The sequence below is a fragment of the Paraburkholderia sp. MM6662-R1 genome (genome assembly GCF_050436245.1).
Lineage (GTDB): Bacteria > Pseudomonadota > Gammaproteobacteria > Burkholderiales > Burkholderiaceae > Paraburkholderia > Paraburkholderia tuberum.
In genome coordinates, this window is record NZ_JBNDLV010000003.1 from 1 (window position 1) to 114725 (window position 114725).

Annotated in this window: 99 protein-coding genes and 3 pseudogenes (1 of these 102 running past the window's edge); 61 read left to right on the plus strand and 41 right to left on the minus strand. The window is 63.5% G+C overall.

All coding sequences use genetic code 11. The features are described from left to right. The 8 genes from OKW39_RS22625 to OKW39_RS22660 all read left to right on the plus strand — a co-directional run. Positions 1-1089 (plus strand): LacI family DNA-binding transcriptional regulator (locus OKW39_RS22625; RefSeq protein WP_429563739.1); only part of this gene is annotated, 1089 nt, incomplete at its 5' end. Between the two features lie 189 nt (positions 1090-1278). Next, positions 1279-2526 carry an ABC transporter substrate-binding protein gene (locus tag OKW39_RS22630; protein WP_429563740.1) on the plus strand — a complete coding sequence of 416 codons (1248 nt, stop codon included), beginning with the start codon at positions 1279-1281 and terminating at the stop codon, positions 2524-2526. Positions 2527-2655: 129 nt separating this feature from the next. Further along, positions 2656-3690 carry a carbohydrate ABC transporter permease gene (locus OKW39_RS22635; protein WP_429345896.1) on the plus strand — a complete coding sequence of 345 codons (1035 nt, stop codon included), beginning with the start codon at positions 2656-2658 and terminating at the stop codon, positions 3688-3690. Beyond that, the gene (locus OKW39_RS22640) at positions 3687-4517 is read left to right on the plus strand and encodes a carbohydrate ABC transporter permease (protein WP_184023565.1); all 831 of its coding nucleotides are present in this window, start codon (positions 3687-3689) and stop codon (positions 4515-4517) included. Before OKW39_RS22635 ends, OKW39_RS22640 begins: the two co-directional genes overlap by 4 nt. A gap of 58 nt (positions 4518-4575) precedes the next feature. Then, a complete protein-coding gene (locus tag OKW39_RS22645) occupies positions 4576-5913 on the plus strand; it encodes a GH1 family beta-glucosidase (protein ID WP_429563741.1) in 1338 nt (445 codons plus the stop codon). A gap of 112 nt (positions 5914-6025) precedes the next feature. Continuing rightward, positions 6026-7156, plus strand: coding sequence for an ABC transporter ATP-binding protein (locus OKW39_RS22650; RefSeq protein WP_429563742.1), 1131 nt, complete (start codon positions 6026-6028; stop codon positions 7154-7156). 682 nt (positions 7157-7838) lie between these two features. Continuing rightward, the gene (locus OKW39_RS22655) at positions 7839-8069 is read left to right on the plus strand and encodes a type II toxin-antitoxin system Phd/YefM family antitoxin (protein ID WP_008921569.1); all 231 of its coding nucleotides are present in this window, start codon (positions 7839-7841) and stop codon (positions 8067-8069) included. Next, positions 8069-8458 (plus strand): type II toxin-antitoxin system VapC family toxin, encoded by a 390-nt coding sequence (locus tag OKW39_RS22660; protein ID WP_090810623.1) that lies wholly within the window; start codon positions 8069-8071, stop codon positions 8456-8458. The genes OKW39_RS22655 and OKW39_RS22660 overlap by 1 nt, the downstream gene beginning before the upstream one ends. Here the strand turns inward: OKW39_RS22660 and OKW39_RS22665 are convergent. Next, positions 8437-9513, minus strand: coding sequence for a LacI family DNA-binding transcriptional regulator (locus OKW39_RS22665; protein ID WP_429360269.1), 1077 nt, complete (start codon positions 9511-9513; stop codon positions 8437-8439). The genes OKW39_RS22660 and OKW39_RS22665 overlap by 22 nt on opposite strands. A 245-nt stretch (positions 9514-9758) precedes the next feature. On the opposite strand from OKW39_RS22665, the gene OKW39_RS22670 reads away from it, so the two are divergent. The 12 genes from OKW39_RS22670 (at position 9759) to OKW39_RS22725 (ending at position 25774) form a co-directional block, all read left to right on the plus strand. Then, the gene (locus tag OKW39_RS22670) at positions 9759-11054 is read left to right on the plus strand and encodes an extracellular solute-binding protein (protein ID WP_429360271.1); all 1296 of its coding nucleotides are present in this window, start codon (positions 9759-9761) and stop codon (positions 11052-11054) included. Between the two features lie 60 nt (positions 11055-11114). Beyond that, positions 11115-12032, plus strand: a complete 918-nt coding sequence (locus OKW39_RS22675; protein ID WP_429563743.1) for a carbohydrate ABC transporter permease — start codon at positions 11115-11117, stop codon at positions 12030-12032. 3 nt (positions 12033-12035) lie between these two features. Then, positions 12036-12866 (plus strand): carbohydrate ABC transporter permease, encoded by an 831-nt coding sequence (locus tag OKW39_RS22680; RefSeq protein WP_429563744.1) that lies wholly within the window; start codon positions 12036-12038, stop codon positions 12864-12866. A gap of 69 nt (positions 12867-12935) precedes the next feature. Continuing rightward, entirely contained in the window at positions 12936-14066 is a 1131-nt protein-coding gene (locus OKW39_RS22685) for an ABC transporter ATP-binding protein (protein ID WP_429332579.1), read from the plus strand. Between the two features lie 279 nt (positions 14067-14345). Continuing rightward, positions 14346-16751, plus strand: a complete 2406-nt coding sequence (locus tag OKW39_RS22690; protein ID WP_429563745.1) for a glycoside hydrolase family 3 N-terminal domain-containing protein — start codon at positions 14346-14348, stop codon at positions 16749-16751. Between the two features lie 65 nt (positions 16752-16816). Further along, the gene (locus tag OKW39_RS22695; RefSeq protein ID WP_429332577.1) at positions 16817-17584 is read left to right on the plus strand and encodes an SDR family NAD(P)-dependent oxidoreductase; all 768 of its coding nucleotides are present in this window, start codon (positions 16817-16819) and stop codon (positions 17582-17584) included. Continuing rightward, positions 17581-18465 (plus strand): SMP-30/gluconolactonase/LRE family protein, encoded by an 885-nt coding sequence (locus tag OKW39_RS22700; RefSeq protein ID WP_429563746.1) that lies wholly within the window; start codon positions 17581-17583, stop codon positions 18463-18465. The genes OKW39_RS22695 and OKW39_RS22700 overlap by 4 nt, the downstream gene beginning before the upstream one ends. Before the next feature lie 157 nt (positions 18466-18622). After that, the gene (locus OKW39_RS22705; protein WP_090810612.1) at positions 18623-19618 is read left to right on the plus strand and encodes a LacI family DNA-binding transcriptional regulator; all 996 of its coding nucleotides are present in this window, start codon (positions 18623-18625) and stop codon (positions 19616-19618) included. A gap of 180 nt (positions 19619-19798) precedes the next feature. Beyond that, positions 19799-21205 carry an MFS transporter gene (locus tag OKW39_RS22710; RefSeq protein ID WP_429563747.1) on the plus strand — a complete coding sequence of 469 codons (1407 nt, stop codon included), beginning with the start codon at positions 19799-19801 and terminating at the stop codon, positions 21203-21205. A 31-nt stretch (positions 21206-21236) separates the two neighbouring features. Next, on the plus strand, positions 21237-23021 hold the full coding sequence (locus OKW39_RS22715; protein ID WP_429563748.1) for an IlvD/Edd family dehydratase: 1785 nt from the start codon (positions 21237-21239) through the stop codon (positions 23019-23021). Between the two features lie 84 nt (positions 23022-23105). After that, positions 23106-24293: a fumarylacetoacetate hydrolase family protein gene (locus OKW39_RS22720; RefSeq protein WP_429563749.1), complete on the plus strand. Its 1188-nt coding sequence runs from the start codon at positions 23106-23108 to the stop codon at positions 24291-24293. A 38-nt stretch (positions 24294-24331) separates the two neighbouring features. Further along, the gene (locus tag OKW39_RS22725) at positions 24332-25774 is read left to right on the plus strand and encodes an aldehyde dehydrogenase family protein (protein WP_429563750.1); all 1443 of its coding nucleotides are present in this window, start codon (positions 24332-24334) and stop codon (positions 25772-25774) included. Between the two features lie 150 nt (positions 25775-25924). On the opposite strand, the gene OKW39_RS22730 is transcribed toward OKW39_RS22725, so the two are convergent. From OKW39_RS22730 to OKW39_RS22740, 3 genes are all read right to left on the minus strand, one after another. Continuing rightward, positions 25925-26191 (minus strand): DUF4148 domain-containing protein, encoded by a 267-nt coding sequence (locus OKW39_RS22730; protein ID WP_018422720.1) that lies wholly within the window; start codon positions 26189-26191, stop codon positions 25925-25927. 197 nt (positions 26192-26388) lie between these two features. Continuing rightward, complete coding sequence (locus tag OKW39_RS22735; RefSeq protein WP_429563751.1) at positions 26389-27222, minus strand: DUF2182 domain-containing protein; 834 nt, start codon at positions 27220-27222, stop codon at positions 26389-26391. Then, complete coding sequence (locus OKW39_RS22740; protein ID WP_429360284.1) at positions 27219-27983, minus strand: DUF899 domain-containing protein; 765 nt, start codon at positions 27981-27983, stop codon at positions 27219-27221. The genes OKW39_RS22735 and OKW39_RS22740 overlap by 4 nt, the downstream gene beginning before the upstream one ends. A 167-nt stretch (positions 27984-28150) precedes the next feature. Between OKW39_RS22740 and OKW39_RS22745 the strand changes: the two genes are divergently transcribed. The 5 genes from OKW39_RS22745 (at position 28151) to OKW39_RS22765 (ending at position 35416) form a co-directional block, all read left to right on the plus strand. Beyond that, positions 28151-29380: a helix-turn-helix domain-containing protein gene (locus tag OKW39_RS22745; protein WP_429563752.1), complete on the plus strand. Its 1230-nt coding sequence runs from the start codon at positions 28151-28153 to the stop codon at positions 29378-29380. Positions 29381-29394: 14 nt separating this feature from the next. After that, entirely contained in the window at positions 29395-30069 is a 675-nt protein-coding gene (locus OKW39_RS22750) for a glutamine cyclotransferase (RefSeq protein ID WP_429360288.1), read from the plus strand. 612 nt (positions 30070-30681) lie between these two features. After that, the gene (locus tag OKW39_RS22755; RefSeq protein WP_429563753.1) at positions 30682-33096 is read left to right on the plus strand and encodes an alkaline phosphatase family protein; all 2415 of its coding nucleotides are present in this window, start codon (positions 30682-30684) and stop codon (positions 33094-33096) included. Positions 33097-33217: 121 nt separating this feature from the next. Beyond that, positions 33218-34717 carry a cytochrome-c peroxidase gene (locus OKW39_RS22760; protein ID WP_429563754.1) on the plus strand — a complete coding sequence of 500 codons (1500 nt, stop codon included), beginning with the start codon at positions 33218-33220 and terminating at the stop codon, positions 34715-34717. Between the two features lie 27 nt (positions 34718-34744). Further along, entirely contained in the window at positions 34745-35416 is a 672-nt protein-coding gene (locus OKW39_RS22765; RefSeq protein WP_429354803.1) for a hypothetical protein, read from the plus strand. Between the two features lie 89 nt (positions 35417-35505). Here the strand turns inward: OKW39_RS22765 and OKW39_RS22770 are convergent, their stop codons facing one another. Genes OKW39_RS22770 through OKW39_RS22800 form a run of 7 tightly spaced genes read right to left on the minus strand, consistent with a single transcriptional unit; the run spans position 35506 to position 41061 of the window. Further along, positions 35506-38601, minus strand: a complete 3096-nt coding sequence (locus tag OKW39_RS22770) for a complex I subunit 5 family protein (RefSeq protein ID WP_429563755.1) — start codon at positions 38599-38601, stop codon at positions 35506-35508. Further along, positions 38595-38969 carry a sodium:proton antiporter gene (locus OKW39_RS22775; RefSeq protein ID WP_429563756.1) on the minus strand — a complete coding sequence of 125 codons (375 nt, stop codon included), beginning with the start codon at positions 38967-38969 and terminating at the stop codon, positions 38595-38597. Before OKW39_RS22775 ends, OKW39_RS22770 begins: the two co-directional genes overlap by 7 nt. A gap of 16 nt (positions 38970-38985) precedes the next feature. Then, positions 38986-39690, minus strand: a complete 705-nt coding sequence (locus OKW39_RS22780; protein ID WP_184059171.1) for a Na(+)/H(+) antiporter subunit B — start codon at positions 39688-39690, stop codon at positions 38986-38988. Beyond that, on the minus strand, positions 39687-40031 hold the full coding sequence (mnhG, locus tag OKW39_RS22785) for a monovalent cation/H(+) antiporter subunit G (protein ID WP_090810583.1): 345 nt from the start codon (positions 40029-40031) through the stop codon (positions 39687-39689). The genes OKW39_RS22780 and mnhG overlap by 4 nt, the downstream gene beginning before the upstream one ends. A gap of 3 nt (positions 40032-40034) precedes the next feature. After that, complete coding sequence (locus tag OKW39_RS22790; protein ID WP_018422732.1) at positions 40035-40277, minus strand: hydrogenase subunit MbhD domain-containing protein; 243 nt, start codon at positions 40275-40277, stop codon at positions 40035-40037. A 3-nt stretch (positions 40278-40280) separates the two neighbouring features. Then, positions 40281-40541, minus strand: coding sequence for a monovalent cation/H+ antiporter complex subunit F (locus OKW39_RS22795; protein WP_090810581.1), 261 nt, complete (start codon positions 40539-40541; stop codon positions 40281-40283). Next, positions 40534-41061, minus strand: a complete 528-nt coding sequence (locus tag OKW39_RS22800; protein ID WP_429360298.1) for a Na+/H+ antiporter subunit E — start codon at positions 41059-41061, stop codon at positions 40534-40536. The genes OKW39_RS22795 and OKW39_RS22800 overlap by 8 nt, the downstream gene beginning before the upstream one ends. A 435-nt stretch (positions 41062-41496) precedes the next feature. Here OKW39_RS22800 and OKW39_RS22805 point away from each other — a divergent pair, with 435 nt between their 5' ends. The 3 genes from OKW39_RS22805 to OKW39_RS22815 all read left to right on the plus strand — a co-directional run bounded on the left by OKW39_RS22805 (position 41497) and on the right by OKW39_RS22815 (position 43381). Beyond that, positions 41497-42279, plus strand: a complete 783-nt coding sequence (locus tag OKW39_RS22805) for an ABC transporter substrate-binding protein (RefSeq protein WP_429563757.1) — start codon at positions 41497-41499, stop codon at positions 42277-42279. A gap of 254 nt (positions 42280-42533) precedes the next feature. Beyond that, complete coding sequence (locus OKW39_RS22810) at positions 42534-42860, plus strand: DUF190 domain-containing protein (protein WP_090811812.1); 327 nt, start codon at positions 42534-42536, stop codon at positions 42858-42860. A gap of 236 nt (positions 42861-43096) precedes the next feature. Then, a complete protein-coding gene (locus OKW39_RS22815) occupies positions 43097-43381 on the plus strand; it encodes a hypothetical protein (RefSeq protein WP_090810575.1) in 285 nt (94 codons plus the stop codon). Positions 43382-43500: 119 nt separating this feature from the next. On the opposite strand, the gene OKW39_RS22820 is transcribed toward OKW39_RS22815, so the two are convergent. From OKW39_RS22820 to OKW39_RS22840, 5 genes are all read right to left on the minus strand, one after another. Then, entirely contained in the window at positions 43501-43929 is a 429-nt protein-coding gene (locus OKW39_RS22820) for a VOC family protein (protein WP_429332560.1), read from the minus strand. A 141-nt stretch (positions 43930-44070) separates the two neighbouring features. Beyond that, positions 44071-44550 carry an SRPBCC family protein gene (locus OKW39_RS22825; protein ID WP_429332559.1) on the minus strand — a complete coding sequence of 160 codons (480 nt, stop codon included), beginning with the start codon at positions 44548-44550 and terminating at the stop codon, positions 44071-44073. Further along, complete coding sequence (locus tag OKW39_RS22830) at positions 44543-44878, minus strand: ArsR/SmtB family transcription factor (RefSeq protein ID WP_429332558.1); 336 nt, start codon at positions 44876-44878, stop codon at positions 44543-44545. Before OKW39_RS22830 ends, OKW39_RS22825 begins: the two co-directional genes overlap by 8 nt. Before the next feature lie 122 nt (positions 44879-45000). Then, on the minus strand, positions 45001-45330 hold the full coding sequence (locus OKW39_RS22835; RefSeq protein WP_429563758.1) for a hypothetical protein: 330 nt from the start codon (positions 45328-45330) through the stop codon (positions 45001-45003). 87 nt (positions 45331-45417) lie between these two features. Then, a complete protein-coding gene (locus OKW39_RS22840; RefSeq protein ID WP_090810567.1) occupies positions 45418-45870 on the minus strand; it encodes a MarR family winged helix-turn-helix transcriptional regulator in 453 nt (150 codons plus the stop codon). Positions 45871-46026: 156 nt separating this feature from the next. On the opposite strand from OKW39_RS22840, the gene OKW39_RS22845 reads away from it, so the two are divergent. Continuing rightward, positions 46027-46446 carry a PPC domain-containing DNA-binding protein gene (locus OKW39_RS22845; protein WP_429332556.1) on the plus strand — a complete coding sequence of 140 codons (420 nt, stop codon included), beginning with the start codon at positions 46027-46029 and terminating at the stop codon, positions 46444-46446. Here the strand turns inward: OKW39_RS22845 and OKW39_RS22850 are convergent. The 3 genes and pseudogenes from OKW39_RS22850 to OKW39_RS22860 all read right to left on the minus strand — a co-directional run bounded on the left by OKW39_RS22850 (position 46447) and on the right by OKW39_RS22860 (position 48191). Next, positions 46447-46921 (minus strand): annotated as a pseudogene (locus OKW39_RS22850) (LysE family translocator). A 251-nt stretch (positions 46922-47172) separates the two neighbouring features. Beyond that, positions 47173-47352, minus strand: coding sequence for a hypothetical protein (locus OKW39_RS22855; RefSeq protein WP_429563759.1), 180 nt, complete (start codon positions 47350-47352; stop codon positions 47173-47175). Between the two features lie 434 nt (positions 47353-47786). Then, complete coding sequence (locus OKW39_RS22860; protein WP_184059155.1) at positions 47787-48191, minus strand: DUF427 domain-containing protein; 405 nt, start codon at positions 48189-48191, stop codon at positions 47787-47789. Between the two features lie 347 nt (positions 48192-48538). Between OKW39_RS22860 and OKW39_RS22865 the strand changes: the two genes are divergently transcribed. Both OKW39_RS22865 and OKW39_RS22870 read left to right on the plus strand, forming a co-directional pair. Continuing rightward, a complete protein-coding gene (locus tag OKW39_RS22865) occupies positions 48539-49525 on the plus strand; it encodes a hypothetical protein (RefSeq protein ID WP_090810559.1) in 987 nt (328 codons plus the stop codon). Between the two features lie 232 nt (positions 49526-49757). Beyond that, on the plus strand, positions 49758-50099 hold the full coding sequence (locus tag OKW39_RS22870) for a hypothetical protein (protein WP_429563760.1): 342 nt from the start codon (positions 49758-49760) through the stop codon (positions 50097-50099). A gap of 42 nt (positions 50100-50141) precedes the next feature. Here the strand turns inward: OKW39_RS22870 and OKW39_RS22875 are convergent, their stop codons facing one another. The 3 genes from OKW39_RS22875 to OKW39_RS22885 all read right to left on the minus strand — a co-directional run bounded on the left by OKW39_RS22875 (position 50142) and on the right by OKW39_RS22885 (position 51459). Further along, positions 50142-50741, minus strand: a complete 600-nt coding sequence (locus OKW39_RS22875; protein ID WP_090810555.1) for a hemerythrin domain-containing protein — start codon at positions 50739-50741, stop codon at positions 50142-50144. Positions 50742-50807: 66 nt separating this feature from the next. Then, the gene (locus OKW39_RS22880) at positions 50808-51155 is read right to left on the minus strand and encodes a hypothetical protein (protein ID WP_429563761.1); all 348 of its coding nucleotides are present in this window, start codon (positions 51153-51155) and stop codon (positions 50808-50810) included. A gap of 64 nt (positions 51156-51219) precedes the next feature. After that, positions 51220-51459 (minus strand): hypothetical protein, encoded by a 240-nt coding sequence (locus OKW39_RS22885; protein WP_429563762.1) that lies wholly within the window; start codon positions 51457-51459, stop codon positions 51220-51222. Positions 51460-52416: 957 nt separating this feature from the next. Here OKW39_RS22885 and OKW39_RS22890 point away from each other — a divergent pair. Continuing rightward, positions 52417-52799, plus strand: a pseudogene (locus tag OKW39_RS22890) (hypothetical protein); the annotation flags it as partial. 104 nt (positions 52800-52903) lie between these two features. After that, on the plus strand, positions 52904-53767 hold the full coding sequence (locus tag OKW39_RS22895; protein ID WP_090811807.1) for an MBL fold metallo-hydrolase: 864 nt from the start codon (positions 52904-52906) through the stop codon (positions 53765-53767). A 199-nt stretch (positions 53768-53966) separates the two neighbouring features. Here the strand turns inward: OKW39_RS22895 and OKW39_RS22900 are convergent, their stop codons facing one another. Both OKW39_RS22900 and OKW39_RS22905 read right to left on the minus strand, forming a co-directional pair. After that, positions 53967-54482 carry a hypothetical protein gene (locus OKW39_RS22900; protein ID WP_429563763.1) on the minus strand — a complete coding sequence of 172 codons (516 nt, stop codon included), beginning with the start codon at positions 54480-54482 and terminating at the stop codon, positions 53967-53969. A gap of 146 nt (positions 54483-54628) precedes the next feature. Further along, positions 54629-54799, minus strand: coding sequence for a hypothetical protein (locus OKW39_RS22905; protein WP_429563764.1), 171 nt, complete (start codon positions 54797-54799; stop codon positions 54629-54631). Between the two features lie 135 nt (positions 54800-54934). Here OKW39_RS22905 and OKW39_RS22910 point away from each other — a divergent pair, with 135 nt between their 5' ends. Continuing rightward, complete coding sequence (locus OKW39_RS22910; protein ID WP_429332549.1) at positions 54935-57226, plus strand: FdhF/YdeP family oxidoreductase; 2292 nt, start codon at positions 54935-54937, stop codon at positions 57224-57226. Positions 57227-59075: 1849 nt separating this feature from the next. Here OKW39_RS22910 and OKW39_RS22915 read toward each other — a convergent pair. Further along, positions 59076-59729: a hypothetical protein gene (locus OKW39_RS22915; protein ID WP_429563765.1), complete on the minus strand. Its 654-nt coding sequence runs from the start codon at positions 59727-59729 to the stop codon at positions 59076-59078. Between the two features lie 90 nt (positions 59730-59819). Here OKW39_RS22915 and OKW39_RS22920 point away from each other — a divergent pair, with 90 nt between their 5' ends. Next, a complete protein-coding gene (locus OKW39_RS22920; protein WP_429563766.1) occupies positions 59820-60875 on the plus strand; it encodes an AI-2E family transporter in 1056 nt (351 codons plus the stop codon). A 118-nt stretch (positions 60876-60993) separates the two neighbouring features. On the opposite strand, the gene OKW39_RS22925 is transcribed toward OKW39_RS22920, so the two are convergent. Continuing rightward, positions 60994-61749, minus strand: coding sequence for a TetR/AcrR family transcriptional regulator (locus OKW39_RS22925; RefSeq protein ID WP_429332546.1), 756 nt, complete (start codon positions 61747-61749; stop codon positions 60994-60996). Between the two features lie 512 nt (positions 61750-62261). Here OKW39_RS22925 and OKW39_RS22930 point away from each other — a divergent pair. The 6 genes from OKW39_RS22930 to OKW39_RS22955 all read left to right on the plus strand — a co-directional run bounded on the left by OKW39_RS22930 (position 62262) and on the right by OKW39_RS22955 (position 71858). Further along, positions 62262-63350: an efflux RND transporter periplasmic adaptor subunit gene (locus tag OKW39_RS22930; RefSeq protein WP_176078824.1), complete on the plus strand. Its 1089-nt coding sequence runs from the start codon at positions 62262-62264 to the stop codon at positions 63348-63350. Beyond that, on the plus strand, positions 63347-66520 hold the full coding sequence (locus OKW39_RS22935) for an efflux RND transporter permease subunit (protein ID WP_429563767.1): 3174 nt from the start codon (positions 63347-63349) through the stop codon (positions 66518-66520). The genes OKW39_RS22930 and OKW39_RS22935 overlap by 4 nt, the downstream gene beginning before the upstream one ends. Before the next feature lie 2 nt (positions 66521-66522). Beyond that, a complete protein-coding gene (locus OKW39_RS22940) occupies positions 66523-67986 on the plus strand; it encodes an efflux transporter outer membrane subunit (protein ID WP_429564255.1) in 1464 nt (487 codons plus the stop codon). A gap of 182 nt (positions 67987-68168) precedes the next feature. Continuing rightward, entirely contained in the window at positions 68169-69509 is a 1341-nt protein-coding gene (locus OKW39_RS22945) for a paraquat-inducible protein A (protein WP_429563768.1), read from the plus strand. A gap of 67 nt (positions 69510-69576) precedes the next feature. Then, complete coding sequence (locus OKW39_RS22950; protein WP_429563769.1) at positions 69577-71172, plus strand: intermembrane transport protein PqiB; 1596 nt, start codon at positions 69577-69579, stop codon at positions 71170-71172. After that, positions 71169-71858 (plus strand): PqiC family protein, encoded by a 690-nt coding sequence (locus tag OKW39_RS22955; RefSeq protein ID WP_429563770.1) that lies wholly within the window; start codon positions 71169-71171, stop codon positions 71856-71858. The genes OKW39_RS22950 and OKW39_RS22955 overlap by 4 nt, the downstream gene beginning before the upstream one ends. A 171-nt stretch (positions 71859-72029) precedes the next feature. Here the strand turns inward: OKW39_RS22955 and OKW39_RS22960 are convergent, their stop codons facing one another. Beyond that, on the minus strand, positions 72030-72773 hold the full coding sequence (locus OKW39_RS22960; protein WP_429332541.1) for a TetR/AcrR family transcriptional regulator: 744 nt from the start codon (positions 72771-72773) through the stop codon (positions 72030-72032). A gap of 224 nt (positions 72774-72997) precedes the next feature. Here OKW39_RS22960 and OKW39_RS22965 point away from each other — a divergent pair, with 224 nt between their 5' ends. From OKW39_RS22965 to OKW39_RS23015, 11 genes are all read left to right on the plus strand, one after another. After that, on the plus strand, positions 72998-74578 hold the full coding sequence (locus OKW39_RS22965) for an FAD-dependent monooxygenase (RefSeq protein WP_429564256.1): 1581 nt from the start codon (positions 72998-73000) through the stop codon (positions 74576-74578). Between the two features lie 57 nt (positions 74579-74635). Further along, a complete protein-coding gene (locus OKW39_RS22970) occupies positions 74636-75706 on the plus strand; it encodes a VOC family protein (RefSeq protein ID WP_429332539.1) in 1071 nt (356 codons plus the stop codon). Between the two features lie 35 nt (positions 75707-75741). Next, positions 75742-76698 carry a fumarylacetoacetate hydrolase family protein gene (locus OKW39_RS22975; protein ID WP_429563771.1) on the plus strand — a complete coding sequence of 319 codons (957 nt, stop codon included), beginning with the start codon at positions 75742-75744 and terminating at the stop codon, positions 76696-76698. Then, the gene (locus OKW39_RS22980; RefSeq protein ID WP_429563772.1) at positions 76695-78671 is read left to right on the plus strand and encodes an acyl-CoA synthetase; all 1977 of its coding nucleotides are present in this window, start codon (positions 76695-76697) and stop codon (positions 78669-78671) included. The genes OKW39_RS22975 and OKW39_RS22980 overlap by 4 nt, the downstream gene beginning before the upstream one ends. 665 nt (positions 78672-79336) lie before the next feature. Then, positions 79337-80059, plus strand: a complete 723-nt coding sequence (locus OKW39_RS22985; protein WP_429354774.1) for an OmpW/AlkL family protein — start codon at positions 79337-79339, stop codon at positions 80057-80059. Between the two features lie 143 nt (positions 80060-80202). Further along, entirely contained in the window at positions 80203-83181 is a 2979-nt protein-coding gene (locus tag OKW39_RS22990; RefSeq protein WP_090811770.1) for a molybdopterin-dependent oxidoreductase, read from the plus strand. 10 nt (positions 83182-83191) lie between these two features. Continuing rightward, the gene (locus OKW39_RS22995; protein WP_090811768.1) at positions 83192-84055 is read left to right on the plus strand and encodes a 4Fe-4S dicluster domain-containing protein; all 864 of its coding nucleotides are present in this window, start codon (positions 83192-83194) and stop codon (positions 84053-84055) included. A gap of 253 nt (positions 84056-84308) precedes the next feature. After that, positions 84309-84974 (plus strand): TetR/AcrR family transcriptional regulator, encoded by a 666-nt coding sequence (locus OKW39_RS23000; protein ID WP_090811766.1) that lies wholly within the window; start codon positions 84309-84311, stop codon positions 84972-84974. 693 nt (positions 84975-85667) lie between these two features. Further along, a complete protein-coding gene (locus OKW39_RS23005; protein ID WP_429563773.1) occupies positions 85668-86393 on the plus strand; it encodes a MinD/ParA family ATP-binding protein in 726 nt (241 codons plus the stop codon). Between the two features lie 167 nt (positions 86394-86560). Then, positions 86561-86923, plus strand: a complete 363-nt coding sequence (locus tag OKW39_RS23010) for a DUF3331 domain-containing protein (RefSeq protein ID WP_429360703.1) — start codon at positions 86561-86563, stop codon at positions 86921-86923. A gap of 230 nt (positions 86924-87153) precedes the next feature. After that, a complete protein-coding gene (locus OKW39_RS23015) occupies positions 87154-88071 on the plus strand; it encodes a LysR family transcriptional regulator (RefSeq protein ID WP_090811762.1) in 918 nt (305 codons plus the stop codon). Here the strand turns inward: OKW39_RS23015 and OKW39_RS23020 are convergent. Continuing rightward, on the minus strand, positions 88068-88271 hold the full coding sequence (locus OKW39_RS23020; RefSeq protein ID WP_143037313.1) for a hypothetical protein: 204 nt from the start codon (positions 88269-88271) through the stop codon (positions 88068-88070). The genes OKW39_RS23015 and OKW39_RS23020 overlap by 4 nt on opposite strands. 95 nt (positions 88272-88366) lie before the next feature. On the opposite strand from OKW39_RS23020, the gene OKW39_RS23025 reads away from it, so the two are divergent. Beyond that, the gene (locus tag OKW39_RS23025) at positions 88367-90718 is read left to right on the plus strand and encodes a DUF3141 domain-containing protein (protein ID WP_429563774.1); all 2352 of its coding nucleotides are present in this window, start codon (positions 88367-88369) and stop codon (positions 90716-90718) included. 276 nt (positions 90719-90994) lie between these two features. Here the strand turns inward: OKW39_RS23025 and OKW39_RS23030 are convergent, their stop codons facing one another. After that, positions 90995-91744 (minus strand): hypothetical protein, encoded by a 750-nt coding sequence (locus OKW39_RS23030; protein WP_429563775.1) that lies wholly within the window; start codon positions 91742-91744, stop codon positions 90995-90997. A gap of 388 nt (positions 91745-92132) precedes the next feature. Between OKW39_RS23030 and OKW39_RS23035 the strand changes: the two genes are divergently transcribed. Next, complete coding sequence (locus OKW39_RS23035; protein WP_429563776.1) at positions 92133-94685, plus strand: DUF3772 domain-containing protein; 2553 nt, start codon at positions 92133-92135, stop codon at positions 94683-94685. 67 nt (positions 94686-94752) lie between these two features. Here OKW39_RS23035 and OKW39_RS23040 read toward each other — a convergent pair whose 3' ends face one another. Then, entirely contained in the window at positions 94753-95130 is a 378-nt protein-coding gene (locus OKW39_RS23040) for a hypothetical protein (protein ID WP_429332531.1), read from the minus strand. Between the two features lie 487 nt (positions 95131-95617). Here OKW39_RS23040 and OKW39_RS23045 point away from each other — a divergent pair, with 487 nt between their 5' ends. The 5 genes from OKW39_RS23045 (at position 95618) to OKW39_RS23065 (ending at position 99188) form a co-directional block, all read left to right on the plus strand. Next, positions 95618-95932 carry a DUF4148 domain-containing protein gene (locus tag OKW39_RS23045; RefSeq protein WP_143037312.1) on the plus strand — a complete coding sequence of 105 codons (315 nt, stop codon included), beginning with the start codon at positions 95618-95620 and terminating at the stop codon, positions 95930-95932. A gap of 636 nt (positions 95933-96568) precedes the next feature. Then, positions 96569-97129: a hypothetical protein gene (locus OKW39_RS23050; protein ID WP_429563777.1), complete on the plus strand. Its 561-nt coding sequence runs from the start codon at positions 96569-96571 to the stop codon at positions 97127-97129. A 733-nt stretch (positions 97130-97862) separates the two neighbouring features. Continuing rightward, the gene (locus OKW39_RS23055) at positions 97863-97985 is read left to right on the plus strand and encodes a hypothetical protein (RefSeq protein WP_013094087.1); all 123 of its coding nucleotides are present in this window, start codon (positions 97863-97865) and stop codon (positions 97983-97985) included. A 99-nt stretch (positions 97986-98084) separates the two neighbouring features. After that, on the plus strand, positions 98085-98669 hold the full coding sequence (locus OKW39_RS23060; protein ID WP_429354761.1) for a helix-turn-helix domain-containing protein: 585 nt from the start codon (positions 98085-98087) through the stop codon (positions 98667-98669). A gap of 261 nt (positions 98670-98930) precedes the next feature. Next, positions 98931-99188: a hypothetical protein gene (locus OKW39_RS23065; protein ID WP_429563778.1), complete on the plus strand. Its 258-nt coding sequence runs from the start codon at positions 98931-98933 to the stop codon at positions 99186-99188. 333 nt (positions 99189-99521) lie between these two features. Here OKW39_RS23065 and OKW39_RS23070 read toward each other — a convergent pair whose 3' ends face one another. The 8 genes from OKW39_RS23070 to OKW39_RS23105 all read right to left on the minus strand — a co-directional run bounded on the left by OKW39_RS23070 (position 99522) and on the right by OKW39_RS23105 (position 108759). Next, positions 99522-100538: a UDP-glucuronic acid decarboxylase family protein gene (locus tag OKW39_RS23070; protein WP_429563779.1), complete on the minus strand. Its 1017-nt coding sequence runs from the start codon at positions 100536-100538 to the stop codon at positions 99522-99524. Positions 100539-100589: 51 nt separating this feature from the next. Next, entirely contained in the window at positions 100590-101546 is a 957-nt protein-coding gene (locus OKW39_RS23075) for a glycosyltransferase family 4 protein (protein WP_429563780.1), read from the minus strand. Next, positions 101536-102675: a glycosyltransferase family 9 protein gene (locus OKW39_RS23080; RefSeq protein WP_429563781.1), complete on the minus strand. Its 1140-nt coding sequence runs from the start codon at positions 102673-102675 to the stop codon at positions 101536-101538. Before OKW39_RS23080 ends, OKW39_RS23075 begins: the two co-directional genes overlap by 11 nt. After that, the gene (locus OKW39_RS23085) at positions 102672-103760 is read right to left on the minus strand and encodes a glycosyltransferase (RefSeq protein WP_429563782.1); all 1089 of its coding nucleotides are present in this window, start codon (positions 103758-103760) and stop codon (positions 102672-102674) included. Before OKW39_RS23085 ends, OKW39_RS23080 begins: the two co-directional genes overlap by 4 nt. Next, entirely contained in the window at positions 103757-105502 is a 1746-nt protein-coding gene (locus tag OKW39_RS23090; protein ID WP_429563783.1) for a carbamoyltransferase family protein, read from the minus strand. The genes OKW39_RS23085 and OKW39_RS23090 overlap by 4 nt, the downstream gene beginning before the upstream one ends. 22 nt (positions 105503-105524) lie before the next feature. Next, positions 105525-106766 carry a lipopolysaccharide heptosyltransferase II gene (gene waaF / locus OKW39_RS23095; RefSeq protein ID WP_429563784.1) on the minus strand — a complete coding sequence of 414 codons (1242 nt, stop codon included), beginning with the start codon at positions 106764-106766 and terminating at the stop codon, positions 105525-105527. Next, entirely contained in the window at positions 106763-107365 is a 603-nt protein-coding gene (locus OKW39_RS23100; RefSeq protein WP_429563785.1) for a D-glycero-alpha-D-manno-heptose-1,7-bisphosphate 7-phosphatase, read from the minus strand. Before OKW39_RS23100 ends, waaF begins: the two co-directional genes overlap by 4 nt. 86 nt (positions 107366-107451) lie before the next feature. After that, positions 107452-108759, minus strand: coding sequence for a glycosyltransferase family 4 protein (locus OKW39_RS23105; RefSeq protein ID WP_429563786.1), 1308 nt, complete (start codon positions 108757-108759; stop codon positions 107452-107454). A gap of 378 nt (positions 108760-109137) precedes the next feature. Between OKW39_RS23105 and OKW39_RS23110 the strand changes: the two genes are divergently transcribed. Beyond that, positions 109138-111831, plus strand: a complete 2694-nt coding sequence (locus OKW39_RS23110; protein ID WP_429563787.1) for an ATP-binding cassette domain-containing protein — start codon at positions 109138-109140, stop codon at positions 111829-111831. 31 nt (positions 111832-111862) lie between these two features. On the opposite strand, the gene OKW39_RS23115 is transcribed toward OKW39_RS23110, so the two are convergent. Further along, complete coding sequence (locus OKW39_RS23115) at positions 111863-112795, minus strand: glycosyltransferase family 2 protein (RefSeq protein ID WP_429563788.1); 933 nt, start codon at positions 112793-112795, stop codon at positions 111863-111865. Between the two features lie 58 nt (positions 112796-112853). Beyond that, the gene (locus OKW39_RS23120; RefSeq protein ID WP_429564257.1) at positions 112854-113561 is read right to left on the minus strand and encodes a PIG-L deacetylase family protein; all 708 of its coding nucleotides are present in this window, start codon (positions 113559-113561) and stop codon (positions 112854-112856) included. A gap of 68 nt (positions 113562-113629) precedes the next feature. On the opposite strand from OKW39_RS23120, the pseudogene OKW39_RS23125 reads away from it, so the two are divergent. Beyond that, a pseudogene (locus OKW39_RS23125) lies at positions 113630-114171 on the plus strand (phophatidylserine decarboxylase associated domain-containing protein); the annotation flags it as partial. A 56-nt stretch (positions 114172-114227) separates the two neighbouring features. Here the strand turns inward: OKW39_RS23125 and OKW39_RS23130 are convergent. After that, positions 114228-114725, minus strand: partial view of a CheR family methyltransferase gene (locus tag OKW39_RS23130; protein ID WP_429563789.1) — the 3' portion only. Its footprint extends 3585 nt past the window's final position; only the last 498 of its 4083 coding nucleotides appear in the window; its start codon lies off the right edge, out of view — the gene reads right to left on this strand; the stop codon is at positions 114228-114230.

Here is a 114725-nt window from a genome sequence, read left to right on the forward strand (position 1 = left end):
ACCCACGACGGCTCCGACGATAAACCCGGCGCGCCCAAGGTATCCAACGTACCCGCTGCGCCCAACGTGACGCTCGAAGCCATCGCGCGCGCGGCCGGTGTTTCTCCGAGCACCGTATCGCGGATCCTGAACGGTTCTGCGCGCGTGCTTCCCGCCAAGCAGCAGGCGGTGGAAGCGGCGATCGCGCGTTTCAACTATCGGCCGAACGTGCTCGCGCGCAGTCTCGCGAGTGGGCGGACCGAAACGATCGGCGTATTGACGCAGGCGGTGTCGAGCCCGTTTTACGCCGAGTGGCTGCGCGGCATCGAGGAGTCGTTGTACGAACCGGGCTTTACGCCGATCTTCGTGAGCAGCCGCTGGAACATCGACGACGAAAAGGCGCGCCTCGAACAGTTCATCGCGCGGCGCGTCGATGGAATCATCTTGCTGCACGCGCAACTCGATGAGTCGACGTTGACCGACTACTCGCGGCACGCGCCAATGCTCGTACTCGGCCGCTCGGTACACAACAGCGCGACGCTCGCTGGCCTGCCGATCGACAACATGCAGGGCGCACGCGACGCGACCCATCATCTGATCGAGCAAGGCCATCGCGAGATCGCCTTCATCGCCGGGCCGGCAAGTCACGAGGATGCGATCGAGCGCCTCGTCGGCTACCGGACCGCGCTCGAGGAAGCGGGCATCGGCTTCGATGCCGATCTCGTCGAGCAGGGCGATTACCTCGAAACGGGCGGCGTCGCAGCGATGGAGCGCCTGATGGCGCGCCATCCATCGTTCAGCGCGGTGTTCTGCGCAAACGATCAAACCGCGTACGGCGCGCGCCTCGCGATGTTCCGCCGCGGCGTGCGGGTGCCGGACGACGTGTCGCTGGTCGGCTTCGACGATTTGCCGACATCGTCGTACATGACGCCGCCTTTGACGACGGTCCGCCAGCCGACTTACGAAATCGGCCGCCTCGCCGCACAGGGCATCGTGCAGATGATCCGCAAGCAGTCGATCGCGCTAAGCCCGATTCCGCTCACGCTCGTGACGCGTGAAACCACGCGGCGAATCACGCCGCCGGTAAAACGGGGGGATACGCCTACGTAGCGGCTGTTTTTTCGCCTCAACGTGAAAGCGCTTTCAGGTATCGGCAGTCAAGCAGAAATTCAGCGGCGCATTCAGCGCCAGGCAAAGCAGCACCAAGCAAAGCAGCAACAAAGACAACAGGGGAAGTAGGTCGCAGCAACCGGGTATTCATCGAATGCAATTCAAACAGGGTTCTTCAGGAGACGAGTAATGAAATTCCGCTTTTCAGGCTCTGCCACCGCCGTTCTGCTCAGCCTGGCCGCAGTCGGCGCGCACGCCAACACCACGTTGACGGTCGCGGTCTTTCCGAAGCTGGATCAGGAAATCAAGGACGCGCTTCCGGCGTGGAAGAAGCTGCATCCGGACGTCGACATCAGGGTCTCGTCGCTCGCGATCGCCGATCACCACAACGCAATGACCACCGCACTCGCGACGAGCTCCAATCTGCCCGACGTGATGGCGGTGGAGGTCGGCTTTATCGGCCGCTTCGCCTCGGGCGGCGGTCTCGAAGATCTGTCGAAGGCGCCGTATAACGCGGGCCAGTACAAGAGCCAGTTCATCAACTACACGTTCGCGCAGGCGACCACGCAGGACGGCACGATCGTCGGCATGCCGGCCGATATCGGTCCGGGCACGCTGTTCTATCGCAAGGACCTTCTCGACAAGGCGGGGGTGACCGAAGCCGACCTGACGAAGTCGTGGGACTCGTACCTGGCGGCCGGCGTGAAGATCAAGAAGGCGACGGGTGCGTACCTGATGGCATCGTCGCGCGATATCGAGGACATCTACATTCGCGCCGACCTGAAGGAAGGCGATGGCGTGTACTTCGACAAGGCCGGCAATCCGGTCGTCACGTCGCCGCGTTTCGTGAAGGCGTTCGAACTCGCGAAGAAAGCACGCGACCTCGGTCTCGACGCGAAGATCACGCCCTGGTCGAACGAATGGGCCGAAAGCTTCAAGCGCGGGACCGTCTCGACGCAGATGATGGGCGCGTGGCTCGGTGGCCACCTGTCGTCGTGGATCGCCCCGGACACGAAGGGTCTGTGGCGCGCGGCCAATCTGCCGAACAACGCGTACGCATCGTTCGGCGGCACGTTTTACTCGATTCCGGCGAAGGCGACGCAAAAGCCGATGTCGTGGGAATTCATCAAGTTCCTGACGACGCGCCAGGACACGCAGCTCGCATCGTTCCGTTCGATCGACGCATTCCCCGCGCTGCTCGCCGCGCAGAACGATACGTTTTTCGCGGAGCCGGTCGCATTCCTCGGCAACGAGAAAGCGCGTCTGAGCTGGCGTGACGCAGCCTCCCACATCCCGGCGATCCAGCGTAGCAAGTACGACCAGGTCGCCGAGGAAGCGGTGCATTCGGCCCTCGACAAGGTCGTCGACGACGGTGCAGACGTGCATACGGCGCTCCAGGAAGCGCAGGACCAGATCGCGCATCGGGTGCGCCGTTAAGCGGTATCGATGCAAGGTCGCGGCACGCTGCGTGCCGCGACCGACGTGTGTCGCAGTGCGCTGCAAGTCTGCTGCAAACAGCGTGGCCGGTCATCGATCCCGGCTACGCCCGACTGGACGGAACTATTGATGAACACCCCGCTGCCCACGACCCCAGAGGTCGCCCGCGATGCGCGCGCGAGCGACGTGCTGAGCTCGCCCGCGCCGTTCGCCGCGCCGCGCAGAACTTCGCGGCTCGATCCGGTGAAAGTCGCACCCTACCTGTTTCTCGGGCCATTTTTCCTGCTGTTCGCGCTATTCATGGCGTTCCCGCTGCTGTTTTCGCTGTACCTGTCGTTCCAGAGCTGGGACGCGACGGCGGGGCTCGCGAGCATGAAGTGGGTGGGTCTGTCGAACTTCACGTTCACGCTGACCGACCCGTGGTACTGGAAGTCGCTGTACAACACCGCGTCGATGGCGATCATGTCCGGCGTGCCGCAGCATCTGGTGGCGCTGCCGCTCGCGTTCTTTCTGCAAACCGCGTTTCGCCGCTGGCGCAACCTGGTGGTCGGCCTGTACTTCCTGCCGTTCATCACGTCGAGCGTCGCGATCGCGCTGATCTTCTCGTCGCTGTATTCGACCGACTTCGGCATGATCAACCTCGCGATCGCCGAGCTCGGCAAGCTGCCCGGCCTGCACTGGATCGTCCCTGCGCATCCGATCGAGTGGCTGTATAACCCGAAGAACGTCAAGCCGGCGGTGTCGGTGGTGATCTTCTGGCGCTATGTTGGCTGGAACACGGTGCTGTATCTGTCGGCGCTGCAAACCATTCCGAAGGACCTTTACGAGGCCGCGCGCATCGACGGCGCGAACGGCTGGCAACAGTTCACCCGCATCACGATTCCGCTGATCAAGCCGATGATTTTCTTCGCGGTCACGCTGTCGATCATCGGTGGGCTGCAACTGTTCGAAGAACCGTTCATCCTGCTGCCGAACGAAGGCATGGGTACCAGCCAGTCCGGTCTGACCACGGCCGTCTATATGTATCGCACCGCATTCCACGACGGCGATTTCGGCACCGCGAGTTCGATCGCATGGCTGCTGTTCATTTCGATCGGCGCGTTGATGTGGTTGAACACGCGGATCTTTCACCGCAGCGGCATGAACGAGGAGACACAGCGATGAAATCGTCGAGCAACAAGGGCCGTTATATCGGCTACGCGATCGTGGTGGTCGGCGCGCTGCTGATGTTCTCGCCGTTCTACTTCATGTTCGTGTTCGCGACGCACACGAGTTCCGAGATTTTCTCGATGCCGCCCCCGCTGTGGTTCGGCAGCGCGTTTCTCGACAACATGGCCTCGCTGATGCGGCACATTCCGTTCTGGCGCAATCTCGGCTGGAGCTTCTATACGGCCACGATGCAAACCGTGCTGACGCTGCTCGTCACGTCGATGGCCGGCTACGCGTTCGCGATGTACGAATTCCGCTTCAAGAAGACGCTGTTCGCGATCGCGCTGACCGCAATGCTGGTGCCGCCGTTCCTCGGCATGATTCCGACCTTCATGACGATGAACCTGCTCGGCTGGATCGATCAGCCGCGCGCGCTGTACGTACCTGGCGCGGCCGCCGCGCTCGGCGTGTTCCTGATGCGCCAGTACGTCGCCGCGGCGATTCCGTCCGAGCTGATCGAGGCGGCGCGCATCGACGGCTGCAGTGAATTCCGCATCTACTGGAGCATCGTGATGCCGCTGCTGGGACCGGCGCTGGGTACGCTTGGACTGATCAGCTTCATTCAGGCGTGGAACAACTTTCTGTCGGCGCTCGTCGTGCTGCGTTCGCCGTCGATGTACACGCTGCCGCTCGCTCTGCGCATTCTGCAAAGTCCGACCAATTCGGATTGGGGCGCGGTGATGGCGGGCTCCGCGGTCGCGGTGCTGCCGTTGCTGGTGCTGTTCGCATTCACCTCGCGGCGTCTGATCGACGGTCTGACGACCGGCGCGGTCAAGGCTTGAGATTCTTTGTTTCATTTTTCACGCCCTCGCGGGCGTGACATTCAGAACAACATCATCTATGTCGACGTATCGATTCAACGAAGACTTCGTCTGGGGCGTCGCCACCAGTTCCTACCAGATCGAAGGCGCAGCGCATGAGGACGGCCGGGGCCCGTCGATCTGGGACGCGTTCTGCAACGTGCCGGGCAAGGTCGTGAACGGCGAGAACGGCGATGTCGCATGCGATCACTATCACCTGGTCGAGGAAGACCTCGACCTGATGGCCGAACTCGGGGTCAAGGCTTATCGCTTTTCGATCGCCTGGCCGCGCGTGCAGCCAACTGGCCGCGGCGCATTCAACGACAAGGGCCTCCCGTTTTACGAGCGCCTCGTCGACGGTTTGCTCGAGCGCGACATCCAGCCGTTCGCAACGCTGTATCACTGGGACCTGCCGTTGTCGCTGCAGCATACGCAAAACGGCTGGGAAAGCCGCGATACCGCTTATCGCTTCGCGGACTACGCGCGCAAGATCGGCAGCGTGCTCGGCGATCGCGTTGCATCGATCGCGACGCACAACGAACCGTGGTGCACCGCGTGGCTCGGCAACGCAACCGGCTATTTCGCGCCGGGCAACGCCGATCTGAAGAAGGCCGCGCATGTCGCGCACCATCTGCTGCTGTCGCACGGTCTCGCGTTGCAGGCACTGCGCGCCGATGGCGTGAAGGCGCCGCTCGGCATCGTGCTGAACCAGTCGCCGGCGCATGGCGCGACGGATGCGCCCGAAGATCAGGCCGCCGCGTCGCTCGAATACGCGAAGTTCGTGCGCTGGTACATGGACCCGCTGTTCAAGGGCGAGTATCCGGCCGAGGCGCTGGAATGGTATGGCGCGAACGGTCCGCAAGACGTGATCCGGAGCGGCGATTTCGACGTGATCGGCACGCCGATGGACTTCCTCGGCGTCAACTACTACACGCGGATCTTCGCGAGCGCATCGGGCGAGAAGCGTCCGCCGGGCGAGCTCGGCTTCACCGACATGGATTGGGAAGTCTATCCGCAAGGTCTCACCGAATTGCTGACGCGCATCAACGCCGACTACAAGCTGCCGCCGATCTACATCACCGAGAACGGCTGCGCGGCGAAAGACGTGCTCGATAACGGCCGCGTGGACGACGCCGAGCGCGTGCGCTTCTACGACCTGCATCTCGCCGCCTTGTCGGACGCGGTGAAACAGGGCGTCGACGTGGCGGGCTATTTCGCCTGGAGCCTGATGGACAACTTCGAATGGGCGTCGGGCTACGACAAGCGCTTCGGCATGGTCTACGTCGACTACGCGAGCCAGGAGCGCACGCTGAAGGACAGCGCGTTGTGGTATCGCGACGTGATCGCGCAACACGCCGGCGTCGCGGCCGTGCGCTGAGGCGCACGCCCGGCGACGGGCGCATCGAACCTCGCGTGGCGCGGCAGTAGTGCGGCAGTGGGATAGCGTCACGCGGGGTCTGCAAGTACAAGGATCGAGGAGGAGGCATCAAATGGGCGAACTCGTATTGCGCAACGTCACGAAGACGTTTGGCGAAGGACCGCAGGTGATCCAGGGCATCGACCTGCGCATCCCGGACGGCCAGTTCACGGTGTTCGTGGGACCGTCGGGCTGCGGCAAGTCGACGATGCTGCGCATGATCGCGGGGCTCGAGTCGGTGACGGGCGGCGACATTCTGATCGACGGCGTACGCGTCAACGATCTGCAGCCCACGGACCGCGGCATCTCGATGGTGTTCCAGAGCTACGCGCTCTACCCGCACATGACGGTCGCGGAAAACATGGGCTTTTCGCTGAAGCTGTCGGGCAAGTCGAAAAAGGAAGTGCGCGAGGCGGTGGGCCGTGCCGCCGAGATCCTGCAGATCACACATCTGCTGGAGCGCAAACCGAAGGCGCTGTCGGGCGGCCAGCGCCAGCGCGTCGCGATCGGGCGGGCGATCGTGCGCAAGCCGCGCGTGTTCCTGTTCGACGAACCGCTGTCGAATCTCGATGCGGCGCTGCGCGTGCAGATGCGTATCGAACTCGCGAAGCTGCATCGCGAACTCGGCACGACGATGATCTACGTCACGCACGATCAGGTCGAGGCGATGACGCTGGGCCAGCAGATCGTCGTGTTCAACAAAGGCTGCATCGAGCAGACCGGCGCGCCGCTCGACCTGTATGAGCGGCCGTCGAACCGCTTCGTCGGCGGCTTCATCGGCTCGCCGCAGATGAACATGCTGGCCGCGACGCTGGTGTCGCGAAGCGATGCGCAAACCGTCGTGGCGCTTGCCGGCGCGAGCCAGCGCATCGTGCTGCCCGGCCGGCCGGCGCAGCCGGTCAGTGGCGAATTGACGCTCGGGGTGCGCGCCGAGCATCTGGGCATCGGCTCGCTCGACGAAGGTCTCGCCGCGCGTGTCGAACTGGTCGAGCATCTCGGCGACGTCTCGATCCTGCATGCTCGACTCGATGGCATGGCGCACGCGATCGCGCTGAAGCTCGACAAGAAGGACGCGCAGCACGCGGTCGGCGCGCGTGTCGGGATCAAGGTGGCGTCGTCGTCGGTCACGCTGTTCGATGCGAACGGCGCCGCGGTGAGCCTCGCGCGACCCGAAGTCGGCGAGGACGTCGGCGCGGTGGTTTGACAGGCCGATGTCGGCGAGTGAGCAACGGTAAAGCCGCGCGAATCGTTGCATGCGTGGATCGTGCATTTCGATGCGGAGCCTTCATCAGGACCCCCTGCATCGAACGACGAAGACTGACGCAAGCAGCGATGACGTTAGCCAGTTCGCATTAAATATTACGCAGTACTTTCGACGCCTTGCATCGAGCTTTCTCCTTGCCGGGCTTGATTTAGAGGGTCCAGTCGAGGGGTCGGATAGTGGTTCGGAGCTTAGGTAAACTCCGCATGGCGGCCGCGAACCTGCGCCATTAACATCCGCTAACGTTAAGGTTAACGTTAAGCAAGTTTGCATCTATTCGAAGATCTATAACACGGGGCAAAACATTGCAAGCCAAGACGCGCCGCGCCGCTATTCGGCACGACCCGGTATGGCCAGAGCGGTCTGTGTAAAACCAATTGATTAGGTGAAAGTGCAGCGGTTGCGCGCAGGAATTGGCGCGACCGTTGCAGGCTGTGTCGCGGTTACGCTAGTTGTCGCCGCGAATTGGATTGGAGCTCGAGGGAGCTCCTGGCAGTAGGCTGGGAAGCAACGACTGAGAGCAAGGTTGATAAAGAATGTCGGGCACGCATCGCGGGTGTTCGCCTGCGGGCGCACCGGCCCGATACAAAAAATACCGTTGGATTTTTGCTGGGTGGAGAGCGTCATGGAAAAGCGAGTATCTAAAGCCATTTTCAAGTCCCGGGCCTGCGAGCTGTTCCGTCAGGTCGAGGCATTGGGCGAAACCGTGGTCGTCACCGACCGCGGGCAACCCACCATCGAAATCCGGCCGTATCGCAGCAAGCAGGAAAACCCGCTCGAGCTGCTGCGCGCGTCGATTACGCATTTCAACCTGAAGCACGCGTTGCAGCCTGTCACTGCCGAGCAGGACGAGTAATGATCACGCTCGACACGCTTGCGCTCGTGTGCTGGCTCGGCAGGCAGAAAGCGCTGAGCCAGGCCGCGCACGATGCGATCGATCGGGAGCTCGCCGGCGGCGAGATCCTGATTTCGGCAATCAGTGCGTTCGAAATCGCGGAGTTCGTGAAGGTCGGCAGTCTCGGACTGTCGATGGACGCGCGCAGCTGGATGTCGACGTTTCTGTCGCTCGACGGCGTGCGGATGATTCCGGTCGACACCGAGATCGCGTTTCGCGCGGCCACGCTGCCGCCCACGCTCGCCTTGCATCAACGCCTGATCGTCGCGACCGCGCGCACGCATGGCGGCGCGCTCGTGACTTCGGATGCGAAGGTGCGCGCGTCGACTTACGTCGAAACGATCTGGTGACGGCCGCGGCGCTGCCTGGTGCGGACTGGGCCGGTGGAATCGCGCACCACCAGTTCCGCCGGCAGCGTGATGCGTTGCGAAGCGGCGTCGATCCCGGCGATCTGCGCGAGCAGCGTGTTGACCGCCGAGCGCGCCATTTGCTGGAACGGCTGGCGGATCGTGGTGAGCGCCGGGTGAAACTGCTCGGACATCGGGATGTCGTCGAAGCCGATCACCGAGATGTCGTCCGGCACGCGCAGTCCCGCTTCGCGGATCGCGGCGATCACGCCGAACGCGCTCTGGTCGTTGGCCGTGAAGATCGCGGTGGGCGGCTCGGCGAGGTTCAGCAGGTCGAACGTGACGTCGAACGCCATCATTTGCGACAGGTCGCCCGCGGCGACCAGCGAGTCTTCGCGTGGCAGGCCGAGGCGAGCCAGCGTGTCGTGATAGCCGCGTTGCCGGTCGCGCACGCCTTCGATCGTTTCGTCGCCGGCCAGAAACGCGATGCGCTTGTGACCGAGCTCGGCGAGGTGCTCGACCGCGAGACAGGCGCCGCCGTAGTTGTCGACCGACACCGACGGGAAGCCCGTCAGCGTGCCGCGCTGATCGACGACGACGACCGGTACCTTCGCGGTGGCGAGCGCCTCGAGGCACAGCGACTCGCGCGGAAGAATGGCGAGGATACCGTCGGAGAATTGCTGGATGAGCCCAAGCAGGTCGTGATGCGTATGACGATCTTCATCGAACACCGTGTAGACCAGCATCTCGCAGCCCGCGCCACGCGCCGCGCGGCCCGCGCCGAGAATCAGTTCGCTGGAGAATTGCGTGTCGAGTGTCGGCGTGATGATGCCGATGATGCCGTTGCGGCCGCCCGACAGTTTCTGCGCGGTGCGGTTGACGACGTAACCGATGTCCGACGCGATTCTCAGGACTTCGTCGCGGGTTTCGCGCGACACGCCGGGACGGCCGTTGAGAGCGCGCGACGCGGTCATCTGGGACACCCCGGCAAGCTTGGCAACGTGCTCAAGCGTTGGGGTCTGTCTTGCCATGCGGGTCGAAGGTGTGCGAGAGGTCATTGGATGGGTCGACTCGCTAATCGCGTTAGCGATAACGTTTATGTAGTCGTTATTCTAGCAGAACCCTTTATATTTCAGCTTTCCCGCAATCGGTCCATCTTATCCGGCCGTTGCGTCGCAGCCCGCCGGGACCAGGTAAAATCCCGCATAGCCTTACTTCACGCATCGACCTAACATTCGCTAACGTTAAGGCTAACGTTAATGTTTCGGTGATTTCTTATAAATCCAGAAGAGGGGACACACCCATGGCGTACCCGGCTTTGTTTAAAGCGCGGTCCATCATCGGCGCGACGGCGCTGCTGTTTTCGTTGTCTGCAGTTGTTTCGAACGCCGTAGCGGCGGACTCCAAGACGATCACGGTATGGGACCAGCAGACCAATGCGTCGTCGAGCAAGATCATTCGCGACGCGTCGGATCGATTCGAAAAGGCGGTTCCGGGCTACAAGGTCGAGAATTCGCACGTCCTGAACGAGGCGTACAAGACTAAGCTGAAGGTCGCTTTCGGCGCGAACCAGCCGCCGTGCGTGTTCGAGAACTGGGGCGGCGGCGGGCTGCACGAGTACGTGAAATCCGGCCAGATCGCCGACCTCACGCCGTACCTGGAGAAGGATCCGGCGTACCGCAGCCGCTTCATGCAAGCGTCGTGGAATGTCACGACGTTCGACGGCAAGACCTACGGTGTTGCCGCCGAAAACGCGGCGGCCGCGGTGATCTTCTACAACAAGGAAGTCTTCAAGAAGTACGGCATCACGCCGCCGAAGACGTGGGATGAACTGATGCACGTCGTTGAAGTGCTGAAGTCGCACAACGTTGCAGCGTTCTCGCTCGCGAACAAGAACAAGTGGACCGGTTCGATGTACTACATGTACCTCGTCGACCGTATCGGCGGTCCGCAAGTCGTGAAGGACGCGATCGAAGGCAAGGGCAAGGGCTTCGAAGATCCGGCGTTCATCGAAGCCGGCAAGCGCATTCAGGAACTCGTGAAGGCTGGCGCGTTCGCACCGGGCATCAACGGTCTCGATTACGACTCGGGCGCCTCGCGCCGCCTGCTGTACACGGGCAAGGCTGCCATGGAGCTGATGGGCGCGTGGGAAGCTTCGACGATCGCGAACGAAAATCCGACGTTCTCGAAGGACCTCGACTTCTTCGCGTTCCCAAGCGTGCCGGGTGGCAAGGGTGATCCGCGCGACCTGATCGGCACGGTCGGCGACGGCTTCCTCAGCATCTCGACCGAGTGCAAGACGCCGGACGCAGCGTTCAAGCTGATCCAGGCACTGACCGACGAGCAGGCGATGCAGGCTCGCGCGTCGGATGACCACAAGCTCCCGCCGGTCAATCACGTCAGGATCGACGATCCGTTCACGCAGCGTCTGCAGCAAATGCTTGCCGCCGCTCCGAGCGTGCAGCTCTGGTACGACCAGGCACTGCCGCCGGCCCTCGGTGAATTGCACAAGGACACGACGCAGGCACTGTTCGGTCTGTCGCTGACGCCTGAGGCTGCTGCGCAGCAAATGGAAGCCGCTTCGAAGAAGGGCGGCTGATCTACAGTCCTAAAGAAAAGTCCGACCGGCACCGCGAGGTGCCGGTCGGCATACAAGCCCGTGAATATCGCACTTTCCGCTACACCCGAACGCCGGCTGAGATTTTCATCGCAAACGCTCGTCACGGTTGTGTTTCTTGCGCCGTCGCTGCTGCTGCTGGCCGTGTTCCTGCTTTATCCGCTCGTCTCCAGCATGCGGCTGTCGCTGCTCGACTGGAACGGTCTCGGCAACACTGCCCGTTATATCGGGCTCGCGAACTGGGCGCGGCTCGCGCACGACATGGTGTTCTGGCAATCGCTGAAGAACAACGTGATTCTTGCTGTCGCGTCGATCGTCGTCCAGCTTCCGATCGCGCTCGCGCTCGCCGTGCTGCTCGAGAAGGCCGGTCGTGGCTCGCGCTTGCTCAAGGTGCTCTATTTCCTGCCGCTGCTGATGTCGAGCGTGGCGATCGGTGTGCTGTTCAAGCAAATCTACGATCCGAATTTCGGTCCGATCAACGTCGCGCTGCAGGCATTCGGGCTTGATGGCCTCGCGAAGGACTGGCTGGGCGATCCGCATTTTTCGCTGGCTGCGACCATCGCCGTGATCATCTGGCAGAACGCGCCTTTCTACATGATTCTGTTTCTCGCCGGCCTCTCGTCGATGCCGGCCGAGGTCAATGAAGCTGCGCTCCTCGACGGCGCATCCGGGTGGACCATTTTCTGGCGCATCAAGCTGCCGCACCTGCAAGGCACGGTGCGCACCGCTGTGCTGCTGTCCGTGCTCGGGTCGCTGCGTTACTTCGATCTCGTCTTCGTCATGACCGGTGGCGGCCCCGAAGGCTCGTCCGAGGTGATGGCCACCTACATGTATCGCACGGTGTTCAGTTCGTTCCAACTCGGCTACGGCAGCACCATCGGCTCGGCGATGTTCCTTATCGTCATCACGGTGGCGGCGGTGTCGATGTACTTCACCCGCCGTTATGCAACCGAGGTCTGAACCATGAACAAGAAACTACGCTTCCCCCGCCTGGGGGTTCCGCTGCTGGCACTGATCTGGCTGGCCGTCACGACGATTCCGTTTCTCTTCATGGTCGCATCGAGCTTCAAGAGCCAGGAAGAGACCTTCGCGACGTCAGTGTGGGCGCCGCCGAGCCACCTGTATTGGGGTAACTACGCGGCTGTGCTGCAGGGGCCGTTTTTCACTTATTTCCGTAACAGCGTGTTCACGGTGGGCGTGTCGGTGCTGCTGATCGTCATCATCAGTGCGATGGCGGCCTACGTGTTTGCGCGCTTGCGCTTCTCGCTGAACAAGACGCTGTTCGGTCTGGTGGTCGCCGGCATGATCGTGCCGCTGCATGCGACGCTCGTGCCGATCTATCTGCTCACGCGCAACCTCGGCCTTTACGACACCGCGTTCGCGCTGCTCGGCCCTTATGTGGCCCTCAGTCTGCCGGTGTCGATCTTCATCCTGACCGAGTTCATGCGCCAGATTCCGCGCGAGCTCGAAGAAGCGGCGCAGCTCGACGGCTGCAGTCCGTTCCGCATCTTCTGGCGTATTTTCTTCCCGCTTTCGGCACCGGGGCTCGCCACCGTGACGATCTTCAACGGCATTGGTCTGTGGAACGAGTTCATCTTCGCGTACATGCTCACGTCGACGGCCGAGCACCGTACGCTGCCGCTCGCGATTTGGGACTTCATGGGGCAATACGCGTCGAACATACCCTCGATGCTGTCTGTCCTCGTGCTCACGTCGTTGCCGCTGATCGTTGCCTACGCGTTCGGTCAGGAGCGCGTGATCAAGGGGATGATGGCCGGCTCGCTCAAGGGCTGATCCGCATCGCACACCACCTCGAATCGTGCGGGCCAAAGTGGCCCGCACACCGAACTTCGCATAAACGATATGGCAAGCATCTCTCTCACTAACGTACAGAAGTCCTATACGAGCGGTAACTCGGTGATCCGCGACGCCAACCTCGAAGTCGGCAGGGACGAATTCTGCGTGTTCCTCGGGCCGTCGGGCTGCGGCAAGTCCACGCTGCTGCGCATGATCGCCGGTCTCGAATCGATCACCGACGGCGAACTGCGCATCGACGGTCAACTGATGAACAACGTCGAACCCGCGAAACGCCAGGTTGCGATGGTGTTCCAGAACTACGCGCTCTATCCGCATATGAGCGTGTACGAGAACATGGCATTCGGCCTGCGTCAGGCGAAGGTCGATAAGGCCATCATCGACAAGAAGGTGCGCAGCGCCGCTGCCGCGCTGCAACTCGACAGCTACCTCGAACGTCGCCCCGCTGCGCTGTCCGGCGGCCAGCGCCAGCGCGTGGCGATCGGGCGCGCCATCGTGCGCGAGCCGGGCGTGTTCCTGTTCGACGAGCCGCTGTCGAATCTCGACGCCGCGCTGCGCGTGCAGACGCGTACCGAAATCGCCCGTTTGCATCGCGAGTTCAACCGCGCGAGCGCGGTGTACGTTACGCACGACCAGATCGAAGCGATGGCGCTCGCCGACAAGATCGTGCTGCTGCACGCCGGCGCGGACATGGAAAAGCACGGCAGCATCGCGCAGATCGGCGCGCCGCTCGATCTGTACCACCGGCCGAAGAGCCGCTTCGTCGCTGGCTTCATCGGTTCGCCGAAGATGAACTTCATGCCGGCCACGGTGCTCGCGGTCGACGACAAGGGCATTCAGGTCGAGCTGACCACGGGCGAGCGCGTGCGCGCCGAGGTCGACGGCCGCAGGCAAAGCGTCGGTTCGCAGGTCACGCTCGGCATCCGGCCGGAGCACCTCGCCCTGCCATCGGCGCAGGCCGGCGTGCAGACAATCCGCTGCGCCGTGCGCCTGGTCGAACGGTTGGGCGAGCACAGCTACGTGCATGTGGACGGTGGCGTGCGCGACGGCAACACGATGATCGCCAAGCTGCCCGGCGACGGTGGCGTGACGCACGACGAATGCGTCGAACTGGCGTTCGCACCGCACGCGTGCCACGTGTTCGACGACAAGGATTTCGCGCTGCCGCGTCTGCACTGATCCGCTTGCGATCGCGCTGCTTGCACGACGCGAGCAAGCGCGGTCCCATTGCATCGCGTCGCTAGACGCGACGAACGACCCGTAGCCGATCAAACACGGCGAATTCGAGTCGCGGCTGCGTTCGATCGATTAGCAGGACTGCGAAGTCTGGAAAGGTATCTGAAATGGAAGGGATGGCATCCGGGCTGAAGCAACGCCATGCCGCACGCTTGTCAGAAACAACGGATTTGTCGGCGCCTCATGCGCTTCGTACACCACGATAAAAAAAAGGAGTTTTCGATGTTGCTTCGCCAAAGTGAGGTCCCGCTCTACCGCAATCCAGTGGCAGCCGTGGAAGAGCGCGTGGCCGATCTGCTCGCGCGCATGACACTCGACGAAAAGATTGCGCAGCTTCACGCCGCGTGGCTGAAGCTGTCGGCCGACGGCAATCACAAGGCGCGTAGCATCGATTTCGCGCAGAGCGCCAACCAGATCACGGTCGACGAGATCCTGCAGCATGGCCTCGGCCAGATCACGCGTCCGCTCGGCACGCATACGGTCGATCCGAAAGAAGGCGTACGCGCGCTCAACGAGCTGCAGCGCAAGATGGTCGAAGACACGCGCCTCGGCATTCCGGTGATGTCACACGAGGAATGCCTCGTCGGGCTCATGATCAAGGACGCGACGCTGTTCCCGTCGCCGTTGAACTATGCGGCGACGTGGAATCCGCGACTGGTCGGCGAAGTGGGCACGATCATCGGCGAGCAGGCACGCTCGATCGGCTGTCATCAGGGGCTCGCGCCGGTGCTCGACGTGTCGCGCGACCCGCGGTGGGGCCGCACCGAGGAGACGCTCGGCGAAGACCCGTATCTGGTTGGCGTGCTCGCGTGTCATTACGTGAAGGGCCTGCAGGGCGAACAGCGCGATCTGCTCGCGACGCTCAAGCATTTCGTCGGTCATTCGGCGAGCGAAGGCGGCCGCAATCATGCGCCGGTGCATGTCGGTCCGCGTGAGCTCAACGACGTGTTCATGCTGCCTTTCGAAATGGCCGTGAAGCTCGCGAACGCGGGCTCGGTGATGCCCGCCTATCACGACGTCGACGGTGTACCCTGTCATGGCGATCGCGCGCTGCTGCACGACACGCTGCGAGAGAAATGGGGCTTCGACGGTCTCGTCGTCGCCGATTACGCGGGCGTCGACCTGCTGTTCAGCCACCATGCGGTGGCGCGCGACAGCGCGTCGGCCGCGGCCCTCGCGTTCAACTCCGGCCTCGACGTCGAGCTGCCGGGTCACGAGTGCGCGGTGCATCTGAAGGAAGCGCTCGAGCGCAACGAGATCAGCGAAGCGACGATCGACACCGCCGTCTCGCGCGTGCTGCGCGTGAAATTCCAGCTCGGCCTGTTCGAGAATCCGTACGTCGATCCCGAACGCGTCGACGTGAAAAGCGCGACCGCGGGCGATACCGCGTATCAGGTGGCGCTCGAATCGGCGGTGCTGCTGCGCAATCAAGGCGACGTGCTGCCGCTCGACGCGCACGGCCCGGACAAGATCGCGGTGATCGGCCCGACCGCCGACGATCCGCTCGCGCTGCTCGCCGGCTACAGCTTCCCGGTGCACCTGATCAACAGCGGCGAGCAGTCCACTGCTTCGATCGCGACGCCGCTGCGTTCGCTGCGCGCGTTGCTCGGCGACGAGCGCGTCATTCACGCGCAGGGTTGCGACATCATCAAGGAGCGCCGCGCGGGCGCGCCAGTGTTCCCGGGCGACGTGTCGCTCGATCTGACCGGCGACGCGCATTGCGACGAGCTGATGAGCAAGGACACCGACGGCATTGTGTCCGCGGTCGAAGCCGCGCGGCAAGCGGGCGTCGCACTGGTGTTCGTCGGCGATCTGGCGGGCCTGTTCCAGTCCGGCACGGTCGGCGAAGGGTCCGATACCGACAGCCTCGACCTGCCGGGTGTGCAGCAGGCGTTGCTGCAGGCAGTGGTCGATAGCGGCACGCCGACGGTCGTCGTGATGACGGGCGGCCGTCCGTACAATCTCGGCGGCCTCGAAGAGCGCATCGCCGCGCAGATCATGGCGTTCGCGCCGGGCGAGCGTGGCGCCGAGGCGCTGGCCGATCTGCTGGTGGGCCGCGCCAATTTCAGCGGCCGTCTGCCGCTGTCGGTGCCGAAGAGCGCGGGCGCCGTGCCGTACGTGTATAACCATCGTTTGAAGAGCGCGGGAACGCCGATCGCATACCATTTCGGCTGCCGCTATCCGTTCGGTTTCGGTCTCGGATATACGCAGTTCCGTTACGGCGATCTCGCGCTCGCGCACAGCGAAGTGCCGATCGAAAGCGGTACGATCGAGTTGAGCTTCACGGTCGACAACATCGGCGCGCGCGACGGCACCGAGATCGTGCAGATCTACGTGCGCGACCGGCACGCGTCGGTCGCGCGGCCGGTCCGCGAGCTGAAGGCGTTTGCGCGCGTGCCGCTCGCGGCCGGTGCGTCGGCGCGTGTGCGCGTGAAACTGCCGGTGGACATGCTGAACTTCACCGACGCGTGCGGCGAGCGTATCGTCGAGCCCGGTGACTTCGATCTGCTGGTCGGCAGCTCGAGCCGCGACATTCATCTGAGCGGCACGGTCGCCGTCGCGGGCTCCGCGACGAGAACGCTCGAACGCAACTGGCGCATGCTGAGCGAGGTCGAGATCGTGGCCTAAGCGGCGGGTCAGGGCGGCGAGCGCCGTCCTGTATGTGGTCCTACTCGTAACAAGTGGAAAATCTGATGTCGTACGCAACCTATCCAAGTCTGTCGGACAAAACCATCGTCGTGACCGGCGGCGGCGGCGGGATCGGCGCCGCGATCGTCGAGGCCTTCGCGCAGCAAGGCGCGCGCGTGTTCTTCCTCGACGTCGCCGAGCACGATTCGCTCGCGCTGCAGGAAACGCTTCGCCACGCGAAGCATCCGCCGCTGTTCCGCCGCTGCGACCTGAAAAATGTCGACGCGATCGAAAACACGTTCGCCGACATCGTCGATGCGGTGGGCCCGATCGACGTGCTCGTCAACAACGCCGGCAACGACGATCGGCACGAAATCGGCGAGCTCACCGCGAGCTACTGGGACGACCGTATCGCGGTGAATCTGCGCCACCAGTTCTTCTGCGCGCAGGCCGCCGCGAACGGTATGCGTCGCGCGGGGCGCGGCGTGATCCTGAATCTGGGCTCGGTGTCGTGGCATGTCGCGCTGCCGAACCTCGCGATCTATATGACCGCCAAGGCCGGCATCGAAGGGCTCACGCGTGGTCTCGCGCGTGATCTCGGCAGCGCGGGCATCCGCGTGAATTGCATCATCCCCGGGGCGGTGAAGACGCCGCGGCAGATGCAGTTGTGGCAATCGGCTGAGAGCGAAGCGAAGGTCGTCGCGAGTCAGTGTCTGCAACTGCGCATCGAGCCCGAGCACGTCGCGCGTATGGCGCTGTTCCTCGCGTCCGACGACGCATCACGCTGCTCCGGCCGCGATTACTTCGTCGACGCAGGGTGGTACGGAGAATGAGCATGCCGGTCCCAGTATGCGTATGGGCGCTCGGCGCCGAGCTGGCCGAAGGGCCGCTATGGCAGGCCGCCGAAAACGCGGTGTATTTCGTCGATATCAAGGGGCGCCGGATTCATCGGCTGTCCGTCGCGACCGGCGAGCAGCAAACGTGGCAGGCGCCCGACCAGCCCGGTTTTCTGGCGCCGCTCGCGGACGGCACGTTCGTATGCGGGCTGCCATCCGGCTTGCATCGCTTCGATCCGGCGAGCGGCGAGTTCAGCAAGCTCGCCGAGGTCGAACCGCATCTGCCGGGCAACCGCCTCAACGACGGTTTCGTCGATGCACGGGGACGCCTGTGGTTCGGCTCGATGGACGATGCGGAAGAGGCGCCGAGCGGCACGCTGTATCGGGTGAACGAGCAAGCCGCGGCAATCGCGCAGGACGACGACTACGTGATCACGAACGGCCCGGCGATGAGCCCGGACGGCCGCACGCTGTATCACAACGACACGATGCGGCGCGTGGTTTATGCCTTCGACGTCGCCGCGGACGGCACGCTGTCGGGCAAGCGCATCTTCGCCGCCATCTCCGGCGACGGCCATCCCGACGGCATGGCCGTCGATGCCGACGGCTTCGTGTGGATCGCGCTGTTCGGCGGCTGGCGGATCGAGCGTTACTCGCCGGCGGGCGAGCTGGTCGATCAGGTGCCGTTGCCGTGCGCGAACGTGACGAAGCTCGCGTTCGGCGGCGACGATCTGCAAACCGTCTATGTGTCCACCGCATGGAAGGGACTGACGGCGGTCGAGCGCCAGCATCAGCCGCAGGCGGGCGGGCTGTTCTCGTTCCGCGCGCCGGCGGCGGGGCAGGCTCAGGCACGCTGCACGGTGGGCTTCGAGCGCTAGACGACAAAAAAGACAGCGACAGGACAAGCCGCAAAACGCAACCCTGACGTTGCCTGGTCGCTCCGCAAGGAGCGGCCCGCTATCATGTGCGTTCCATGACTTTCGCGCATTCGCCCCGATACCTATCATGACGTCCAGGCCGCCAGTCCCGCCCCGCATGTCCGATGTCGCCGAACGCGCGGGCGTCTCGAAGATGACCGTGTCGCGCGTGCTTGCCGGCCGCAACGTGTCGCAGGCGACTCGCGAACGCGTGCAGAAGGTCATCGACGAACTCGGCTACGTCGCCGATGCGGCGGCGGGCGCGCTGTCGTCGGGACGCTCGGCGTTCGTCGCGGTGCTGGTGCCGTCGCTGTCCAGCTCGAACTTCTCCGACACCGTGCGCGGACTGAATGCCGCGCTGGGCCCGCACGGTCTGCAGCTGCTGCTCGGCGACACGGACTACCGTCTGGAACAGGAAGAACTGCTGGTGCGCTCGATGCTGCGTCACCAGCCGCGCTGCGTCGCGTTGACGGGCGGCCGGCACACCGAGGCGACGCGCATGCTGTTGCAGCGCGCCGGCATTCCGGTCGTCGAAATGTGGGATCTGCCCAGCGATCCAATCGATACGGTCGTCGGTTTTTCGAACTCGGCGGCGGCGCGCGCGATGGTCCGGCATCTGCACGAGCGCGGTTATCGGCGGATCGGCTTCATCGCGGGTGCCAGCGAGCGCGACCGGCGCGGGCACGACCGGATGCGTGGCTACGTTGCCGAAATCAAGGCGCTTGGTCTCGGCGAGCCGCGCGTGATCCGGCTCGGCGATTCGCCGATCACGATGAGCCACGGCGCACCGGCGATCGGCGCATTGCTCGACACGTGGCCCGATACCGAGGCCGTGATGTGCGTGAGCGACATGTCGGCGTTCGGCGCGATCATGGAGTGTCACCGGCGCGGGCTGTCGGTGCCGGGCGACATCGCGGTCGCCGGGTTCGGCAACTTCGAGGTGTCGTGGTGCTGTCAGCCGAGCATCACGACGGTGTCGGTCGACGCGTACGGCATCGGCCTGCGCGCTGGCGAAACGCTGCTCGCGGGGCTCGCCGATCGCGAAGCGGGTGAGGTGCAGCGCAGGAAAGCGGTGAAGATCGATTTCACGGTGATTGCACGCGATAGCGCGTAGATGGCGCACTAGCACTCCCCTTAATTAAACAGATCAGGGATATCCCTCGGTTGTCCGGCTGGTAAGCCGGGCGTAACATCCACAGCTAGAAATGTTACCGGTAACTTAACGGCGGTGCCAAATCGCACGAGCCGCGAGGCAACGGCATTTCCGACCAAAAATACGCTGATGGAGATACGAATGACCGCTGTACCGCCCGCCATCGTCGCGCCCGCCGCGCGCGTCGACGAGTTCGAGGAAAGGACCTATCGCAAGGTCGTGCGCCGGCTGCTGCCGGTACTGTTGCTGTGCTATGTGGTTGCGTATCTGGATCGCGTGAACGTCGGCTTCGCGAAGCTGCAGATGCTCGACGATCTCGGCCTGTCCGACACGATGTACGCGATCGGCGCGAGCGTGTTCTTCTGGGGCTATTTCATCTTCGAAGTGCCCAGCAACGTGTTCCTGCATCGCTACGGCGCGCGCTTCTGGATCGCGCGGATCATGTTCACGTGGGGGCTCGTGTCGATGGCGCTCGCGTTCGTCGCGCCGCTCGCGCGCGTCGCGCACGTCGAAACCGCGACGATGTTCTACATCCTGCGCTTTCTGCTCGGGCTCTGCGAGGCCGGCTTCTTCCCCGGCGTGATTCTGTACCTGAACTTCTGGTTTCCGTCGCAGCGCCAAAGTCGCGTGATGTCAGGCTTTCTGATCGCAATGCCGGTCAGCCTGATGCTCGGCGGCATCGTGTCGGGCTGGCTGATGGACCATACGGCCGGCCTGTTCGGCTATCAGGGCTGGCAATGGATGCTGCTGATCGAAGGCGTGCCGTCGCTGCTGACCGCGTTCGTGGTGTACTTCTCGCTCGACGACGGCATTGACCGCGCGCGCTGGCTCACGCCGCAGGAGAAGAGCCTGCTCGCGGCGAATCTGCAGCGCGAAAGCGCGCACAAGACAGCGCGCTTCGGCTCGGCGGTGCGCGAGCCGCGCGTCTGGCTGCTGGTCGCGATTTTGCTCACGTTCAATACCGGCTTCTACGGCCTCGCGTTCTGGCTGCCGTCGATCATCAAGGCGACCGGCGTGCAGGATCCGCTGCATATCGGCCTGCTCACCGCGATCCCGTACGGCGTGGCCATCATTGCGACGCTCGCGAACGCCGCGCATTCGAAGAAAACCGGCGAGCGGCGCCTGCATGCGGCGATTCCGGCGCTGATCGGCGGAATCGGTCTGATCATGAGCGCGGCTTTGGCGCATCATGTGGTGTGGGCGATCACGTTTCTGACGATCGCCACCGCCGGCATCCTTGCGCTGATGCCGATTTACTGGACGTTCCCGGGACAGCTGCTGTCGGGCGCCGCCGCGGCGGCCGGCATCGCGATGATCAACGCGATCGGCAATCTGTCCGGCTTTACCGGTTCGATGATCACCGCCGTGGCGAAAGATTTGACCGGCGACATCAACAACGGCACTTACGCACTCGGTGCGTGTCTGCTGGTCAGTTGCGTGCTGATCCTGCTCGTGCCGCGCACGATGCTGACGCGGGGCGCCTCGAATGAAGGCAGCGGCCCCGGCCGCGAGACAGCGCGGGCACAGAAACACGCAGAGCACGCATAAGAACCCTCACCCAGACAGAGAGACAAGCATCATGTCAGCATCCACCCCGCGCCGGCTGCGCAGCCAGGAATGGTTCGACGATCCCTCGCATGCGGATATGACGGCACTGTACGTCGAGCGTTTCATGAACTACGGTCTGACGCGCGAAGAGCTGCAGTCGGGCCGGCCGATCATCGGCATCGCGCAGACCGGCAGCGATCTCGCGCCGTGCAACCGGCATCACATCGAGCTCGCGGCGCGCACGAAGGCCGGTATTCGCGACGCGGGCGGCATTCCAATGGAGTTTCCGGTGCATCCGCTCGCCGAGCAGAGCCGCCGGCCGACCGCAGCGCTCGATCGCAATCTCGCGTATCTGGGCCTCGTCGAAATCCTGCACGGCTTCCCGCTCGACGGCGTCGTGCTGACCACCGGCTGCGACAAGACCACGCCCGCGTGCCTGATGGCGGCGGCCACCGTCGATATGCCGGCGATCGTGCTGTCCGGCGGTCCCATGCTCGACGGCTGGCACGACGGCAAGCGCGTCGGGTCGGGCACCGTGATCTGGCATGCACGCAATCTGCTGGCGGCCGGCGAGATCGACTACGAAGGCTTCATGGAGCTGACTACCGCGTCGTCGCCGTCGATCGGTCACTGCAACACGATGGGCACCGCGCTGTCGATGAACAGCCTCGCCGAAGCGCTCGGCATGTCGCTGCCCGGCTGCGCGAGCATTCCGGCCGCTTACCGCGAGCGCGGCCAGATGGCCTACGCGACCGGCAAGCGCATCGTCGACCTCGTGCGCGAGGACCTGCGGCCGTCGAAGATCATGACGAAAGAAGCGTTCGAAAACGCGATCGTCGTCGCATCGGCGCTCGGCGCGTCGACCAACTGCCCGCCGCATCTGATCGCGATTGCGCGGCACATGGGCGTCGAGCTGAGTCTCGAAGACTGGCAGCGCGTCGGCGAGCAGGTGCCGCTGATCGTCAACTGCATGCCCGCCGGCGAATATCTCGGCGAGAGCTTCCATCGCGCGGGCGGCGTACCGGCCGTGATGCGCGAGCTCGCGAAAGGCGGCCTCGTGCACGAGGATTGCCTGACCGTGTCGGGCCGCACGATGGGCGAAATCGCGGCCGCCGCACCCGCGCCGGATCGCGAGGTCATCAAGACGACCGACGATCCGCTGAAGCACGGCGCGGGCTTCATGGTGCTGTCCGGCAACTTCTTCGACAGCGCGATCATGAAGATGTCGGTGGTCGGCGATGCGTTTCGCAAGACCTACCTGAGCGAGCCAGGCGCGGAAAACAGCTTCGAAGCGCGCGCCATCGTGTTCGACGGCCCCGAGGATTATCACGCGCGCATCAACGACCCGTCGCTTGAAATCGACGAGCATTGCATCCTCGTGATTCGCGGCACGGGTACGGTCGGCTATCCGGGCAGCGCCGAGGTCGTCAACATGGCGCCGCCGGCGGCGCTCGTGCGCCAGGGCATCACCTCGCTGCCGACGCTCGGCGACGGCCGTCAGAGCGGCACGTCGGCGAGCCCGTCGATTCTGAACATGTCGCCGGAAGCGGCGGTGGGCGGCGGCCTTGCGCTGTTGCGCACGAACGACCGCATCCGCGTCGATCTGAATTCGCGCAGCGTCAAAGTGCTGGTCGAGGAAGCAGAACTCGCGCGACGTCGCGAAACCGTGCACTTCGAGATTCCGCCCGCGCAAACGCCGTGGCAGGAGCTGTATCGCAAGACGGTCGGCCAGCTTTCGACCGGCGGCTGCCTCGAACCGGCGACGCTGTATCTGAAAGTGATTGCCGAGCGCGGCAACCCACGGCATTCGCATTGACCCGCGGGTGACAAGGCCGGGCTTCGCACGCAACGCGACGCCCGGCCTTGCCCGTTTTCCCATTTATCCGAAAGAGCCCATCCCATGTCCGCAATTTCCCCCTCCAGCTTTCTTCCCGGCGATCTGAACGACGCACTGCTGATCGGCCGCGTGTGGCGCAAGACCGAGCAGCATGAAGGACCGTGCGTGGTCGTCGTGCGCGGCGGCGAGGTGTTCGACATCAGCGCGGCCGTGCCGACTACCGCCGACCTGTTCGAGCGCGACGATGCCGCGCAATTTGCGCGCAGCGCGCCGGGCGTACCGCTCGGGCCGGTCGCGCAGCTGATCGAGGCGAATCTGCCGGGCGCGAGCGCGCCGGCCGTGCGCGTGCTCGCGCCGTGCGACGTGCAAGCGATCAAGGCCTGCGGCGTCACGTTCGCGGTGAGCCTGATCGAGCGCGTGATCGAGGAGCAGGCCGGCGGCGATCCGGCGAAGGCGAAGGAAGTGCGCGAGACGATCGCGTCGACGATCGGCACCGATCTGTCGAAGATCAAGCCGGGATCGGAAGCGGCGATGAAGCTGAAAGCCGAGCTCGAGCGTCGCGATGCGTGGTCGCAATATATGGAAGTCGGCATCGGTCCGGACGCCGAAGTATTTTCGAAATCGCAGCCGATGTCGGCAGTCGGCTTCGGCGCGGACGTCGGTCTGCTCGCCGCGTCGGTGTGGAACAACCCGGAGCCGGAGATCGTGCTCGCGGTGAATAGCCGCGGCGGCATCGTCGGCGCGACGCTCGGCAACGACGTGAACCTGCGCGACATCGAAGGCCGCTCGGCGCTGTTGCTCGGCAAGTGCAAGGACAACAACGGCTCATGCGCGATCGGTCCGTTCGTGCGTCTTTTCGACGACACCTTCTCACTCGACGCGGTGCGCGCGGCGAGCGTGTCGCTGCGCGTCGAAGGCGCCGACGACGACTTCGTGCTCGACGGCGTGAGCCACATGAGCGAGATCAGCCGCGATCCGGCCGACCTCGTCGCGCAGACCTGCGGCCGTCACCACCAGTACCCGGACGGCTTCATGCTGTTCCTCGGCACGATGTTCTCGCCGATCAAGGACCGCGACGCGCCCGGCGGCGGCTTCACCCACCACCTCGGCGATCGCGTGACGATTTCGACGCCGCAGCTCGGCGCGCTGACCAACACGGTGCGCCTGTCCACCGAAATCGAGCCGTGGACGTTCGGCGTGCGCGCGCTGTATCGCAATCTCGCGGCCCGTGGCCTGCTCGTTGCTGAATAACCGGATTGTCGCTGCAATTTTCGAAAGGAGAATCAGGCATGAGTCAGTTCGCAAACTACATCGACGGACAGTGGGTCGATGGCGCGAGCGTGTCGCGCAACGTCAATCCGTCGAATCTCGACGACGTGATCGGCGAATTCGCGCAAGCCGACGCCGAGCAGACGCATCGCGCGATCAGCGCCGCGCGCAAGGCCTTCGCGCAGTGGTCGTTGTCCACGCCGCAGCAGCGCTTCGACGTGCTCGACCAGGCGGGCAGCGCGATCCTCGCGCGCAAGGCGGAGCTCGGCAAGGTGCTCGCGCGTGAAGAGGGCAAGACGCTGCCCGAGGCGATCGGCGAAGTGGGCCGCGCCGGGCAGATCTTCAAGTTCTTCGCGGGCGAAGCGCTGCGCGTCGGCGGCGAAGTGATGCCGTCGGTGCGGCCGGGCATGACGGTCGAAATGACGCGTGAGCCGGTTGGCGTGGTCGGCCTGATTACGCCGTGGAATTTTCCGATTGCGATTCCGGCGTGGAAGATCGCGCCGGCGCTTGCATACGGCAACACGGTCGTGATCAAGCCGGCCGATCTGGTGCCGGGCAGCACGTGGGAGCTGGTCAAGATCATCGCCGAGGCGGGCGCGCCGGCGGGGGTGATCAACCTCGTGATGGGGCGCGGTTCGGTGGTTGGCGAGGCGCTCGTGTCGTCGCCGGATGTCGATGCGATCAGCTTCACCGGTTCCGTTTCGACGGGCCGCGCGATCGGCGCGAAGTGCTTCGATTCGGGCAAGAAATTCCAGCTGGAAATGGGCGGCAAGAACCCGATGGTCGTGCTCGACGACGCCGATCTCAATGTCGCGATCGAAGCGTGCATCAACGGCGCGTTCTACTCGACGGGCCAGCGTTGCACGGCATCGAGCCGGCTGATCGTGACCGCGGGGATCTATGACCGCTTCATCGACGGCATGAAGGCGCGCATGCGCGCGCTGAAGGTCGGCGATGCGCTCACGGACGGCACGCACATCGGCCCGGTCGTCGACGACAAGCAGTTGGCACAGGACGAGCGCTATCTGGCGATCGCGCGCGAAGAGGGCGGCACGGTGTTCGGCGGCGAGCGCGTCGAAGGCTCGACGCGCGGCTATTTCCTCGCGCCGGCGCTGGTCACGGAGACGACCCCGGCTATGCGCATCAACCGTGAAGAGGTATTCGGGCCGGTGGCGTCGGTCATCAAGGTCAAGGACTACCAGGAAGCGCTCGCGGTTGCCAACGGCACCGAGTTTGGGTTGTCGGCCGGCATCTGCACGACATCGCTGAAGTACGCCAGTCATTTCCGCCGCCATGTGCAGGCCGGCATGGTGATGGTCAACACCGCGACGGCGGGGGTCGATTATCACGTGCCGTTTGGCGGGCGGAAGGGGTCGAGCTACGGTCCGCGCGAGCAGGGCGCCTACGCCCGCGAGTTCTATACGTCGGTGAAGACCGCGTATATCAACCCGGGCGCGGTCTGACGCAGAACTGACAGAGCTCCCCAAAACGGAACTGGCCCGCCATCGCATTCAGTCGCGATGGCGGGCCAGTAGGGGAAGCTGCGAGAGCGCTAAGCCGAGCGCTCCGGCAGGTACAGCTACATCAACAGCAACTTTCCAACCTGCAACGCCTTACTGCGCTGCGTGACCTTGCTGCGACGAACCGCTGGTCACGCCGCCGACCGCGCTGTTTTGCGCCGCGACGCGCGCTTCGGCAGCCTGAATGTTCGACGGATATTCGTTCGGGTTCGAACGTGCCGGATTGTAGCCGGCCTTTTCGATCTGAGCCAGCTCTTCACGGACTTGCGCGCGGGTCAGCGGCTGGTTCGATTGAGCGAAAACGGCAACCGGAGCAGCGAGGGTAGCGGCGATAACGACAGCTTGAACGAGCGATTTCATTTTTACTACCTCCAGGTTTTGTCTTGTTAGGCTGCGAAACCGTTTGTTTGCAGCAGTGATGACAGTCTAGAGGGAGCGGAAATTAGGTAAATACCTAATTTCTGAACTCACTGTTTCCGAAACCAAAACAATAATGAGACAGCAAGGCCGTCGAGCGTCGATTTGCGAAGCGATCCGCGACGGCTGGCGCGCATGAGTCAGCCGGCTGATAGGGCCTGGACGAGCAGCAAGCCCGCGCCGGCGACGGCTATGGCGCCGCTCGCCCGGGCGACGAGTGCGCCGTCCGGCGCAAGTCGCTCGGCCGTAATGGCGGCCGTCACGGCGACCATCAAGCGCAAATCCGTCATGCCGACGACCAGCAGAATTGCCGTGAGACCCCCGCAGCAACCGGCGCAATCGATGCCGATGCGCAGACCGTATCTCCACGCGCTCGGCGCATCGGCGGGAAGGCTGGGTGTCGTGCGGCTGCAGGCGAGGCGGCGGGCTTTCCATGTGCTGAACTGCAACGCGCCCGCGAGCAATACGACCACGCTGACCGCCAGCGGCGTCGAACGCGCGAGCGCTGGCCACCGCAACTCGAGCGCCGCGAACGACGCGCCCAGTGCAAACACGGCCATGCCGAGCACCGTCCATACGACCGCATACGCGCCACTCACGAGCATCGTCAGCAGGGCCAGTCGCTGCGCACTTGCGCGCGAGCCGATCGCGTCGCGATAGCGCAGCAGCGTCGGCATCAACGACGGCAGCATCATCGCCGCCATCATCACGATCCACATGCCGATGAACGATGCCGCGGCGCGGGCCCACGTGCGCCCGCAGGTCGGCATCCACAGCGTCGACATCGACCAGCCGCCGGGCATCGGCAACGCGCCCATCGCCGCCATCGACGCGCCGTGGGCCAATGTCGCCGCGACGCTCGCGGCGAACATCAGCACGCAGACGCCGACGAACACGCGCTGCGATGAGCGCGTCGCGCGCCGTGTGGCAAGGCGCTGCCCGCTCGTGCAGACAGCGCGCACGAGCGGGCTCATGACGGCTCGTACTCGTCGTGACGGCGCCACCAGATGCCCGTCTCGTTGCGCCCCTTCGGCGCGCGATCGAGCCACTGGTACATGCCCCACAGCGCATCGACACCGCGCGCGTAAGTCGAGTACGTGTGATAGACGACGCCGTCTTCGAGCACGAAGGCGCTCATGCCTGGCCGGTCGCGCGAATAGGTGGCCGCGTCGGTGCCGCAGGTCGCCGCGAACTGCGCGACCGGTTCGGGCGCGGGACTCACGTCCATCGCGTGACTGTTGCGTGCGTAGTTGTACTCGATATTGCCATCGCGCTGCTGTGTCTCGGTGAACGAGACGTTGAAGTCGAAATTGAAATCGCCGCCGGCCGACGACGCCCATGGAAACGTCCAGCCCATGCGCTGCTTGTACGTCTGCAGCTTGTCGAGCGGCGCGCGCGACACCGCCGTCAGCATCACGTCGTGATGCGCGAGATGCACGGCGAAGCCGGCGAAGCCGTCCGCGATCGACGAGCATGACGGGCAGCCCGCCTTGTAGTCGGGGCCGAACATGAAGTGGTAGACGAGCAGCTGCGAACGTCCTTTGAACAGATCGGCGAGCGACGCGCTGCCTTGGTCGGTATCGAAGCGGTAGGCCTTGTCGACCCTGACCCACGGCAGCGCCTGACGTTGCCGCGCGAGCTCGTCGCCTTGTCGCGTGTGGGCTTTTTCCGCGTCGAGCAGCGCGCGTCGCGCGGCGAGCCACTGTTCGCGTGTTCCGATCGGATGCGTAGTCATCGTGGGTACCTCCGTGAGTCGTGCCGCGCCGCGCGAGCCCTTGCCCGACGGCGTCGGTGACGGTTGATGGTCGTGCTAGATTAGGGCCGGGCATCGATCGGGTGGGAGTGACAAGTGTGGCGGGATTCGCTTGATGCATTGACGTGCTACGCGCGGACTCGCACGCCGTGGACGCGCTGATTTCGGCGGCGGCGCGCGCGCTCGCGGCCGGCGATCCGCTTGGCGCGCTCGACCACGTCGCGTTACGCGACGACGCGCCGGCGCTCGCGCTGCGCGGCATCGCGATGGCGCAGCTCGGCGATTTCGGGCGCGCAAAGGCGCTGGTGCGCGACGCCGCGCGCGCGTTCGGCGCGCAGCATGCGGTGGCGCGCGCGAGATGCGTGGTCGCCGAAGCGGAGATCGCGCTCGCGTCGCGCGATCTCGGGTGGCCCGCCAAGACACTCGACGCCGCGACCGCCATGCTCGACGCGTACGGCGATCGCGTCAATGCCGCGCATGCGCGGTATCTCGCGGCGCGGCGTCTGCTGCTGATCGGCCGTCTCGACGAAGCGGAGCGCAAGCTTGCCGCGCTCGATCCCCGGCCGTTTCCGCCCGCACTGCGTGCCGCGCATGAACTGGTGGTCGCGGGAGTCGCGCTGCGGCGTTTGCGCAGCGGCGCCGCCCGTGCCGCGCTGGCGCGGGCCGGACGCGCGGCACGCGAGGCCGGCATTCCGGCGTTGATCGCGGAAGTCGAAAGCGCGTCGGTGGCACTGGGCAAACCGGCGGCGCGCATGATCGCGCATGGCGAAGAAGAACCGATCCTGCTCGATGAAGTCGAGAAGCTGTTGACCTCGAATCGCGCTGGCGGCGCGTTGATCGTCGACGCTTGCCGCTACGCGATCCGCGATGCGAACGCGGCGGTTGCGCTCGCGAGCCGACCGGTGCTGTTTGCGCTTGCCCGCATGCTCGGCGAGGCATGGCCCGACGACGTGCCGCGCGACGCGCTCGTCGCCCGGGCGTTCCGCGCCAAACGCGCCGACGAATCGCATCGCGCGCGGCTGCGCGTCGAGATCGGCCGGCTGCGCACGGCGCTCGGCACGCTCGCGAGCGTCAGCGCGACGACGCGCGGCTTCGCGCTCGCGCCGCGTCACGCCCGCGAGGTCGTCGTGCTGGCGCCGCCGGTCGAAGGCGAGCATGCGGCGCTGCTTGCGTTTCTGTCGGATGGCCAAGCGTGGTCGAGTTCCGCGCTTGCCCTCGTGCTCGGCGCGAGTCAGCGCACCGTGCAGCGCTCACTCGACTCGCTCGCCGCGGCCGGCAAGGTGCAGCCACTGGGCGAGGGGCGCGCGCGCCGCTGGATGACGCCGCCGCTGGCCGGATTCGCGACGGCTTTGTTACTCCCTTCCCCGTTCCCTTCATGATTAGGATGGCCACCATGAACCGCTCTGCCGCCAGAATCGTCCGTGAATATGGGCCCTTTACGGGCGTCGATAAAGTGCATGGCGTCACCTACGACGGCCGACAGGTGTGGATCGCGACCGGCGAACGGCTCGACGCGTTCGATCCGGCGAGCGGCGAGACGCTGCGCTCGATCGCGGTGCCCGCCGACGCGGGCACGGCCTTCGACGGCGAACACCTGTTCCAGATCGCGCACGGCCGCATCCAGAAGATCGACCCGCAGAGCGGCCGCGTGCTGTCGACGATCGCGGCGCCCGGCGACGGCGGCCAGTCGGGGCTGACATGGGCCGAAGGTTCGCTATGGGTCGGTCAGTATCCCGAACGAAAAATCTATCAGGTCGATCCGGACACCGGCGCGGTGCTGCGCACGATCGAATCGAATCGCTTCGTGACCGGGATCACGTGGGTCGACGGAGAGCTATGGCATGGCACGTGGGAAGGTGACGAGAGCGAGCTGCGGCATCTCGATCCGCGCAGCGGCGAGGTGCTCGAGCGCGTCGAGATGCCGGCCGGCGCGGGCATTTCCGGACTCGAATCGAACGGCGCGGATCTGTTCTTCTGTGGAGGCGGCAGCAGCGGGCTCGTTCGCGCCGTGCAGCGTCCCGTGCGAGAGAGCGACTCGCAATTGCCGGTCGATTCGACGAGCGAGTGATTCGTCATGCAAGCAGCGCGTTCTCGTTATCGGCGCTGGTATTTGGCTTACTTGTACTCGCCGATAACGTAAGTCATCGTTGGTAAACGAAGTATTCCATTGCGTTACTCTTATCGCGAGACTACTCCCCATACGCGGGCCGCCTGCAGCGACTTCTAGCAGGCCGCGGCAAAGCACTCAGCCGCCGCCGGATAGCGGTCCCGTCATCTCGCTTCTTCAGCCTCGCCCCACCAGTGCTCGCATCAGACCCACCGACGCGGCGCATGCGCCACCACCCGGTACTCGAAAGTCCAAACCGCAACACACTCGGATGCTGCACCGCACACGCGAAGCATTCCGAGTGTTTTTCAATAGTAGCGGGGAATTGAGAGCATTTTCGCTGCACCTGCAACAACTACGACGGTTGGTTCTCAGCTTTATTTTCGTCTTCGTTGCTTGCCCGTGCATTGCGGCTTTTCGAGAAGATGTGACCAGAACCAAGCCAGGTTCACACTCTAATCCTTACCGTTGGCAGACATACGTTTTACACAAACCCTTCATATTATTTCGCTTGTTTTACTAAGTCTTGCCCCACACAAGCGGTTGCCGATACAACTAACAAAGGGTCCCCACATGTCATCGCATCACAAAATGCGCCCAGCGCTTTGTCTAACGTCCGTTGCCGCTGCCTGCGTGCTCGCAGCTTGCGGCGGAAATTTGGATAGCCCCTCTGCCAGCAACAACAACGGTGGCACGACCGCCGGCACGACTTACTCGGGCGTGGTCGCCGCAACTGCCTTCGTCCCGGGCAGCTCGAGCGGCAACCCGACCTTGAAGGCCGGCTACTACTCTGGCGCCACCGTGTTCGTCGATGCCAATGGCAACGGCGTGCTCGACAGCGGCGAAGCCTCCGCGAAGACCGACAGCAGCGGCCATTTCTCGTTGACCACGACCGCCACGGGTCCGCTCGTCGCTGACATCACGACCTCGGCCACCAACACGGCATCGGCCGCCAAGGTCGCCAGCCACCTGATCCTGCGCGCTTCGGCCGACCAGATCGCCGACCAGGGCGCCACCAAAGTCGTGATCAGCCCGATGTCGAGCGAAGTGCAGCGCCTCGTCGAAGCCAACGGCACCAAGTACGCGACCGAGAAGGCTAATCTGTCGACCCGTCTGTCCGGCCCGGCATTCAACAACGCCTCCGTGACGGTTCCCGCCGGCGACGTCCTGGCCGACGCCAACACCCTGTCCGGCGCCGAGCAGTACGCGGTGCTGTTCGAAGAAAACGCACTGACGAACCGCTACACGTACGCCACCACGAAGCTCGATCGTGGCGACAAGTACCCCGATGCGCTGGCCGTTGCCGGTGGCGACCCCACCCTGACCGGCGTTTCCGGCATCACCGCCGGCGAAACCATTCCGACGGATACGCGTAAGGCGATCACCTTCGCACAAGCCCAGCAGGCTGCGTTCAACGTCGAAGCGATTCCGCGTTACGACAACGTCTTCGTGATCATGCTGGAGAACAGCAGCACGAATCGCGTCAAGGGTTCGGCGTACATGCCGGCGGTCAACTCGATGATCACCAACGGCAACTACTTCTCGACCTACTTCGCGACCGGCAGCCCGTCCGAGCCGAACTACACCGCCCTGGGCGGCGCCGACGACTTCGGTATCGGCGACGACAACTGGTGGGGTTGCGCCGCGACCGGCGCCAACGCCCCGACGGACAAGGCTTTCGCCGGCGGCACGGCTTCCGACGGCCAGCCCCTGCCGTCCCACGTCGCGCTGACGCCGAACGACCCGATCATCGGTACCACCGCCGGCGGCGCCACCGTGGCCGTTGGATCGCTGCTGTCCAATTACACGGCGGCCGCCAACAAGGCGTGCTCGACGGACGGCACCGGTTCCGTCGCCAACCACAACATCATGAACGCGCCGAACCTGTTCACGCAGATTTCGAGCGCGGGCCTGACGTGGCGTACCTACAGCGAATCCATGAACCCGGGTCAGGATCCGCGCGCCGACAGCCTCGGTGACACGGGTGTATCGCAGGCCTACAACCAGACGGACGGTAGCATCACCGTGACGGGCACGCCGTTCGCCATGCCCGGTTCGCTCTACAAGACCAAGCACCATCCGGGCATGGCCTATCAGAACGTGCGTAACCAGCCGGAGTTCTTCGCGAACAACCGCACGATCTTCGGTACCCAGTACTACACGAACGCGGCCGACCTGACCAACACCACGCTCTACAAGGTTCCGACCGGCTACAACGTCGACCAGTTCAGCACCGACCTGGCCAAGGGCGACGTCGGCACCCTGAACTTCATCATGCCTGACCAGTGTGATGACCTGCACGGCACCGGCAGCGACGGCACCTGTAAGGACAGCGCGACCGCCTCGGGTACCGTTCCGGCTCACGCGCTGCTGACCCGCGCCGACTACTACACCAACGCCGTGGTGCAGAAGATCAAGGCCTCGCCGCTGTGGCAGAACAAGCAGCGCAACGTTGCCATCGTGGTCATGTTCGACGAAGGCAATGGCACGTCCAACGGTGCCGGCAGCTCGTGCTGCGGCTGGGACGTGGGTGGCAAGGCTACGCAGATGCAGAACGCGGACGGCAGCTGGACTCCGGTTCAGGCGAAGTACGGCAACGGCAACAAGGGCCATGGCAACTCGATCTTCGTCCTGATGACCAACCAGCAAGACGTGGGCTCCGCGCCGAAGGGCGTCGCCGACAGCGATACGTACAGCCACTTCTCGTTCGTGCGCACGGTGCAGGACATGTTCCAGCTGGCCGACCCGGCTGTTCCGACCTCGTACGCCAACCGTTCGAAGTACACGGAGTCGTACATTGCGCAGAACATCGCCAACCTGCCTGAGTACGCTGGCAGCGCCGACACGCACTACGATGCGGTTCGTCCGATGAACCACGCCTACGTGATTCCGGCCGGCTACACGCAGAAGTTCCAGACGGGTGACGTGAGCGATCCGGCGCAAGTTGGTCCGGACGCGACCCAGAAGAACCTGTGGGCGACGAAGTAATAAAAAGCACTAAACGGTAAGCACGCGCAAGCGTGCCATTCATCAGGCAGTAGCCTGCGCGGGGGAGCGGTTCGGCCGCTCCCCCGCAAGCTGTTTTATCGAACAAAGCGGGGGAGTAGCGATGCGCAAGGTTTATGCGGGGGCGCTGTATGTCATCTTGTCGACACTGGCCGCTTGCGGGGGCGGGGGCTCGTCACAGTCTGCTTCGACGGACGCAGGCACGGGCTCCACGGGCTCCACGGGCTCCACGGGCTCCACGGGGTCGGCGCCCACGAGCAAGCTGAGCGCTGCGGCCCAGATCGGTCAGCAAATGTTCTTCGACAAGAACCTGTCCGGCGGCAAGAACCAGGCATGCGCGAGCTGCCACGATCCGGCGTATGCCTACGGCCCGCCCAACAGCCTGGCGGTGCAGCTGGGTTCCGATGGCGTATCGGAAGGCCAGCGCGCGGTTCCCTCGCTGCGCTACAAGGCCATGACGCCCGCCTACGACGACAACGCCTCGAACCCGGACGGCATCACGACGAACGCGCCGGGCGGCGGATTCATGTGGGACGGCCGCGGCAAGACGCTGGCCGACCAGGTGGCGCTGCCCCTGCTCAATCCCATCGAGATGAACAACGCCTCCAAGGACGCGGTGGTGCAGGCGGTAAAGAGCTCCTCGTATGCCGCACAGTTCACGGCGGTGTACGGCCCGGCCGTATTTGGCGATACGGACACGGCGTTCCAGGACATCGGACTCGCGCTGCAGGCCTACCAGAATGAGGACCCAAGCTTTGCGCCGTATTCCAGCAAGTTCGACCTGTATGCGAACAACAAGATCGGCGGCACGTTGACGCCGGCCGAATTGCGCGGGATGAACCTGTTCAACGATACCGATCACGGGGCCGGCTGCGTGGCCTGCCATTTCATGGGCGCCAACTTCAACGGCTCGAACGCGCTGGGGACCGACTTCACCTATCAGGCGATCGGTGCGCCGCGCAACGACACGTCGATCCCGGACAATCCGAACCCCATCGCGGCCAACCTGAACGCGAGCTACTACGACATGGGGCTGTGCGGCCCGATCAATAACGGCAGCTATGACAGCCACACGCCGCTTTCGGCCACCAGCGGCGCCGGCCCGGACCCCTTTACGGGCGTGAACAACCCGGATCCGTATTGCGGCCGCTTCAAGGTGCCGACGCTGCGCAACGTCGCCGCGCGCAACGCCTTCTTCCACAACGGCGTGTTCCACTCGCTGGAGCAGGTGGTGCGCTTCTACAACACGCGCGACACCAACCCCGAGTACTGGTATCCGTCCACGGGTGGCGATTCGACCAAGCTGACCAGCAACCCGAGCTATGCGCTGCAACCCACCTATGCAGCGGGCGCGACGGTGAACATGTTCAACGATCTGCCGGCCGCCTACCAGGGCAATATCGACGAGGAACTGCCGCTGGGGCAGGGCCAGACCGACGCGGGCGGCACCACCGCGTTGAACGGTGCGCAGCCGCGTGCTGTCCATTCGGCGCCGCAACTGTCGGATCAGGACGTGCAGGACGTGATCTGCTTCCTGAATACTTTGAGCGACGGCTACCAGCCTCCCGCGACCCAGCCCACGAGCGGTAGCTGCGTGAATTGATCTTTTTCAATACTTGAACTATCCACGATGATGCATTTTTCGAATCCGGTGCGCGGCACTGCCATTGCGGTTTCCCTGACGGCGTCGTTCCTGCTGGGCGGTTGCCAGAACAAGGCCGAGCCTACCGCGGAGAACTTTACCAACACCATCACGCACTACCTGGCCGATCGCGGCCACCTGTGCGTGGCGAAATACGATTGGCCCATCCACGTGGCCGATCAGGATATCGTGGTCACGCATTCCCGCGATGCGCTGCAATTGCCGGTGATGGAAAAGCTGGGCCTCGTCAAGAGCACCGTCATGACGGTCGAGCGCACAGGCGAGGACGGGGCCAGGATCGAGGCGCCGGGACGCGAGTATGTGCTGACCGACGAAGGCAAGCAGTTCTACCTGCACAAGCCTGTGGTGGTGGCGACGCCCGGCAAGACGGTCACGCACGACGCCGATTTTTGCGTGGCCACGCTGACCCTGGACAAGGTGGTGGGCTGGGAGCCGCCCCAGACTCACGACGGCGAGACCAGGACCTCGGTGCTCTACACCTATAAGATCGACCCGGCGCCTTTTGCCAGGACTCCCGAGTTCCAGCGAGTGTTTCCCATGGTGGCGCGCGTGATCGAAGGCGCGGGCACCATGCAACTGCGCGAAGGCGTGCGCTTGACCAAGGACGGCTGGGTAGCGGAAGAATATCTCGTTCGATGATCGTTGAGTTCGCCGACGCCTTGCTCCAAGGCGATCGTTCCCGCACGTGGGCCGGTCCATGCCGCGGCTCCAGGACCCCAGGTGCACCCTTACGGCGTCCTCGCTGGACTCAGCCCCGTGCTCGCAAAATAGATCGCGAGAAAATACAGCAGCACATAGAGCGCGTAGGTCTGCCCGTTGCCGGTATAGACGCGGCGTATCCGAGCCGCCGCCACGAGCGCGAAGTGCGATATGCCGCGCCAGAACATCTGCGCGACCGGCGGCACCGTGCGGCTCAGGATCGGCCGGTAGAAGTGGTAAAAATCCGGGGCGTTGCGCGCATTGCCGCGGCGGCTGCGGTAGTACAGCACACCGAGCCCGAACACGATCGCCGTGACGATCAGCACGACGATCACGACCGGCGTCGGATTCCAGAACCCGTAGATGCTTTCGAGCGACATGCCGCCCCACACCAGTGTCGCCGCGAACTGCGGATCGATCGCGGCCGATACCGGTTCGAGCAACACCTTCGGAAAGAACGACAGGACCACGATACCGACCACGAACAGCAACTGCGGCACCAGCAGCATCACAGGCGCTTCGCGCACCTGCGGCCGCTGCGGCGGGCGCGGTTTGAGGAAGACGCCGTTCAGCAGGCGCAGCATGTACAGAAAGCCGGCGCAGGTCGCGATCAGCCCGCACACGGCGAGCCCGTACCAACCCTTGTCGGTCATTGCGCTCAGCAGCAGCCATTTGCCGCCGAAGCCCATCAGCGGCGGCAGGCCCGACATCGACACCAGCGCGATCACGACCATCGCGAACGTGAGCGGCATCTCGCGCGCGAGGCCGCCCACATCGGCGAAGTTGCGCGTGCCGGTGCGCGAGATCACGCCTGCGAGCGCGAGGAACAGGATGCCCTTCACAAACATGTGATTGGCGACCAGATACAGCGCGGTGACCCAGCCGAGATGGCTCATCAGGCCGATCGCGGCGACGATATAGCCGGTCTGGCTCATGCTCGACAGCGCAAGCATCCGTTTGAAGTCGTTCTGCCGCAACGCCATCAGCGCGCCGAACAGGGCCGTCAGCATGCCTATCCAGGTCATCGCGTGCGCGAGTTCGAGGCCGACCTCGGAGCGTATCGTCAGATAGGTGCCGATCAACAGGCCGAACATCGCGACCTTGCTGACCACCGCCGACAGCATCGCGGTCACGTCGTCTTCCGCTTCGGTGTAGGCGCCCGGCAGCCATACGTGCACGCCGATCGCGCCGGCCTTGATCAGGAAGCCCGCCGCGAGCAGCACGAACGCGCGGTTCGCCTCCGGTCCCGAATGGATCAGCGCCGACAGCGCGATGGTGTCGTCGATCGCCGCGACGTTGGCGAAGCCCGCCAGCAGGAAGAACGCAGCCAGCAGCGAAAACAGCAGGAAGGTCAGCACGTGCGGTCCCGCGCGCCGGCATTTCGCGATCAGGAAGCACGACGACAGCGTGATGATTTCCCAGCTATAGAAGAACTCGAGCGAGGTGGATGAGCGCAGCAGCGCCGGAATCGACAGCGATAGCACGACGAGCATCGGATAGAAGCCGGCGCGCACGTCGTCGCGATAGAGACTCGCCGCTGCGATCACGAGGCTGCCCGCGAGCAGCAGCCAGGCGAACAGTCCGGCGATACCGCGCGAGCCCTCGCAGAGCAGACTGCCGATCAATCCAATCGCGATCACCGCGAGCACGCCTTTCACGCGCCCCGGCAGACGATCGGCCGCATAGAACAGCGCACCCGCCGCGAGCGGCGAGAAGATCCACGCCGACACGACGCCCGAGAACACGGCTGCCATATAGGCCGCCGCGATCAGCAGCACGGCGACGCCGAACAGCGGCAACAGCGCGGCAATGTTCGGCCGGGCTTTGGCCTCGAGCTCGGACGGAGCCAGCGCGCGCACGAACCAGTGGAACATATAACCCGCTTCGAGCAGCGAGCCGGTCAGGATCAATACGATCCAGTACGGCTTGCCGGCGGCGGTCAGGCGCATCACGAGTTCCCACTTCGCCCAGAAGCCGGGGAATGGCGGCAGTCCCGCGATCGCGACCAGGAAGAGGCCGAGCAGGCCGATCAGCAACGGGCTGCGCGACAGGATCGCGCGTGCGTCGTCGCCGTGCCGCCGCAGCACGCCGATCAGCCAGAACAGCCCCGCCTTCGCGAACAGATGGTTGATGAAGAGCCCGCCGACGACGAGCGGGATCGATGCGTCCGCGCCGATCTGGCGCAACAACGCGAGCGACAGCATCAACAGCGCCATCTGCCCGATCGACGAATAGCCGAGCAAGCGTTGCGGCTTCGTCTGCTTGATCGCGAGCAGGTTCGAAAACAGGAACGTGACGCCGCCCGAGACGGCGAGCAGCGTCAGCAGGCCGTCGAACAGCGGCAGCAATTTCAGCAGCGCGAAAAACACGCCCGCCGATACGCCGACCGATACCATCGCGCCGACGCCGCTCGGCGCGGTCTCGTAGACGTCGAGCCCCCAGCCGTTGGCCGGAAACGGCTTCAGCTCGATCACGAGACTCGCGAACACGAGCAGGATCGCGGTCGTGCCGATCGGGCCGCCGAGCTGGTCGCGCAGCGACAGCAGTTCGTCGATGTTCAGCGTGCCGCTCACGTAGTAGAGCAGCACCGCGCCGAGCAGAAAGAGCGTCGACGCGATCACGGTCGCAAAGATGTACTTGAACGCGGCGGCGAGCGCGGCGGGCGTGCGCTCGAGCCCGAACAGGCCGTACGTCGCGATCGACACGATCTCGAGAAACACGAACAGGTTGAACAGGTCGCGAGTCATCACCATGCCGTCGATGCCCATCACCAGAATCAGGTACAGCAGCAACGCCGCGTAGTTGCCGCGCAGACGGTCCCACAGATGCCATGCGCCGAGCAGCGCGACCACATTGACGCTGAACGTGAAGAAGCCTTCCCACAGGCCGAAGCGCAGATTGATCGACACCGGCGGCAGCGCGCCCGCGGTCAGCACCTCGATCGTGTCGCCGCCGTCGAGCAGGCCGTAGAACGACACGCCGGAGACGAGCACGATGCCGCACAGCGCGATGAAAAAGCCGAGCGTGAGCCATGGCTTGCCGAGCCGGTACAGCAGCGGAATGGCGAAGCCGCCGCCGAGCCCGAGAATGAAGATGTGCAGCGGATGAAACAGCGCGGCTACCATTTCGACTCGGTGAAGGCGTCGATGGAAAGCGTCTTTCTGGCGGCATGAAGACGGATCGCGAACGACAGCATGATGGCGGTGACCGATAGCCCGATCACGATCGCCGTGACGACGAGTGCCGATGGAATCGGATCGATCGCGCGGTGCGCGGCGGCGGATTTGCTGAGCGCCGCGTCGATGATCGGCGCGGTGCCGCCCGTGACGTAACCGGTCGCGACCATCACGATGTGCAGGCCCGTGTCGATCACCGCGAAGCCGATGATGATGTGCAGGATGTTGCGGTGGGTCAGCATGCCCCACAGGCCGATCAAGGAAAGGCAGAAGCCCGTGATCAGCAGGATCTTCGAAACCGGGATGCCCGTGCTCATGCGCTCTCCTTCTCGTTCAGCTTCTGAACCGGTCGATGATGACACTCAGCTCCGCGCCGACCTTGACGCCGAGCAGCGTGGAAATCAGCGGGATCGCGCCGGCGCTGAAGAACGCGCCGAACTCGCCGCGCGGCAGAAAGCGCGGGTCGAGAAAACCGCCCGCGAGCACGAGGCCGAGAATGCCGATGCACACGTAGATCACGCCCGCGAGCGACTCGACGACGCTCAGCAGCGCGACGTTCAGCGTCGAGCGGGGCCTCGCGAGCAGCATCAGCATCACGGCGGACGCGACGATCGCGCCGCCCTGGAAACCGCCGCCCGCCGACAGATGGCCGTTGACGATCACGTAGCCGCCGAAGGTGAGGATCATCGGCAGCAGCACCTGCTTGCCGGTATGTACGATCTCGCCGGCTGGGCGGCGCGCGGGCGCGGATTCGTCTGCCGCAGCGGCGGAAGTCGCGTTGCTTTCCTCTTTCAGCAGCACCCCGACGCTCGCCGCGACCATGAACAGCACCGCGACTTCGCCGAGTGTGTCGAAGCCGCGAAAGGTGATCAGAATGCCGGTCACGATGTTCGGCGCGCCGAGTTCGAGCGGCCCTCTGACGACGTAGTACCAGGCGAGCGGGCGCAGCGCCTGCAGTTCGGTGTAGCCGCCGACCAGCCGCCAGAACACGACCGCGAACAGCAGCACCGTCAGCAGCGCAAACGCGCGACGCATCATGATTCGGCCTCCCCCGCGGTGCGCCCGCCTTCGTCGGCGAGTGCGTCGGTGATCGTGGACGAGGTCATCGGCGTGCGGATCAGCCAGGCGGCGCGAGATAGCGCATGCGAGGACACCGGGTTGGTCACGAGCACGAAGTAGATCAGCAGGATCAGCCGGAAGGTCCAGTTCGGGTGATAGAACGCGAGGCCGATCAGCACGAGCATGTTGCCGAGCGTCGACGCCTTGGTGCCGGCCTGAATGCGCGTATACGCATCCGGCATGCGCAGCAGCCCGAGGCCGGCGGAGAACAGAAAGACGGCGCCCACCAGGATGAACACGCTGCCGATCAGTTCGAACATGCGCTAGCCCTTCTGATAACCGGTTTTGCGGATCGCGTACAGAAAGATGAAGGTCGCGAGTCCGGAACCGATCGCGGCTTCGGCCATCGCGACGTCGGGCGCGGCGAGCAGCAGGAAGGCTATCGCGGCGAACAGGCTCGCGAGCCCCGAGCTCACCATCGCGGCCAGCAGATTCTTCAGGCAGACGGCCAGTACGCCGCTCACGAGGATGCTCGCGCACATCAGCAGCAGGAGCAGTTCGAGCATGGCTCACAGCCCCCCTTCGAGAAAGCGCGCAATCGCGAGCACCGCGAGAAAGCTCAGCAGTGCATAGACAAGTGCGACGTCGATATAGACGAAACGACCGGAGACTTGCGCGTACAGCGCGATCAGCGACAGCGAGACGACCGTCAGCATGTCGATCGCGACGATGCGGTCGACGAGGGTCTTGCCGATCACGAGACGGATCACGCCGAACAGGATCGCGAAGAAGATCAGCACGGCGGCGATCCGGAGCATGATCTCAGCCAAAGACTTTCTCCAGATGCTTTTCGAACGGTGCGACGAGTGCCTCGGTCGCTGCGTCGATATCGGTCGTCTTCACGTCGAGCCAGTGAATGAATAGTATGTCGTCCCGAATATCCATGACGAGCGAGCCCGGCGTGAGCGCAATCGAATTGGCGAGCGCGAGACGGCCAAGCGGTGTTTGGAGGCGCGTGCGAACCTTGACGATGCCCGGCTTGATGTCGATACGCGGCGAGTACACCAGCGCCATCACGTTCAGATTGGCGCGCACGAGCTCGACGACGAAGGTCGCGCTATACGCGGCGAAGTGATACGGTGCGCCTGGCGTTAGACGTAGGCGCTGCCATGCTTCGCTCGACGATACGAAGACACGCGCGATGACGAAGGTAATGACGAGACCGACGAGTGCGGGTTCGACGGCGAGCGATGCATTGGCGATCATCCAGATGACGAACAGGACGACCCAGAGGCCAGGCATTCCCCGAGGAACGAACGACGACACCGGTTTTCCGTTGTTCGCAGCCATGTCATCGGTTCCTCAGGAGGCCTTGCGGAAAATTCTAAGTGACAACTTATGGCAAAGCAACCGGCGCACGGTTGTCCGCTGGTGGTCGTTTTGTGTGCGTCAATCCGCGCGGCGCTTATCGGCTGCTCATCGAGTGAATTACTGTCATTGCGATCCGTTCAATAAAATGGCGCGCGAAAAGCCGACGCCGATCCGCGCGCATTTATTTTGAAACAGACTGCGTTGCCGCGATAAGACGCGACGTTGAATCTCTAAGCGGCGCCGTACCGTTTTTTAATCACCTGTGACTGATCGGAATCTGGAAGTCTTGTCACCAATCTATGCGCGCGCTGCATAAATTGATTTTTTTAATGAATTTGCGCCGGCGACCAGATCCCGGTCGAATGTCGGGTTTCGCGCGGTTTGAATTCTTCAAATGACCAATAAGGAGCAACCATGAAAGCCATGCTGGCAACCCTGACGATTGCGCTGCTGGCCGTCTCGTCCGGAAGCGCAATCGCCAAGGATTGGTCGACCGTGCGGTTCGGGGTCGACGCGAGCTACCCACCGTTCGAATCGAAAGCGGCCGACGGCAAGCTCGTCGGCTTCGATATCGATCTCGGCAATGAGATTTGCCGCCGGCTCAACGCGAAATGCGTGTGGATCGAGAATTCGTTCGACGGCATGATTCCCGCGCTGAAAGGCCGCAAATTCGACGGCGTGCTGTCGACGATGTCGATGACGCCCGCGCGCCAGGCGCAGATCGCGTTCTCGTCGAAGGTGTTCCGCATTCCGACGCGTCTGGTCGCGAAGAAGGGCTCGCCGATCGAGCCGACGCCGGAGGCGCTGAAGGGCAAGCGCATCGGCGTCGAGCAGGGCTCGATTCAGGAAACCTACGCGAAGACGTATTGGGAGCCGGCCGGCGCCGCGATCGTGCCGTATCAGGATCAGGATCTGGTGTATTCGGATCTGCTTGCCGGCCGTATCGACGCGTCACTGCAAAACGCGGTGGAAGCCGATATCGGCTTTTTGCGCACCGCGCGCGGCAAGGACTTCGGATTTGCCGGCAATCCGCTTTACGACGCGAAAACGCTCGGCAGCGGCACAGCGATTGGTTTGCGTAAAGAAGATACCGATCTGCAGGAAAAGATCGACAAAGCCATTGCCGAGATCCGCGCCGATGGCACTTACGACCGCATTGCGAAAAAGTATTTCGATTTCGACGTGTACGGTCAGTGAGCCGGGGCCGCGCCGCACGTGAGCAGTTTCGACCTGGCACTCGCGCGGCCCGACACCTAAACTTGTGTCATGACCGTCCTGAGCCGTGCTGCGGCAAGCCGGGATGCCCGAATCGGTTGCAACCGGCGCCTCACGCGGCGCTGCAGGTTTCCGCTTACAAAAGTAAGCGGGCAGGGGACGGCGCAATGCGGCCACCGGCTCGCGTGCGGATCGCCTTGCGCACACGGCGCGATCCGCATTGGGGGGGCACCGACATGCACGGCTTTCAGATCACGTTCTTCACCCAGCAGGGGCGCAGCCATCATGGCAAGCCGCTTGCCGACTGGCTCGTGCGTCTCGCGAGCGAACTCGGCCTGCGCGGCGCGACCCTGATCCCGGCTAGCGAAGGCATCGGCCATCATCATCGCATTCACTCCGCGCACTTCTTCGAGCTTGCCGATCAGCCGTTGTCCGTCGTGATGGCGGTGACGAGCGACGAAGCCGATCGGCTGTTCGATCGACTGCGCGCGGAGGGTTTGCATCTGTTCTACGTGAAGACGACCGCCGAGTTCGGCGTCGTCGGCGAGGCCGACGGGGCTTGAACGACCGGGCCTCGATGGCAAGCCCCACGCCTCGCTCGTCCAGGCGACGAAGTCGGCCGCCATGTCGGAGTCGGTGCGTGCTTCCAGCTTGCCGCTGCGGCACGCGTGGCGGAACACCTCGTAGTCCTGCTCGACCTGGTCCGCGTACGCGCGCGAGTAGACGCGCGCCCGGTGTGGCTATTGGGCATGGCGCATGCTTCGCTGCAAGAGCCGAGTCATCCCAGGGAGAGCGAATCATGCGGCAGGTTTCGGCAAACATGCTGATCGCGCTGTCGGCCGTTGCGTTGCTGGCGGGCGCATCCGGCTGCAAGCGGACGGCCGAGAATGGCGGTATCTCGACGGGCCAGGCGAGCAGCGGTGTCATGAGCAATTCGGCGAGCCCGCGCGGCACACCGGGCGATAGCGACGCGGCAAATCGTGCGAACGCCGAGGCGGGCGCGGCGGCGAGCGCAGCGCCCGCCGCGAGCGACGCCGCGTCGGTCCACAGCACGCCGGCGAGCACGGCGTCCGCGACGCAGTAAGCGTCGGTTAGGCGCGGCGGCGCATTGGTCGCCGTTCCATGCGCGCAGGCTTGCTCTCGGTCCCGCGCATGGCGACGCCGCGCGCAGCGTGTGATATGGAACGCCGGCCCGCTTCAATGCTATGCCGTGGGCTCCTCGTGCCGCACATTGACCATCCACGGCACGCCGAAGCGGTCGATTAACGTGCCGAAGCCGCTGGTCCAGAAGGTCTGCTGGAATGGCATCGTGATCTGTCCGCCGTCCGCCAGCGCGTTGAAGTATTTTTCGCCGGACGCCTGGTCGTCGGCGGTGACCGACAGGCTGAAGCCCGCATGCACGGCATTGCCGCCGCGGCAATCGCCATCCGACAGCAGCACGTGCGTGTTACCGATGACGAGCGTCGCGTGCAGGATCTTGTCGGCGTGTTCGGGCGCCACCGGGCGAGCGGGATCGGGCGGCGCGTCTTTCGCGCGCAGCTTCAGCAACTCCTGCGCGCCGAGCGCCGAACGATAGAACTCAATGGCTTGCTCACAACGGCCATTGAAGAACAGATAGGGCTGGATTTCCATGCTGATTTCCTGAGACGGGCGAGGGTCGGGCGGACGATTCTATCAGCGTGATCTCGCGGATGGACGGCTGTCGAACCTGGGATGCATCGATCGGCCCCACGATGAAGCCACACACCTGATGCTCTACAGCGTATCCGCGCATCAGGCCTTCCCGGCATGACTCCCGCCATTGGCCGGATAAGCCTCCTGCAACGCGATCGAGCCTGTCTCCAGCAGCGATTTGAGGTTGGACATGATCTTCGGCCAGCCACCGGACACCGCCTCGATGAATTTCGATGGATCGCGCTCGATCGTATGCGTGAGCGTCAACTTGACCGCCGTTCCGCTCGGTTCGAGCGCCATCGTGCAGCGCGAATCGCCTTCGGCCTGCAACTCGGGACGAATCTGGTGCTGCCAGCGGATCACCAGACGCCGCGGCGGATCGGCCTCGACGATCTCGCCCGCGTCGAAGATCTGGCCGCCGCTCGACACGAGTTTCCACGACGAGCCCGCTGTCCATTCGCTTTCGCAGTGCATGCCGAACCAGTACTGCTTGATGAACTCCGCGTCGGTGAGCGCCGACCACAACTGTTCCGGCGTAGTGCGGATATAGGTCACATAGACGAACGTCGATCTAGTCATTGCCTTTCTCCAGGCGTCGTTTCAGGGTCGAGAGCGCCTTCAGGCGCGGCTTTTCGAACTTGGCAATCCAGCGCTCGTAGATCTGCTGCAGCGGCACCGGATTGAGGAAGTGCAACTTTTCGCGCCCGCTGCGTACGGTAACGACGAGGTTAGCCGCTTCCAGCAGGCCCAGATGCTGGGTCACGCCTTGCCGCGTCATGTCGAGGTGGTCGCACAGGTCGTTCAGAGTCTGGCCGTCGTGCGCGTGCAGCACATCCAGCAGCTTGCGCCGGCTCGGATCGGCGAGGGCTTTGAATAGCAGGTCGGTGTCGTCGGGGCGCTCGGCCATGAACGGCTACAGGCAAGTAATTTGTTGCATTTACTATAGGCAAGAAATTGCTTGCATGTCAAGGCGACGTGAGGGACATGCCGCAGGTTCGACACAAGCGCCGACTATCGTTTAGGAGGCGCTCAAGTACGTTTCGGCATGTTGCCGCCATGCAAAGGACCGAACAGCCGCGCACAGAGCATGCCCATCGCCAGGATACCGAGGCCGAATGGCACGGCATCACCCGTTGCCTCGACCCGAAAGTCGCCAACACGAAAAACCAGAAGATAGCCGACGACCATATTGAAGAAGCCCCACAGTACATTGACGGTCGATGACGACAGCCCTTTTCCGGACGGCTTCGCGAACGGGCTCTGAAACGGCTCGCCCATCACACCGCTGACGAAATGCGGCACGGCATTCGCGAACAGGACACCGCCGAAAAAATAAGAGACGACATGCGGCCAATCCATTTCAGTTGCTCCTTGAATCGAGTAAATCGATGAGGTAGCGGGCTGTGCCCGTTTCGACGCCGGTTCGGATGAAGTACCTGCAAACGTTCAGGAGTCAGCGAGCCGCTGCAGCAGTTCCACCGCGGCGGCGAGCGTGGCCTGTTCTCGCGGCGATAGCTGCGCTTGCAAGGCACCGATCAGCCAGTCCTCTTTGGCCGCCCGACTTGCCTTGAGCGTTCGTCTGAACGTGGGGGTGAGATGGATAAGAGTTTTGCGTCCGTCGGTTGGATCCGCTTCGCCTTTGACGACGCCCAGCGTCTCCAGACCGGCAACGGTAATGCGCATGGACTGGGGCTTTACGCGCTGCGCTCGCGCTAGCGCGGAAACTGTGGCTGGGCCGTCGCGCTCCAGATGAAACAGCACCGACTTCTGCGCCGACGTAAAGTCGCTCGATTGCGAATGTTCTCGCGCGCGGCGAACCAGTTTGCTCACGGCAATGCGCAGTTCGCCCGCAAGGGCGGCTAGATCGGTAGATTGGGAAGACGGTGATTGTCGTGACATGCCGAAAACATAGCATATGTACAGTTTAACTGTACATATAAACTGAATATATTTTCGCCGTCGAGTCCGCACGAACCCAGCATAAACAAGCGCCTGTGAGATACTTCCTCATTCACGCATAATCCCCGAGTCCACCGCGTCTCAACCGGCCCAGGCATGCAAGTCCATCCCCTCCGACTCGCGCCCGGCGACGACCTTCGCGTCGCCGTCGAAGACGCGTTTCGTCAACGCGACCTGCAAGCGGCCTTCGTCGTCCAGGGCATCGGCAGCCTCCACGTTGCGGCATTGAGGTTCGCTGGCGCGCAAGCGCCGACGGAAATTCGCGGCGACCTCGAAATATTGACCCTCGCAGGCTCCGTCTCGCCCGATGGCGCTCATCTGCACATGTCGATCGCGGATGCGCGCGGGCAGGTATTCGGCGGTCATGTGGCGCGCGGCTGCACGGTACGCACGACCGTCGAGTTGTTGCTCGTGTCGGTTCCGGGCTATTCGTTCGCGCGGGAGGCTGATCCGCAGACGGGTTTTATGGAACTCGTGATTCGCGGCGGCGGCGCTCCGCAGTCCGGCTCCGCCTGATCACGCAAAGGCGCTATCGCTTCGCGCGCCGGTAGTCGCTGAACGCCCCGCCAACATCCGCCCGCCGACCCCCACCAACAGCACACCCGCTGCCGTATCCAGCCCGGCCTTGCGCCGAACCGACGGATGCGAGGCGAGCAACGCCATCGCGCAGTACCACGCGCACGAAATGCCGATCGACAGCGCCACGACCGCGATATCGAGCCACAACGGCGCATGCGCGGGCACCATCAACGCAAAGATGCTGCCGTAGAACGCGATCGACTTCGGGTTCGTCATGCTGACGAAATAGCCTTTCTTCGTCGCAGCCCAGCCGGACGCGGTGCTGCCGACGTCCGCGGACAACGGCCGCCGCGCGGTCACGATCATCTTGATGCCGAGCCAGATCGACGATCAGAAAGTTGGGTCCCGGGCTCGCGACGCTTAGCAACAGGACGCCCGCAAGCGCAAGCAGGAACTTGACGGAATGCAAGATGAATCCTCCGTGGCGGGCCGAGGTGTTAAGGTCTTTTTAGGGTTGGGGTGATCCATTCGACGCGCATGCGCTGTGAACCTGATTCGATTCCGCGCATGATTTTTCGCGAGTCGGCAAGCATAAAAAACGGCACGGGCTATCGCAGCCCGTGCCGTTTCGCCGGTCGGTAGTCGAATACCACCAGGCGTCATCCCAGTGAATGAATCAAGGTCTGATCCGTCACCTGCACCGGCCTGACCTTGATCGATTGACTATAAAGCGGCGGCAGCGTCGTCAGCAGCTTGCTGCATAGCCGCGCGTGACTTCGAGAAAGGCGCGCCGAATTTTCGACAGCCCCTCGACGCGCGGCAGACACAGAGCAGCAGATAGCCGCGGTTGTCGAGCATCGCGACCGCGTGCCCCGTGCCGCCGTTCTTCAGGTCTTCGGCCACCGCTTCCTTCAGAAATGGCGCGAGCCCCGTTATCATCGACCAGCGCGCCGCCAACGCTGAACGAGCCGGCGCAGTTCGCCGTCATCGCCTGGAGCGCGGCCTGTGTCATCGCGGATTGCGTCGATGTAACTTTTTCAGCCATGTTGATTCATCTCTGTGGCGCGGATTGAATACCGACTGCAAAGAGAATGAGCGGAACCGGCGGTCGGATGCGCACCCATCTGGGTGGTTGGCGCCGGCATGAAAGCCGAGTGAGGGAGCAGGCGTGACGGTAGATTCTGTTACTTCGAACGCGAGAGGGAAACCCGCTCGGATTGATAGCTTGCGTGGTGCGAGCAGCGGCCGCCGCGCGGCGGCGCCGCCGTCCGTGCCGCTCGCGCCATGCCGGTCGCCGCGATCGCCGCGCCCGCACGCGGCATGACGCGCGCGTTCGCCTAGTGCGCGGCCGGCTCCTGCGTGATGGAATCCACGCGGTCGGGATAGAACGCAAGGTGCTCGCGGATCGGCGCGACAGCGTCGTATGGGTGCTCGTAGGTCCACACCGCGTTGGTGCCGCGCTCGCCGGCCGAAGGAATCGAGAAGTATGCGCATTCGCCCTTGTACGGACAATAAGTGGCGTGCGCCGTGCGTTCGAGCCGGGTCATGTCGACGTCCTTGCGCGGGATGTACAGCACGGCCAGATAGCGGGCTTCGAGCAGCGTCAATGCGTCGTGCGTATCGGCAATCACGTGACCGCCTGCCATGACGATCACGCGCGCGTGGTGGTGCTCGATCATGATTGGATGATCCGGGCCGGGGATCTTGACGGGTTTGTCGTTCGGGACCGAATGAGTGGACATAACGAGGCTCCCTGCGAAAGTGGGGCTGCGAGGTTCGTGCGTCGACGGCGATGTTCGTCGCCGAACGCCACGCAAGCGACTGAAGATCGCCCGTATTGCCGTACTACTTCCTTTCAGGTATTTCTATCACATACTAACGCAGACCTTCCAGGTGCTGTGAGCGGCGCAATGCCCGTCGGAATTGCATCAGTTGCGTGCGCGTGCTTTTGTGCAACGGGATGGCGACTTCGCGGAAGACGAACACGATCAGCCGACTGACAGGAGCGCGTCATGCTCGTTGGATATGCCGTGTATGACCCTGCAAGTGAGCCTGCAATCTCGTCGACAAATGGCGAGGTTGTTTGACTATGCCGGCGCTTCGGAAGTGTTGGTCACTTCGCGCATTTGGGGCGTGTGCCGCTCTAACCTTGAACCTGTTGTCCTGCCCTTCGCACGCACAGGTCGCGCCGAGGCAATTGTCGAGCAATACCGTGATTGGCGGCAATGTAAAGCAGCACGCAGACGCTGTGCTCGCGATCATGACTTACACGACAGTCCCGGACGTGACGACCAGTAACCTGTCGGTCAACAACGGCCTGACGGGTAATCCCGGCTTCGGGCAGACGCAATTTGGCGGCGGCTTCACCCTCAGCAGGTCGTTTCCGTTGTACATGGAGGGCACGCTCGCCTACAGCCGCTACGATCCGATCTTCATTGCCACGGATGGCGCCCAGCAGCGTGCGGTGCCGACGAAGTGGAACACCTTCAGTGGCACGGTCGGCCTGGGGTGGGATTTCCGCATCACGGACGAACTGGTGTTCCGTCCGATCTTGAACGGCACGATTGGGCGTGTCTCGAGTGACCTGAAGGTGGGGCAGACCCTCTTCAATCATGTCACCGACAGCAACCTGCAGTTCCTCGAAAACGGCTCGCTGAACGCCTACGGCTATGGCGGCTCCCTGATGCTCGACTACGAACACTACCGCGAAAACTACGAAATCGACGCCGAATTGCGGGCAACCGATATTTACCTGCGCAGCTTCGGCGGTTCGTCGGAGGCCGTTCAGGGCTCGGCCATGGCGCAGCAGGTGAGCCTATGGACGCGCTGGCGCGCGCCCACCGGCTGGCACGCGCTGGACCGGCCGGTCCGCTACGTGCTGGAAGCCGCTTACTCGCATTATTTCGGCGATAGTGCCGGCGTGCTGGGTTTCAACGACCTCACGTCGCTGGGAGTCGGCCTCGAACTCGACAGCAGCAGGTATCCCGTCATCGTCACCCGTACGCGGGCGATGGTGCGCTATGTGTTCGGTCGCAACGTGCACGGGGTGTCGTTCGGATTCGCGATGAGTTTCTAGCCAGGCCAGCTTGCCGGTCCAGCAACGAGGCTCGAACCCATGCGCGCGATCCAATGTTTCTGGTTCTCGCGCGGCCATGCGGTATAGCGCTTGCTCGGCCCAGACATGAATCGATCAAGGGAGCCGTGATGAACGACGAACCGAAACAGCCCGATGCCGGCAGGCAATCTGCCGGGCACGTTGTAGCAGAACCAGGCCCTGAACGAAGGGCCAAAACGAAGGACCTCGTGCCATGCGTACACTCGGACACAGCCGGTCGACGAAGCGGATCGACAGCGAGCCGGACATGCGCCTGCAGAAGATAGAGATTGCCGACTTCCTCGTAAGCTGGACCGTCGTCCGGGATTCGGAAGGCGCTTTCCAGTGGGTCGTGGTCGTGACGGAGCGTGGCGGTGAGCATCACACGATCTTCGAGCGACGCGGGACGTGCGGCCACGTGTCATGGGGCGACGCGCTCGACATCGCGGCCGAAACTGCGCGCCGCGTCGCGGCCGGGCTCGTCGAGCCGGGTGAACCGGCGAAGACGAAACAGCGGCGCGGGCGCACGCCGGGTGCATCGCGCCCGAATCGTTGATGCGCGATCGCGGGCAGCGCCCCGTGGGGTCAGTAGAATGTGCTAGTTCCATTGACGCCGCGTCTGTGCCGCGCGCCGCGACCTCGGCAGCCAATGCCGCAACGCGAGCAATACAGTCGATCCCAGCAGCAGCGTGGCGATCGGAAACGTGCCCGCGGCATTCACCGCAATGTCCATCGGGCGCTCTCCGAGCAACTGCATCCGGCGGCGCGTCATCGCGGCGCCGAGCGACTGCAGTTCGTTCTTCAGCACGCGCTCGGCGTCGGGCAGCAGGATGGTTTCCTCGTCGGCGACATGATGAGCGACTTCGCGGATCAGTTGATAAAAGAGCCCGTCGTAGGCGGCGTTTTCGGGGCCCATCCCGCGCAGCTTCGCGATCGTTGCGCGCATCTCGTCGTGCTCGGGACGGCTTTTTCTCAGTGCCTCGTCGTTGCCGAGCGCGCGGCCGAGCGCCGGGTAGAAAATTTCCTCCTCGAGCTGCGCGTGGATATCGAGCGCGTCGCACACGCCGTTGACGATCGCGCGTTTGCGCCACCACGGCGTGGACGCGTGGTATCGGTGCGAAGCGGCGAGCACGTGCATATGGTCGAGGCGGATCATCGACGTAATCGACGGCGACAGCGATGAGGCGTCATTGGACATGGCGTTTCTCCAGGGAAAGGGTGCCGGCGGATACCGCATGCGCCATTCCCGCTGCCCAGCAATCGATCAACGCGGTGTCGGCTGCCGCAAGCGGAGTGGGTTGCTGCTCGTGAGGGCGCTCAACGCGGAGTCCGCGGCATCCGCCGCACGGGCGAACAGGTCGTCGACGATTCGCCGCGCCGCGCTATATCCGCCCATCAACGCATCGGCCTCGGTGTCGAACGGCCGGCTGCCTCCAATGTCGACGCGCAGCGGCGAGAACGTTGCGACCGCAGCGCCCGCCTGATAGATGTGAACCACCGCCGCGTAGCGTGTGCGTACCGCCGCGCGCCCGGCGGGGCGCAACGTGAAATCCGCCTCGACGGTCACCTCGATCGTGAACCCGTGGTATTCGTAGGTCCGCATCATCATCATGTCCTTCGTCGCGTGAGTGTGTGATCGTGCCGGTGCGCGATGATCATGCGCGACGGGCGCGGCGTTAATTGCCGCCCTGCGCGCTCGAGCGGCGCTGGCTCCGTGCTTCGAGCGTAGCGAGCCGCGCTTGCGGCTGCAGTTCGGCGTTGGCCTCGATGCGCGCGCGCCAGTAAGCCAGCGTCGCAATTCCCGTGCCCTGCCAGTCGACGCGGTCGGATTGAACGAGTTGTTCGAGGCGCTGGACAATCCCGCTGATATGCGTCAATTTCCTTGTGACGTCGTTGTGATTACGCGCGGCTTTCACAGGTTCTCTCCCCGTTTTGTTATCTCCAGCTTACTCGTCGTTCACAGTAAGTCATACCGGCTTGATGACATGTCGAAAACGCCGGATTCAGCATGCTCGCATTTGCAAAAAAAAAAGTACATCGCAGTGAGTTGTCGGAGACAGCCGCATTGTGGACAGCCCCGTCCACTCTCGCGCCGCAGTTTGCGGGACCCACATTCGACGAACCGACGCGCCGGATTGCTTCTACGCTCGACTGTTGGTGTGACGTCGTGATGACAGCGTGTGCAAATGAAGTTCGCGCCGTCGTCGGTTAGTCGGTCGACTTCTGATCTGGATCAAAATAGCAAAAGGCGGTGTGGTTATCGCGTCAGCGCTCGGGTACCCTCGTTGGAAATCCCTTTGTGCGTGGCACGATGAACGTGGTGACTATCGCGAGGGAGGGCGAAATGCCTGATGTCGGACAAGGCTCGTGCGCTACCGATGCACGCAAGCGCGGCGCATCCGCGCGTTGCGATGGTGATCGCAACGCGACTCACGCAGCGAAGAATCGGCGCGCGGCAGCGCTGCGCGGAACGCTCGTGATGACATTTGCCGTCGCCATGATGGGTGGATGCGCGACGTCGGCCGAGCGCACCAATGTGCAGCCTTCGGGTCAACAGACGTGCAATGTGGCCGGCAAATTCTGCAACACGTTTTTCGGACCTTGACGGAAATGCTCCCAGCGCGTGTGGGCGCGCACGGCACGTTTCCTGACCGGCCCGCGTTCGTCTGCAATCGGACGACCGATGTTGGACGTGTCGCGGCGCGCGTTTGCTCGGGCGTGTCCGTGGCCTTCAGCTTGTGGACAGCGAGCATCGGTTGGAGGAGCATGGTCGCCTGGATACGCTTGAAGGGGTATGCGCGGTCGGACAATTCCACCCCACCATTTACGCGCACGAGCGAGGCAACCAGTCGTCCTATTGCAGGAGGAAAGAAATGCTCACGCAGAAAACCAAGGACATCGTCAAGGCCACGGCCCCGGTTCTGGCCGCGCACGGCTATACGATCATTCAACGTTTCTGCAGACGGCACTTCGAGGCGCCAACAAGCACGCGAGCCTCGACGTGAAGGCGGAGCACTATCCGATCGTCGGCGAATATTTACCGAAGGACGAACAGCCGGTCGCGAACTTCGAGCCGGGCCAGTACATCGGCATTGCCGTCGATGTGCCCGCGCTCGGCCTGCAGCAGATCCGGCAATACAGCTTGTCCGACGTGCCGAACGGCCATAGCTATCGAATTTCGGTCAAGCGCGAGAGCGGCGAGGCCGGGCGGCCGCCGGGCTATGTGTCGTCGCTGCTGCACGATCACGTCGAGGTGTTCGGACCGGATCTGTTCGCTGAATGACGCATACGGTCGTGCCGCGCGACGGCTGCCCCGGAAGCGACAAGCAGGAATGCAGTCACCGTGACCGGGAGTGCGGCATGAAAGTGCACCATCTGAACTGCATTTCGACTTGCCCGCTGTGCGGCAAGCTGTTCAACGGCCACCCCGATTCGTTGATCCGCCGCGGGCATCTGACCTGCCATTGTCTGCTCGTCGAAAGTCCGGCGGGGCTCGTGCTCGTCGATACCGGTTTCGGTTTGCGCGATGTCGCCGATCCCTATTCGCGCCTCGGCAAATTCTTCCTGAGGCTGCTGAAGCCTGAGTTCCGAAATGAAATGACGGCGATCAGGCAGATCGAGCGGCTCGGTTTCGACCCGGCCGACGTGCGCCACATCGTGATGACGCACCTCGATTCCGACCATGCGGGCGGGCTCGACGACTTTCCGCACGCGACGGTGCACATGCTCGCGAGCGAGCGCCAATACGCGGCGCAGCAGAAGACGTGGCTGGACCGGCAGCGCTTCAGGCCGCAGCAGTGGTCGTATCAGAACATGTGGCGCGTGCATTCGCCGCAGTACACCGAGCGTTGGGAGGGCTTCGCCAAGGTCCATCCGATCGAAGAACTCGCGAGCGAGATCGCGCTCGTGCCGTTGCGAGGCCATACCTATGGTCACGCGGGCGTCGCGGTACACGGTGATGGCGGCTGGTTGCTGCTCGCGGGCGACGCCTATTTCGACAGCGGCGAGCTCGACCCGGTGCGCCCGCATTGCGCACCCGGTTTGCGCTTCTATCAGTGGATGCTCGAAAAGGATCGCGCGGCGCGACTGTACAACCAGCGCCGCCTGCGTGATCTGGCGAAGCGGGCGAGCCCCGCGTTGACGATTTTTTGCAGCCACGACGTCGACGAATTCGAGCGGCTCGCGGGCCGTTCGGTGGCGGTGCCGGCGGAGCAGATGGCGTGATGCTCGCAGGCTTGCGAGCGCGCCCGGTGCTTCGCGGATCGCTCACGTCTTGCGCCTGGCCGAGGCACCGTGCGGGGCGGGGCGCGTTTCCTATACTGCCTTTGTCCTCCGTTCGGACTCCAGGGGACATCGTTCTCAAATGCGCTTGCGGCGACCATGCCGGTTGAAGGCTGGTGGCTCTTTTTTGCGCGAGCGCATTTCATCGATCCGGCCGCCGCAGCAGCGCGGCCGCGAGCAGGCCCGCGCCGAGCGCCACGTAGACGTTCCCGAGCGAGCGGCGCGACAGGTGCGCCTCGAATCCAGGGGTCAGCCTGTTGGGCACCACCTTGTAGTCGACCACATACGCGCTCGCCACGGTCGCGGCCGCGGCCACCGCGGTCGCGCCGGGCCGTCGTGACGGGTCGGGGCCGGCCATCCGGTCAACCAGTTGCTCGAACATCATTGCCCAGAAGATCGCGGCTGCCTGATGGATCGCGAAGCCGGTCACCGTATGCCGGATGCTGAAGCCGCGTTCACGCAGCGCGCGTTGCGGCCACAGGCAGTGGGTGACGGCATTGATCGGCGCGAGCGGGCTGCCCGATGCGTCCGTGGATGCCGCCGCGGCTGTCGCCGCCGACACGCAGCCGGCCAACAGCCCCGATGGGACGGCTCGGCGTAGCGTCGCACGGGTGGCCTGATACCACGGAGAACCGATTTTGTACTCGAGCGTTTTCATGGCAGGGCTCCGGTTCGGGCGCGCAAACGCACGCCCCATGATCGCGGACAGCGGTACGCGCGAGGAGCGGCATGGTGCGTTCCGCGCGGACGATGCGCAGGAATGCCGGCCGAAAATCGTGGCCCCACTGCGATACGCAGTGCGCTTCATCGACGACGACGAGTTCGATGCGTTGCCGAGAACGCGCCCGCAATGACGCTGCGGATGATGCCCCGTTGGCCGGGGCGCAGCCGACTGATCCCGAACACTTCGCGCAACGTCCTGCGCATCGCGTTCAGACGGGCGGACGTGTCGCGCGGGATGGAGGTGTCGGTCATGAAGTTGGCGGTTGGCTTGCGGCACGGCGAGTCAGCCTGCGGATAGCAAACATCGTACCGCGACCGGGCGCCGCAGCGGGAACGCCGGGTGCTGGTACGTCATGACGTGATATTTACGGCCAAACGGGTGGACTCATGAACAAGGAAGACAAGAGCGACGCGTATCCCTACGCGTCGGGCGGATGGGGGTCGGTCAAGGCGGTGGCGACAATCCTGCTGCAGGAAAAAGCACCGCTGAAGGATAGCCAGGTTCTGATGCATCAGAACAAGCCCGACGGTTTCATGTGTGTCAGCTGCTCGTGGGCGAAGCCGGCCGATCCGCATACGTTCGAGTTTTGCGAAAGCGGTGCGAAAGCGACCGCGTGGGATCTGACGGCCAAACGCGTAACGCCCGATTTCTTCGAGGTCCACACGGTCAGCGAGCTCGCCAAATGGCACGACCACGATCTCGAGGAAGCGGGGCGGTTGACCGAGCCGCTGCGCTACGACCCGGCTACCGACCGCTACGTGCCGGTGCCGTGGCAGCAAGCATTCGATGCGATCGGCGCCGAGCTGCGCACGCTGGACCCGGCCAGCGTGGTGTTCTACACGTCGGGCCGCGCTTCACTGGAAACCTCGTACATGCTGCAGCTTTTCGCGCGCATGTACGGCACCAACAATCTGCCCGACAGCTCGAACATGTGCCACGAAAGCACCAGCGTCGGCCTCAAGGAAGCGATTGGCGTGGGCGTCGGTACAGTCTCGCTCGACGACTTCGAGAAGACCGACCTGATGTTCTTCTTCGGCCAGAACGTCGGCACCAATAGCCCGCGCATGCTGCATCAGTTGCAGGACGCGCGCAAACGCGGCGTGCCGATCATCACGTTCAATCCGCTACGCGAGCCGGGGCTGCTGCATTTCGCAAACCCGCAGTCAGCGTTGGAGATGCTAACACCCACCGATACGCAGATCAGCACGCAATACCACCAGGTGAAGACGGGTGGCGATACCGCCGCGATCCTCGGCATCTGCAAGCTCGTCATCGAAGCGGACGATCGCGCGGTGAGCACGGGCGACGCGCGCGTCGTCGACGTCGATTTCATCCGCGAGCATACGAACGGCTATGAGCAATTCGCTCAGTACGCGCGCGACGCGAACTGGGACGACATCGAGCGAGTGAGCGGATTGCCGCGCGACGCGCTCCAGGCAGCCGCCGACGAGTACATGAAGGCGAACGCGGTGATCATCCATTACGGCATGGGTCTCACGCAGCATCGGATGGGCGTGCAGAACGTGCGCATGCTGTGCAATCTGCTGCTGCTGCGCGGCAATATCGGCAAGCCGGGCGCCGGGCCGTCGCCGGTGCGCGGGCATTCGAACGTGCAGGGGCAGCGCACGGTCGGCATTACCGAAAAGCCGGAGCTCGCGCCGCTCGATCAACTGGCCAGCCAGTTTTCGTTCGAGCCGCCGCGCGAGAAAGGCATGAACATCGTCGAGGCCTTCGAGGCGATGCTCGACGGCAAGGTCAACGCGATGATCAACCTCGGCGGCAACCTCGTGCGCTCGGTGCCCGACCGGGTGCGCACCGAACCGGCGTGGGCCGCGCTCGGGTTGACCGTCAACGTGGCGACCAAGCTCAATCGCAGCCACCTGGTGCACGGCCAGCGCTCGTATCTGCTGCCGTGTCTGAGCCGCATCGAGATCGACCGGCAGGCGGGCGGCGCGCAGGCGGTGTCGATGGAAGACAGCACGGCGCACTTTCATGGCTCGCGTGGCATGGCCGAACCGGCCGCGCCGACGATCCGCTCGGAGCCGTTCATCGTCGCGGGCATCGCGAAGGCGACGCTCGGCGAGCGCTCGAGCGTCGACTGGGATGCATGGCGCGACGACTATTCGCGCGTGCGTCTGGAGATGTCGAAGACATGGCCCGAGATGTTCGGTGATTTCGAGGCGCGCATGTGGACACCCGGCGGCGTGATCCGGCCGCTGCCGGCGCGGGAGCGCAAGTGGAAGACCAAAAGCGGCAAGGCCGAATTCATGGTGCCGACTGCGATCGGCGAAGATCCGGACATGCCCGCGCGTGAGCCCGATTCGCTGCGGTTGATGACCTTGCGCAGTGACAGCCAGTTCAACACGACCATCTATGGCCTCGACGACCGCTTCAGAGGCATCAAGGGTTCGCGCATGGTGATTCTGATGAATCGGGCCGACATGGAGAAGCGCGGACTCGCGCACGGCGACCGCATCTGCCTCGAGACGATCGCGGACGACGGCGTCGAGCGGCACGTCGACGGACTGACCGTCGTGCCGTTCGACGTGCCGCAGGGATGCATCGGCGGCTATTACCCGGAATGCAATCCGCTGCTGCCGCTATGGCACTACGCGAAAGAGAGCAAGGTGCCGGGCGCGAAGTCGATTCCGGTGCGCGTACTGGCGGCCACGCGGTGATCAGTGCTTCGTAGATACAAAGAGGCCGGCATCGTTACCGGTGCCGGCCGCTGAATTACACCCGGGCAGCGCGTGAAGGGCATGATAAGCGCGTGCCCATCTCCATCATAGTCGGGCCAGCGGCCCGCAACGCGTGATGTCCGTTACCCGGCATTGAAGGACAGCGCACGACGCCACATAGTGTTCGGATACTGCGACGTCCCCTACGGATTCGGGGACAGCGTTTCTCCAGAAGCGCTCATGGCATTCCATCGCTGCCTCCGGGCTGCGGTTCGATTTGCCGGCAACCCGGCATCGTCCGTTTCATCGCGTCGGCAGCCCCCGCACGCGACACGCAGTCCATGCGCGATGTCCGCGACCTGTGCGCGCGCCTCATCGAATTGCTGAGGAAGGGTTGAGAGCAGTCCATTGCTTAACCAACCACGGTCTCGCGGCCAGCGATCTGCCGGCGTCATGAACGAATCGCCGGCAAACGCCGTCGTGCATCACATGCGCCTACGGTGATGAACAGAATCCGGGTAGCCGCGACAATCGCCGGTCTCCCAGGTATGGCTGCGCGGGTTGCGCAGCCATACGGGGTTATTTCGAAAGCTGGGTCGGGACTTGCGTCGACGCTTGTGTCGGAAGTTGCGGAATCTGCGGAAGCTGTGGAGGTTGCGGAAGCTGCGGCCCACCCTGTGAAAGCTGCTTCGTGGACGGTTGCACGGCGGACGCTGGCTGCTGCGACGGCAATTGCTGCGGCAGATTGCTTTGCGCAAGCACCGATGTGCTGGTAAGGAAGGCGAACAGTACAAGGAAGATCTTTTTCATTTCAATTCTCTACAGTTCAATTCTCTACAGTTGGTTGTCTTGATTTTGATGCGATTAGCAGCCGCGAGCCGTATCAACGCGCGGCCAAGATTGCCTTGTAACGCCAGGACGCTGTTGCGGTACTGAAGTCGACGGGGCTACCCGACGCTACGTTGTCTGACGGGAGGAAAGCCGACGAACTAGTCACCCCGCCGTAGTTGTTGAACGCTTGCCGCTGGGCTTCCACGCGGGCTAACACCGCCTGAAAGTCCATTGCATGTTGTGTATTGGCGTCCGTGTGGTCATGGTAGCTGACCGTTTGACGCTGAACCGGTTGCACAGCCGCTTGCTCCCAGGTTTGGGGACCGCTGCTGCTAGCGAATGCGGCGGTCGAGAAGGACAAGATCGACGCGACAACAGGGACGGGGATGAAGGTCTTCGACTTTGGCATGATCAGACTCAATATCGAGCGTCGGATTCAGGAGACGCGGTGTTTGGGGAACAACGGTCTGGCGAGGCATGAGTGCTGTTTGCCAGTTCGTTGGTGCCAGTCTAGTCATTTACGGTCGGCTTACAAGCATCTACGGGGCAACGGATAGTTGCCGTCGCTGCAAGGTTGTAGCCGATTGCGCTGAAGCAGTGTGTGCTTCTTTAGTGTGTCCGGAGGCAAGGGCGGTGTGGACTGTCTGAATGACACGCAGCAATTCGCTTCGACTGTATCCGCTGGTCGTTATACAAACGAGATCAGCCGTCGAGCATGCGCGCTTCCATCGCCGTTCGTCGACAAGACGCTACGTGGGTATCGGAATACGTCCGCAAACCGTGTATTGAAGATCTCGCAACTCATAATTGCGCGCGTCGAATGGCGGCGCGCTTTGCTTATACTGCGTCCACACGAAACAGGCTTCGTTTTTACGCAGGAATACTTATGGCACACCAACTTACGCTCCACGCCGGTTCATCGAACACGGACGTCATTCACGACATCGTTCAGCACGCGTTGCGCAGCGCTGCTACGGCCTCCACCACGAATGGAGCTATCGATGTGCTTGGTCAGGCGCTACTCGAGGTCGAGCGCCTCGCCGCGCACCCGAGCGTCCTGACGCACTGAGCCCGCTGCGCGTCTGCGAACTGGCCGGGAGTCGGACCGGCAGCGCAGCGCACGGCGTACCGCCGATGGCGGATGCAGTGCGGCTCGATCTTTAAAATCAATATTGACCGATCGCGCGAATGTGATAATATTATCACATAGTGGCCCGTCCGCGAAGTTGCTGTAGGCGAGTCGCCGCAATGCCAGCGCACGCTGAATCAACCGTGGAGATGTCACCCATGACTGCTCAACCAGACCTGAACGATTCGCTGCATCGGCGGCAGGAATGACGCGCCGACGGCGCTTCTTTTTCGCCTTGCTGTGCTCGTTCCCGCTTGTTGCGACGGTCTGCGGTTGTTCCACGACCGTGACGCCCACGCCGCGCGTCATCGCGATTGTCGTTCCCGCGGTGCCAGCACCAGCAATGATGTCGCCGCCCGATCCGATGGTGCGTCCATTGTGGATCGAAGTCACCGGGCAACCCGGTGGCCAATCGCAGACAGGCACCAGCAAACCGGCGACGCCGCAAGACCCGTCGCGCCAGCACGGTGACGACAGGCGTACCCACAGCGCGGCTAGCGGCGCGACGCCGATCTGACGGATGCGCCGCGCGGCGACCCGCATCGCCGGCTCCTGCGGTTAAGACGGACACTTCCGCCGATGCTTCGGCTCAACGACGAAAGCCACTCGATCACTCGCCCAGTGGGGGCGCTTATGACTGTATACCATCGTCAATCTCTGTTTTGGGGCGCCGTTGCGTTAGCGGCCGGCGTGTTGCTATGGAACCTGCGTGCCGTTCTCACGCCGTTTCTGCTCGGTGCGCTCGTCGCATACATTTTGCAGCCGGGCGTGGAGTGGCTGGTACGCCATCGCATTCCGCGCGGCCTTGCGGCGCTGGTGATGATGTCTTTGTTTGCTCTGTCCGTCGCACTCGTCATGCTGCTCATGTGCGTAGTTGTCCAGAAGGAAGGGCCGGAACTCATCAGGCAAATTCCATTTATCGTCGCAAAACTCGATGGATGGCTGAAGCCGCGTCTGGCTTTTCTGGGACTGGATTATTCGCTCGATGTGACGAATATCCGCGAGGTGCTGGCGGCCCGTCTCAAAGCGGACGGGCAGGGCGCGATGCTTGCCGTATGGCAGTACCTGCGCACCAGCAGCAACGTGATGATCAATGTCGTGAGCAATGCGGTGCTGATGCCACTCGTCCTGTTCTATCTGCTCTACGACAGGCACGAGGCGTTCGAGCGCATGGCGAGCTTCGTGCCGCGGCGCTGGCTCGGCAAGACACGGGAATTCGTCGGAGAGATCGATTGCATGATGTCGCAGTACCTGCGCGGGCAACTGCTGGTGATTGCAGTGCTCGCGGTGTTCTACCCGACTGTGCTGACGATTGCAGGGTTGGATCTGGCGGTGCCCGTCGGCCTGTTTAGCGCGCTTGCCGTATTCGTTCCCTACATCGGCTTTGCGACCGGCCTCGCGTTCGCGCTCCTCGCGGCGCTGCTGCAATTCGGTGACTGGTATGGCCTCGCCGTGGTGGTCGCGGTGTATGGCGTCGGCCAGATTCTTGAAAGCTTTGTGCTGACGCCGAGACTGGTTGGCGAGCGCATCGGCCTTCATCCGCTCGCGGTCATCTTTGCGTTGCTGGCGTTTGGGCGGCTGTTCGGATTCTTCGGCGTGCTGCTCGCGTTGCCGGTCAGCGCCATCCTCGCATCGGCATTGCGGGAACTGCGCCAACGCTATCTCGCGAGTGCGCTTTACCAAGGCTGACCGGCATCGCGATCGCCCGATTCGATGTCCGGGCACCTGCCCCGCCTACCCACCAACCCGACACTGCACCGGGCGGCCGCACCTGCGATGGTGCGGAAACGCCGCGCTAGTCGCACTGTCACGGCAAGGTCGGAGCATCGGGAACGGTGGGCAGTGGACGTCGCGCGATCCGCTCGGCCTCTACACGTGTGAGACCGAACGCCTGCAATACAATGGCGGCGGTTCGCTGGGCAAACTTCTCCTCCTTCGAGCGAAGCACCTTTCGCGCACGAACGGTCCGCTTCGACGAGATGGCCAGTTGCAGTTCGGCGGCAATTCCCGCGAGCACCGTGCCAATCACGGTGATAACGGACATGAACCGGTCCGCGATCACAAAACGCCTTTCTGAAATGCCCTTCTCGCTATCGCGCAGCAGGCGCAGGCCGAGACCCCTGCTGAGCAGGCGCGGCGACAAACCTTCGCGAATGAGAAGTTGCCCCCAAACTGGCTCGCGGTAGGCCCGCAGGAGCGTGTGACGGACTGAGACGGCGATCACTTCCGCTGGATCGGACAACCCCGCGGCGAGGCGATCGAGCGTATCCGCAAATTCCTCGAACAGCCATTCGATGAGCGCCGTGAAGATGCCTTCCTTGGATTCGAAGTGGTTATAGAAGGAGCCGAACCCGACGTCGGCTGCCTCGGTGATTTCGTTAATCGTGACGGAGCTCAAACCCTTGGCCGCCACCAGTTTCAGCGCAGCGTCGAGCAGGCGCGCGCGCGTCTCGCGTTTGCGACGGGCACCGCGCGGATAGCTTCGATTGATCGCGTCGCGGGACGCACTTGGCGCCTTGAGAGAGCGTCCGCGGCTCGCGCGCGGTTTGGGGGCTTGTGGCATGTCGGCTCCGTAGTCGTGGTTATTCGAAGTCTGGATTCTAGATTTGTATGTCATAGTTGACAATATACTCAGTAATGGGTCTAATGTCACCCGCGCCGCCGACAACCGGACGTACGAAGGACCCAACGATGCCGACGGAGCGAAAAAATTCCGTTAGCGGTCGATCGCAAGTCCTCGGCCGGAACTGACAGACCAGACAGACCAGCAGATCACCGGGCGGTAGGCATGAACGGGCGCTGCCCCACGTACTGGTTGCGTGGAGGCACATCGAGCTGGCAAGTACCGACATGCACGTCGATAAGTAGGACTAACGTATCAACGAAGCTTGTTTTATGCGTCCGCGCTGATAGCGAACCGTGCTTGCTGGCACTCGGGTTTGCACGGCATCGGGAAACTTTCTTACCAGGGTTATCACCCGTCTTGTGAACATCGTGAAACATTCCGGCCCTATCGCGCAGGCGCCTGCGCGTCGCTTCTTACCTTCCCTCGTCCAATCTCCGCAGTGCGCACGCATGGTGCTTGCGGCTTGCTGCGCGGTCATGCTCGCGGCATGCCACCAGCGCGAAGCCGCCGCTCCAGAGCCAAAGCCCGTGGTCGCCCTGGCCGTCCACGCTGACGGGCGCACGGCAAGTGCGTCGCTGCCGGCTCAGGTGCAGGCGCGCTACTCCACGGCGCTTTCGTTCAGAGTGGGCGGCAAGATCATCGAACGGCGCGTTCGCCTCGGCGACGCCGTCAAGGCGGGACAGGTTGTTGCGCTGCTCGACCCGACCGATCTGCGCAGTAACCTGGCCAACGCGCGAGCGCAGCTCGATGCCGCCCAACACCGGTTCGTCTACGCGAAGCAACAGCTCGATCGCGATCAGGCGCAGGCGCAGGCAAACCTGATTGCACCGGCGCAGCTCGAACAGACGCAGGACGCGTACGCATCCGCTGTTGCGCAGCGCGACTCGGCGCTCGCCCAGATGGCGCTCGCCTCGGACAATCTGCGCTATGCGACGCTGACTGCGGACCACGACGGCGTGATTACCTCGGAGGACGCCGACACGGGCCAGAACGTTCAGGCAACCCAATCGATCTATCACCTCGACTGGACGGGCGACGTAGACATCGTCTGCGACGCGCCCGAGCGCACGCTGAGCTCGCTGACAGTCGGCAGCATGGCGCGCGTAACGCTGCCGGCGCTACCCGGCAAGACCTTCGAGGCCCGCGTGCGCGAGGTGTCGCCTAGCGCTGATCCGCAAAGCCGCACCTGGCGCGTCAAGCTCACCCTGAACGCGCCCAGCCCTGCAGTGCGCCTCGGCATGACGGCCACCGTTGCGTTCGATGTCGTCGGTGACGCGTCGGGCGCACAGCCGTTCACTGTGCCGGTGACGGCGCTCTTTCATCAGGGCGAGAACCCTGCTGTCTGGGTGGTGCGTACCGGCACCGACACACTCGAGCTGCGTCCTGTGACGGTGCAGCGGTACGACGAGCGCACGGTCGCCATCGCATCGGGCCTCCGCGACGGCGACCGCGTCGTGGTGCAGGGCGTACACGCCGTTAGCACGGGCCAGCACGTGCAGGTGGTGGCGCCCCTGCATCGGGAGGATTTCCCGTCATGAACTCCCGTGACCAAGAACCCGTGCGCGAGAGCGCGCCTGTCCCGTCTGCCGGGGCAGACAAATCTGGCGAAGGCAGCTTCAATCTTTCCGCCTGGGCGCTGCGTCATCAGCAGCTCGTGATCTTTCTGATCGGGCTCGCCACGCTTTTCGGCGTGATCGGCTATACGCAACTCGCGCAGTCGGAGGACCCGCCGTTCACCTTCCGGACGATGGTGATCAAGACCTATTGGCCCGGTGCGAGTGCGCGCGAGGTGCAGGAACAGATCACGGACCGGATCGGCCGCCAGCTACAGGCCGCGCCGAACATCGACTACATCAAGAGCTACTCGCGGCCTGGCGAGTCGATGATCTTCTTCGCCATGAAGGACTCCGCGCCCGTCAAGGAAGTGCCGGACACCTGGTATCAGGTGCGCAAGAAGGTCGGCGACATTGCCGCGACGCTGCCGAAGGGCACCGTCGGCCCGTTTTTCAATGACGAATTCGGCGACGTCTACACCAACATCTATGCGCTTGAAGGCGACGGCTTTTCGCCGGCGCAACTGCACGACTACGCTGACAAGCTGCGCACAGTCCTGCTGCGCATACCCGGTGTGGCGAAGGTCGACTATTTTGGCGACCCCGATCAGCACATCTTCGTCGAGATATCGAATGCGCAGCTCACGCGGCTTTCGATCACGCCGCAACAGCTCGCTCAGGCGATCGACGCACAGAATGCCGTGGCGCCCGTCGGCACCATCACGACCGCGGACGACCGCGTGTTCGTGCGGCCGAGCGGCGCGCTCAAGGATGTGCAGGCGCTCTCCGACATGCTGATCACCATCAACAAGCGCACGTTCCGGCTGGGCGACATCGCGAAGATCACACGCGGTTATGACGACCCGCCGGTGACCCAGATGCGCGTCGGCGGCCAGGCGGTGCTCGGCATCGGCGTGACGATGCAAAAGGGCGGCGACGTGATCGACCTCGGCAAGGCGCTCGACGCAAAAGCCGCCGAACTGCAGGCCACGCTGCCGGCGGGTCTGAAACTCGCGGCGGTTTCGAGCATGCCGCACGCGGTCAAGCACTCGGTGGATGAGTTCGTGAGATCGGTTGGCGAAGCGGTGGCGATCGTGCTGGTCGTGAGCCTCGTCTCGCTCGGCTTGCGCACCGGTATGGTCGTCGTGATCACGATTCCGATCGTGCTGGCGGTGACGGCGCTTTGCATGCACATGTTCAATATCGGGCTGGACAAGGTTTCGCTCGGTACGCTCGTGCTCGCGCTGGGCCTGCTCGTCGACGACGCGATCATCGCCGTCGAAATGATGGCGGTGAAGCTGGAGCAAGGCTGGAGCCGGGCGCGCTCGGCAGCGTTCGCGTATACCAGCACGGCATTCCCGATGCTCACAGGCACGCTCGTCACCGTATGCGGCTTCCTGCCGATTGCGCTCGCCAAATCGAGCACGGGCGAATACACGCGTTCGATCTTCGAAGTGTCGGCCATCGCGCTGATCGTTTCGTGGTTCGCGGCCGTCGTGCTGGTGCCGTTGCTGGGTTATCACCTGCTGCCGGAACGCAAGCCTGAACCCGGCGGTGCACACCATGATCCGCATGAAATCGGCAACACCGGCTTCTACCGGCGCCTGTCGGGATGGGTTGCGTGGTGCGTCGAGCGTCGCTGGGTCGTGCTCGGCATCACCGTCGTGCTTTTCGCGATTTCCATGCTGGCCTTCACGCGCGTGCCGCAGCAGTTCTTCCCGAACTCGGAACGGCCGGAACTGCTGGTCGATCTGCGATTGCCGGAAGGCGCCTCGTTCGAGGCGACGCTGCGTGAAGCGAAGCGCCTGGAAAAGGTGCTCGACGGCAAAGCCGGGATCGACCACTTCGTCGACTTCGTCGGCACCGGCGCGCCGCGTTTTTACCTGACGCTCGACCAGCAGCTTCAACAGCCGAATTTCGCGCAGTTCGTGATTACCGCAAAAAGCGTGGAAAACCGCGAGGAACTGATGCGTTGGCTCGACGGCATGCTCGAGAAGGACTTCTCCGGCGTGCGAGCGCGCGTCTCCCGGCTCGAGAATGGTCCGCCGGTCGGCTTCCCGATCAAGTTCCGCGTGAGCGGCGACGATATCGCGACCGTCCGATCGATTGCGCAGACGGTGTCGGACAAGGTCCGCGCCGATCCCCGCACGCGCAACGTCCAGTTCGACTGGGACGAGCCGGCGGAGCGCTCGATCTCGTTCGAGATCGATCAGAACCGCGCGCGCCAGCTTGGCGTCACGTCGGAAGACGTGTCGAACTTCCTCGCGATGACGCTATCGGGCTACACGGTGACGCAGTACCGCGAGCGCGACAAGCTGATCAACGTCGATCTGCGCGCGCCCAAGAGCGAACGTGTCAATCCGGCGCAGCTCACGAGCCTCGCGATTCCGACGCCCCACGGCCCGGTGCCGCTCGGTTCGCTCGGACACGTGCGCAATACGCTCGAGTACGGCGTCGTCTGGCAACGCGACCGTCAGCCGACCATCACGGTGCAGGCGGACGTGCGCGGCGACGCGCAGGGCATCGACGTGACCCACGACATCGAACGTGCGCTCGCGGCGGAAACCGCCAGGCTGCCGGTCGGCTATCGCATTCAGGTGGGCGGCGCGGTCGAAGAAAGCGTGAAGGGCCAGACGTCGATCAATGCCGAAATGCCGTTGATGATCATCGCCGTGCTGCTGTTGCTGATGATCCAGCTCAAGAACTTCGCGCGGACCTTCATCGTCGTGCTGACGGCGCCGCTCGGCCTGATTGGCGTCGTGGCCGCGCTGCTGCTGTTCGGCAAGCCCTTCGGCTTCGTCGCGCTGCTGGGCGTGATTGCCATGTTCGGCATCATCATGCGCAACTCCGTGATTCTGGTCGACCAGATCGATCAGGATATCGCGGCAGGCCAGCCGCGCTTCGACGCGATTATCGGCGCAACGATAAGGCGTTTCAGGCCGATCATGCTGACCGCCGCCGCCGCCGTCCTCGCGCTGATTCCGCTGCTGCGCTCGGGCTTCTTCGGTCCGATGGCGACCGCACTGATGGGCGGTATCACGATCGCCACGGTACTGACCGTGTTCTTCCTGCCCGCGCTGTACGCGGCGTGCTTCAGGGTCCGGCACGACGAGCGCGGAATGCAACCGGTCGTCGCCGAGCATTCGGAGGTTTGATGATGAGCTTCGACTACAAGACATCCGTGATGGCCGTGGCTGTGGCCATCGCACTGACGGCCTGCACGTTCGGCCCGAACGGCGCGCCCCCGGCGATGCCTTCGCCTGCGCACTACGGTGCCGAGGCACAGCCGGCGAAGACCGTCGCAGCGGGCGGCGTGGCGCAGCAGTTCGATATCGGCGCAGTGGGCGTTCCGCAATGGTGGCAGCTTTACCGGTCGGACGCGCTGAGTGCACTGGTCGAGGAAGGCTTGCGCAACAGCCCCACGCTCGGGGCTGCGCAGCGGACGCTCGCAGCCGCGCAGCAGGAACTGCGCGCCCAGGTCGGCGCATCGACGCTGCCTTCAATCGATGCTGCCGCACAGGTCGATCGCGGGCGTACACCGCTTGTGCCCGGCATTGGCCCCAGCGAGGTTCGCTATAACTTTTTTGCCGGACAGGTTCTCGCGTCCTACACCTTTGACCTGTTCGGTGCGACGCGTTCGGCGAACGCGGCCAGCGCCGCTCGCGTAGACGTGCAGGCGTATCAACTGGAGGCGGCGCGGCGCGCGCTCGCGGCAAACATCGTCGGTACGACGATCAGCGTGGCGGCACTCGATCGCCAGATCGCGCTCACCGAACGGCTCGTCGCCGTGGCCAGGACGGTCGCGGACGAGGACCAGCACCGCTACGCACTCGGCTCGGTCTCGCGTGCGCAGGCGCTTGCGTCGACGCAGGATGCGGCTTCGGCTGCGGCGAGTCTTCCTGCGTTACGCCAGCAGCGCGCCACAGCCATCCATGCGCTCGCGGTGCTGATGGGCCGCACGCCGGACAACGCCCCGGCCGTTCCCGATCTCGACAGCCTGACGTTGCCCGAACACGTGCCCGTCGTGGTGCCGTCGGACCTGCTGCGTTCGCGCCCCGACGTTCAGGCAGCCGACGCCGCCGTGAAGGCCGCTGCCGCCGATGTCGGCGCTGCGACCGCGCAGCTCTTTCCGAGCCTGTCGCTGACGGCCTCGATGGGCCGCGGCGGCTTTAGCTGGCCGGCGGTGCTCTCAGGAGCGGGCGGACTCTGGGCCATTGGTGCGAGCCTGTCGCAACCGATCTTCCATGGCGGCGCGCTGTTCGCGCACCGCAAGGCGTCGATCGATGCTTACGATGCGGCGGTGCTGAACTACAAGTCCACCGTTCTGTCGGCGTTCCAGAATGTCGCGGATTCGCTTGCCGCGCTGGATAACGACGCACAGACACTCGCGTCGACTGAAGCAGCGGCACAGGCAGCGCAGGCGGGGTTCGACGATACCGCGTCGCGCCGCCGCATGGGTTCGCTGCCGTCAACGGCAGAGCATGCCAGCGAGCAGCGCTTTCTCAACGCACGGATCGGCGCCGTGCGCGCGGCAAGCCAGCGCATGAACGATACCGTCGCACTGTTCCAGGCGATGGGCGAACTGCCGCCGGGCCAGCCGCAAACAGCGTCGTCGCAATGATCGCGTGTCGATGAAGACGGGAAGAGCGACCTGCCGATCAGGCCGCTCTTCCTCGACTGTACCGGCGGGTATCGGAGCAGTCGTTTTCTATCCGAAATAAGAATGCGCCCACGCACGGGAAGGTCAAGCCGGACTTCACGTGCATCGAACGCGCCAGAACTTCAGGTTGTCCAGTTCCCTGTATGGAATATAAGAAACTGATCGCCTGTCACGAGTGCGATCTGCTGTTTCGCAAGCCTCTGCTGCGGGGCGGGCAGACTGCGAGCTGCTCGCGCTGCCGTGCGGGCCTGGAAGGAACGCAGGGAGCGGGCGTGCCGCTCGACCGGATTGGTGCGCTCACCGTTGCAGCTTTGATCACATTCTGTATTGCGCAGGCTTTCCCGGTCATACAACTGCAGACCAACGGTATGACGTCGGAGGCGACGCTATTCGGCGCGGTGCGCTCGTTGTGGACGGGGCACATGCGCATCGTCGCAACGATGGTCTTTTGCTCGGCGATCCTGTTTCCGCTGATCGAACTCCTCGCCCTTCTCTATGTGCTCGTTCCGCTGCGCCTTGGCAAGGTAGTACGTCATTTCAATCGAATGCTTCGCGTCGTGCAGCTCATCCGTCCATGGGGCATGATCGAAGTGTTCATGCTCGGCGTGGTCATCACGATCGTGAAAATGGTCAGCATGGCGCAGGTGATCCCTGGGCCAGGACTGTTTGCATTCGGTGCACTCACGTTGATGTTGGCGTTTCTCGCCACTTTCGACCCGCGCGTGCTCTGGTCGACGCGGGACGAAATAAAGTTTCGACAACCCGCTGAGATCCGCTGGACCAGAGTGAAGCGCAGGTGCGCCCCGCGAGCCCCGACGTTCTTCGGCCTGAAGCCCGCGCCGGCGGCGCATATGACGGCGCGCAGCGCCGGGCTCATAGCCTGTCATACCTGTGGACTGGTGCAGAAGCACATCGCGGCGTCGTCAGAGCAGCGCTGCTCGCGGTGCGAATCGGTGCTGCACACGCGCCATCCCGATAGCGTGACGCGCACGTCGAGTCTGGTTCTTGCCGCCGCGCTCGCCTACATACCCGCGAATCTGTTGCCGATCATGCACGCGTCATCCCTCGGCCACTCGGAGGACGACACGATCCTCGGCGGCGTGGCGTACTTCTGGACTTCAGGCGACTGGCCACTCGCCGTCGTCGTGTTCGTAGCCAGCGTCGTGGTGCCGATGCTCAAACTCGCCATTCTCACGCTGCAAATCGTAGCGGCCCGTCGCAGTCCGGACTGGCAGCCGCTCGAACGCGCGAGGCTGCATCGGCTCGTCGAGTGCGTGGGCCGGTGGTCGATGCTCGATATCTTCGTTGTCGCCCTGACGGTCGCGCTGGTGCATTTCGGTTCGTTTGCGGTTGTCACTGCCGGTCCGGGCGCGCTGGCTTTCGGCGCGGTGGTGATTCTCACCATGCTCGCGTCGCATCAATTCGATCCGCGGCTGATCTGGGACAACGTCCGCTGCGGGCCAGCGCGTGGTTCACGGCGATGAACGAATACCGTGCTAGCGGCGTCCGCACTCCTAAATAACCTCATATTTGCGAACTACTCTCCGAGCGATGCATCTTCCAACGCCACCCAGACCTGACATCAAGCCGCGGAAACGCTGGATTCCCTCCCTCATCTGGTTAGTGCCGCTCATCTGTGCGCTGATCGGTGTGGCGCTGGTAGTCAAATCCGTCACCGACAAGGGACCGACAGTGACGGTCACGTTCAGCAACGCTGAGGGTATGGAGGCGGGCAAAACGAAGGTCAAATACAAGGACGTGGAGATCGGTTCGGTACAGGCGGTCGCGCTGTCAAAGGACCTGCAGCACGTCATCGTCACGATCGAGCTGACCAAACAGGCAGAAAAGTTCGCGAGCCGAGGCACGCGCTTCTGGGTGGTTCGCCCGCGCGTGGGCGCTAATGGCATCTCGGGCCTCGGTACGCTGCTCTCCGGCGCGTATATCGGTGTCGATGTCAGTCGTTCTTCGGAAAGGCAAACCGCGTTTGTCGGGCTCGAAAGTCCTCCGATCGTCACGTCCGGGCAGCCGGGACATCAATACACGCTAAGAGGCGACTCATTGGGGTCCGTCGATATCGGCGCGCCGATTTTCTACCATCGCATCCAGGTGGGCCAGGTGGTCGGCTTCTCGCTGGATCCGCATGGCACCGGCGTCATCGTCAATGTTTTCGTCAATGCGCCGTTTGACCAGTATGTCGGCACCAATACACGGTGGTGGCACGCAAGCGGTGTCGACCTCCGTCTGGATTCGAACGGATTGAAGCTCAATACACAATCTCTGGCGACGGTGGTCGTCGGAGGTTTGGCGTTCCAGTCGCCGCCGGGTCAGGACGCCGGACAACCGGCCGCTGACAAGGCGGCGTTCCCACTCGCATCGGACGAGTCGGACGCGATGCGCGAGCCCGACGGCGCGCCGCTCAATGTCGTGATGCGGTTCAACCAGTCGCTGCGCGGCCTGTCTGTCGGCGCTCCCGTCGACCTTCGAGGCATCGCGCTGGGGCAGGTGACGGACATCGGTATCGAATATAACGAAAAGGAGAAGAGTTTCAGCATGAAGGTATCGATGGCGCTGTATCCCGACCGGCTCAGCCGGCGCTCCAACGAAGCGATACCGGCTCCGAACTCGCAGGGTGGCCATGCGTTGCTGGAAAACCTCGTCATGGAGGGAATGCGCGGTCAGTTGCGAACCGGCAACCTGCTGACAGGCCAGCTATTCGTGGCGCTCGACATGTTTCCGAAAGCGCCTCGGGCGAGCGTCGATGTTCATCGCAATCCTATTGAACTGCCGACTGTGCCTAACACCCTCGACGAACTTCAGGTGCAGATTGCCGATATTGCGAGGAAGCTGAATCAGGTGCCGTTCGACAAGATCGGAGCCAACCTTAACGGCGCACTTGAAAACGCCAACAAGCTGTTCGGGCACATGGACACAGAGATCGTTCCACAAGCCCGCGACACGCTGGCGGCCGCGCAGAAAACCTTCAGTACCGCCGAAACGACGCTCCGGCAGACCGCGCCCCTGCAGTCGGACATCCAGGATGCGATGCAGGAAATGACACGCACCCTGCAATCCCTCAATGCGCTCGCCGATTATCTGGAACGTCATCCCCAGGCGCTCCTGTTCGGCAAGAAAGGAGACCAACGGTGAAACTGATCCAATCCCGCGCGCGGCGCGCGATCGCCCGTATTGCGACCGTCATGGGTCTGGCCGCGCTGAGCGCCTGTGCTTCCCCGCCGGCCCGCTTCTATACCCTCGGCACTGACAGCGAACCGACGCGTGCAAACGTTACGGTCAGTCCGGCCTTCCGGATCGACATGCGCACAGTGAAGGTGCCGGTTTCAGTCGCAAGGAGCCAGTTCGTCGTACAGGTCGATGCGGCGCGCGTCAGGATTCTGGAAGACGAGCGCTGGGCATCGCCGCTTGCAGACGAGATCCGCAATGCGCTGCTCGCGGCCGCGACTCGACAGGCGGGCGGCCCTGACACGTACCAGCCTGGTCACGCCGAGGACGCTCGCACGTATCAGGTCTCCGTCGACGTGCAGCGTTTTGAATCGTGGCCGGGCTCACACGCGCTGCTTGACGTCACCTGGAGTGTACGCAAGTCGAACGACTCACGAACATTGACCTGCCGCAGCATAGTCAGCCAGCCCGTATCGGCCGGCTACGATGCACTCGTCAACGGCCATCGAATCGCAGTGAGAAGGATAGGCACTCAAATTGGCGAAGTGATCCGGGAATTTTCGGCGGCGCCGTTCGAGTCCGCCGTTGCACCGGCGCGCATCCCTGCGAGTACGAGAAGTTCGGCGTTGTTATGCCCGGCTCTAGCAGGCTGAACCGATACAGGAATTGGTGCCTCACGCCGACAAGAAGCGCGAGCTGATTGCTAGCGTCGAGGCTTTAGCAGGTGATTGAGTTTAATCGCTAGCGGCCCGAGCGGGCTTCTCCGCCGGGCCGCACCCGGCTGACTTCAGGCCGATCAGACCGATGGCGCCGGACCTCTTGATTCAATCGGCGTCGACAGTCTCCTCCACGACCGGCAGCGGACGCGCTGCAATCTTCTCCGCCTCCGCGCGCTTGAGTCCGAGTGTCTGCAGCAGCATTGCTGCAGTACGCTCAGGGAAGTTCTCCCCGCTAAAGCCAAGCTCCTTGAGTACGCTTGCCGCGGGCGCGCCCGGTGCGACGAAGTTCAGCTCGGCGGCGATTGCACAGAGGACCGTACCGGCCACCGCAAGAAATCCGATGAACGGGTCGGCGACCACAAAGCGCTTCGCGGCAATGCCATTCACCATGTCGCGCAGCAGCCGCTGGCCCAGTCCGCGGCTCATCGCATGCGTCGGAATAAACCCTTCACGTACCAGGAAACGTCCCCACACGGGGTCTTGCTGCGCACGCAGGACCGTATGACGCACGGAGACAGCGATCACCTCGGCCGGGTCGGAAAGGCCAGCGGCGAGGCGATCCATCATGTTAGCGAAATCCTCGAACACCTCGTCGACAAGCGTCGCGTAAATCGCCTCCTTCGATTCAAAGTGGTTGTAGAACGAGCCAAAGCCGACATCAGCGGCTTCGGTGATTTCATTGATCGCCACGCCCTCCATGCCTTTTTCGGCCATCAGCCTGAGGGCGGCGTCGAGCAGACGGGCACGCGTCTCGCGCTTGCGACGCGCACCGCGCGGCTCGCGTTGTTCGGGAATGGCAACCGGGGCGATTGGCGCCGCACGGGTAGGACGCTTTGTAGTGTTCGGCATGATGGATCCAAGCTTTGGTTATGCCTAAGTATAGATCGTAATGTCTAGGTTGACAAAACGCTCACGAATGACTTTAATGTCATTAAAGGCGACCCGAAGGCCGGCCTTACATACAAGTACAACAGACAACATCTGGAGTGACTGTGGAGACAGCAGCAAAGGACGGCGCCGCGCCGTCGAGCCGGCATGAACAGGTTCGTCCGCCGATTGGCGCATTACCGTCGGTGGTTGACGTCTTACTGGTGGGTTGCGGACCCGTCGGTGCAACGATTGCCAATCTACTGGCGCGCTACGGCGTGCATGTATTGATTGTCGACAAGTCAACCGAGGTTTCCATCGCGCGCCAGGCAATCGAGCTAGATAACGACGCGCTGCGCATCCTTCAGCTTGCGGGCATTGGGGAGCACGATCTCGAGACCAGCACAATTCCATATGTGCGGATGAGAACGCCCATGCTGGGGCAGGTCGGCCAAATCAGTTCGGCGAGCCGCCTGGATGGCTATCCGAAGCCCGTCACGTTGTACCAGCACGAACTCGAGCGGTGCCTGCGGGCCCGGCTCGAGAAATACGACTGTGTGCATATCGCGCCAGGTGTCGAACTGGGGAGCTTCACGGAAGAAGGCGACCATGTGCTCGCGTCGCTGGAGCTTGATCGCGGCCGCTCTCACATCGTCCGGGCGCGCTACGTGGTCGGTGCAGACGGGCCGTATTCGCTGGTTCGGCAGACTATGGGGCCGCACTTCTGGGGTAAGACATTTGCCGAGAAATGGCTCGTTGCCGCTGCGCGGCATCTTTCGCGCCCAGCCGAAGATATCGAGTTCATCTCCGATCACCGTCGGCCAAACCGATACATGGTCGCGCGCAGCGGGCGTGAGCGCTGGAAGTTCATGCTGCAGCCGGACGAGCGCCACGAGAACATGAAAGCCGAGGTCCGCATACGCGAGATTGCCGCTCCATCGGGCAACCCGGAAGACACGATGATCGAGCGCAAGGCGGTGTATCGCTTCCGAACGCGAACCCTTAATGCATTCAGCCGGGGGCGTGTGTTCTTCGCGGGCGACGCCGCGCACATTAGGCCTCCATCCGTCGGCCGAGGGTTGGCCGCGGGACTGCGAGATGCCGCCAATCTGTGCTGGAAGCTTGCATGGGTGGTGCAGGGGCGAGCGGATTCACGCATTCTCGACACTTACGACGAGGAGAGGCGGCCCCACGAGAAGGCGATAACAAAGCTCGCAAGGTTCATGAGAAAGCTCGTCACGCCGCGCAATGGCGGCATTGACTCGTGGGCTCATGGGCTAATGCAATTCTCGCCACCGGTGCTCCCGCTGCATGCGCAGCCCGAGGAATCGCAGATCCAGCCGAAAAAAACAACTAGAAGAGGTGTGTTTGTCAAAGGCCGCTCGCCGACGAAGCTTGTGCGCGGCGCAGTCATTGGGCAGGGGCGGGTACGTGGTTCGGATGGCAAGGCGCGTCCGAGCGACGAGGTGTTCGGGCAGGGCCTGGTGCTGATTGGATTTGGCACAGACGCCCGAGCCTCGCTTGATTCTTCTGAGGCAGCAGCCTTCGCGCGTGCCGGCGGAAGCACTGTGCAGATCGCACACCGTGGAGAGCGGCCGCATCTCGCTCGGCATGACAGCTGGGAGGACCTCGACGGTGTGTTCCTTCCGCGTCTCGTACCGGTTGGTTGGGCCGCCGTGGTGCGGCCCGACAAGACCGTCGTTCACGATGGCCCGGCGACCGATGCGTCGCGGCTCGTGCGCGAGAGTCTTTCCTTGCTCGGTCAGCACTGCTGGGTCATGCAGTGATCGCGAGGCCGCATGCCATCTCGAAACCCCATTCACACCGTGTGATTTCTTATCGCCATGAACCTGACCACTGTACAACCAGCCCGTCACCCCGATCCTACGACGAAAGCGTCGGCATTGGCCTATCTGATATTCGACCGGCCGGATCTCGAGAAAGCCGAGCAATTTCTCAATGACTTCGGGCTCCGAACGGTATCGCGCGGTGAAGCGCTCCTGCTGCTGCGGGGAACGGGTGCTTCACACTTCTGCTATGTCGTCCGGAAGGCCTCGAAATCCCGGTTCGTTGGTTTTGGGCTACAGGTCGACAACAGGGCCGAGCTTGATGCACTTGCAAAACTGCCGGGCGCCTCGGACGTCGAACGCTCGCCCCTGCCCGGCGGCGGCTATACGGTACGGCTGACCGATCCTTCAGGCTTTCGCGTCGACGCGATATGGGGCCAGCAGCCAGCTTCGACGTTGTCTCATCGGCCACCCTTGCCGTTCAACTCCGTGGATGCGACGGTCCGGATCAACGGCACGCAGCGACCGCCCGAAGGCGCGCCGGAAATTATCCGGCTCGGACACGTCGTGCTCGAACTCGTTGACTATCAGGAAACCTGCGCGTGGTATACGCGGCATTTCGGCTTCATCCCCAGCGATGTGCAGGTGCTTCCCGATGGTTCGCCCGCCGTCGCGTTCATGCGGCTCGATCTCGGCGACAAGCCAGCCGATCACCATACGCTCGCGCTTGCACAAGGCTTCGTGCCCACCTACAGCCATAGCGCGTACGAAGTCGTTGACGCCGACGCGATTGGCATGGGCCAACGCATTCTGCGCGACCAAGGTTGGACGCACGCGTGGGGGATCGGCCGACATATCCTGGGCAGCCAGGTGTTCGACTACTGGCAAGACCCATGGGGCGACAAGCACGAGCACTATTGCGACGGCGACCTCTTTACGGCGGACGCGCCGACGGGTGTCCATGCCGTGAGCCGCGAAGCGATGGCCCAATGGGGACCGACGATGCCACGCAGCTTCACGAAGCCCAGGTTCACACCCGCGAGCGTCGTGGCACTTTTCAGAAACCTGCGCCGCAGCCCCGACCTGACGTTGAGCAAGCTGCGCACGTTGGCGAAGCTTTTCGCCTGAACCACCCCACTTTCATAGAATCCGGAGATCGATAAATGGCACTTCACGTTCTGCATTACCTTCATGATGGCCGCGCCCAGTGGGGCGTAGTCGCCAATGGCGCCATCACGCCGATTCATGGCGAATTCAAGTCGACCGCCGAGTTTATTGAAGCCAATCCCGTCGAACGGCTGGCGGTACTGGACGGTTCTCCGATTCCCGAATCGGATGTGCAATGGTTGTCGCCCGTGACCGCCAACCAGCAGTTCATCTGCCAGGGCGCGAATTATCGCCAGCATATGATCGACTCGGGCGTGGACCCGGACGTGAAGAAATTCAACATGATCTTCACGAAGGCGACGAGCTGCATCGTTCCTGCCGACTCGCCCCTCGTGAAGCCCAGGGAGGTGCAGTTCCTCGACTACGAGATCGAACTCGGTCTTGTGCTCAGACGCGACGTCACCTCCCGCGAAACGGTCACCGACGAGAACCTGCATGAGTACATTGCCGGCGCCGTGATCGTCAACGACTACTCCGCGCGTGATATCCAGATTCCGCAGATGCAGTTCTACAAGGGCAAGAGCTACCGCACGTTTGGCCCTGTCGGCCCTTACCTTTGCCTCCTTGAGAAACATGATATTCCGAAGTTGAAGGAGCTCGTGCTGACACTGACGGTCAATGGAACCGTCCGCCAGAACGACACGACTGCGGGTCTCGTCTATGGGCCGGCAGAGACCTTGACGGAGCTTTCCGGCGTGCATGATCTGCGCATCGGTGACCTGCTCGCGACCGGCACGCCATCTGGCTGTGCACTGAGCATTCCATCGCCCGAAAAGCAACGCGCCGCGGCGCAGCTGCCTGAAGCGGAAAAATGGCGTCTTTTCCTGAAGATGCAGGCGGACAGGCCGCAGTACCTGAAGGTGGGGGACGTCGTGGAGGCGCATATCGTCAGCCACGATCGCTCGATCAATCTGGGCGTGCAGCATAACGTCGTTGTGGAAGAGGCAGCATGAAAGGCATCGCAAACGTAGACGAAGTCCTTGCCATCGAAACGCAAGGGCTGCCGGCGGATCTCCCGTCGAGCACCTACGAGATGATCTGCCGGGGCGCGGCGATTAATCCATCGGCACCGGCACTTTCGTTCTTTGCAACGGCCGACGACTATCGGAACGCCGAGTGCTGGACGTATAGTGAACTCGTCCGAGATATCACGCGCACCGCGAACATGTTCTCGCGCCTCGGAGTACAACGCGACTCAGTCGTCGCATATGTTTTGCCCAACCTCCCTGAAACGCACTTCGTGATCTGGGGTGGGGAGGCCGCCGGAATTGTCTGCGCGATCAATCCATTGCTTGAGCAGGAAGCCATCGGCCAACTCCTCAACGCTGCAGGCGCCAGCGTGCTGGTAACGCTGGCGCCGTTTCCCGGAACTGATCTTTGGCAAAAGGTACAAGCGGTGCTGCACAAGGTTTCTTCGCTGAAGGATCTGGTGCTCGTGAATCCGGCCGAACGTGTGACGGGTTCAAAACAGTCCGCGACGCGGATGCTGCAGCGTAACGAGTGTTCAAGGCTGCACGGCGAGGGCGGCGTGCGGGGCGCGGTTCCTGCGCATATCGAGATCCACGACTTCGGCGTTGCCATCGCGCAGGAGTCGGGAACGGCACTTCAAGGCGCGCGGCACATTGGCGCCGACGACGTGTCGTCGTACTTCTGTACGGGCGGGACGACCGGCCTGCCGAAAATTGCGATGCGCCGCCACGGCAATGAGGTGGCGAATGCCTGGAGCACGGGTCAATTCTTCGGCGACAGCGTCGGGCCAGGCAAGACGCTTTTCTGCGGACTGCCACTCTTCCACGTGAATGCCGTCATGGCAACGGGTCTCCTGCCTTTTTCCAAAGGCGCCCAGGTCGTGCTCGGCACGCCACAAGGCTATCGGGGCGATGGCGTTGTCAAACGTTTCTGGGAAATCGTCGAGCATCACCGCATCAATTTCTTCAGCGGTGTCCCGACGCTTTATGCGGCGTTACTCGATATTCCTGTCGGCGAGCACGATGTGAGTTCGCTGGAGTACGGACTGTGCGGTGCGGCTCCCATGCCGGTCGAAGTTTTCCGGACCTTTCAGGAAAGGACGCGCATCCGGATTCTCGAGGGCTATGGCCTGACCGAGGGGACCTGCGTGAGCAGCGTCAATCCGCCGCTGGGGGAGCGCAGGCTGGGCTCAATCGGGCTGCGCATTCCGGGCCAGGCGATGAAAGCCGTCATCGTCGACGCTGACGGGCGATATGTACGGGATTGCGAGATCGATGAGGTCGGCCTGCTGACTATTTCCGGCCCGAACATTTTCCTCGGGTATATCGTGCCCGAGCAGAACAAGGGACTGTGGCTGGACCTCGGCGATGGCAGGTGCTGGCTCAATACCGGCGACCTCGGTCGATGCGATGTCGATGGTTATTTCTGGCTTACTGGTCGAAAAAAGGAAGTGATCATTCGTGGCGGTCACAACATCGATCCGGCAGCGATCGAGGAACCGCTCTATCGCCATCCCGCCGTCAAGATCGCGGCGGCGGTCGGTCGTCCCGATGCACACGCCGGGGAGTTGCCGATTGCCTATGTCCAGCTCAAACCGGGTGCAACCGCGACTGAGGACGAACTCGCCGAGTTCGTGCGACTCGAGATAGGCGAGCGCGCGGCACTGCCTAAACGGATCAGAATCCTGGATGCGATGCCGTTGACAGGCGTGGGCAAGATTTTCAAGCCGGGGCTGAAACAGCGCGAAACGGTAGACGCGTTACAGTCGGCACTCGTGGAGGCTGGCGTCGAAGGAGCAACCGTTAGGATCATTGAAGATACTTCGCGCGGGCTTTCGCTTCACGTCGAACTTCCCGACCCCGCGCTCGAAGCATTGGCGACTTCCGCGCTCGGGCGCTTTCCGTTCGCATTTTCGCTTTCGGTTGCCGCGAGGCCATCGCGGAGCGAGCAATGTTGATGTACCAGCGGCGATAGAGAGTTAAACGCTCGCGTCGGTTTAGAGGAAAGAGGATGAATACTGCTTCAGAAAGGTCCTTGCGTTCGCTTGTTGAAAAATGGCTCGGGCCAATATCGGGGACTGCGGTTCGGATTACCCGGTTCGGTCGTGCGGGCACAAACCAGAGACCCTATGTGCGTATCGAGCTACTGCTGCCGACAGGGCCGGTTGGGTTATTTTTCTTCCGGCACCGCGACGGTGCGTGGTGCGTATTCCCGCCCGAGACTGAACGTTTGGCGATGCGCGCTTACTAGCGTGCAGGGCGATGGAGGCATGCTGTACCAGCAACTATTCCAAAGGCAGAGAACGAATAATTGGACGGATTGAAGTCTCGACACCAGGAGGTACGAAGAATAGAAAGAATGGTAAGGATAACGCGAAAGCGTTTTTCCACATAACGTGTACGAGGCAGTAGCGGTGTTCTAAACATTCGTGCCTGTTTCATGTCATTTAGTAAAACGACCTAATCAGACATAACCGGCGGACCTGATAAGCGGTCGAAGCCTATGAGGAACGACGCAACGACCCCAGACGGAGCGCCGCATCGGTTCCACAGGAAGCACCACGGGTTCACAAAAATGCCCGGGCAACGAGACAGGAGAAGACACGTGAGGAATTACAGACGAATGATCAGCTCTGCCGGCATGGCGGCTTGCCTCTGCTCGGCTGCGCTGACCGACAATGCAAACGCCCAGTCGGCGGGAAGCATTACGCTGTCCACAGGATGGCTTCACATCGCGCCACAGGGCGACGCAACGCCACTCACCGTGGAGAGTATTGGCGGCGAAACGGTGAATCGCCAGCTAGCCGGTAGCGGGGCGCATGCGACGTCAACGAATACGGTGGGAATTACCACCGAGTACTACGTCACGGACAACATTGGCGTCGCTATGCTTCTGGGACTGCCATTGACAGTAAATCTGGTTGGCGATGGGACGCTGGAGAAGTATGGCAACCTCGGCTCGACGAGGCCAATGCCGCCCGCCATCGAACTTCGATACCACCTGTTTTCGGCCGGCTCGAAATTCCGTCCATTCATCGGTTTGGGTGTGAACTATACGTGGTTCACCCAGGTTCGGACAACCAATAGCCAGTTTGTCACTGATAGCGTTGGTCCAGGTGGTTCGGCACACGCAACACTCAGTTCATCGTGGAATCCGGTATTCGAGATCGGGGCAAGTTACGCCATTACAAAACACTGGTCTGTCGGAACCTCTGTGAACTATATGCCGGTGAAGACCAACCTTACGTTAGACGGACACACCGCGACTGGAACGCAGATCGTTTCCAAATCGACGCTCCGGCTCGATCCCCTGAGCGTCTTCCTGAACGTCGCCTACACGTTCTAGCGCGTACGACTCGTTAATGCACCGATCGAGATTTGAATGCCCATCGAAGACATCGACTACGTTATTTTTCGCGCCCCGGGCCTGGCTGCGGTCCGCGACGTCATGCCACCGCTAGCGCACCCCGCTTCCCTTTGGATCGAATAATGAAACGACAGGTCCTCAAGACTATTCTTTTTGCTTTGCCCAAGGTTCTTGACCTGACGGCACGCCGCTTTCCCGCTTATCGTGATCGCCTGAAGGAGCGCGATCTCGTGGCCTGGATCGGACTCGCGGATCAAAGCATCGGTCGCGTCATCAGGTTAAAGAACGGACGTGTTCGGTCCAGCGCCGGCAGGCATCCGCGGCCCGACGTGCGCATGGTCTTCAAGGATGTCGCCACCGCCCTGAAGTTTCTTTCTCCCAATCAGGACCAGGGCGAAATCATCCACGCTGCCAAGAACTTCAAGGTGGTCACCGAGGGCGAGGACGAACTGCTGGTTTGGCTCATGCAGACCCTGAGCATGATGCGGACCGTCGGCCTGCCGATGGGCACGCCTTTGCGCGACGGCACCCGCCGCTTCACCACCTGCACCAACGGCGGGCCTCTGTTCGTCTACGTCAAGGATGGCCGCGTCGTTCGGGTGACGCCCATCGAGCTGGACAGCACGGATGCGCCAAGTTATGTGATCGAGGCGCGCGGCCGCCGTTTCAGCCCGCCACGGCGTGGCCTGGTCGCGCCCCACGCGTTGACGCTCAAGTCGCTGGTCTATTCCGACAAGCGCATCCTTCATCCCATGAAGCGGGTCGACTTCGACCCTGACGGCGAACGCAATCCCCAGAACCGGGGCAAATCCGGCTATGTGCGTATCAGTTGGGACGAGGCCCTGGACATTGTCGCCAGGGAAATCAACCGGCAGAAGCGCGTTCACGGTCCCGGTTCCATCACCTTCCCGATGTCGTCCCATCACCAGTGGGGCAACGTGGGTTACTACCTCAGCGCGCTGACGCGCTTTGCCAACCTGATCGGCTTTACCCGGGTCGCGGCCAATCCGGATAGCTGGGAAGGCTGGTACTGGGGTGCCATGCATCATTTCGGCAACTCGATGCGCGTCGGCGTGCCATCCGGCTATGGTGGCGTCGAGGATTGCCTGAAGGAAGCCGACATGATCGTGTTCTGGTCCTGCGACCCCGAAAGTACCAACGGGGCCTATGCGGGATTCGAGGGGACTCCGCGGCGCCTGTGGGCCAAGGAACTCGGCATTGAGTTCGTTCATATCGACCCGCACTGCAACCCCACCGCGCAGTTGCTGGGCGGGCGCTGGATTCCGGTCCGACCGCAAACCGATGCTGCTCTCGCCACCGCCATCATGTACGTATGGGCCGTGGAGGGCTTGTACGACGAGGATTACATCGCCACCCGCACGACCGGTTTCGACGAGTGGAGGGCCTATCTTCTGGGCGAATCCGACGGCGTTCCCAAGACGCCCGAGTGGCAGGAGGGCGAAACCGGCGTGCCCGCCAAGGACGTCCGTGCGCTTGCGCGCCGATGGGGGAACAGGAAGGTCCATCTCGCGGTCGGGATGACCGGCGCGGGATTCGGCGGCGCGGGCCGCGGTGCGACCGGAGCGCAATGGGCGCGCTGCATGATCATGATGATGGCGATGCAGGGCTGGGGTAAGCCGGGGGTCAATTTCGGCTGCCTTGAAGCCGGGGTGCCCCACGACCTCCATTTCTATTTTCCCGGCTACGCGGACGGCGGCATATCCGGCGACCTGGCGTGGACCGCCAATGCGGTGAACAATTACCAGCGCATGCCGCACATTCTGTCCATGAATCCGGTCAAGCAAATGGTCCCGCGGCAGCAACTGCCCGACGCCATCATCAACGGCCATGCGACGGGCTACCTCTGGGACGGCATGTCCCAGGAAGCCCAGTTCGCGCCGTTCAGCTACCCCATGCCCGGATATTCGCCGATCCACATGATCTACCGCTACGGCGGGTCCGCCTTCAGCACAGTGACGAATTCCGGACGCTGGGCTGAAGCCTACCGGCACCCGAGCATCGAGTTCGTGGTCAACCAGTCGATCTGGATGGAGGGCGAGGCCCAGTTCGCCGACGTCATCCTGCCTGCGTGCACCGCGCTGGAGCGCTGGGACATCGGCGAATGGGCGAATTCCGGCGGCTACGCCCATCATGGGTTTAGCACGGTCAATCATCGCGTGATGACGCTGCAGCACAAGTGCATCGAGCCTTTGGGCGAGTCCCGTTCCGACTACGACATCTTCGCCGCCATCCTGACCCGGCTGGGCCTTGGCGGGGTGTTCACCGAGGGATGCAGCGAACTGGACTGGGTCAAGCGGGTCTTCGACTCGTCGGACCTGCCTGATCACGTTTCGTGGCGCGAGTTCTGCCGCAAGGGCTATTTCGTCGTGCCGCCCGAGAAGCCCGAGTTGCGCCATCCGGTGGACATGCGCTGGTTCGCGGAAGGCCGGCGCAAGGACCTGCAGGAACCCCATCCGCTGCCGTCGCAGTTCGCCGAAAAATTCGGCATGGGCCTGCAGACGCCGAGCGGCAAGCTGGAGTTCGTGCCCGAGTTGCTGAAGCGGCACACTGCGGACAATCCCGAGCGACCACCGCTCAACCGATACATCCCGTCCTGGGAGGGGCTGCGCTCGGACCTGGCCCAGCGTTATCCGCTGCAGTTGATCGCCACTCACAGCCGTTACAGCTTCCATACCCATTGTGATGGCAAAAACTCCTCGGTCAACAGCATCGATGACCATCGCGCGCTGATTGGTGGCCATCGCTTCTGGCTGCTGAGACTTAGTCCGACCGATGCGGCCGTTCGAGGCATTGACCATCGCGATCTCGTCAAGGTGTACAACGACCGCGGCGCGGTGATTTGCGCAGCCGACGTCTCGCCGCTGGTTAGCGCCGGAGTGGTCAAGTCGTATGAGGCGAGCGCCGAATTTCAGCTGGTCGAAATAGACGGCGAGTGCGTCGAGATTGGCGGTTGCATGAACATGCTCACCCCCGACCGGCCTCAAACCGCCGGCACGAGCAGCATGAGCCCAAATTCCTGCCTGGTGCAGGTCGAGAAGTGGCAAGGCACCGAAGCGTTCATGCTCGGTCGCGCCGCGTGAGGAATTTCGAATGAGCAAGTGGAACCTGATTATCAAAGTGGGGCGTTGCGAGAACTGCCAGAACTGCGTGATCGCCGCGCGGGACGAGCATGTCGGCAACGACTTCCCCGGTTATGCCGCGCCCGCCGCCGCCAATGCCGACAGCCCGATCCGGATCCTGCGCCGCGTCCAGGGCGACTCGCATATGGTCGAAACCACGTATCTGCCGGTCATGTGCAACCACTGCGACGAAGCGCCTTGCTTGCGGGTGGGCGGCGACGCCATTCGCAAGCGCGCCGACGGCGTCGTCATCATCGATCCGGACAAGGCTCGAGGCCGCAAGGACATCGTGAAGTCCTGCCCGTACAAAGCGATCGTCTGGAACGATGAGCTGCAACTGCCGCAGACCTGGATTTTCGATGCCCATCTGCTCGACCAGGGCTGGCCGCAGCCGCGTTGTCAGCAATCGTGCCCCACCGACGTCTTCGAGACGGTCAAGCTCGATGACGCTGCGATGGCCGAGAAGGCCCAGCGCGAGGGGCTCAAGGTCTTGCGGCCTAACCTGGGCACGAAACCGCGCGTGTGGTACAGCGACCTCGAGCGCTGGGAAACCTGCTTCATCAGCGGAAGCGTCAGCGCGCGGATGGGAGATGTGGTCGAGTGCGTCACGGATGCGGTCGTAGCCCTTTACCTCGGCAATCAGAAGGTGGCGGAGACTGTCTCTGACTGCTTCGGCGATTTCCGCTTCGGTGGTCTCACCAAGGGAAGCGGTCTTTACAGAGTCGAAATCCGTCATGCCCTCGGCAGCGCCTGGCGCAAATGCGAATTGGGCGAAAGCGTTTACCTTGGGGAGCTCAGCCTCGCACAGTCGACAAACGGTATGGAAGTCGCGTGATCATGGGCACCGCAACGAAGCTGCTTGGCATGAGACGGGCGGACCGCTCACGCTTCGGTATGACGGTTCCGATTTCCTCTCACGTGCCAGATTTCGTCAACTTTATTGACAACAAAATCAGATATGAGTGTAATGTCACATAAACCGCGAGACGGCCTGATCGGGCGTCGACGGATCATTGCGAAACCCGTCATCTGAGAAGCATGCCGATCTGGCGGCACCGCAGATGTCGGCCTGACCGGTACTTTATGCCATGAAGCGGGAACGCCTGACACGGGCACAGCGCAGAGAGCAGACGCGCGAATGCCTGCTTGAGGCGGCGCGGAAGATGTTCGTTAAAAAGGGATTCGCCGCGACAAGCGTGGAGGACATCGCTGAGGCGGCTGGCTATACGCGCGGCGCGTTCTACTCAAACTTCGGCGGCAAGCCGGATCTGCTGATCAGGTTGTTGCGCCGCGACGACGATAGGGCGCGGACGAATCTCCTGGCGATGATGGAGAAGGGCGGCACGCCCGATGAAATGAAGGACCGCGCCATCGCGTACTACAGCCAATCTATTGTTGAACACGATTGCTTTCCACTTTGGGTCGAGGCCCAGTTGCTCGCGTGCCGGGACACCCCGTTTCGGGAGCGCATCAACGCCTTCCGGCAGGAGAAGCTGGAACAGATCAGCGTGTACATCCGCATGCTTTCGGAGCGCAACGGCAGGCCGTTGCCCCTGCAGGCCGAGGCTCTCGCGGTTGGCCTGGTGAGCCTGTGCGAGGGCGTGCAGTTCTTCAGGATGTGCGGTCCGCAAACGGTGAGCGACAAGGTGCTTCAGACAGTGCTTGCCGGATTTTTTTCGTGCGTGTTGTCGCGACAGCCGGAAGAAACAGACTACGACAATCATCGCCCGGACGTACCCATGGGCGCACCGTAGCGACTCATATGACTGAATGGACTGGCACAGCCCAATTCCCGCGGCAGCCCCTTCCGGGTGAACGCGGCATGGCGGCGCCGGGCTGTCGCCAAGGCGACGCAACCGCTCGATAAGTTACCGCGGGCATCAGTCGGAGGCATCGACAGGTGTCACTCCACCCCCGCTCGCCACAACAGCACATTGGCGCACCCCAAGCACCATCGGCTGTCGATCGAGACGACCCGAAAGGCACGGCGTCAAGGCTTGCTGTAGCCGGCTAGACGTACCGCTACCTCCATTTTCAGGCAGCGCGCAGCATTTCAATTCCCGACGTGCAAGAAAGAACCGGATGAGTTCGGGGCCAACCCGCCGTTCGTGTTTTTTGCATCTGTCACTCATATCTGACATGCAAACCATATATGATTGCATTGTCAGTAGTGACGTGAAAGCGTACAATCCACGCGTCGATGAAACGTGCGATCCGAAAGTCGTTATGACTGACGGCGCGCGGGTCGTCAACGCTACTCGTGATGGGCGCGGAGGTCTCGATACGTGGGTGAATCAGTGAAGGATATAGTCTCCGGACAGGCGCTCGGGTTGCGCCAGATGTTCGCCAAAAGTGCTACGCGTGTGGTCGCTGTCACAGGCGGCTCGAAAGCAGTCGGCCGTACGGCTGCCGTTGTCAACCTCGCGATGGCGCTGACCAGACAGGGTATGGACGTGCTGGTGGTGGACGAATGTCCTGGCGCGCGGTCGGCGAGCACAATGCTTCAAGACATTCACGCCGCAGGCGTGTTCGCTCCCGCGATCCATCGCAACTTGCCGCGCGTGCTGGCCGTTGACCGTGGTCGACGTCAGTTCCACTCGACTGGCACCGGCCATACGGATCACGAAAACTTCGCTGGCCTGCAGTACGACGCGGTGCTCACGAGCCCGCCCGACATCGTGCTGATTGATGCCGCGCTTGCTGGCAACGGCGCGTTTTCACCACTTGCGTTGCAAGCCCACCACGTCATCGTCGTCATGCACCTGTCGGCCGCTGCAGTAGCAGACACTTACGTTTGCATGAAGCGCCTGCGTCTCGCACAGGGCATCGAGGAATTCCGCATCATTGTGAATCTGTTCGATGGTGAAGCGGACACTCACGCGCTGCTGGAAAGTCTCGGAGCCATTGCGCGCGATTATCTGGCTGTCTCGGTTCTCAAGGCAGGCTGCATCTCGATCGATCCGTGTATCGCGCAAGCGGCAGAGCTTTCGCGCTGTGTCGTCGATGCATTTCCTGGGTCCCCGGCGGCGAGCGATTTTGCACGCGTTGCTGCCGATATGCAGTCCTGGTCGAGGCGGCCCGCAGCGTCCCGGCTGCTACCTGCGACAACGCACATGGCGGCACGGGGGCAGCGCACGCATAGGACTTTGGGCCCGGCAGCAGCATACCGGTAAAGCCTCGAAGAACGATCTCTCCGACCCAGGGGACTTGCCGACGCAATCGGACCGGTAATTTTCGACGCAAGAGAGCAGCTATGGTGGGCAGCGCTCACGCGAAGCGCAAGCGTTCGAGCTTGCACAGAGGGAGCCAGGTGATGAATCGCGCTGTTGATCCGTGGAGTATGACCGTCACAAGGCTTGGCGATTGGAAACTTAACGAACGAGCCACTGCGCACGGATCTGCCTTGAACGGTTCCTCTGTTCGACAGTCGATCGCTTCGACCGGTAAGCCAATCATACGGGTACTCGACCAACCGACCGCGCAAACACTGATCGTTTCATGGTGCGATGCGCGCTCCGGACACTATGGATACCAGACATGGTGCGGAGGCGCCGCGCGGGTGCCAGGCATCTGTGCGCTGACCGGTCGGCTAATCGAAGTCGGAGATGCCATCTACAGGCCGCGCCTCACTGGGCCCACACCGGCTAATGCTCACGCAATGATCTGTGCGAGAAGCGTTAGCCTGATAGAACAGCCGATCTGATGCGATTCGGTTCTCTGGTGTCTTTACGGCAGAATGCTCAGCGCTTTCATGTGCGGCAGTGACACCAGGCGCATCCACGCGCGCGAGGCGTGACCGGACAGTACCCCTGGTCGCGGTTGCACGGCATTGGACTATGTTCCACAGCGTGCGGTGCGGTACAGGTCCACGAACAGGACTGATATCCAAAGGATATCTACACAAGTCGTCAGATAGCAGATGGGACGTTAACCATGGAATACATTGAAAGCTTGCGCCTGTTCCGGAGTATCGTCGAAGTCAAACACTTCAGACGTGCCGGGGAAATGATGGATCTCTCGCCATCGGTCGTTTCGCGGGCGATCGCATCGCTGGAAGAGCGCCTGGGCACGCGACTCTTCCATCGCTCGACCCGACAGTTTTCGCTGACGGAAGCCGCGGAGCGTTTTTACGATGGATGTTGTCGCATCCTGGATGACCTCGATTGCCTGGAAGCCAGTGCGGCGGGCCACGGTCGAGTGCCGGCGGGCATGCTGCGACTGGTCGCACATACGACCACCGCATTGACGTGGCTCGCACCGCTGATTGCGTCCTTTAAACGCAAGCATCCGAACGTCACCCTGGATATCACATTGACCGAGCGGCCCGTGGACCTGACGGCCGACGGTTACGATCTGGGTATCGTCCTGCCTTTCATGCTGGCGACGGATCTGGCTGTGACGCGGCTGCTCCAGCGGTTGCCGCTGGTCGTTGTCACAACGGAAGCTTATCTGGGCAGGCGTCCTCGGCCCCGGCATCCGGCTGAGCTGGCCGACCATGTGTTCGTCACGGTCCCTCCTTCGATGCACAAACCCTGCGTCACCTTTCGAATGGAACAGGAAAACATCGCGGTCCCGATCAGCTACGAAATTGCGTCGAACAATCCCATATTCAATCGCGACATCGTACTCGAAGGATTCGGTGTTGGTCTGCTTCCACTCGCCCTTGTTGAGCAGGACATAAAGGCCGGACGGCTCGTTCGTCTGCTGGAAGACTTCGAGATCGCCGATACTGCGGCCGAGGTCCGCCTGGCATACATCGGACGCGCACTGTTGCCCGCGAAAGTCAGGGCGTTTATCGACCATACCGCGGAGTTCTTCGAACAGGGCATGGGACCGTCCGCTGCTGGTTAGGTGGCGCACGCGGGTGAAGTCCGCGGCTTGCGACGCAGCACACACGCGGCGCGCACGAGCTCATCCGAGACGTTGGCGCGCTGCGCGATCGCGGCGAGCTTCTCATCGAGCACGCCGGCGAACGCGAGCAGGTCATCGCGCTGGTTCTGCAGCGCGATGCGCACCGGGCGGATGCGGCGCGCATCCAGCGCTTCGCGCACGCCCAATTCCTCGACGATGCAAGCTTCTCTGCAACCAGGCAACGGAATGAGCAGTTGTGCCGGGTTAAGTCGCTTCGCTTAAGGAGATTCATGAGATGGACCAGGTTACCCAACTGACACGCAATCACGAGATCGCATTGAAAATCCTGCGGCTGTTGCACAATCGCCTGGAAGAGGCCCGGCAACGGTTCGGGCAGAGGACGAGCGACGCAATCAAGGGGGGCGACGGTACGTCCGCTCTCACTATTCCCAACCTGGCGCAGTTCACACCATGGGGTGCCTGGCACTATACGGCCGATTTCGCGCAGCGCTCCGTCCTGTTCTGGGATGCCTTGCGTCAACGCGGCAACGAGTTCATCGAGCGCCACAAGGCCGGGATCAAGCCGGCGTTGCATTTCGACTATGACACAGTGCTCGACGCGAGGCACTTTGAGCGGCCCGTCAACTACGCTCTGCTGTCGATACGGCCGCCGGAGGGTGTCGTGGTCGACGTGAAGAAGCGCCCGTATCTGATCATCGATCCGCGCGCCGGGCACGGTCCCGGCATCGGGGGCTTCAAGGACGATTCGCAGGTCGGCGTTGCCCTGCGCGCCGGTCATCCCGTCTACTTCGTCGTGTTCTCCCAGGAGCCAGAGCCCGGCCAGACCCTGCTCGACGTGTGCGCGGCCGAGCAGCAGTTCGTACGGAAGGTGCGCGAACTGCATTCAGACAGCCCAAAGCCCGCGATCGTCGGAAATTGCCAGGGCGGCTGGGCCGCGATGATGCTTGCCAGTTCGTCGCCGGAAGACACCGGTCCCATCCTGGTCAACGGCGCGCCCATGTCTTACTGGAGCGGGGCGTGGAGCGAGAGCGAGGTGCCCAATCCAATGCGTTATGCCGGAGGCATTCTGGGCGGCACGTGGCTCTCGTCCCTGGCGGCCGATCTTGGCAACGGCAAGTTCGACGGCGCGCATCTCGTGAACAACTTCGAGTATTTGAACCCCGCCAACACGTTCTGGGACAAGTACTACAACGTGTTCGCCAACATCGATACGGAACCGGCGCGCTTTATCGAGTTCGAGCGGTGGTGGGGCAGCTACTACCTGATGAACCGGGAAGAGATCGAGTGGATCACCCGTAACCTCTTCATCGGCAACAAGCTGTGGTCCGGCGAAGTGTCCGGCCCGTCGGGCAAATCCTTCGATCTGCGCGCCATCCGCTCGCCCATCATCCTATTCGCATCGATGGGCGACAACATCACGCCGCCGCAACAGGCGTTCAACTGGGTCGCTGACATATACAGCAGCACCGAGGAGATCAAGGCGCGCGGCCAGGTCATCGTCGCCCTGATGCACGAGGACGTCGGCCATCTCGGCATCTTTGTTTCCGGCAAGGTGGCGAAGAAGGAATACACGCAAATCTTCAACGTGCTGGAGACAATCGAGACGCTCGCGCCGGGCCTCTACGGCATGTCGATCAAGGAGGGAAAGGGCGCAGACGGCAAAACGGAATACGAGGTCTCGCTCACCGAACACCGGCTGGAAGAAGCCGTCGAGCATTTCAACGAGTTGCGGCGCGAGGACGAAAAGCCGTTCAAGGCCGTGGCGGTGGTGTCGGAGTTCAACCAGCGAGCCTACGAGCTGTTCGTTCAACCCTTTGTGCAGCATGCGTCGAACGAGATGACCGCGCGGTTGCTGCGCGATTTTCATCCGTTGCGTCTGCAGCGCTGGGCATTCTCGGACCTGAATCCGTGGGTGGCCGCGCTGCGTCCGATGGCCGATGCTGTCAGAGCCAGCCGGCAGCCCTCGAGCGACCTCGAACCGTGGCGCAAGGTGGAGCAGCGCGGCTCAGAACTGATCAGCGCCTCGCTCGACCAGTTCCGGGCGGTAAGAGACGCCAGCATCGAAGCACTGTTCTTCTCCATCTACGCGAATCTTTTCGCAATGTACGACCCGGACCGCCTCGGCGAGCATGGGACCGGCACGTCCGCCGCCGCCGATCCTCGCAGCCTGCCGTTCGTCCAGGCGGCGCTCGCCTCGCTGAGGCAGGGCGGCTACAACGAGGCGGTCGCGCGCACCGCGTTCCTGCTCGCGCCAAAGGGCGAGCCGCTGCCGCTATCGCGCATCGAGACAGTCAAGCAACTGGTCGATGAATATGCCGACGACCTGCCGCATTTGCCTCCTGCCGACTGGCGGCGCATTCGCGGGGAGCAGGAACTCATCGCGACTTTTGAGCCGCAACAGGCTATCCAGACGTTGCCCGATCTGCTCGCCAGCCCGGAAGACCGAAACCGGCTCCTGACCTTGCTCGACAAGCTGCTGGCCGACCAGCGGGTGCTGCGCATCCCGCCGACACCCGCGCAGGAAGAGGCGCTGCGCGCCATCCGGTCAGTGCTCGGCGCGACAACCGCGCTCGAGTCGCAGCCCCAAAAGGCCCGCGCACCGCGGGTTCGGGCCACGGCATCGTGAGTGCCGCCAACCCGTCAGTGAGGGAACCCGCCATGGAATCCAGACACGTCAAGTACCAGGAGGCAGATCCCTTTCGTGTTCAGGCAGCGCCGCCCCAAAGCTACCATCGCGAGTTTCCGAAACCCGTCATTCCCGCCACGACAGCGGACGCGCCGGGCGCCTGGCGAGGGCAACCTCGATGTCGAGTCGAAGTCAGCATGCAAGTGCCTTCACAACCTCGAACAACTGACCGCGGCCGCCTTGCTTCGTCAGTCGCAGCGGCCGATTGGACTGGCGTCAATCAGAAGGCCTTGGTCGAAAATCGTGGACCTCGATCGCGACGAGAGTCGGAGCTGGCAATGGAGCATTGCCAACCGGCAGCGGCTTTACCGTCCTGCGAGTCGGTACCAGGAATCCATCGAATTCGCGAAAGTCCTCGCAGATGTGAGCGGCCCGCGCCCAGCGTCCGATAACCATGGCGGTGTAATCGATCCTGCAAAGGCGATGTTGCCTATCGAAATAGAGATCCTGGACCCGGCTGTGCGTTGGAATGTCGCTGGGAAAGGTCGCCCGGATTCTTCGCCATATCCCGGCCGAAGTCGCCAGTGGCGGAAGTTCTTTGAACGTAAAGCCGCCGCGCAAGAATAAGAAAGGTGCTGTCAGATAGTTCCAGAACGCGTAGGCGCCGAAATAGACAAAGTCGAGGTCGTCCCAGTAGATTTGCCGTCGCCAGCCACGAAATGCTGTTCGCGGTCCGTCGCGGCGAGCCAGGATAGCCCCGTCTCGCCCGACGACGCGAACAAGTTCTTCTCCTTGAAGTTCACTCGTTTCGCCAACCTGCGGAAAATCGTTGAAAGCGAAACGAGGCTCGTGTGTCGACGCGCGAACCTGCACCTGTCGCAGTATTGGCCGTCGCTTTGCGGTGAACAGAAGGCCGCAGGCGGAAACCGTCGCCTCGATCTCCGCCAGTTCGGCCCATCGCGCTGCACCGCCGTGCGCCTCAATCGCTGCCCGGATCGAATCCGGCAATGCGTTGCTCTGTTCCATGTCGATGCTCCTCCATTACCGCGTTGCCTGCGCGCCTACCGGTGAGTCCAGGAAACGATGGTTTGATAGATGCCAATTAGTCGGGAGCCCGATATCGCGGGAAGCCTTGTAAAAAGCATCCAAGAGCAGCTTCCATCTTTCAACGTCCCACTATACCGAACGTTTCTCGCACAAACTGGATAGCGCACGCCGATGCTCAAGCGGCCGCCATCGCACATCAGCGGGCCACGCGCTGACCGTGCACCACCTTTCATATTTGCCGTATCGATCATATATGATATGATAATCATGTATGATTCATTAGCTTCCTCTCCTACCGCAGTGCGGCTCCCTCATTTCACGCCCGGCCGCGACCGAATGCAACACCGCTTACATAGGTAACGCGTGCATGAGCCAGATCTCTCAAATGCATACTCTTCGCCGCGCTTGCACCGCGCGACAAATAGTTGCAGTCATTTTTCACCTTATCGCGCTGACGATATTCGGCCTGATTCCGGTTGCCTCCAACGCAGCGACGCTGCCGCCCCTTAGCATAGATGCTCCTGCTGATTCTTCGCCATCCATGGGCGCGGGCGCCGAGGCATTACAAAGGCTCGGTGCGCTTCAGGAAAAACAGGACCAGATCCGGCAGCGTGCTTCGACGGCAACAAGCGATGCGCAGCTGTCCGAGCTGGACGCATTGAGCCGGCGCGTCGCCGAAGACGTCGACAGGCTGATCACCACGTCGCTGGAGCCCGATCGCGCGAAAACGCATGCCCAGCTCGACGTACTCGGAACAGCACCCGCTTCCGAATCCGCCGCGGAAACTCCCGCGGTCGCCGAACAGCGCAGCGTTCTCGCCGCTCAGCAATTGCAACTCGATGCCGAACTCAAGCAGGCGGCAACGATCAAGGAGAACCTTGCCAATCTGAGCGCCCAGATCACGCGACTGCTGCAAAACCATCTGAAAGATCAACTGGCCCTTCGTTCCGACAGCGTAGTCAGCGCCGCGTTCTGGGCGTCGGCGCTCCACCCGGACACGGCTGACTATCAACGTCTGCGAGACTTCAAGGCGCAGATCGACAGGCAGATTCAAACGACATGGCAACCGGGGCAGCGGGTTGCAACCGCCCTGCTTGTGCTGCTCGCCCTGGCCGTTGCAACGATTGGAACGCGGCTTCTTGACAGAGCATCAGAGCGGTTCTGCCTACGCCGCCTTCCGGAAGGCCGGATACGGCGCAGCGCGATGGCGATCTCGACCGTGTTCGCGTCTTTGGTGACCACCATATGTGCCGTTGATCTGCTCTACTTCGCGTTGACCCGTCAGCAGGCGCTGCCTCCTGCGCTGCAAGGCTTCGCCAGCGAAATCATCAAACATGTTGTGACCTGCGCGCTGGTCGCTGCTCTCGGCCGGGCATTGCTTTGCACACGACATCCGTCATGGCGGTTGCCGGCCATCGCGGATCCCGTCGCTCGCGCGCTACGCCCTTTTCCACGGACACTGGCCGCACTGCTGCTGTTTTCAGGAGCCATCGAGCAGATCAACCGGGCCGTCGATACCAGCGTGCAACTTACGCTCTTTACTCGCGGCGTGGTGGCGTTGGTGGTCGCTGTGACCATCGGGATGTCGCTTTTACGCGCAAACCGGGTACTCACTGCGCTCGCCGCTGCCCGAGAATCGCCTGAGGCGCGTTCTACCCTCGCTGGCATTATTCATGCCGCCGTCAGCCTTGCCGTCGGAGCTTCTCTGATTGCATTGCTCTGTGGTTATGTTTCGTTCGCGCGGTTCCTGACTTACGAACTGGTCTGGTTCGATCTCGTACTGAGCAGCGTTTATCTGCTGACGAAGCTCGCTCATGATGTTTGCGAAACCGTATTTTCGCCATGCCACGCCAGCGGCAAAACAATCAGGCATCTATTCGGGCTGCAAGACGTTCATCTCGAACAGGTGGCAACGGTACTCTCCGCCATTCTTCGCAGCGCATTGATGCTCGCCGCAGTCATCGCACTGCTAACGGGCGGCCTCGGGACAACGCCCCGAGATCTGGTCGATAGCATTCTCGACGTACTCGGTGGCGAGCGATTACATGCGCTCAATATCGTTCCCGCCCATATCTTCAGCGCTATCTTTACCTGTGCACTGTGCCTGTATCTGGTTGGGCTCATGCGCAAATGGCTGGACGCCGAGTTTCTGCCCAAGACGCAAATGAGTTCGGGTATGCGCGCGTCGCTGGTGACGGTCTTCGCCAACGTCTGCTATGTCCTCGTCGCGCTGCAAACCTTGTCCGTACTCGGCGTGAAATGGCATAACCTGGCGTGGATCGTCAGCGCGCTGTCGGTAGGCATCGGCTTTGGTCTGCAGGAAATCGTTAAAAACTTCATTTCCGGGCTGATATTGCTTGCTGAACGGCCGGTCAAAGTAGGCGACATGATCAGTATCACCGGCATTGAAGGCGATATCCGGCGCATCAGTGTACGTGCGACCGAAATACAGCTCGCAGACAGATCAACGGTGATCGTTCCGAATTCGCACCTGATTTCTCAGAATGTGCGCAACGTGACAATGGGAAACAAAACGCAGGGGGTTGTCACACTGGCCCTTACTTTTGCGCTGGACGTCGATCCGGAGCAGGTGCGCGATGTTCTTCTGCAAGCTTACCTGGATCACCCATCGGTTCTCGATCGTCCCGCGCCATCGGTGATCTTTAGCCAGTTGACGCCTGACGGTATGACCTTGACTGTTACCGGCTATGTCGGTAGCCCGAGAATCGCCGGGGATACCAGAAGCGATCTGCTATTTGCAATCCTGAAGCGACTACGTGCTGCAGAAATACCGCTGTCGATCTCTCGAACCGTTGTGGTCCGAAGTACGAGCGATATCATCTCGAACCAGGAAGCCACCGATCGCAATTCCGGTCCGGTAGAGCTCCGTGTCCTGTCTGCAATCAGCGAGAATAGATAGTCGTCGAAGTGATTTCTCGCGCTCATGGGACTGGTAAAAGCCGTTATCGGTGGCGCGCTGGCCCTCGTTACACCGGTGCTCGCAGCTCTACGCTATCGCCCACGCGGAACCGCTTTCCGCCGGGCGAATCCAGCGAAACGCGTTTCTTGGTGTAGGTTCCGTTCGCTTGCAGGCATTCCGAGTAACTGATAACTGTCATCCAGTCATAGACTTTTCCGTCCTGGGTCAGTGCAGCGATGCGCTCTGCCATGCCACGCGGCGCACGAGCAGTCTGCTGCAGTACACCGTAATAACGGCACTTGCTGTCCGCTGACCGTAGCGCGACGAAGCCGCCGACCTGATTCGTACCTGCGACGTTTTCAACCGTTGCGTTCATCGAGGAATCGCCGGCTGCATGCGAACTCGCCGCGAATGAAATCAGCAGCGCGGCAAACCACTTTTGCATTAAAGACTCCTATGGGTTAAAGGAAGAATAGCGGCTGCTTTTGCGCCGACGGCATCGGTGGCGCGACCGGGAGCGTGAGTGTCGATTGCTGCCGGACCTATACCAATCAGTGCATCAGTGTAAATAACGGAGCCGGTATCCACCGCAAAACCGAGCACATGCTGCGTCAGATGTGGGTTGCAGTATAACGACAGCGCGTCGTTATTCGACGCGCGCAATTGTGAGTTGCCATTTCATGAACATGGAGGTTGGGTGGCTCGCGAATCGTTGACCTGCCCTGTCGTTTCGCGACCGCTGCGCGCGGATAGATGCCTCTCGACGTTGCAAGCACGGAAACAATGTATTGAAGAGAGCTATTTCTAATTAAACGATAAGAAGATGACGGACCTCAACGGAACGGGCACACGGGCTTCAAGGACCTTGCCTGGTCGTTGTTTCGCTAACCCGGCGCCTGTTGTTCCTGGCGCTCGAGACTGGAAGCTTCATCATGGCTAAAGCGTTCATGCCCGTTCTCACTGTCGTGTCAGTCATCGCTCTCCCCACGGGCACCTCTGCTCAGGGCAACGGTCCTCTGACGCGTGAGCTAGTGCACGAAGAAGTCATCCGACTGCAGCTAGCGGGCTCTGACCACCCCAACGGTGACGCACACTATCCGGCGAACATCCACGCGGCTCTGGCGAGCGTGGCGGCTCAACAGCAGGCGTTCAGTGGGCACGGTGGCGTGAAACTGGGCTCCGCAGTTTCGGGGGTGCCGGCAATGGCTCAGTTGGCCTCGTATCGTTCTATCTACAACGAAAGTTGATTGGACATCACGACGGGGCAAGCCGCAGCCTTGTCTGGCTTTCCATAGCGACGTCGGCGTACCCCCTCCGGACGCGAGGTTCAGCGCAAGGCGTAGATCTCGGGAATCTGCATTCGGGGTCGGCCGGCCCCGGAATCACCAGGTTCGGCCACGCGGGATTCACTTCAACCAGCACCAACGAGATCCCTTTTTTGTCGCGTAGCGGAATTCGCCAGGTTGAGCCCGTCCGGTTTTTTGCGCCATGGCCTTACCGTTTTGCGCCGGGTCGCGGCAGGCCCGCTTCATCGAATAGGAGAAAGTTTGTGAGATCCAGGATAGTTTTGCTTGCGCTGATCGCGACTACGGCCGTATGCCTGAATAGCACCGCGCAAGCGCATGTGAGAGTCGGTGTCCTTGTGGGCATCCCGCCCCCCATAATCATGGCGCCCCCCGCCGTCGTCTACGCCGCGCCCGCCCCACTTGTCGTCCAGTCGGTCCAGCCAACTCCGACCACCGTCTACGTCGAAAAAACGCAGACGAGTCCGCCGTCGGGTACCTGGTGGTATTGCCCGGTGACAAAAAAGTATTACCCGTACGTGAAGGGGTGTTCGAGCGGCTGGGTGGAAGTGCCGGTGAGGCCAACCGGGCCGAAATGACATGAGCAAAATGAATTCTCTTTCTCTGGCAATGCGAACGAAACGGGGCGTATCCGCGCTAGTCACCGCCGCGGTCAGCCTGAGCTGCATCATCGCGCTCGACGGCTGTGCAAGCATGCCGATGGGTCCCACAGTGATGGCCCTGCCCGGCACCGGCAAGTCCTTCGATCAATTCCGCGCCGACGACGCGACATGCCAGCAATTTGCTTCCCAGCAGACCGGCGGCGTGAGCACCCAACAGGCCACAGCGACGGGCGCCCTGGGCGGTATGGCCGCCGGTACCGCGCTCGGCGCGGCGGCCGGTGCGGCGTTCAACGGCCGCCGCGGCGCAGCGGTCGGCGCAGGCGCAGGTCTGCTCGGCGGCAGCATGATCGGCGCCGGCATGGCGCAGAGCTCCTCCATCAGCCTTCAACATCGCTACGACCAGGCGTACGTTCAGTGCATGTACGCAAATGGCGAGCGTGTGCCGGTCCCGCGCAGCGCCGCCAATGTGTATCGGACGCACGACGAAGCGACGCCTCCACCGCCGGCCTACGATACGGCGCCTCCGCCAGGTTACTGAACCAGGCACGCCGACCACGCTCGCGTTGTCGACGGGGAGCGAGCGCTTGAGCGCTTACTCCCGTCAGCTGGCCTGTGGAAAAGCCGACAGTTGTTCTCTCATCCTGTACGACGACTCTTGCAGTACGAGCTTTCCGCTCAACCAGAGTCGGTCTGACACGGCAGAAGGGCAGGGCCGTCGTTCACGCCGCGGTCGCCTGTTGTGGTTTAAGACCGCTACCGCCATTTTGCAGGCGGGATCGCGCGAGACGAACTGGGTTGCAACGGTTCGCATAATTCTGCACTTTTCCTACCGGCCGTGGTGGCCGGTAAGGAGAAGATCATGGCGGGCTTCAGTAAAGAGGCGAGCGAGCCGTCTCGTTCTTCGCGTCGGCTCGTATCTGCATGGCCGCTCTGGCGCCGAGCTTTGAGCAGGGCGCTACATGCCTTGCCGTCAGACGGATTCCGCGGTCGTCCCCGATTGCGGTTCCGCGATGGGCGGCCGTCACTTGCCGCGCCTGCACCGCCCACGTAATGACAGTTCAATCGCGCCAATACCGACGCCAACCGTATTGGACGTTCAATGCGGTTGATACACTCTGAAAATTCCTCCACCGGGCTGCTCGCATCGCCAGGCGCTTGCATGCCCGCGCCGCAACGCTCTGGCGCGGGCAGGACCGGGAACACTGGTTGCGGCTTGATTACGATGGCCGCGGTTAGCCACGGTCACCCGCAATCTCACGTAGGAGAGCGTCATGACTTCGGACAAGAATTCGAATCGTCAGCCGTCGAATCCGGCGCAGCCCGGCCGCGACAGCGGACAGCAGCAACAGAACCAGACTCCTCCGACGCATCAGGGCGGCCAGCGGCAGCCCTGAGCGCGCTGAGTGACGGCGTGACCAGGCGTCGTCGCTCGAAAAACCGGACCCCCCGACGTAATAGCGCCGCTAACGGCGGATCGTGACTACGAAGGCGAAGTGGAAAAACTACACATCTATCTGTTCGGCGCGCACGATGCGGTTCGGCACGAGCAGGCGCTGATCCGGCTCGACAAGGCCGGCTACATGGTCACGCTCGCGCGGGTCGTGGTCGAAGATCTGCCGACCTATGCGCAGGCGCGCGACCGCTGCGAGCTGCAGAGTCTGATCCGACGAATCGCGCCGCGCGACACGCTCGTCGTGCTCGAGCTGGCCGCGCTCGGCTGCAATGCGCGCGACATCCTCGCCACCGTGATGCAGTGCCGGAAGGCCGGCGTGGCGCTGCGTTGCGTCGAAGTCGGCCATACCGATCTGGCCGGGCGCCCCGAGCCCTCGGCGGTGAAGGCATTGCGCGCGCTGGTGCGGCTCGACGCCGCGTGCCGCAGCCTGCGCAGCCGCGACAGTCTCGCGGCCGTTCGCGCGAGCGGCAAGCACACGGGCAGGCCACCGTCGCTTTCCGAGCAGCAGCGTCAACGCGTGCTGCAATCGCTCGGCAGAGGACAGTCGGTCAGCGAGGTCGCGCGGCGCTTCGGCACGTCGCGTCAGACCGTGATGCGCATTCGCGCGGACACGCCAGCCGTGTAGAAATTGCGTGCCGGAGCCGTTTGCGTCACCTTCTTACCGGATCTCTGATCGTGCAGCCCGCGCGGCGCGTTTCGCACGACTAATCGCGTGAAACGCGCCACTCCGCTCTGACATGTGCGCAGATGCCCCTGTCCGTAAAATTGTTACGGTCAGGGGCATCTGCTTTGCTTTGAAAGTTCGTACGTCTAACCTCAACGTACAACAACCATATCAATGCCTGAGATCCGAACCCGAGGCGCGGCGCGCTGCCGTGTGAAAGCCATGAACGTAAAACGTCTGACTGTTTATGCAAGCACGGGATCACTACGAGTCGTCGAGGTCTGGAAAAGCCTGATCGAACATCGTGCGCAAGTGTGCGGCTGGTCCGCCCACGTGAACAACGAGGGCGGACGCGAGTCGCTGAGCGTCGATCTGGTCGATTGCCCTGCGGATCGCCTCGCGATTATCTCGGCCGCGTTGAGCTCGGGACCGATGACCGTGCTGGCGACCGACACTGAGTCGACCATCCGTTCCTCCTGAATGCGCAAGACCGCTGCGCCAGAGCTTTACCCTATGCCATAGCGCGCTCGCCCTTCGCGGCACGGCTTTTGAGCGGCCTCCGTGGCACTGCTCTCTAAGCGGCCCTTGTGGCCGCTTCTTTTTTTGCGCGTCACGAGATTTGCAAGGCCGCCCGCTTTCAACGGTATGGGGCGCGCCACGCCTGCTTACGCAAGCGTCGGAAATGAAATGCGTTGAAGGGTAGATGCCTTGCTCGGTTGTCGGCACCTCGATGAAGGAGAAGCCGATGTCCAAGGGGCCGCCGTGATCGCGTGAAGAACGGCGCCGCGACGTCGGCAGCGCTTCGCCGCTGGCTCAATGACGGCGAGCGGACGTGACTCCGGCGCCGTCCATGCCCGCAGACGGCGGCGTGTGCTGACTCGCCTCGATGCGCGCGCGGAAATAACGCGCGGTGCGCGGCAGCCCTTCGTCAAGCGACGTGCCCGGCTGCCAGCCGAGCAGTTTTGTCGCCAACGAGATGTCCGGCTGTCGATGCCACGGATCGTCGGCCGGCAGCGGCCGTGATTCGAGCGGCGACGCGGAGCCGGTCACCGCGACGATGCGCTGCGCGATCTCGCGCACCGACACTTCGTGCGGATTGCCCAGGTTGACCGGGCCGTCTGGATCGTCGGCGCTGTTCATCAGCAGGATGAGCGCGTCGATCATGTCGTCGACATAGCAGAACGAACGCGTCTGCGAGCCGTCGCCATAGACGGTTAGCGGCTCGCCGCGCAACGCCTGCATCATGAAGTTCGACACCACCCGGCCGTCGGCCGGATGCATGCGCGGGCCGTAGGTGTTGAAGATGCGCGCGATGCGGATCGACAGACCATGCTGACGGCGATAGTCCATGAACAGCGTTTCCGCGCAGCGCTTGCCTTCGTCGTAGCACGAGCGCGGACCGATGGGATTCACGTGGCCCCAGTAGTCTTCTTTCTGCGGATGGACGAGCGCGTCGCCATACACCTCGCTCGTCGACGCCTGGAAAATCCGCGCTTTCACGCGTTTGGCGAGCCCGAGCATATTGATCGCGCCGTGCACGCTGGTCTTCGTAGTCTGCACCGGATCGTGCTGGTAGTGGATCGGTGACGCGGGGCACGCGAGGTTATAAATTTCATCGACTTCCACATACAACGGGAACGTCACGTCGTGACGCATCAGTTCGAAGTTCGCGCAGTCGAGTAGATGCGCGATGTTGTCCTTCGTACCGGTATAGAAGTTGTCGACGCATAGCACGTCGTGTCCCTGCGCGACGAGCCGTTCGCACAGGTGCGAGCCGAGAAAGCCGGCGCCGCCGGTGACCAGAATGCGCTTGCGGGTGAGTTCTTTCATGGTGCGTGATCCTGTGGTTGGACCGCATGAACGTTGAAAATCAGCGTGGCATCACGCCGTGACGTGCAGCAGCGCGTCGTGCCAGTCCTGCGCGAAACGGTCGATATGAAAGCGTTCGAGCGCCGTGCGCCGCGCGCCGTCGCCGAGCCGCCGCGCTTCGCCGGGATCGCGCAGCAGCCCGAGCATCGCGTCGACGAGTGCATCGACATCGGTATGCACGAAGCCGTTTTCGCCGTTGCGGATCACGGTGGCGAGCTCGGCTGTCGCGAGACCGACGATCGGCATGCCGATCGTCATCGCCTCGACGACCGCGAGGCCGAGGCTGGTCCAGCGGATCGGATTGAAAAAGAAGCGGTAGCGCGCGCTGAACGCGGCCAGATCGAGGTTGCCGATTTCACCGATGCCGTCTAGCCGCTGTGCGTCCATCCCGACGAGATCGAGCGGCACGCGCGTGCGCGTTTCGCTGAAGACATCCGCGCCGAGCCGCCGGCCGCGCTGCGCGAGATGATTGACGACCACGATGCCGCGCTGCAGTTCGCCGCTGTAGCGCACGCCGTCGGGCACCACGACGCCATGTTCGATCACGCGCGTCGGCGTGACACCGCTGTCCCACATCAGCCGGTTGAAGTGCGTGACGTGGACCAGCAGCGTGCCGGGATCGTCGATCCAATGCCATTGCTCGAACGGGTTTTCCTGCGGCGGGTCGTGCTCGACATAGACGCGTGGCAGACGTTGCTGCGCGGCGCTCAGCACGTGCTCGCGGTCATGGTCCCAGTGGGTGCGATGCTGGTACAGCACCACGTCGAACTCGTGGTTGGGCACGTCCTCGATTGCGATCTCGTGCACGTTGTCGCCCCACGGCAATACGCCGACCTTGCCGGCATGGCCGGGCGGATGACCGGGTTTCGTCACCAGATAGAAATCGTGCGGCGTCTGGCTCAGGTAATACATGTAGTTGCCGTGCACGTGCCAGGTCAGCACGCGCAGCCGGCGGCAATTACGCAACATGGTGCAGATCCTCGAAAGACAGCGAAACGGTTCCCTCATGCAGGCTGCCGGGCGCGCCTGGTTGCGCGCCGGGCGCGCGCGCAAGCTGCTCGCGGGCGGTCTCGACCACCTGTTCGACCTGCACGTTCAGCGCGCACGGATGACCATACGGGCAGTCGCGGAACATGCACGGCCGGCACGGCGGATAGTCGGCCAGCACGCGATGCCGCGCATGATCGAGCGGCGCCCAGCGTCGCGTGTCGCTGCCGCATGCGATCACGACCGACGCGCTCGCCATCGCCGCGGCGATGTGCGAGATGCCGGTGTCGTTGCAGACCACGAGCCGCGCATGCGCGACCAGCGCGGCGAGTCCGCCGAGCGACGTCGCACCCGCCAGATGCAGCGCGGGCGCGCTCATCGCGCCGAGCACCGCGCAGGTCAGCGGCGCTTCGGCGGCCGTGCCGGTGATCGCGATCTGCCAGCCGTCGGCGGCGAGGTGGTCGGCGACGGCCGCGAAGCGCTCGGCGGGCCAGCGGCGCGACGGCAATTGCGAACCGGGGTGAACCAGCACGAGCCGCTCGTCTTCGATGCCGTGATACGTGCGCAGCGCGGTGTACTCGTCGAGGTCGAGCTCAGTGAGCGGGAACGTCAGACGCCGGTCGTGCGCCGGCGCGCCGAGCGCGCTCATCAGCGCGAGATAGCGCTCGGGCTCCGGCAGCCCGTCGGGCCAATCGATGAAGCAACCCTCGCGCGGTACCTCGTCGGGCTGCCCGAAGCCTGCGTCGGCACATGCGCCGAGTTGATGCAGCAGATCGTTGGCGATGCCGCCGCTGCCGTGCAGCTGGATCGCCAGATCGAAACGCCGCTCGCGCATCCGCGCGAAGAACGCGGGCAAGCCATGGTTCGATTCGGGCTGCTCGGGAAAACCGACCGCGCCCGGAAACACGATCAGCTCGTCGACGAGGGCCGCGTAGCGCTCGACGAACGCGCGTGCCCACGGCAGTCCGATCAGCGCGATATGCGCATCCGGCGCGGCCGCGCGCAGTGCGCGCAAGGCGGGCACCGCGCACAGCATGTCGCCGAGCTGCAGCGCGCGAAATACGGCGATACGGCGCGGCGCGAGCGTCGCCAGCAGCGAGGGTGGGGTCATGGAAAGAACACCTTGAAACGGATGGCGCCATAGAGCCGCCAGTAGATCGATAGAAATGGAATGGGGATCGACGTCCAGAGCATTTCGGCGACGTGGCGCCAGCCGTGGTTGCGCCCGCGCAGCCGCCGCGCGCAGAAATAGCCGGTCAACCCGCACCACGCGATCAAACCCGCGCCCGCGAGCATCGGCTGATCCGCGAACGAGCCGCCGATCGCCAGCAACGCGGCGCAGAGAATCGCGTAGTACAGCAGCGGCGGCCGCGAGCGGATGCGGGTTCGAAACAGTTCGGGATGCTTGCGATAAAGCAGCGCATCGAACTGGCTCTTTTTCTGCTGCGCGATGCTGACGCCCCAGCGCGCGGGCCGCACCGGATGCACGACCACCGCGTCGCGGGCGCGCACGATCTGGCCGCCCGCGGTAAGCAGCGTGAACTGCAAGTCCGAATCCTCGCGCCACGCCGACGTGAACCGTTCGTCGAAGCCGCCGGTCGCGACGAGCGCCGCACGCGTGACGAACGCGTTCGCGGTCGCGAATTCGGCGCGCGCGAGGCCGCTCGCGTCGGCTTCGTAATCGGTCGGCAGATCGGGCGGCGAGGGCAGCTGCACGACGATCGTGCCGGCGGCCGCCGTCGCGCCTTGCGCGAGCGCCGCGACGCCAGCCGTCAGCCAGTGCGGATCGGGCAGCGTGTCGTCGTCGGTGAAGGCGATCAGCGAAGCGCGCGCATACTGCCAGCCCGCGTTGCGCGCGCCGGCCGGCCCCTGGGTGCGCGTGACCGGCAGGTAGTGCAGTTCCAGCCCGCGCGGCGCCATCTCGCGCGCGAATCGTTCGACGCAGGCGCGCGTGGCGTCGTCGGGACCGTCGTCGCAGACCACGATCTCGTAGCGGTGCGGCGCGAACTGCTGCGCGCATAGCGCGGCAAGGCAGTTCGCGAGCATCGCGGGACGGCGGTAGGTGGGCACCACCACCGACACGTCGGGCCACGACTGCGTGCGCAACGTGCGGCCGGTTTCGTCGGCATCTTCGCTGCTGTAGCGCGCGGCCACGCCGCCATGCAGGGGCGACGGACACATGACCGAGGCGTTCATGAGCGGCCCCCCGCCTTGTCGACGAGGAACGGGCCGATCACGAGCGCGTCGAGCGGCGAGGTCCAGAACGACTCGACCGCGTCGCGCGGCGAATTCACCATCGGCTCGCCGCGCGTGTTGAACGACGTATTGACGAGAATCGGCACGCCCGTGCGCTGCTTGAACGCCGCCAGCAAGTCGTAGTACAGCGGGTGCTGCGCGCGGTTAATGGTCTGCACGCGCGCGGTGCCGTCCACATGCCGCACGGCCGGAATACGCGCGGCCTTGTCGGCGCGCACGTCGAACACGAACAGCATGAACGGCGCGGTTTGGCCGTTCACGAACCATTCGTTGGCTTCCTCTTCCATCACGACCGGCGCGACCGGGCGAAAGTCCTCGCGATCCTTGATCTCGTTGAGCTTCGCCTGCATCCGCGGATCGACCGGCGACGCGAGGATCGAGCGCGCGCCGAGCGCGCGCGGCCCGAATTCGGTGCGCCCCTGATACCAGCCGATCACCTTGCCTTGCGCGAGCAGATCGGCGGTCTCGCCGGCGATATCGGCGAGTCGGCGGTACGGTACTTTCGACCAGCGCAGGAACTGCTCGATTTCCGCTTCGCTGTATGCGGGCCCGAGGTACGCGTGATCCATTCTCCAGTGACGTTCGCGGTCGCCGCGCGCGGCACGCTCGCGATAGTCGGTCCATAGTGCCGCGCCAAGCGCGGTGCCAGCGTCGCCGGCCGCCGGTTGCACCCACACTTCGCTGAATGGCCCGGCGTCTCGCACCTTCGAGTTCATCACGCAGTTCAGCGCGACGCCGCCCGCCATGCAGAGCCGGCTCAAGCCGGTCTGCCGATGCAGCCAGTGCGCGAGTTCCAGCACGGTCTCCTCGAGCACGCGCTGCAACGAATTGGCGATATCGAAGTGGCGTTGTTCGAGCGGCCCGCCGCGTTCGCGCGCGGGACCGAAGCGTTCGGACAGCCGCGGAGCGTCGACGGTATAGCTGCCGTCGTGCCGATAGCGGACGATCTCGCGGAACACCTCGACATAAGCCGGCTTGCCGTACGACGCGAGCGCCATCACCTTGTACTCGTCCGACGAGTGCAGGAAGCCGAGCCAGTCGGTGACCGCTTCGTAGAGCAGCCCGAGCGAGTGCGGCAGCTCGACCTGTTTCAGACGCTGGTACTCGCCGCCGACGAATTGCCCCATGCTGGTCGTCACGCCCTCGCCGCGGCCGTCCATCGTCAGCACGGTGGTGTCGTCGAACGGCGCGGCGAGAAACGCGCTCGCCTCGTGCGCGAGATGGTGCTCGACGAAGTGCCATGCGAAGCCGTGCTCGCGATCCACGCCCTGGAAGCGCTTGCGCAGATGATGCGGCGCGCCGTCGAGCAGCTGGCCCTTCGCGTTGGCGATATAGCTGAGGAACAGCGGATCCCACGGCGACGCGGACGGGTTGTCCGGGCGCGTGCCGGCCGGATCGAACGGCAGCTCGATCGTCGCGCCCGGCCTCTTCGGCATGCCGCCGAAGAGCGCGGGGTCGTACGAATAAGCGACGTGATCGATCGCGGCGAGCGTAATGCCGGCGGCCTTCAGGCAGTAGTCGATCGCATCGAACGGGAGCTGCCAGGTCGAGAACGGCACCGGACGTTTCGCGTGCTTGACGTGCGTGAAGCGTTCGTCTTCGGCGGCGGCGAGTACCACACCGTCGCGCAGCAGCGCGGCGGCGCTGTCGTGATAGACCGCATTGATTCCGAGTGTGTACATGGCATTGGCAGTGGAAGTGGGTTCAGGGGACGGTTGGCTGATCGATCAGCGACGGCGTGCTCGTGTCATCGGCGCGACCGGCGCGCTCCGATACACCACGACGCGGCGCATGCGCATGCGCTTGCCGCAATTCGAGTGCCGCGTGCACGACCTCGTCGGTCGGAACGCCGAGCAGGCAGGCGTGATGCCCGTGCGGACACACGCTGCGATAGCACCAGCGGCATTCGACGTCGCGATACAGCACGCGTTGCGGCGTTTGCCACGGCGTGTGCTGCGGGTTGGTCAGCGCGTAAAGATCGACGACCGGCGTGCCGAGCGCGGACGCGACATGCACGGGGCCGCTGTTGTTGGACACGAGCACGCTCGCGCGTTCGAGCAGCGCGGCGAGTTCGGCGAGCGTCAGCGCACCGCTCATGTCGTATAGCTGCGCGCGCGCGCCGGGCGCAGCCGTGCGCATCACGGTCTCGACGAGCGCCCGCTCGCTCGCGCCGCCGGTCACGAGCACCGAGGCGCCGGTTTCGCGCGCGAGCTGCGAGGCGACCTCGCCGAAGCGCTCGGGCGGATAGCGGCGCGACGCAGCGGTCGCACCTGGATGCAACACGATGCACTCGGTGTGGCGGCAGATGCCGAGCGTCCTCAGTTTCGCGTCGAGCGACTGGCGCGCGGCCGGCGGCACGCGAAAGCGCATGCCGGTGTCGCCCGTCTGCGCGCCGACGTGATGCACCAGATCGAGCTGGCGTTGCACCTCGTGCCGTGTGCGCTGCTGCGGCTCCGGCTCGCGCAGCCAGTCGGTCAACAGCGCGTACGGATTTTCACGGCAATGCGCGAGGCGGCGCGGAATCCCCGCGAGATAGCACAGCATCGCGGCCGGCAACGGGCTCTGGCTATAGACGGTGAAAATCACCGCCGCGTCGAAGCCGCCGCGCCGCAGCCGCTGCTGCATGCGGTGATCGTCGAGCAGATCGCGCGTCACGGTCGACGCGGGCGCGACCCACGGCGCGTCGTATTCGATCACATCGTCGACGTCGTCGAGAAACGGCGCGAGCGCGACGCCGCTGCGCGACGCCAGCAGCGTGAGATGGCGGTCTTCGGCGGACTCGCGCAGCGCGTGCAGCGCGGGCGTGGTCATCAGCACGTCGCCGAGATTGTCGAGGCGCACGCACAGAATCCGTTTGACCTCGCCGCCCCAGCACACCGGCTGCGACGTATCGGGCGCGCGCGCGTGAGCCAGCTTGGGCGGCGCAAGTGGCAGAGGTGCGTTCAACGCGGCGCCTCCTTGCGGCGCGCCGCGGTGCCCGGCGGCAGGCCGTGCAATACGACGCGTTGCGCGGCCTCGTGCAGACCGGCGGCGCGCGCGCCCGGCGTGCGCGGCGGGCCGGTTCGCCATTCGGTTTCGTGGCCGTTGTCGAGCAGGATCGTGCGGCAGCCGGCGCGATTGCCCGCTTCGACGTCGTCGAGAATGTCGCCGATGAACCAGCTGTTGGCGAGATCGAGCTCATGCTCTTCGGCCGCGCGCAGCAGCATGCCGGGCGCGGGCTTGCGGCAGTCGCAGACGATCGCGTAACGCGCGACGCTGCCCTCGGGATGATGCGGACACCAGTACGCGCCGGCGAGCGTGGCGCCGCACTCGGCGAACATCTGCCGCAGCCGGCGTTCCACGTCGAACAGCGCTCTGTCTTCGAACTTGCCGAGCGCGATGCCGGACTGATTGCTGATCACGAACAGCGCGTACGGGTACGCGGCGAGCAGCGCGAGCGCTTCGCGCGCGCCCGGCGCGAAACGCATCAGCGCGGGATCGGCGTTGTAGGGCACGTCTTCGAGCAGCGTGCCGTCCTTGTCGATGAACACGGCGGGTAGCGTCATGATGGTTCGTGGTATGCGCGAGCTTCGGTCAAAAGTCGGAAAAAGGCGCGCCGCAGCCGCTGGACCGGCCGCGGCGTGCGCCGTCGTCAACGGGACGACGCTCCGGCTGCTGCTCGCAGCGGTAGCTGCGCCGGCTCGGACGCGGTGTCGAGCAATGTTTTGGTCGGTGCGAGCCTTGCCGCGCGTGCATAGATTTGCGCGAGCGCATCGCTGACACCGCGCCAGGTGAAGCCGGTCCGGGCCCGGTCGAGACCCGCTTCGCCCATTCGGCGCGCGAGCGCGGGGTCGCGCCGCAAGCGGTCGAGCCGCGCGGCGAGCGCGTGCGGATCGCGCGGCGGCACGAGAAAGCCGGTCACGCCATCGAGGATCGAATAGCGGATGCCGCCGACATCGGCGCCGATCACCGGCGTCGCACAGGCCATCGCCTCGATCGGCGTGATGCCGAACGGCTCGTACCAGGGCGTCGTCACGAACACGTCGGCGGCGCTGTAGAAGTAGCGCAGCCGCGTGCGACCACGCCGGCCGACGAAGCTCGTCTGCTCCGCGACGCCGCATTCGCGGGCGATCTCGCGCAGGCGCGCGATCTCCGGCGTCGCGATTTCGTTGGGCGCGTCCGAATTGCCGCCGACTATGTACAACTGCGCCGCCGCGTTGAACGTGTGCTTCAGCACGCCGACGCCGCGCACCACGTTGTCGATGCCTTTGCGCGGCACGAGCCGGCCCAGTTGCAGCACGATGAAGTCGTGCTGGCGCCAGCCGAGCGCATCGCGGGCGGCTGCGCGCTCGACGGGCCGGAACTCCTCGGCATCGAAACCGCACGGCACGATCTGGATGCGCGCCGGATCGGCGCGATAGTGTTCGAGCAGATCGGCTTGGTCCTGCGGACATTCGGCGACGAGCACGTCCGAACCTGCGACCAGTTCGTCTTCGATCGCGAAGCGCTCGTCGGGGAAGCCGTCATCCGTTCCCTGATGGATACGCCGCACGCGGCCGAGCGCGTGAAAGGTCGTGACCAGCGGCACGCCGAGCGCAGCCTTCACTTGCAGCGCGGCGAGGCCGGACATGAAGAAGTTCGCGTGCATCACGTCGTAGGACTGCGGTTCGCGGCGAAAGAACGCGCTCAGAAACGCGGCGAACTCGTCCATGAACGGCAGCAGTCGTTCCTTTGGCAATTGCCGCGGCGGTCCCGCGGGCACATGAATCACGCGCACGCCGTCCATGTCGACGCGCTCGGGCAGCAGTGCGCGATCGCGGCGCGTGAACACGTCGACCTGATGGCCCATTTCCACCAGTTGACGCGCGACGTTCGCGACGTAGATGTTCTGTCCGCCGCTGTCGACGCCACCGGCGACAGCAAGTGGCGACGCGTGTTCGCTGATCAGGGCGATCTTCATTGGCATTCCTTCCTGCGATGAGCGGCTATTGATGTTGACTTTGGTAAGCGGCGCACAGCATGTGGTGTGCCATTCGCATCCTGCGGTGCGGACAAACGACGCAAACGTCGCGCGGAACCGTACGAAGCGCTGTAGCGTGCCCTTTCTCGTAGGAAGAGAAGCGCTGTGGCGTTCCCTGTTTCTACATACGGTCATGTAACTTCGAACCGCTTGCGCCGCGCCGGTACTAGGATGGGCGAAGGACCCCGCCCAATTAATAAGTAAGAAGTGCGCGGAAAAGGGCTGGAGCCAGCGCCTTTTTTGCTTGCGCCCGGGCGCGCCGCTTGCGCGACGCCACACTTGTGCGACGTTTCTTCCGGGTGCCCCCACCACGACCTCATGCCGAATTCCGCCCCGCCGCCTCGCTCCGAACTGACGCGCCGAATCGTCGGCGATCTCGCGCATGCGGTATGGCGTTATCGCTGGCAGACCAGCGGGGCGCTCGCGCTGATGATCGCCGCGCGGCTCGCGACCGTGCTGATGCCGCTCACGCTGAAGCACATCGTCGACGAACTGAGCCATCCGCTCGCGCAGGTGGCGTTTCCAGTGTTCCTCGTGCTCGCCTATGCGCTGCTACGATTTTTCGGCGACGCGCTGAACGAGGCGCGCGACGTCGTGTTCAGCATCGTCGTGCAACGCACGGTCGCGGCGCTGACCGAGCGGACCTTCGCGCATCTGCATCGGTTGAGCGCGCGCTTTCATGCGCGGCGCGAGACTGGCGCGATCGTGCGCGACGTGCAGAAAGGCGCCGACGGCATCGGCTTTCTGCTCGGCACGGCGCTGTTTACGATCGTGCCGACCTTCTTCGAGATCGCGGTGATCGTCGCGATCATGGTGCATAGCTACGCGCGCGAATTCATGCTCGCGATCGTCGTGACCTTCGTGCTGTATGCGGGCTATACGTTCGTGTTCACGCGGCGGCGCGTCGCATTCCAGCGCGCGGTCAATCTGCTCGAAGCGCAATCGGACGGGCGGCTCGTCGACAGTCTGCTGAACTACGACACGGTCAAATACTTCGCGACCGAAGAAAGCGAGACGCAACGGCTCGGCAACGTGCTGGAGAAGTGGGTGCACGCGCGCATCGCTAACCAGAACGCGTTGACCGCGTTGCACGTGGGACAGAGCGCGGTGATCGCGCTCGGGGTAGCGGCGGTCATGCTGCTCGCCGCGCAGCACGTGGTGGCCGGCAGCATGAGCGTCGGCGATCTGATTCTGGTGAACGCCTACCTGATCCAGATCTGCATGCCGCTGAACACGCTCGGCTTCGTGTTTCGAGAGACCAACGACGCGCTCGTCAACGTCGAGCGCATGTTCGTGATTCTGGCGGCGCGCGGCCGCGTCGGCGAGGATATCGATGCGCGCGACGCGCAGCCGCTGAAGGTCGGCGCGGGGCTGATCGAGTTCGAACACGTCGATTTCGGCTACGACACGGCGCGGCAGGTGCTGCGCGATGTCGATTTTCACGCGTATCCGGGCAAGACGCTCGCGGTGGTCGGCGGCAGCGGCTCGGGCAAATCGACGCTCGTGAAGCTGCTGTTTCGCCTCTATCGGCCCGAGCGCGGCATGATCCGCATCGACAGGCAAGACATCAGCATGCTCACGCAGCGCAGTCTGCGCGAGGCCATCGGCATCGTGCCGCAGGACACCGTGCTGTTCAATGAAACGATCGCCTACAACATTGCCTATGGACGTCCGTCGGCGACGCGCGCGGACGTCGTGCGGGCGGCGCGGGCCGCGCAGCTCGACGAGTTCATCGAGCGCTTGCCCGACCATTACGACACGCGCGTCGGCGAGCGGGGCGTGCGGCTATCGGGCGGCGAGCGGCAGCGTATCGCGATTGCGCGCGCGATTCTGAAGGACCCGCGCATCATCGTGTTCGACGAGGCGACCTCGGCGCTCGACACGCGCTCCGAGCGCGCGATCCAGACCGAGCTGACGCGCCTCGCGCAAGGCCGCACGTCGATCGTGATCGCACATCGACTTTCTACCGTCGTCGACGCGGACTGGATTCTGGTAATGGAGCACGGCCAGGTGGTCGAGCAGGGCACGCATCGGGAACTGCTCGCGCGCGAGGGCGTGTACGCGAAGATGTGGTCGCTGCAATGGCAGCAGGGTGAACTCGAACACGCGCAGCGCCGGCTGACCGCGCGATCGGTCAGCGTCAGCGCATTGACGGCGGGTGTGATCGATGCCTTGCACGACGAGATCGCCGGGCAGCGCGTCGTCGTCTACGCGGAGCCGTCCGACCACGAGCTGCGGGTGACCGGCGATCCGAGCGTGCTGCAACCATTGATCGCCGAGTTGTGCCGCAATGAGATCGCGCAGGCGAGCCCGGGGCAGCGCATCGCGTTGCGCGCGCAGCGGCACGGCAATCATGTGTGGTTCAGCGTGCTCGGCATGGGCGACAAGCCGGCCGAGCTATCGCAGGCGGCGGCGCGGCAGATGGAAAGCGCGCTGGCGGCCGCGGGCGGCAGCTTCACGCTGACGCCGCTGAACGGGCGGCTTGCCTATGTGGCGATGCTGCCGCTGCGGCCGGTCGCGGATGCGCAACCGCCACTGGCGTCGGCGCCCACGGCGCCGGATTCGGCGGAGCCCGCTCCGCTCGATGGCCTGTTCGTGCTCGTGATCGACGACCAGGAAGAAGCGCGCGACGCGCTCGAAGCGGTGCTGAGCACGAGCGGCGCACGCGTACGGCTATGTGCAGCGGGCACCGAAGCGCTGGACTGGCTGCGCGCGACGGACCCGGCGCAATGGCCGCACGTGCTGCTCTGCGATCTGATGCTGGCCGGCGAAGATGGCTATGACGTGCTGAGCCGCTTGCGCGCACTGGAAGGCGGCCGGCCGTCGATACGCGGCCGCCCACTGCCCGCGATCGCGCTGACCGGCTACACGGACGCGCTCGACGAACAGCGTGCGCGCACCGCGGATTTCGACGCGCACTTGCACAAGCCCGTGGCGCCCGCAGAACTGATCGCCGCGATCCGGCGGCTCGCTCAGGCGCCGTCGCGCACGGACACGGCGTTGCCGCGATAATGATGCGCGCGATTCAGGTCTGAGCGAGGTCTCAGATCGACGCGTCGAACTTGCCACCAACAGTCGTCGTTGCGGACGCGTCGAGATTGCGCTCGGCCGCGCGCACGCGGTCGCGCATCGCGAGGATCGACCGGGGGACCACCCGGCGTTCTCGCACGGTCCACGCCAGCCCGGCCAGCAATTCGGTGCCGTCGCGCTTCAGCGTGCCTTCCCGCGCGAATACGTCGAGGGCGCGCAGAGTCGCGCTCAACGCTTCGCCCAACGGCAGACGCAGCCACGCGACCCACGCGGCGTTGCGCGCGAGCATGCGACGGCGCAACGCGCTGTCGCGCACCGGCGACGGATGGTGATGGAGCGTCAACTGCTCGCAGTAGACGATCGCATGTCCCGACGCGAGCACGTCGAGCGAAACGAGTGCTTCCTCACCGCCGATGAAAAGACGCGGCTCATAGCCGCCGATCTCGCGATACAGCGCCGCGCGAAACACGCATGCGCCCGCCATCAAGCCGATCAAGGAGGGCCCCGGCAGACCGACACGGCCGAGCGGGCTTGCGCGCATCAACGCACAGGTCGGATCCGTCGTGTTGTCCGCGCCGACCGCGACACGCGCATTCAGCACACCGACGCGCGGCCATGCATCGAGCAATTGCACCGCGCGTTCGAGCGAGCCCGGGCCCCACCAGGTGTCGTCATCGCAGAACGCGACATAGTCGGTCTCGACGCACGCGACCGCGTGGTTGCGCCCTGCCGCGCCGAGATTGCCGTTGCATTCGACGACGCGAACGCTCGGATAGCGCGCTTCGACGAGTGCGACCGTGTTGTCGGTGGAACCGTTGTCGGCGACGATGATCGGCGGGTTTTCGGGCAACGCGAGCAGACGTTCCAGGGTAGTGAGCAATTCGCCCGCACGGTTATACGTGAGAACGACGACCGAAATACGCGGATGGGGGGCTTTGGTTTGCATGCTGTGCAATCGCTTCGACGGTTGGATTGCGACGACGACGCAAACCTCGTGCCGTGCGTCACGCGTTTTGCGTAGATCGACTCGATTCGTCGCGGCCAAGCTGCCAATAGCGTTCGGACGAAAAAAGGCTTGCGTGTCCTTCGGGACCGAATGCGCGCAATTGGCTGCGATAGGCGTCGAGTGCCGCGCGCTTCATGCGCTCGTGTTGCGTGGTGGCGGGCACGTCCAACGCATGCGGCGTGCCGGCGGCATAGCCGTGTTTCGCGAGGTCGGACAGGCGCGCCTGCACGACGCCGGACATGCGCCGGTAGGGCACATCTTCATAGGCGATGAACGGAGTGGCTGGGTGACGCTGCATCAGTGCGAGACCGGCATTGGACACGAGAACGTGATCCGAATGGAACAGGCCCAACGGCATGACGATCAGCGTGGGTTTTGTTTCGGAAACAGCGTGGTTCAACGCGGCGATCAGCTCGTCCGCATCAGGCGATGCATGGTATTGCGCGTCGCGAAACAGCAGATGTACGGGAATCGCCGACAACAACCCCAGCGCCTCCCGGTCTTCCGCCTGACGCGCCCGCATCGCTTCGAACGCGTCGGCGAAACCGGCCGCGCGGTCCCAATCGGTCGTCATGTTCTCGGCGGGCGGCGCGGTGAAAACCGTGCAGACGACCGTGCGGGGATGCGCGGCGATCAGAAGTCCGCAGCTGAGGACCGCATCGTCGAGATGCGGTGAGATGACGAGCAAGCGCTGGTCCGATTCCATACCGGCGAGTAGCAAGCTGCATTCCGCCGGCGCGGTGCGCGAAGGGTCGCACTTAAGAAGGGCGAAGCATGACGAACGACGAAGTGGCGAGCCCGCGCACGCAACGGCGGCGGCTTGGAGGATGGCTGCCGCGCGAGGAAGCGCATCTCGCGCGCTACCGGACCATGCTGGTCGCCAAGCGCGCGAACGTGCGCGCACGGCGCCACGCACGCGCGCCGTCGAAGAACTCGCGGCGCTGATCGAAGGCGATCCGGTGCTGCGCATGGATATGACGCGGGCCATCATTCAGGCGCAAGAGGCGGGCTACGTGCTCGGCTATGCATCGATCGACGAACTGATGACGATCGTCGACTACCTGATGACCTACGCACCGCCGTTCAGCAAATCCGATCTGATTCACTGTCCGCTGAACGCGGTGCTCGACTGGCCGATGTGCATGCCGTCCGGCTACGCGCTGTTTCGCGACCCGGCGCTCAACGCGCAACTCAAGCACGTGCTGAACTGCTGGTATGGCTTCCTGAGCGGCCCGCATTCACGCGCGCATTTAAATACGTCGTCGCCCGACGGCTGGTTCAGCCCTGAGGCCGACAAACGGATCGGCCTCGCGCAACGCGTCGTCGTCGCAAAGCAACGGATAGATGCGTTGCGCCCCGTCAAGCCGCTAGTTCAGCCGCGCAGCCGCGCGAAAATGCTCAGCAGGTCTTCGAGAACCACCGGCTTTTTCAGGTGGGCGTCGAAGCCCGCGTGTTCGGCCGCACTGACGTCCGCCTGCTGTCCAAAGCCGCTGACCGCGACGCAGATCACAGACTTCATCGTCGGCATGCCGCGCAGCTTGCCGATGAACTCCATACCGTTCATGCCCGGCATGCCGATGTCGGACAGGATGATATCGGGCGCGTTGCCGTTGATCATCGTCAACGCTTCCTCGCCGCTCGTCGCGGTCCGCACTTCGGCGCCCTCGCTTTCCAGCAGCAGCTTGAAGGTTTCGACGGTCGCGGCGTCGTCGTCGACCATCAGGATGCGCGTGCCTTTCAACGGCTCGGCGGTGACTTCGATATCCGCGCTCGTGCGGGTGGCGAGCCGGTGGGTGGGCAGGGTCACCGTGAAAGTCGCGCCGCGGCCGACGCCGTCCGACTCCGCACGCACCGCGCCGCCGTGCAGGTT

What these genes read in the sequence shown, in the direction of transcription:
- OKW39_RS22650 (WP_429563742.1), top strand. Translation starts at nt 6,026, where the DNA reads ATGGGCGAACTCGTATTGCGCAACGTCACGAAGACGTTTGGCGAAGGA.
- OKW39_RS23005 (WP_429563773.1), top strand. Translation starts at nt 85,668, where the DNA reads ATGGACGTGCTGGTGGTGGACGAATGTCCTGGCGCGCGGTCGGCGAGC.
- OKW39_RS22910 (WP_429332549.1), top strand. Translation starts at nt 54,935, where the DNA reads ATGAACAAGGAAGACAAGAGCGACGCGTATCCCTACGCGTCGGGCGGA.
- OKW39_RS22720 (WP_429563749.1), top strand. Translation starts at nt 23,106, where the DNA reads ATGTCCGCAATTTCCCCCTCCAGCTTTCTTCCCGGCGATCTGAACGAC.
- OKW39_RS23090 (WP_429563783.1), bottom strand. Translation starts at nt 105,502, where the DNA reads ATGTACACACTCGGAATCAATGCGGTCTATCACGACAGCGCCGCCGCG.
- OKW39_RS22820 (WP_429332560.1), bottom strand. Translation starts at nt 43,929, where the DNA reads ATGGAAATCCAGCCCTATCTGTTCTTCAATGGCCGTTGTGAGCAAGCC.
- OKW39_RS22845 (WP_429332556.1), top strand. Translation starts at nt 46,027, where the DNA reads ATGCAAGTCCATCCCCTCCGACTCGCGCCCGGCGACGACCTTCGCGTC.
- OKW39_RS22830 (WP_429332558.1), bottom strand. Translation starts at nt 44,878, where the DNA reads ATGGCCGAGCGCCCCGACGACACCGACCTGCTATTCAAAGCCCTCGCC.
- OKW39_RS22865 (WP_090810559.1), top strand. Translation starts at nt 48,539, where the DNA reads ATGCCGGCGCTTCGGAAGTGTTGGTCACTTCGCGCATTTGGGGCGTGT.
- OKW39_RS23030 (WP_429563775.1), bottom strand. Translation starts at nt 91,744, where the DNA reads ATGGAACAGAGCAACGCATTGCCGGATTCGATCCGGGCAGCGATTGAG.
- OKW39_RS23120 (WP_429564257.1), bottom strand. Translation starts at nt 113,561, where the DNA reads ATGGAATCGGACCAGCGCTTGCTCGTCATCTCACCGCATCTCGACGAT.
- OKW39_RS23040 (WP_429332531.1), bottom strand. Translation starts at nt 95,130, where the DNA reads ATGCAAAAGTGGTTTGCCGCGCTGCTGATTTCATTCGCGGCGAGTTCG.
- OKW39_RS23080 (WP_429563781.1), bottom strand. Translation starts at nt 102,675, where the DNA reads ATGACCCCACCCTCGCTGCTGGCGACGCTCGCGCCGCGCCGTATCGCC.
- OKW39_RS23115 (WP_429563788.1), bottom strand. Translation starts at nt 112,795, where the DNA reads ATGCAAACCAAAGCCCCCCATCCGCGTATTTCGGTCGTCGTTCTCACG.
- OKW39_RS23105 (WP_429563786.1), bottom strand. Translation starts at nt 108,759, where the DNA reads ATGAAGATCGCCCTGATCAGCGAACACGCGTCGCCACTTGCTGTCGCC.
- OKW39_RS23065 (WP_429563778.1), top strand. Translation starts at nt 98,931, where the DNA reads ATGAACGTAAAACGTCTGACTGTTTATGCAAGCACGGGATCACTACGA.
- OKW39_RS23055 (WP_013094087.1), top strand. Translation starts at nt 97,863, where the DNA reads ATGACTTCGGACAAGAATTCGAATCGTCAGCCGTCGAATCCGGCGCAG.
- OKW39_RS22765 (WP_429354803.1), top strand. Translation starts at nt 34,745, where the DNA reads ATGATGCATTTTTCGAATCCGGTGCGCGGCACTGCCATTGCGGTTTCC.
- OKW39_RS22715 (WP_429563748.1), top strand. Translation starts at nt 21,237, where the DNA reads ATGTCAGCATCCACCCCGCGCCGGCTGCGCAGCCAGGAATGGTTCGAC.
- OKW39_RS22815 (WP_090810575.1), top strand. Translation starts at nt 43,097, where the DNA reads ATGCGGCAGGTTTCGGCAAACATGCTGATCGCGCTGTCGGCCGTTGCG.
- OKW39_RS23045 (WP_143037312.1), top strand. Translation starts at nt 95,618, where the DNA reads ATGGCTAAAGCGTTCATGCCCGTTCTCACTGTCGTGTCAGTCATCGCT.
- OKW39_RS22740 (WP_429360284.1), bottom strand. Translation starts at nt 27,983, where the DNA reads ATGACTACGCATCCGATCGGAACACGCGAACAGTGGCTCGCCGCGCGA.
- OKW39_RS22790 (WP_018422732.1), bottom strand. Translation starts at nt 40,277, where the DNA reads ATGCTCGAACTGCTCCTGCTGCTGATGTGCGCGAGCATCCTCGTGAGC.
- OKW39_RS22925 (WP_429332546.1), bottom strand. Translation starts at nt 61,749, where the DNA reads ATGCCACAAGCCCCCAAACCGCGCGCGAGCCGCGGACGCTCTCTCAAG.
- OKW39_RS22805 (WP_429563757.1), top strand. Translation starts at nt 41,497, where the DNA reads ATGAAAGCCATGCTGGCAACCCTGACGATTGCGCTGCTGGCCGTCTCG.
- OKW39_RS23075 (WP_429563780.1), bottom strand. Translation starts at nt 101,546, where the DNA reads ATGTTGCGTAATTGCCGCCGGCTGCGCGTGCTGACCTGGCACGTGCAC.
- OKW39_RS22895 (WP_090811807.1), top strand. Translation starts at nt 52,904, where the DNA reads ATGAAAGTGCACCATCTGAACTGCATTTCGACTTGCCCGCTGTGCGGC.
- OKW39_RS22760 (WP_429563754.1), top strand. Translation starts at nt 33,218, where the DNA reads ATGCGCAAGGTTTATGCGGGGGCGCTGTATGTCATCTTGTCGACACTG.
- OKW39_RS22800 (WP_429360298.1), bottom strand. Translation starts at nt 41,061, where the DNA reads ATGGCTGCGAACAACGGAAAACCGGTGTCGTCGTTCGTTCCTCGGGGA.
- OKW39_RS22710 (WP_429563747.1), top strand. Translation starts at nt 19,799, where the DNA reads ATGACCGCTGTACCGCCCGCCATCGTCGCGCCCGCCGCGCGCGTCGAC.
- OKW39_RS22945 (WP_429563768.1), top strand. Translation starts at nt 68,169, where the DNA reads ATGGAATATAAGAAACTGATCGCCTGTCACGAGTGCGATCTGCTGTTT.
- OKW39_RS22825 (WP_429332559.1), bottom strand. Translation starts at nt 44,550, where the DNA reads ATGACTAGATCGACGTTCGTCTATGTGACCTATATCCGCACTACGCCG.
- OKW39_RS22915 (WP_429563765.1), bottom strand. Translation starts at nt 59,729, where the DNA reads ATGCGGGTCGCCGCGCGGCGCATCCGTCAGATCGGCGTCGCGCCGCTA.
- OKW39_RS23015 (WP_090811762.1), top strand. Translation starts at nt 87,154, where the DNA reads ATGGAATACATTGAAAGCTTGCGCCTGTTCCGGAGTATCGTCGAAGTC.
- OKW39_RS22700 (WP_429563746.1), top strand. Translation starts at nt 17,581, where the DNA reads ATGAGCATGCCGGTCCCAGTATGCGTATGGGCGCTCGGCGCCGAGCTG.
- OKW39_RS22730 (WP_018422720.1), bottom strand. Translation starts at nt 26,191, where the DNA reads ATGAAATCGCTCGTTCAAGCTGTCGTTATCGCCGCTACCCTCGCTGCT.
- mnhG (WP_090810583.1), bottom strand. Translation starts at nt 40,031, where the DNA reads ATGTTCGAACTGATCGGCAGCGTGTTCATCCTGGTGGGCGCCGTCTTT.
- OKW39_RS22900 (WP_429563763.1), bottom strand. Translation starts at nt 54,482, where the DNA reads ATGAAAACGCTCGAGTACAAAATCGGTTCTCCGTGGTATCAGGCCACC.
- OKW39_RS22930 (WP_176078824.1), top strand. Translation starts at nt 62,262, where the DNA reads ATGGTGCTTGCGGCTTGCTGCGCGGTCATGCTCGCGGCATGCCACCAG.
- OKW39_RS22935 (WP_429563767.1), top strand. Translation starts at nt 63,347, where the DNA reads ATGAACTCCCGTGACCAAGAACCCGTGCGCGAGAGCGCGCCTGTCCCG.
- OKW39_RS22960 (WP_429332541.1), bottom strand. Translation starts at nt 72,773, where the DNA reads ATGCCGAACACTACAAAGCGTCCTACCCGTGCGGCGCCAATCGCCCCG.
- OKW39_RS22735 (WP_429563751.1), bottom strand. Translation starts at nt 27,222, where the DNA reads ATGAGCCCGCTCGTGCGCGCTGTCTGCACGAGCGGGCAGCGCCTTGCC.
- OKW39_RS23000 (WP_090811766.1), top strand. Translation starts at nt 84,309, where the DNA reads ATGAAGCGGGAACGCCTGACACGGGCACAGCGCAGAGAGCAGACGCGC.
- OKW39_RS22725 (WP_429563750.1), top strand. Translation starts at nt 24,332, where the DNA reads ATGAGTCAGTTCGCAAACTACATCGACGGACAGTGGGTCGATGGCGCG.
- OKW39_RS22940 (WP_429564255.1), top strand. Translation starts at nt 66,523, where the DNA reads ATGAGCTTCGACTACAAGACATCCGTGATGGCCGTGGCTGTGGCCATC.
- OKW39_RS22810 (WP_090811812.1), top strand. Translation starts at nt 42,534, where the DNA reads ATGCACGGCTTTCAGATCACGTTCTTCACCCAGCAGGGGCGCAGCCAT.
- OKW39_RS22690 (WP_429563745.1), top strand. Translation starts at nt 14,346, where the DNA reads ATGTTGCTTCGCCAAAGTGAGGTCCCGCTCTACCGCAATCCAGTGGCA.
- OKW39_RS22645 (WP_429563741.1), top strand. Translation starts at nt 4,576, where the DNA reads ATGTCGACGTATCGATTCAACGAAGACTTCGTCTGGGGCGTCGCCACC.
- OKW39_RS22770 (WP_429563755.1), bottom strand. Translation starts at nt 38,601, where the DNA reads ATGGTAGCCGCGCTGTTTCATCCGCTGCACATCTTCATTCTCGGGCTC.
- OKW39_RS22750 (WP_429360288.1), top strand. Translation starts at nt 29,395, where the DNA reads ATGAACCGCTCTGCCGCCAGAATCGTCCGTGAATATGGGCCCTTTACG.
- OKW39_RS22685 (WP_429332579.1), top strand. Translation starts at nt 12,936, where the DNA reads ATGGCAAGCATCTCTCTCACTAACGTACAGAAGTCCTATACGAGCGGT.
- OKW39_RS22695 (WP_429332577.1), top strand. Translation starts at nt 16,817, where the DNA reads ATGTCGTACGCAACCTATCCAAGTCTGTCGGACAAAACCATCGTCGTG.
- OKW39_RS23100 (WP_429563785.1), bottom strand. Translation starts at nt 107,365, where the DNA reads ATGACGCTACCCGCCGTGTTCATCGACAAGGACGGCACGCTGCTCGAA.
- OKW39_RS22920 (WP_429563766.1), top strand. Translation starts at nt 59,820, where the DNA reads ATGACTGTATACCATCGTCAATCTCTGTTTTGGGGCGCCGTTGCGTTA.
- OKW39_RS23010 (WP_429360703.1), top strand. Translation starts at nt 86,561, where the DNA reads ATGACCGTCACAAGGCTTGGCGATTGGAAACTTAACGAACGAGCCACT.
- OKW39_RS22640 (WP_184023565.1), top strand. Translation starts at nt 3,687, where the DNA reads ATGAAATCGTCGAGCAACAAGGGCCGTTATATCGGCTACGCGATCGTG.
- OKW39_RS22970 (WP_429332539.1), top strand. Translation starts at nt 74,636, where the DNA reads ATGAACCTGACCACTGTACAACCAGCCCGTCACCCCGATCCTACGACG.
- OKW39_RS23025 (WP_429563774.1), top strand. Translation starts at nt 88,367, where the DNA reads ATGGACCAGGTTACCCAACTGACACGCAATCACGAGATCGCATTGAAA.
- OKW39_RS23110 (WP_429563787.1), top strand. Translation starts at nt 109,138, where the DNA reads ATGCCGAATTCCGCCCCGCCGCCTCGCTCCGAACTGACGCGCCGAATC.
- OKW39_RS22835 (WP_429563758.1), bottom strand. Translation starts at nt 45,330, where the DNA reads ATGGATTGGCCGCATGTCGTCTCTTATTTTTTCGGCGGTGTCCTGTTC.
- OKW39_RS23035 (WP_429563776.1), top strand. Translation starts at nt 92,133, where the DNA reads ATGAGCCAGATCTCTCAAATGCATACTCTTCGCCGCGCTTGCACCGCG.
- OKW39_RS22990 (WP_090811770.1), top strand. Translation starts at nt 80,203, where the DNA reads ATGAAACGACAGGTCCTCAAGACTATTCTTTTTGCTTTGCCCAAGGTT.
- OKW39_RS22840 (WP_090810567.1), bottom strand. Translation starts at nt 45,870, where the DNA reads ATGTCACGACAATCACCGTCTTCCCAATCTACCGATCTAGCCGCCCTT.
- OKW39_RS23050 (WP_429563777.1), top strand. Translation starts at nt 96,569, where the DNA reads ATGAGCAAAATGAATTCTCTTTCTCTGGCAATGCGAACGAAACGGGGC.
- OKW39_RS22655 (WP_008921569.1), top strand. Translation starts at nt 7,839, where the DNA reads ATGGAAAAGCGAGTATCTAAAGCCATTTTCAAGTCCCGGGCCTGCGAG.
- OKW39_RS22985 (WP_429354774.1), top strand. Translation starts at nt 79,337, where the DNA reads ATGATCAGCTCTGCCGGCATGGCGGCTTGCCTCTGCTCGGCTGCGCTG.
- OKW39_RS22705 (WP_090810612.1), top strand. Translation starts at nt 18,623, where the DNA reads ATGTCCGATGTCGCCGAACGCGCGGGCGTCTCGAAGATGACCGTGTCG.
- OKW39_RS22980 (WP_429563772.1), top strand. Translation starts at nt 76,695, where the DNA reads ATGAAAGGCATCGCAAACGTAGACGAAGTCCTTGCCATCGAAACGCAA.
- OKW39_RS22680 (WP_429563744.1), top strand. Translation starts at nt 12,036, where the DNA reads ATGAACAAGAAACTACGCTTCCCCCGCCTGGGGGTTCCGCTGCTGGCA.
- OKW39_RS23070 (WP_429563779.1), bottom strand. Translation starts at nt 100,538, where the DNA reads ATGAAAGAACTCACCCGCAAGCGCATTCTGGTCACCGGCGGCGCCGGC.
- OKW39_RS22860 (WP_184059155.1), bottom strand. Translation starts at nt 48,191, where the DNA reads ATGTCCACTCATTCGGTCCCGAACGACAAACCCGTCAAGATCCCCGGC.
- OKW39_RS22875 (WP_090810555.1), bottom strand. Translation starts at nt 50,741, where the DNA reads ATGTCCAATGACGCCTCATCGCTGTCGCCGTCGATTACGTCGATGATC.
- OKW39_RS22775 (WP_429563756.1), bottom strand. Translation starts at nt 38,969, where the DNA reads ATGAGCACGGGCATCCCGGTTTCGAAGATCCTGCTGATCACGGGCTTC.
- OKW39_RS22635 (WP_429345896.1), top strand. Translation starts at nt 2,656, where the DNA reads ATGAACACCCCGCTGCCCACGACCCCAGAGGTCGCCCGCGATGCGCGC.
- OKW39_RS22665 (WP_429360269.1), bottom strand. Translation starts at nt 9,513, where the DNA reads ATGACCTCTCGCACACCTTCGACCCGCATGGCAAGACAGACCCCAACG.
- OKW39_RS22880 (WP_429563761.1), bottom strand. Translation starts at nt 51,155, where the DNA reads ATGATGATGATGCGGACCTACGAATACCACGGGTTCACGATCGAGGTG.
- OKW39_RS22630 (WP_429563740.1), top strand. Translation starts at nt 1,279, where the DNA reads ATGAAATTCCGCTTTTCAGGCTCTGCCACCGCCGTTCTGCTCAGCCTG.
- OKW39_RS22950 (WP_429563769.1), top strand. Translation starts at nt 69,577, where the DNA reads ATGCATCTTCCAACGCCACCCAGACCTGACATCAAGCCGCGGAAACGC.
- OKW39_RS22670 (WP_429360271.1), top strand. Translation starts at nt 9,759, where the DNA reads ATGGCGTACCCGGCTTTGTTTAAAGCGCGGTCCATCATCGGCGCGACG.
- OKW39_RS22660 (WP_090810623.1), top strand. Translation starts at nt 8,069, where the DNA reads ATGATCACGCTCGACACGCTTGCGCTCGTGTGCTGGCTCGGCAGGCAG.
- OKW39_RS22755 (WP_429563753.1), top strand. Translation starts at nt 30,682, where the DNA reads ATGTCATCGCATCACAAAATGCGCCCAGCGCTTTGTCTAACGTCCGTT.
- OKW39_RS22975 (WP_429563771.1), top strand. Translation starts at nt 75,742, where the DNA reads ATGGCACTTCACGTTCTGCATTACCTTCATGATGGCCGCGCCCAGTGG.
- OKW39_RS22905 (WP_429563764.1), bottom strand. Translation starts at nt 54,799, where the DNA reads ATGACCGACACCTCCATCCCGCGCGACACGTCCGCCCGTCTGAACGCG.
- OKW39_RS23085 (WP_429563782.1), bottom strand. Translation starts at nt 103,760, where the DNA reads ATGAACGCCTCGGTCATGTGTCCGTCGCCCCTGCATGGCGGCGTGGCC.
- OKW39_RS22780 (WP_184059171.1), bottom strand. Translation starts at nt 39,690, where the DNA reads ATGATGCGTCGCGCGTTTGCGCTGCTGACGGTGCTGCTGTTCGCGGTC.
- OKW39_RS22870 (WP_429563760.1), top strand. Translation starts at nt 49,758, where the DNA reads ATGCGTACACTCGGACACAGCCGGTCGACGAAGCGGATCGACAGCGAG.
- OKW39_RS22995 (WP_090811768.1), top strand. Translation starts at nt 83,192, where the DNA reads ATGAGCAAGTGGAACCTGATTATCAAAGTGGGGCGTTGCGAGAACTGC.